The 114,476-nt window shown below is 71.7% G+C and carries 96 protein-coding genes and 5 pseudogenes (2 of these 101 running past the window's edge); 50 read left to right on the forward strand and 51 right to left on the reverse strand.

Translation table 11 applies throughout. From position 1 onward, the window contains the following. From metG to RWE79_RS20465, 3 genes are all read left to right on the forward strand, one after another. Positions 1–1,381, forward strand: partial view of a methionine--tRNA ligase gene (metG, locus tag RWE79_RS20455; protein ID WP_475941512.1) — the 3' portion only. It extends 344 nt beyond the left edge of the window; only the last 1,381 of its 1,725 coding nucleotides appear in the window; the start codon falls outside the window, past its left edge; the stop codon is at positions 1,379–1,381. A 38-nt stretch (positions 1,382–1,419) separates the two neighbouring features. After that, complete coding sequence (locus RWE79_RS20460; RefSeq protein WP_475941513.1) at positions 1,420–3,438, forward strand: autotransporter; 2,019 nt, start codon at positions 1,420–1,422, stop codon at positions 3,436–3,438. Positions 3,439–3,637: 199 nt separating this feature from the next. Continuing rightward, the gene (locus RWE79_RS20465; protein WP_475941514.1) at positions 3,638–3,763 is read left to right on the forward strand and encodes a hypothetical protein; all 126 of its coding nucleotides are present in this window, start codon (positions 3,638–3,640) and stop codon (positions 3,761–3,763) included. 67 nt (positions 3,764–3,830) lie between these two features. Here RWE79_RS20465 and RWE79_RS20470 read toward each other — a convergent pair whose 3' ends face one another. Beyond that, positions 3,831–4,994: a magnesium and cobalt transport protein CorA gene (locus RWE79_RS20470; protein ID WP_475941515.1), complete on the reverse strand. Its 1,164-nt coding sequence runs from the start codon at positions 4,992–4,994 to the stop codon at positions 3,831–3,833. Between the two features lie 159 nt (positions 4,995–5,153). On the opposite strand from RWE79_RS20470, the gene RWE79_RS20475 reads away from it, so the two are divergent. Beyond that, a complete protein-coding gene (locus RWE79_RS20475; protein WP_475941516.1) occupies positions 5,154–7,175 on the forward strand; it encodes a transglycosylase domain-containing protein in 2,022 nt (673 codons plus the stop codon). Between the two features lie 47 nt (positions 7,176–7,222). Here the strand turns inward: RWE79_RS20475 and RWE79_RS20480 are convergent, their stop codons facing one another. After that, positions 7,223–8,476, reverse strand: coding sequence for a polysaccharide deacetylase family protein (locus tag RWE79_RS20480; RefSeq protein WP_475941517.1), 1,254 nt, complete (start codon positions 8,474–8,476; stop codon positions 7,223–7,225). Between the two features lie 178 nt (positions 8,477–8,654). Beyond that, positions 8,655–9,899 carry a Tm-1-like ATP-binding domain-containing protein gene (locus RWE79_RS20485; protein ID WP_475941518.1) on the reverse strand — a complete coding sequence of 415 codons (1,245 nt, stop codon included), beginning with the start codon at positions 9,897–9,899 and terminating at the stop codon, positions 8,655–8,657. Between the two features lie 84 nt (positions 9,900–9,983). Between RWE79_RS20485 and RWE79_RS20490 the strand changes: the two genes are divergently transcribed. Beyond that, a complete protein-coding gene (locus tag RWE79_RS20490) occupies positions 9,984–11,162 on the forward strand; it encodes a trans-sulfuration enzyme family protein (RefSeq protein ID WP_475941519.1) in 1,179 nt (392 codons plus the stop codon). 12 nt (positions 11,163–11,174) lie between these two features. Here RWE79_RS20490 and RWE79_RS20495 read toward each other — a convergent pair whose 3' ends face one another. After that, positions 11,175–11,888, reverse strand: a complete 714-nt coding sequence (locus RWE79_RS20495) for a YoaK family protein (RefSeq protein WP_475941520.1) — start codon at positions 11,886–11,888, stop codon at positions 11,175–11,177. Between the two features lie 102 nt (positions 11,889–11,990). Here RWE79_RS20495 and RWE79_RS20500 point away from each other — a divergent pair, with 102 nt between their 5' ends. Beyond that, positions 11,991–12,605 (forward strand): TetR/AcrR family transcriptional regulator, encoded by a 615-nt coding sequence (locus RWE79_RS20500; RefSeq protein WP_475941521.1) that lies wholly within the window; start codon positions 11,991–11,993, stop codon positions 12,603–12,605. A 95-nt stretch (positions 12,606–12,700) separates the two neighbouring features. Continuing rightward, a pseudogene (locus RWE79_RS20505) lies at positions 12,701–13,873 on the forward strand (MDR family MFS transporter); the annotation flags it as partial. Positions 13,874–14,188: 315 nt separating this feature from the next. Here RWE79_RS20505 and kstD read toward each other — a convergent pair. After that, entirely contained in the window at positions 14,189–15,949 is a 1,761-nt protein-coding gene (gene kstD, locus RWE79_RS20510; protein WP_475941522.1) for a 3-oxosteroid 1-dehydrogenase, read from the reverse strand. A gap of 145 nt (positions 15,950–16,094) precedes the next feature. Here kstD and RWE79_RS20515 point away from each other — a divergent pair, with 145 nt between their 5' ends. From RWE79_RS20515 to RWE79_RS20525, 3 genes are all read left to right on the forward strand, one after another. Then, positions 16,095–16,541: an organic hydroperoxide resistance protein gene (locus tag RWE79_RS20515; RefSeq protein ID WP_475941523.1), complete on the forward strand. Its 447-nt coding sequence runs from the start codon at positions 16,095–16,097 to the stop codon at positions 16,539–16,541. Between the two features lie 157 nt (positions 16,542–16,698). After that, positions 16,699–17,535 carry a VOC family protein gene (locus RWE79_RS20520; RefSeq protein WP_475941524.1) on the forward strand — a complete coding sequence of 279 codons (837 nt, stop codon included), beginning with the start codon at positions 16,699–16,701 and terminating at the stop codon, positions 17,533–17,535. 97 nt (positions 17,536–17,632) lie between these two features. Beyond that, a complete protein-coding gene (locus RWE79_RS20525) occupies positions 17,633–19,009 on the forward strand; it encodes an FAD-binding oxidoreductase (protein WP_475941525.1) in 1,377 nt (458 codons plus the stop codon). 116 nt (positions 19,010–19,125) lie between these two features. On the opposite strand, the gene RWE79_RS20530 is transcribed toward RWE79_RS20525, so the two are convergent. Further along, entirely contained in the window at positions 19,126–21,366 is a 2,241-nt protein-coding gene (locus RWE79_RS20530; protein WP_475941526.1) for an Ig-like domain repeat protein, read from the reverse strand. A 199-nt stretch (positions 21,367–21,565) separates the two neighbouring features. Then, positions 21,566–22,108, reverse strand: coding sequence for an RNA polymerase sigma factor (locus tag RWE79_RS20535; protein WP_475941527.1), 543 nt, complete (start codon positions 22,106–22,108; stop codon positions 21,566–21,568). A 45-nt stretch (positions 22,109–22,153) separates the two neighbouring features. On the opposite strand from RWE79_RS20535, the gene RWE79_RS20540 reads away from it, so the two are divergent. From RWE79_RS20540 to RWE79_RS20550, 3 genes are all read left to right on the forward strand, one after another. Further along, positions 22,154–23,569 carry a serine/threonine-protein kinase gene (locus tag RWE79_RS20540; protein ID WP_475941528.1) on the forward strand — a complete coding sequence of 472 codons (1,416 nt, stop codon included), beginning with the start codon at positions 22,154–22,156 and terminating at the stop codon, positions 23,567–23,569. 80 nt (positions 23,570–23,649) lie between these two features. After that, positions 23,650–24,360 (forward strand): DUF4232 domain-containing protein, encoded by a 711-nt coding sequence (locus RWE79_RS20545; RefSeq protein ID WP_475941529.1) that lies wholly within the window; start codon positions 23,650–23,652, stop codon positions 24,358–24,360. A gap of 141 nt (positions 24,361–24,501) precedes the next feature. Then, on the forward strand, positions 24,502–25,797 hold the full coding sequence (locus tag RWE79_RS20550; RefSeq protein WP_475941530.1) for a polysaccharide deacetylase family protein: 1,296 nt from the start codon (positions 24,502–24,504) through the stop codon (positions 25,795–25,797). Between the two features lie 9 nt (positions 25,798–25,806). Here the strand turns inward: RWE79_RS20550 and RWE79_RS20555 are convergent, their stop codons facing one another. Then, complete coding sequence (locus RWE79_RS20555) at positions 25,807–26,202, reverse strand: TOBE domain-containing protein (RefSeq protein ID WP_475941531.1); 396 nt, start codon at positions 26,200–26,202, stop codon at positions 25,807–25,809. A 161-nt stretch (positions 26,203–26,363) separates the two neighbouring features. Here RWE79_RS20555 and RWE79_RS20560 point away from each other — a divergent pair, with 161 nt between their 5' ends. After that, positions 26,364–27,194 carry an alpha/beta fold hydrolase gene (locus tag RWE79_RS20560; RefSeq protein WP_475941532.1) on the forward strand — a complete coding sequence of 277 codons (831 nt, stop codon included), beginning with the start codon at positions 26,364–26,366 and terminating at the stop codon, positions 27,192–27,194. 108 nt (positions 27,195–27,302) lie between these two features. Beyond that, on the forward strand, positions 27,303–28,151 hold the full coding sequence (locus RWE79_RS20565; protein ID WP_475941533.1) for a glycoside hydrolase domain-containing protein: 849 nt from the start codon (positions 27,303–27,305) through the stop codon (positions 28,149–28,151). A gap of 3 nt (positions 28,152–28,154) precedes the next feature. Here RWE79_RS20565 and RWE79_RS20570 read toward each other — a convergent pair whose 3' ends face one another. The 10 genes from RWE79_RS20570 to RWE79_RS20615 form a co-directional block, all read right to left on the reverse strand. Beyond that, the gene (locus RWE79_RS20570; RefSeq protein WP_475941534.1) at positions 28,155–30,017 is read right to left on the reverse strand and encodes a hypothetical protein; all 1,863 of its coding nucleotides are present in this window, start codon (positions 30,015–30,017) and stop codon (positions 28,155–28,157) included. An 11-nt stretch (positions 30,018–30,028) separates the two neighbouring features. Further along, positions 30,029–33,751 carry a DUF5682 family protein gene (locus RWE79_RS20575; protein WP_475941535.1) on the reverse strand — a complete coding sequence of 1,241 codons (3,723 nt, stop codon included), beginning with the start codon at positions 33,749–33,751 and terminating at the stop codon, positions 30,029–30,031. Further along, positions 33,748–34,908, reverse strand: a complete 1,161-nt coding sequence (locus RWE79_RS20580; RefSeq protein ID WP_475941536.1) for an ATP-binding protein — start codon at positions 34,906–34,908, stop codon at positions 33,748–33,750. The genes RWE79_RS20575 and RWE79_RS20580 overlap by 4 nt, the downstream gene beginning before the upstream one ends. Positions 34,909–34,997: 89 nt before the next feature. Next, positions 34,998–39,971: a DNA-binding protein gene (locus tag RWE79_RS20585; protein WP_475941537.1), complete on the reverse strand. Its 4,974-nt coding sequence runs from the start codon at positions 39,969–39,971 to the stop codon at positions 34,998–35,000. Beyond that, on the reverse strand, positions 39,968–40,834 hold the full coding sequence (locus RWE79_RS20590; RefSeq protein WP_475941538.1) for a DUF4132 domain-containing protein: 867 nt from the start codon (positions 40,832–40,834) through the stop codon (positions 39,968–39,970). The genes RWE79_RS20585 and RWE79_RS20590 overlap by 4 nt, the downstream gene beginning before the upstream one ends. A gap of 138 nt (positions 40,835–40,972) precedes the next feature. After that, positions 40,973–41,905: an alpha/beta hydrolase fold domain-containing protein gene (locus tag RWE79_RS20595; protein ID WP_475941539.1), complete on the reverse strand. Its 933-nt coding sequence runs from the start codon at positions 41,903–41,905 to the stop codon at positions 40,973–40,975. Continuing rightward, on the reverse strand, positions 41,902–42,903 hold the full coding sequence (locus RWE79_RS20600) for an amidohydrolase family protein (RefSeq protein ID WP_475941540.1): 1,002 nt from the start codon (positions 42,901–42,903) through the stop codon (positions 41,902–41,904). The genes RWE79_RS20595 and RWE79_RS20600 overlap by 4 nt, the downstream gene beginning before the upstream one ends. Then, entirely contained in the window at positions 42,900–43,154 is a 255-nt protein-coding gene (locus tag RWE79_RS20605) for a DUF1427 family protein (protein ID WP_475941541.1), read from the reverse strand. The genes RWE79_RS20600 and RWE79_RS20605 overlap by 4 nt, the downstream gene beginning before the upstream one ends. Before the next feature lie 11 nt (positions 43,155–43,165). After that, a complete protein-coding gene (locus RWE79_RS20610) occupies positions 43,166–43,312 on the reverse strand; it encodes a DUF1427 family protein (protein WP_475941542.1) in 147 nt (48 codons plus the stop codon). A gap of 5 nt (positions 43,313–43,317) precedes the next feature. Continuing rightward, positions 43,318–43,878, reverse strand: coding sequence for a quercetin 2,3-dioxygenase (locus RWE79_RS20615; RefSeq protein WP_475941543.1), 561 nt, complete (start codon positions 43,876–43,878; stop codon positions 43,318–43,320). Positions 43,879–44,013: 135 nt separating this feature from the next. Between RWE79_RS20615 and RWE79_RS20620 the strand changes: the two genes are divergently transcribed. Beyond that, positions 44,014–44,454 (forward strand): MarR family winged helix-turn-helix transcriptional regulator, encoded by a 441-nt coding sequence (locus RWE79_RS20620; RefSeq protein WP_475941544.1) that lies wholly within the window; start codon positions 44,014–44,016, stop codon positions 44,452–44,454. 117 nt (positions 44,455–44,571) lie between these two features. Next, complete coding sequence (locus RWE79_RS20625) at positions 44,572–45,189, forward strand: TIGR03086 family metal-binding protein (protein WP_475941545.1); 618 nt, start codon at positions 44,572–44,574, stop codon at positions 45,187–45,189. On the opposite strand, the gene RWE79_RS20630 is transcribed toward RWE79_RS20625, so the two are convergent. From RWE79_RS20630 to RWE79_RS20640, 3 genes are read right to left on the reverse strand one after another with little or no spacing between them, the layout of a single operon-like run. After that, on the reverse strand, positions 45,179–45,667 hold the full coding sequence (locus RWE79_RS20630) for a hypothetical protein (RefSeq protein WP_475941546.1): 489 nt from the start codon (positions 45,665–45,667) through the stop codon (positions 45,179–45,181). The two genes, RWE79_RS20625 and RWE79_RS20630, sit on opposite strands and share 11 nt — an antisense overlap. A 49-nt stretch (positions 45,668–45,716) precedes the next feature. Continuing rightward, entirely contained in the window at positions 45,717–46,274 is a 558-nt protein-coding gene (locus RWE79_RS20635; RefSeq protein ID WP_475941547.1) for a hypothetical protein, read from the reverse strand. Positions 46,275–46,326: 52 nt separating this feature from the next. Then, positions 46,327–46,728, reverse strand: coding sequence for a VOC family protein (locus RWE79_RS20640; RefSeq protein WP_475945964.1), 402 nt, complete (start codon positions 46,726–46,728; stop codon positions 46,327–46,329). Positions 46,729–46,876: 148 nt separating this feature from the next. Here RWE79_RS20640 and RWE79_RS20645 point away from each other — a divergent pair, with 148 nt between their 5' ends. From RWE79_RS20645 to RWE79_RS20655, 3 genes are all read left to right on the forward strand, one after another. Next, entirely contained in the window at positions 46,877–47,140 is a 264-nt protein-coding gene (locus RWE79_RS20645) for a GlsB/YeaQ/YmgE family stress response membrane protein (protein WP_475941548.1), read from the forward strand. A gap of 199 nt (positions 47,141–47,339) precedes the next feature. Further along, on the forward strand, positions 47,340–48,695 hold the full coding sequence (locus RWE79_RS20650) for a hemolysin family protein (RefSeq protein WP_475941549.1): 1,356 nt from the start codon (positions 47,340–47,342) through the stop codon (positions 48,693–48,695). Then, entirely contained in the window at positions 48,692–49,720 is a 1,029-nt protein-coding gene (locus tag RWE79_RS20655) for a hemolysin family protein (RefSeq protein WP_475941550.1), read from the forward strand. The genes RWE79_RS20650 and RWE79_RS20655 overlap by 4 nt, the downstream gene beginning before the upstream one ends. A gap of 19 nt (positions 49,721–49,739) precedes the next feature. On the opposite strand, the gene RWE79_RS20660 is transcribed toward RWE79_RS20655, so the two are convergent. Then, a complete protein-coding gene (locus tag RWE79_RS20660; RefSeq protein ID WP_475941551.1) occupies positions 49,740–50,831 on the reverse strand; it encodes a cation diffusion facilitator family transporter in 1,092 nt (363 codons plus the stop codon). Positions 50,832–50,913: 82 nt separating this feature from the next. Here RWE79_RS20660 and RWE79_RS20665 point away from each other — a divergent pair, with 82 nt between their 5' ends. Further along, on the forward strand, positions 50,914–51,273 hold the full coding sequence (locus RWE79_RS20665) for an ArsR/SmtB family transcription factor (RefSeq protein WP_475941552.1): 360 nt from the start codon (positions 50,914–50,916) through the stop codon (positions 51,271–51,273). Between the two features lie 53 nt (positions 51,274–51,326). On the opposite strand, the gene RWE79_RS20670 is transcribed toward RWE79_RS20665, so the two are convergent. After that, complete coding sequence (locus RWE79_RS20670) at positions 51,327–51,572, reverse strand: hypothetical protein (protein WP_475941553.1); 246 nt, start codon at positions 51,570–51,572, stop codon at positions 51,327–51,329. A gap of 183 nt (positions 51,573–51,755) precedes the next feature. Here RWE79_RS20670 and RWE79_RS20675 point away from each other — a divergent pair, with 183 nt between their 5' ends. Both RWE79_RS20675 and RWE79_RS20680 read left to right on the forward strand, forming a co-directional pair. Next, positions 51,756–52,046 (forward strand): FG-GAP repeat protein, encoded by a 291-nt coding sequence (locus RWE79_RS20675; protein ID WP_475941554.1) that lies wholly within the window; start codon positions 51,756–51,758, stop codon positions 52,044–52,046. Next, entirely contained in the window at positions 52,043–52,189 is a 147-nt protein-coding gene (locus tag RWE79_RS20680) for an FG-GAP repeat protein (protein ID WP_475941555.1), read from the forward strand. Before RWE79_RS20675 ends, RWE79_RS20680 begins: the two co-directional genes overlap by 4 nt. A 19-nt stretch (positions 52,190–52,208) precedes the next feature. Here RWE79_RS20680 and RWE79_RS20685 read toward each other — a convergent pair whose 3' ends face one another. The 4 genes from RWE79_RS20685 to RWE79_RS20700 form a co-directional block, all read right to left on the reverse strand. Next, positions 52,209–52,340, reverse strand: a complete 132-nt coding sequence (locus RWE79_RS20685; protein WP_475941556.1) for a hypothetical protein — start codon at positions 52,338–52,340, stop codon at positions 52,209–52,211. Between the two features lie 207 nt (positions 52,341–52,547). Then, entirely contained in the window at positions 52,548–54,014 is a 1,467-nt protein-coding gene (locus tag RWE79_RS20690) for a DEAD/DEAH box helicase (RefSeq protein WP_475941557.1), read from the reverse strand. A gap of 270 nt (positions 54,015–54,284) precedes the next feature. Next, on the reverse strand, positions 54,285–54,488 hold the full coding sequence (locus RWE79_RS20695; protein WP_028810498.1) for a cold-shock protein: 204 nt from the start codon (positions 54,486–54,488) through the stop codon (positions 54,285–54,287). A gap of 308 nt (positions 54,489–54,796) precedes the next feature. After that, positions 54,797–57,028, reverse strand: a complete 2,232-nt coding sequence (locus RWE79_RS20700) for an MMPL family transporter (protein WP_475941558.1) — start codon at positions 57,026–57,028, stop codon at positions 54,797–54,799. Positions 57,029–57,376: 348 nt separating this feature from the next. On the opposite strand from RWE79_RS20700, the gene RWE79_RS20705 reads away from it, so the two are divergent. Further along, positions 57,377–58,138, forward strand: a complete 762-nt coding sequence (locus RWE79_RS20705) for a DUF5707 domain-containing protein (protein WP_475941559.1) — start codon at positions 57,377–57,379, stop codon at positions 58,136–58,138. Between the two features lie 102 nt (positions 58,139–58,240). On the opposite strand, the gene RWE79_RS20710 is transcribed toward RWE79_RS20705, so the two are convergent. The 3 genes from RWE79_RS20710 to RWE79_RS20720 form a co-directional block, all read right to left on the reverse strand. Beyond that, positions 58,241–59,119, reverse strand: coding sequence for a DUF3152 domain-containing protein (locus RWE79_RS20710; protein WP_475941560.1), 879 nt, complete (start codon positions 59,117–59,119; stop codon positions 58,241–58,243). Positions 59,120–59,446: 327 nt separating this feature from the next. Beyond that, complete coding sequence (locus RWE79_RS20715) at positions 59,447–60,484, reverse strand: LacI family DNA-binding transcriptional regulator (RefSeq protein ID WP_475941561.1); 1,038 nt, start codon at positions 60,482–60,484, stop codon at positions 59,447–59,449. A gap of 9 nt (positions 60,485–60,493) precedes the next feature. Then, positions 60,494–61,234, reverse strand: coding sequence for a nucleoside/nucleotide kinase family protein (locus RWE79_RS20720; RefSeq protein WP_475941562.1), 741 nt, complete (start codon positions 61,232–61,234; stop codon positions 60,494–60,496). Positions 61,235–61,645: 411 nt separating this feature from the next. Between RWE79_RS20720 and RWE79_RS20725 the strand changes: the two genes are divergently transcribed. Continuing rightward, positions 61,646–63,109, forward strand: coding sequence for a subtype B tannase (locus tag RWE79_RS20725; protein ID WP_475945966.1), 1,464 nt, complete (start codon positions 61,646–61,648; stop codon positions 63,107–63,109). A gap of 107 nt (positions 63,110–63,216) precedes the next feature. Here the strand turns inward: RWE79_RS20725 and RWE79_RS20730 are convergent, their stop codons facing one another. From RWE79_RS20730 to RWE79_RS20740, 3 genes are all read right to left on the reverse strand, one after another. Continuing rightward, positions 63,217–64,809, reverse strand: a complete 1,593-nt coding sequence (locus RWE79_RS20730) for a subtype B tannase (RefSeq protein WP_475945968.1) — start codon at positions 64,807–64,809, stop codon at positions 63,217–63,219. Between the two features lie 167 nt (positions 64,810–64,976). Beyond that, on the reverse strand, positions 64,977–65,462 hold the full coding sequence (locus tag RWE79_RS20735) for a hypothetical protein (RefSeq protein ID WP_475941563.1): 486 nt from the start codon (positions 65,460–65,462) through the stop codon (positions 64,977–64,979). Then, on the reverse strand, positions 65,459–65,938 hold the full coding sequence (locus RWE79_RS20740; RefSeq protein ID WP_475941564.1) for a hypothetical protein: 480 nt from the start codon (positions 65,936–65,938) through the stop codon (positions 65,459–65,461). Before RWE79_RS20740 ends, RWE79_RS20735 begins: the two co-directional genes overlap by 4 nt. 39 nt (positions 65,939–65,977) lie before the next feature. Between RWE79_RS20740 and RWE79_RS20745 the strand changes: the two genes are divergently transcribed. After that, entirely contained in the window at positions 65,978–66,988 is a 1,011-nt protein-coding gene (locus RWE79_RS20745) for a helix-turn-helix transcriptional regulator (RefSeq protein ID WP_475941565.1), read from the forward strand. 23 nt (positions 66,989–67,011) lie between these two features. Here RWE79_RS20745 and RWE79_RS20750 read toward each other — a convergent pair whose 3' ends face one another. After that, complete coding sequence (locus tag RWE79_RS20750; protein ID WP_475941566.1) at positions 67,012–68,418, reverse strand: glycoside hydrolase family 43 protein; 1,407 nt, start codon at positions 68,416–68,418, stop codon at positions 67,012–67,014. Positions 68,419–68,972: 554 nt separating this feature from the next. Between RWE79_RS20750 and RWE79_RS20755 the strand changes: the two genes are divergently transcribed. The 4 genes from RWE79_RS20755 to RWE79_RS20770 all read left to right on the forward strand — a co-directional run bounded on the left by RWE79_RS20755 (position 68,973) and on the right by RWE79_RS20770 (position 73,376). After that, the gene (locus tag RWE79_RS20755) at positions 68,973–69,341 is read left to right on the forward strand and encodes a hypothetical protein (protein ID WP_475941567.1); all 369 of its coding nucleotides are present in this window, start codon (positions 68,973–68,975) and stop codon (positions 69,339–69,341) included. Between the two features lie 543 nt (positions 69,342–69,884). Further along, positions 69,885–71,453: a CBM35 domain-containing protein gene (locus tag RWE79_RS20760; protein ID WP_475941568.1), complete on the forward strand. Its 1,569-nt coding sequence runs from the start codon at positions 69,885–69,887 to the stop codon at positions 71,451–71,453. Between the two features lie 216 nt (positions 71,454–71,669). Then, on the forward strand, positions 71,670–72,254 hold the full coding sequence (locus RWE79_RS20765) for a hypothetical protein (RefSeq protein ID WP_475941569.1): 585 nt from the start codon (positions 71,670–71,672) through the stop codon (positions 72,252–72,254). A 72-nt stretch (positions 72,255–72,326) separates the two neighbouring features. After that, the gene (locus tag RWE79_RS20770) at positions 72,327–73,376 is read left to right on the forward strand and encodes an NAD-dependent epimerase/dehydratase family protein (protein ID WP_475941570.1); all 1,050 of its coding nucleotides are present in this window, start codon (positions 72,327–72,329) and stop codon (positions 73,374–73,376) included. Between the two features lie 22 nt (positions 73,377–73,398). On the opposite strand, the pseudogene RWE79_RS20775 reads toward RWE79_RS20770, so the two are convergent. Beyond that, positions 73,399–73,668 (reverse strand): annotated as a pseudogene (locus RWE79_RS20775) (sensor histidine kinase); the annotation flags it as partial. A gap of 231 nt (positions 73,669–73,899) precedes the next feature. Between RWE79_RS20775 and RWE79_RS20780 the strand changes: the two are divergent. Genes RWE79_RS20780 through RWE79_RS20790 form a run of 3 tightly spaced genes read left to right on the forward strand, consistent with a single transcriptional unit; the run spans position 73,900 to position 76,033 of the window. Further along, positions 73,900–74,652, forward strand: coding sequence for a glycosyltransferase family 2 protein (locus RWE79_RS20780; protein WP_475941571.1), 753 nt, complete (start codon positions 73,900–73,902; stop codon positions 74,650–74,652). Further along, a complete protein-coding gene (locus tag RWE79_RS20785) occupies positions 74,649–75,356 on the forward strand; it encodes a TIGR04282 family arsenosugar biosynthesis glycosyltransferase (RefSeq protein ID WP_475941572.1) in 708 nt (235 codons plus the stop codon). Before RWE79_RS20780 ends, RWE79_RS20785 begins: the two co-directional genes overlap by 4 nt. Beyond that, positions 75,353–76,033, forward strand: a complete 681-nt coding sequence (locus RWE79_RS20790; protein WP_475941573.1) for a class I SAM-dependent methyltransferase — start codon at positions 75,353–75,355, stop codon at positions 76,031–76,033. The genes RWE79_RS20785 and RWE79_RS20790 overlap by 4 nt, the downstream gene beginning before the upstream one ends. A 54-nt stretch (positions 76,034–76,087) precedes the next feature. Here the strand turns inward: RWE79_RS20790 and RWE79_RS20795 are convergent, their stop codons facing one another. Further along, the gene (locus tag RWE79_RS20795) at positions 76,088–76,723 is read right to left on the reverse strand and encodes a hypothetical protein (protein ID WP_475941574.1); all 636 of its coding nucleotides are present in this window, start codon (positions 76,721–76,723) and stop codon (positions 76,088–76,090) included. Further along, positions 76,723–77,886, reverse strand: a complete 1,164-nt coding sequence (locus tag RWE79_RS20800) for a molybdopterin-dependent oxidoreductase (RefSeq protein ID WP_475941575.1) — start codon at positions 77,884–77,886, stop codon at positions 76,723–76,725. Before RWE79_RS20800 ends, RWE79_RS20795 begins: the two co-directional genes overlap by 1 nt. Before the next feature lie 114 nt (positions 77,887–78,000). Between RWE79_RS20800 and RWE79_RS20805 the strand changes: the two genes are divergently transcribed. The 4 genes from RWE79_RS20805 to RWE79_RS20820 all read left to right on the forward strand — a co-directional run bounded on the left by RWE79_RS20805 (position 78,001) and on the right by RWE79_RS20820 (position 82,455). Next, positions 78,001–79,479: a glycosyltransferase 87 family protein gene (locus RWE79_RS20805; RefSeq protein WP_475941576.1), complete on the forward strand. Its 1,479-nt coding sequence runs from the start codon at positions 78,001–78,003 to the stop codon at positions 79,477–79,479. 203 nt (positions 79,480–79,682) lie between these two features. Next, positions 79,683–81,077, forward strand: a complete 1,395-nt coding sequence (locus RWE79_RS20810; RefSeq protein ID WP_475941577.1) for a ferredoxin reductase family protein — start codon at positions 79,683–79,685, stop codon at positions 81,075–81,077. After that, the gene (locus RWE79_RS20815; RefSeq protein ID WP_475945970.1) at positions 81,065–81,595 is read left to right on the forward strand and encodes an FMN-binding protein; all 531 of its coding nucleotides are present in this window, start codon (positions 81,065–81,067) and stop codon (positions 81,593–81,595) included. The genes RWE79_RS20810 and RWE79_RS20815 overlap by 13 nt, the downstream gene beginning before the upstream one ends. A gap of 32 nt (positions 81,596–81,627) precedes the next feature. Next, complete coding sequence (locus RWE79_RS20820; protein ID WP_475945972.1) at positions 81,628–82,455, forward strand: FAD:protein FMN transferase; 828 nt, start codon at positions 81,628–81,630, stop codon at positions 82,453–82,455. A gap of 205 nt (positions 82,456–82,660) precedes the next feature. Here the strand turns inward: RWE79_RS20820 and RWE79_RS20825 are convergent, their stop codons facing one another. Then, entirely contained in the window at positions 82,661–85,075 is a 2,415-nt protein-coding gene (locus RWE79_RS20825) for a hypothetical protein (protein WP_475941578.1), read from the reverse strand. A 695-nt stretch (positions 85,076–85,770) separates the two neighbouring features. On the opposite strand from RWE79_RS20825, the gene RWE79_RS20830 reads away from it, so the two are divergent. Further along, positions 85,771–88,203 carry an N-6 DNA methylase gene (locus tag RWE79_RS20830; protein WP_475941579.1) on the forward strand — a complete coding sequence of 811 codons (2,433 nt, stop codon included), beginning with the start codon at positions 85,771–85,773 and terminating at the stop codon, positions 88,201–88,203. Further along, positions 88,200–88,424: a hypothetical protein gene (locus tag RWE79_RS20835; protein WP_475941580.1), complete on the forward strand. Its 225-nt coding sequence runs from the start codon at positions 88,200–88,202 to the stop codon at positions 88,422–88,424. The genes RWE79_RS20830 and RWE79_RS20835 overlap by 4 nt, the downstream gene beginning before the upstream one ends. 248 nt (positions 88,425–88,672) lie before the next feature. Here the strand turns inward: RWE79_RS20835 and RWE79_RS20840 are convergent, their stop codons facing one another. After that, positions 88,673–90,427 (reverse strand): esterase, encoded by a 1,755-nt coding sequence (locus RWE79_RS20840; RefSeq protein WP_475941581.1) that lies wholly within the window; start codon positions 90,425–90,427, stop codon positions 88,673–88,675. 803 nt (positions 90,428–91,230) lie between these two features. Here RWE79_RS20840 and RWE79_RS20845 point away from each other — a divergent pair. Then, complete coding sequence (locus RWE79_RS20845; RefSeq protein ID WP_475941582.1) at positions 91,231–91,863, forward strand: response regulator; 633 nt, start codon at positions 91,231–91,233, stop codon at positions 91,861–91,863. Positions 91,864–92,233: 370 nt separating this feature from the next. Here RWE79_RS20845 and RWE79_RS20850 read toward each other — a convergent pair whose 3' ends face one another. The 5 genes and pseudogenes from RWE79_RS20850 to RWE79_RS20870 form a co-directional block, all read right to left on the reverse strand. Beyond that, positions 92,234–92,497 (reverse strand): hypothetical protein, encoded by a 264-nt coding sequence (locus tag RWE79_RS20850; RefSeq protein WP_475941583.1) that lies wholly within the window; start codon positions 92,495–92,497, stop codon positions 92,234–92,236. Then, positions 92,494–92,850, reverse strand: coding sequence for a DUF6247 family protein (locus RWE79_RS20855; RefSeq protein ID WP_475941584.1), 357 nt, complete (start codon positions 92,848–92,850; stop codon positions 92,494–92,496). Before RWE79_RS20855 ends, RWE79_RS20850 begins: the two co-directional genes overlap by 4 nt. 89 nt (positions 92,851–92,939) lie before the next feature. Further along, positions 92,940–93,122, reverse strand: a pseudogene (locus RWE79_RS20860) (nucleotidyl transferase AbiEii/AbiGii toxin family protein); the annotation flags it as partial. Beyond that, complete coding sequence (locus RWE79_RS20865) at positions 93,119–93,472, reverse strand: transcriptional regulator (protein WP_475941585.1); 354 nt, start codon at positions 93,470–93,472, stop codon at positions 93,119–93,121. The pseudogene RWE79_RS20860 and the gene RWE79_RS20865, both read right to left, overlap by 4 nt. Before the next feature lie 116 nt (positions 93,473–93,588). Next, entirely contained in the window at positions 93,589–94,800 is a 1,212-nt protein-coding gene (locus RWE79_RS20870; protein WP_475941586.1) for a DUF4365 domain-containing protein, read from the reverse strand. Between the two features lie 776 nt (positions 94,801–95,576). On the opposite strand from RWE79_RS20870, the gene RWE79_RS20875 reads away from it, so the two are divergent. Further along, complete coding sequence (locus RWE79_RS20875; protein ID WP_475941587.1) at positions 95,577–96,230, forward strand: DUF1707 SHOCT-like domain-containing protein; 654 nt, start codon at positions 95,577–95,579, stop codon at positions 96,228–96,230. A 28-nt stretch (positions 96,231–96,258) separates the two neighbouring features. On the opposite strand, the gene RWE79_RS20880 is transcribed toward RWE79_RS20875, so the two are convergent. The 4 genes from RWE79_RS20880 to RWE79_RS20895 all read right to left on the reverse strand — a co-directional run bounded on the left by RWE79_RS20880 (position 96,259) and on the right by RWE79_RS20895 (position 98,634). Further along, entirely contained in the window at positions 96,259–96,441 is a 183-nt protein-coding gene (locus tag RWE79_RS20880; RefSeq protein ID WP_475941588.1) for a hypothetical protein, read from the reverse strand. After that, positions 96,441–96,788 (reverse strand): hypothetical protein, encoded by a 348-nt coding sequence (locus tag RWE79_RS20885; protein WP_475941589.1) that lies wholly within the window; start codon positions 96,786–96,788, stop codon positions 96,441–96,443. The genes RWE79_RS20880 and RWE79_RS20885 overlap by 1 nt, the downstream gene beginning before the upstream one ends. Before the next feature lie 103 nt (positions 96,789–96,891). Next, the gene (gene lysA / locus RWE79_RS20890) at positions 96,892–98,253 is read right to left on the reverse strand and encodes a diaminopimelate decarboxylase (protein ID WP_475941590.1); all 1,362 of its coding nucleotides are present in this window, start codon (positions 98,251–98,253) and stop codon (positions 96,892–96,894) included. A 12-nt stretch (positions 98,254–98,265) separates the two neighbouring features. Further along, positions 98,266–98,634, reverse strand: coding sequence for an SAV_915 family protein (locus RWE79_RS20895; protein WP_475941591.1), 369 nt, complete (start codon positions 98,632–98,634; stop codon positions 98,266–98,268). A gap of 290 nt (positions 98,635–98,924) precedes the next feature. Here RWE79_RS20895 and RWE79_RS20900 point away from each other — a divergent pair, with 290 nt between their 5' ends. After that, on the forward strand, positions 98,925–100,868 hold the full coding sequence (locus RWE79_RS20900) for an APC family permease (protein ID WP_475941592.1): 1,944 nt from the start codon (positions 98,925–98,927) through the stop codon (positions 100,866–100,868). A gap of 104 nt (positions 100,869–100,972) precedes the next feature. Beyond that, positions 100,973–101,512, forward strand: a complete 540-nt coding sequence (locus RWE79_RS20905; RefSeq protein WP_475941593.1) for a hypothetical protein — start codon at positions 100,973–100,975, stop codon at positions 101,510–101,512. A 10-nt stretch (positions 101,513–101,522) separates the two neighbouring features. Here the strand turns inward: RWE79_RS20905 and RWE79_RS20910 are convergent, their stop codons facing one another. Then, positions 101,523–104,024 (reverse strand): sensor histidine kinase, encoded by a 2,502-nt coding sequence (locus RWE79_RS20910; RefSeq protein ID WP_475941594.1) that lies wholly within the window; start codon positions 104,022–104,024, stop codon positions 101,523–101,525. A gap of 618 nt (positions 104,025–104,642) precedes the next feature. Between RWE79_RS20910 and RWE79_RS20915 the strand changes: the two genes are divergently transcribed. Further along, positions 104,643–105,986, forward strand: a complete 1,344-nt coding sequence (locus RWE79_RS20915; protein WP_475941595.1) for an MCP four helix bundle domain-containing protein — start codon at positions 104,643–104,645, stop codon at positions 105,984–105,986. 57 nt (positions 105,987–106,043) lie between these two features. Here the strand turns inward: RWE79_RS20915 and RWE79_RS20920 are convergent. Together RWE79_RS20920 and RWE79_RS20925 are read right to left on the reverse strand one after the other, a co-directional pair. Further along, positions 106,044–106,469 (reverse strand): annotated as a pseudogene (locus tag RWE79_RS20920) (hypothetical protein); the annotation flags it as partial. A 117-nt stretch (positions 106,470–106,586) separates the two neighbouring features. After that, entirely contained in the window at positions 106,587–107,417 is an 831-nt protein-coding gene (locus tag RWE79_RS20925) for an SDR family NAD(P)-dependent oxidoreductase (protein WP_475941596.1), read from the reverse strand. Between the two features lie 839 nt (positions 107,418–108,256). Between RWE79_RS20925 and RWE79_RS20930 the strand changes: the two are divergent. The 6 genes and pseudogenes from RWE79_RS20930 to kdpB all read left to right on the forward strand — a co-directional run. Further along, positions 108,257–109,821: pseudogene (locus tag RWE79_RS20930) on the forward strand (Na+/H+ antiporter). Positions 109,822–109,967: 146 nt separating this feature from the next. Continuing rightward, complete coding sequence (locus RWE79_RS20935; RefSeq protein ID WP_475941597.1) at positions 109,968–110,519, forward strand: universal stress protein; 552 nt, start codon at positions 109,968–109,970, stop codon at positions 110,517–110,519. Between the two features lie 138 nt (positions 110,520–110,657). After that, the gene (locus RWE79_RS20940; RefSeq protein ID WP_475941598.1) at positions 110,658–111,164 is read left to right on the forward strand and encodes an aminotransferase class I/II-fold pyridoxal phosphate-dependent enzyme; all 507 of its coding nucleotides are present in this window, start codon (positions 110,658–110,660) and stop codon (positions 111,162–111,164) included. A 241-nt stretch (positions 111,165–111,405) separates the two neighbouring features. Further along, positions 111,406–111,495 (forward strand): K(+)-transporting ATPase subunit F, encoded by a 90-nt coding sequence (gene kdpF, locus RWE79_RS20945; RefSeq protein WP_329311587.1) that lies wholly within the window; start codon positions 111,406–111,408, stop codon positions 111,493–111,495. Next, a complete protein-coding gene (gene kdpA, locus RWE79_RS20950; RefSeq protein WP_475941599.1) occupies positions 111,495–113,159 on the forward strand; it encodes a potassium-transporting ATPase subunit KdpA in 1,665 nt (554 codons plus the stop codon). The genes kdpF and kdpA overlap by 1 nt, the downstream gene beginning before the upstream one ends. Then, on the forward strand, positions 113,159–114,476 hold the 5' portion of the coding sequence (gene kdpB, locus RWE79_RS20955; RefSeq protein WP_475941600.1) for a potassium-transporting ATPase subunit KdpB. 824 nt of this gene lie beyond the right edge of the window; the window shows 1,318 of its 2,142 coding nt (coding positions 1–1,318); the start codon lies at positions 113,159–113,161; the stop codon falls past the right edge of the window. The genes kdpA and kdpB overlap by 1 nt, the downstream gene beginning before the upstream one ends.

Here is a 114,476-nt window from a genome sequence, read left to right on the forward strand (position 1 = left end):
CTTCATCGAGGAGCGCGCCATCCGCCAGGTCTACTCCCTGGACGACGAGCGCTTCCTGCCCGACCGCTACATCGTCGGCACCTGCCCGCACTGCGGCTACGACAAGGCCCGCGGCGACCAGTGCGAGAACTGCACCCGTGTCCTGGACCCGACCGACCTGATCGACCCCCGCTCGGCCATCAGCGGCAGCAGCCGGCTGGAGGTCCGCGAGACCAAGCACCTGTTCCTCCTCCAGTCCAAGCTGGCCGGCGAGGTCGAGGCCTGGGTCGACGAGCACGGCAAGGACTGGCCGGTGCTGGCGTCCTCCATCGCCCGCAAGTGGCTGAGCGAGGGGCTCCACGACCGGGCCATCACCCGTGACCTCGACTGGGGCGTCCCCGTCCCCGCCGACGCGTGGCCCGAGCTGGCGGCCGAGGGCAAGGTCTTCTACGTCTGGTTCGACGCCCCGATCGAGTACATCGGCTCCACGAAGGAGTGGGCGGACCTCGACCCGGCGAACCGGGACTGGAAGTCCTGGTGGTACGACGTCGACACCGACGTCCGCTACACCGAGTTCATGGCCAAGGACAACGTCCCCTTCCACACCGTGATGTTCCCGGCGACGCTGCTGGGCACCCGCGACAAGTGGAAGAAGGTCGACTACGTCAAGGCCTTCAACTGGCTCAACTACTACGGCGGCAAGTTCTCCACCTCGCAGCGGCGCGGCATCTTCACCGACGCCGCCCTGGAGCTGCTGCCCGCCGACTACTGGCGCTACTTCCTGATGGCCAACGCGCCGGAGTCCGACGACACCTCCTTCACCTGGGAGCACTTCGCCGCCACGGTCAACAAGGATCTCGCCGACACCCTCGGCAACTTCGTCAACCGCGTGCTGTCCTTCTCCCGCAAGCGGTTCGGCGACGAGGTCCCGGCCGGCCGGGAGGCCGGTGAGGCCGAGGCGAAGCTCGGCGAGCAGATCGCGGACCTGCTGGCGGAGTACGAGGGCCACATGGAGACCCTGCAGTTCCGCAAGGCCTCCGCGGCGCTGCGCGCGCTGTGGAGCGCGGGCAACTCCTACCTGGAGGAGAAGGCCCCCTGGCTGGAGATCAAGACCGACCAGGACGGCGCCGCCCTCACCCTGCGCACGGCGATGAACCTGATCCACCTCTACTCGGTCGTCTCCGAGCCCTTCATCCCGGCCAGCAGCGCCGCCATGCGCTCGGCGTTCGCCCTCGACGGCGACACCCGCGCGTGGTTCACCGCCGACCAGGCCCGCGCCCTGGACTCGGTGCCCGCGGGTACCGCCTTCACCGTCCCGCCGGTGCTCTTCGCGAAGATCACCGAGGAGGACCTGGAGTCGTACCAGGAGCGGTTCGGCGGGGATCCGGAAGCCGCCGCGTAGTTTCTGTTATCCGCCGTCCCCGCCCGCGTCTCCTGGGTATGACGGCACTACGACGATCGCTCGCGGCAGCCCTTTGCGTGCTGGCCGTACCGCTGTTCGCGCCCGCCACCGCGGCGCGGGCGGCGGGGGCGGACATCACGGCGGACATCCTGGCCGGCCGCAACGTCGTGCTCTCCGGGGACGCGGTGGTGAAGGTCCCGGCCGGCACGACCACGTACAACGGGGTGATCAGCGGCACGGGCACCCTGACCGTGCGCGGCACCGGGACGCTGATCCTGGCCAAGGACAGTGACTTCACGCTGCCCCGGGCCAGGCAGCACCAGTCGGTGAAGGTGCCGGGCGGCAACCACCCGTATGTGACGGTCGGCGACGCGGACCCGCCGGCGATCACGGTGGAGCGCGGGGCGACGCTCCAGTACGGGACGGGCGGCGGGACCGGACTGGTCGGGCACTTCCCGTACAACACGCCGGGGTATCAGCAGAACCAGGACAACATCCGGGTGGACGGGACGCTGCGGCTGTCGCTGACCCGGGCGTTCAACCTGGGGATCATCAGCGGGTCCGGGCTGGTGACGCAGCCGCGGAACATGTGGGGGACGCTGCAGCTCGCGGCGGACAATCCCTTCACGGGGGTGTTCGACAACGGGACGGGCACGGCCTTCGGCAGCGTCAACGCGGCGGCGGCGCTGCCCGGGGCGCGGAAGATCCTCAACCAGGGCTCGTGGATCATCGACACACCGCTCCAGCAGACGGTCGTGCAGCGGCAGGTGTTCTACAACCGTCAGTACGGCAGTGACATCAACGTGCACTCGCGGCCCGGCAGCAAGGTGATCCTGACCGGCTACTACAGCTGGAGCGACGGCGGCGCCGACACCGACCCCACGCTCAGCGACCCGTCCCTGAACTGGAAGCCGGTCGCCCACGACCTGAACAAGCGCGGTACGAACATCGAGGGCGCCGACGTCCAGTGGGGCGACGGCACGACCCGTCAGATCTTCATGCCGGGCACGGCGAAGACGGTCTACATCAACCTCCATGCGGCCAGTGGGGTCCGCAGCCGGCTCACCTTCGCCTACAACGGCCCCGTGACCCTGGGCGCCCCCATCGGTGGCGGCAAGTACCACGACACGCTCGCCGCGCCGGGCGCCGGGGACATCGTGATCAAGTCCGTGCCCGGCAACGACGTCACGTTCGCGGCGGCGCAGTACTACGACGGCTCGACGACCATCGAGAAGGGCGCGACGCTCCACCTCGGCACCGGGAGGACCGGCGGCGACGGCAGCCTGCTCCGGAGCGGCCTCTACCGCATCGTCGACAACGGCTCACTGGTCGTACGGAACCGCACCAAGGCCCTGTCGCTCTCCCGGATCAGCGGGTCCGGCTCCTTCACGCAGGCGGGCACGGCGCGGGTGACGCTGACCGGCTCGGTCGGCCATACCGGGGCGACGACGGTGTCCCGGGGGACGCTGGCGCTGGACGGGGCGAGCCTGAACAGCAGCAGCGGCGTACGGGTCACCGGGTCGGGGGTGCTGGACCTGCGGCGGGCGGGGAAGCAGACCGTACGGAACCTGAGCGTCGCCAAGGGCGGCACACTGCGGCTCGGGGCGAAGCCGCTGACGGTGAGCGGCAAGGTGGCGCTCGGCGGGTCGGTGGAATTCGACCTCGAACCGGCGAAAGTGCTGACTCTCGTCAGGAATTCCGGAAAGGACAAGGTCAGCGGGGCTTTCAAGGGCCTTCCACAGAACAGGACGATCACCGTCGCCGGGGAGAAGTTCCACATCAGCTACACCGCCGGGGACGGTAATGACATCGCTCTGATCAGGGGCGTCGCCAAGAAGGCGACCGTGGGCACGGCCACCGCCTCGCCGGCCGCCCCCGGCGCGGTCGGCGCGACCGGCGCCACGACGGCCGACACCGCCGTCACCGCGACGGCGGCCGACGGCGGATCGCCCTGGCGGGCCGGGGTGTTGGGGCTGTTGGGCCTGGTGGGAGCGGGTCTGTACGTCCTGCGGCGGCCGCGGGGCGGAGGCGGAAGACGTCGGCTGAACGGGAGTTGAGAGGGCGTCAGGACGCGGGCAGGGCCGACTCCGGTTCCGTGGAAGGGGTGAGAAGAAGTCTCATTTCCATCTCAGGGTCAGCTCAAAAACGATGCGTAGTGTTCCTCGTGTCGAAGCCGAAGGGGAGGCGAAGGGGAGCCGAAAAGGCACCCGGAGGCCACCCGGAAGGCGCCCGCGAAACCCTCGAAGGGGAAAAATCATGAGCCTGCGTATTCTCACCCCGGTCGCGAAGAAGAAGCCCGTCGCCAAGAAGGTCGAGCCCGCGAAGCCGGTCGCGAAGAAGAAGCACAAGAAGGTCGTACGCCACCGCCCCATCGGTGGCTGACCGGCTGCCCGAGCGCGGTACCCGCACCGCGGGCGGGTACCGCGCTCAGGCGGCCGGGCCGGCGGCCCTACAGCCAGCCGCGCCGTTTGAAGATCACGTACAGGCTGCCGCAGACCACGGCCATCAGGAAGATCGCGAACGGGTAGCCGAAGACCCAGCCCAGCTCGGGCATGTGCGTGAAGTTCATCCCGTAGATCGTGCCGACGAGGGTCGGCGCGAAGAGGATGGCGGCCCAGGAGGAGATCCGTTTGATCTCCTCGTTCTGCTCGAAGCTCGCCTCGGTCAGCGCCTTCATCTCGGCGTTCTGCTGCTGGGCCACGAGGGTGGCGTTGACGGTGAGCATGTCGGACAGGGACTGCCGGAAGACGTCGACTCGCTCGACGGTGTGCAGCACATGGTCCTGGACGTCCCGCAGCGAGCGCTGCAGCTCCTCGTCGGTGCCGTACTTGGCGAAGCCGGCGGTCAGGGCCTCCAGCATCACGGTCAGCGGCCGGGTCGCCCGCTGGAACTCCAGGACCTCCTGGGACAGCTCGTAGATACGCCGGGAGACCCCCGGGTCACCGCTGAAGACCTGGATCTCGCTCTCGTCGATGTCGTTCTCGACGCCCGCGACGACCGGGGCGTAGCCGTCCACGACCGTGTCGAGGATCGCGTACAGCACCGCTTCCGGGCCGAGTCTGAGCAGGTCGGGGGTGGATTCCATCCGGCGGCGCACGGCGGACAGATCGGGTGCCGCGCCGTGCCGGACGGTGAGGACGAAGCCCGGTCCGACGAAGATGTGCAGCTCGGCGAAGTCCACCTCCTCCGGTGCGTCGAGATAGCGGGCGGCGCGCAGCACCACGAACAGGGTCTCGCCGTACCGTTCCAGCTTGGGCCGCTGGTGCGCCTGGATCGCGTCCTCCAGGGCGAGCGGGTGCAGGTCGAACTCCTTGGCCAGCGAGACCAGCTCTGGCTCGCTGGGCCGGAACAGCCCGATCCACGCCATCGCGCCGGGTTCCTGGCGCAGCTGGGCGTAGGCCTCCGCGAGGGTGCCGGGGGTGCTCACCCGGTGTCCGTCGCGGTAGAGCGCGGCGTCCATCACACTGCCGGCCGCCGGTGTGGCGTCGTCGGCGGGCGGTTCCGGCGCGGCGGCAGCCGCCGCCGCGGTGACCTCGGTCCCGTTGCGGCGGGTACGGCGCTTCGCTGAGCCCGCCAGCGCGCGCAGGGCACGGATAGGACGCTCGGACGACACCTGCGCAGCGTAACCCGCCGCAACCTGGGCCGTGCGGATCCGCGTCGGGATATATGTTCTAGCGGGGGCTTTGGCGACGCAGGGGCTGGGAGTGGCATGAGCAGGCACCGGCAGGCACGGAAGCAGCCGGGTGCGGTACAGACGGTCCGGGAGGCCGTCGTGACCGCACTGCGGGCGGTCACGGCCTTACTGGCGCCGTACGCCGCGCGGCTGACACCGTACGCCGCACGGCTCGCGCCGTACGCGCGCCGCCTGCGCTGGGAGTACCCGCGCCCGGCCCGGCCGGGCTGGCGGCGCTGGGTGCCGTCGTGGCGGCAGTGGCTCTCGCTCGTGCTGTTCTCCCTCGGCACCCTGACGGCGGTGGTGGGCGTGGCCTACGCCCGCACCGACATACCCAAGGACCTGAACTCCTTCGCGACCCAGCAGGACAACGTCTACTACTGGGCCGACGGCACCGAGATGGCCAGGACCGGCCAGGTGAACCGGCAGGAGATGCCGCTCGGCAAGGTGCCGCTGGGGGTGCGCCGGGCGGTGCTGGCGGCGGAGAACCAGAGCTTCTACAGCGACTCCGGGGTCTCGATGAAGGGCATCGCCCGCGCCGTGGTCAAGATGGGCTCGGGCGGCGACACCCAGGGCGGCTCCACGATCACCCAGCAGTATGTGAAGAACGCCTACCTCAACCAGCAGCAGACCGTCTCGCGCAAGGTCACCGAGATCTTCATCGCGGTCAAGCTCGACAAGAAGATGTCCAAGGACCAGATCCTCCAGGGCTATCTGAACACCTCCTGGTTCGGCCGCGGCACCTACGGCATCCAGCGCGCCGCCCAGGCGTACTACGGCAAGGACGTGGGGCAACTCAACGTCAGCCAGGGCGCCTTCCTGGCGTCGCTGCTCAAGGGGGCGGCACTGTACGACCCGGCGATCAGCAAGGCCAACCACGCGCGGGCCGTGGAGCGCTGGAGCTGGATCCTGGACCGGATGGTCGACGCGGGCACCCTGTCGAAGAAGCAGCGGGCGAAGTACACCACCTTCCCCGAGCCGAAGGACCCGCCGAAGCTGGAGGGGATGAACGGCCAGACCGGCTACCTGGTGGAGACCGCCGAGGCGTACGTCAGCGCGCACACCGGCATCACCGACGCCGAGTTCGCGCTCGGCGGCTACCAGGTGCACACCACCTTCGAGAAGCCGAAGGTCGAAGCGCTGGCCAAGGCCGCGAACAAGGCGCTGGGCAAGCTCGACGACAGCGCCAAGGGGAAGAAGGACTCCGCCGACAGCCATGTGCGGGCCGGGGCGGCCTCGGTGGCCACGGACGGGCGGATCGTCGCGCTCTTCGGCGGCCGGGACTATCTCAAACAGGGCTTCAACGACGCCAACTCCTCGATCGTGCCGGCCGGTACGGCCTTCACGCCCTTCGTCTACGCCTCCGCGCTGGAGAACGGCGTCCAGAAGGAGCGTGGTGGCACCCGCACCCCGGTGAGCTCGGCCACCACCTACGACGGCAACGACAAGGTGAAGGTGATGACGCCCGAGGGGCCGTACTGGGGCCGTGACGGGAAGATCGCCACCGGGCGCAACGACCAGCACCGCTCCTGGGGCACGATCAGCCTGGACACCGCGCTGACGCAGTCGGTGAACACCCCCTTCGTGCAGCTCGGCATGGATGTCGGGCTGGCCCGGGTGGCCGCGACCGCGACCGCCACCGGGCTGCTGCACAGCAGCATGGGCGCCCGGGTGCCCGCCTTCTCGACGGGCAACTCGACACCGAGCGCGATCCGGATGGCCGACGCCTACGCCACCTTCGCGGCCGGCGGAAAGCAGGCCGATCCGTACTCCGTGGCGCGCGTCACCCGGCACGGCGGGACGGTCTACACCCGGCATGTCACGACCGAGCGGGCGGTGACCGCGCGGACCGCGCAGACCATCACCGCCGGCCTGCGCTCCTCGGCGGCGTACGGGGCGGGCAAGGCCGCCGCGTCGGCGGGCCGGGGGCTGGCAGCCAAGCCGGGCACCACGGAGGACCGGATGGCGGGGTGGTTCGTGGGGTACGGCACCAAGGTGTCGACGGCGGTGGCGGTGTTCCGGGTCGACCCGAAGAAGCAGGAGCTGCTGCCGCTGCGGACGTCGGTGATGAACGACGCCCCGGCCTCGATCTGGACCTCGTACGTGAAGGCCGGCTCCTGAGGGCCGGATCCTGAGGCCCGGATCCTGAGGCCCGGCCGCAGTTCCGGCTACTTCAGATAGGTCTTCCAGTCCGGGGACTGGGCGGGGTCGAGCAGCCGCAGTTTCTGGAGCACCTCGGGGTCCTGGACGTCCATCCAGTCGGCCAGCTCCTTGAAGGACACACACTGCACACCCTTGCGGTTGCAGACGTCCTTCATGACGTCCTCGACGGCCTGCATGTAGATGCCGCCGTTCCACTCCTCGAAGTGGTTGCCGATGAAGTACGGGGCGCGGCTGCCGTTGTAGACCCGCTCGAAGCCGTTGAGGTAGGCCTCCCGGGCCTCGGTCTCCCACTTGGTGTACTGCGAGGGGTCGCCGTCGGTGCTGTCGCCGGACTGGTTGGCCAGCAGGTTGAAGTCCATGGAGACGACCTGGAAGTCGTCCTCCGGGTACGGGATGAGCTGGAGCGGGAAGTTCCAGATGCCCTCGGAGGTCTTGGACGGCCAGATCTGGAACTCGCCGGGGGAACTGGCGTCGTAGCGCCAGCCGAACGACTTGGCGGCCTTGAGCAGGTTCTTCTGGCCTTCGAGACAGGGCGCGCGGCCGCCGGCCAGCTCGGTGGAGTAGTCGAAGGGCAGGGCGTCCAGGTTGGTCCAGCCGGTGTTGGTCTTCCAGTGCTCGACGAAGGAGTACGCCTGCTTGATCTCGCTCTTCCACTGGGCGACCGTCCAGTCACGGCCCCCGCCGTCGCCGGGATCGCCGCAGAAGTGGCCGTTGAAGTGGGTGCCGATCTCGTCGCCGTCCTCCCAGGCGTCGGCGAGCTGGGTCAGGGTCCCCTTGATGTGCTGGTCGGTGGCGAAGGAGATGGCGGCGGTGCCCACCTTGTGCAGCGGCGGGTGGTAGAGCATCCGCTTCGACTTCGGCAGCAGGTACATGCCGGTGAGGAAGAAGGTCATGTGCGCGTTGTTCTCCTTGGCCACCTCGCGGAAGTGGGAGAACAGATGGTCGTCGCCCTCCAGGGCGCCGTCCCAGGAGAAGACCACGAACTGCGGTGGTTTCTCACCCGGTTTGAGCTTCTTGGCCTTCAGCTGGCCGGGCTGGGCGCCGGTGTCGGAGGTCGAACCGTCGCCTATGACACGGGTCTTGCCGGTCTGCTTGCGGACCTGGCTCTTCGGCGACGCCGCTCCGGCCGAGGCAGTGGCAGCCGCGGAGGACTTGTCACTGTTCCCGTCGGAGCCGGTCGTCGCCACGATCAGAGCCAGTGCCACGGTCGCCCCGGCCGTGGCCACGGCCGCGGTGCGTGGAACTGCGAGCGTCCTCACCCCGGTCACCCCCTTCGGTCACGCACGGACATGCGAGCCCAGTATCACAGTCGTATTTCTGTACGAACACGGTGGGCGACAGGTTCCGTGGGACTTGTGTGGTTCCTGTGAACGCGCTGTTGATACGACGGACCGCAGCGCCCCGCGGCAGGCTGCGGCGGGGTCGGCGCCGCGGCCGTCAGGCCCGGTCGATCATCGTGTGCAGCAGTTCGGCGGCCGCCCTGCCGAACTCCGGGTCGTTTATGTGTGTGTCGAACTCTCGCACCTCTACGGCGCTGCCGCGCAGCCCCTCCCGTAATGCGCCGAAGAGCGTGCTGTCCACGGCGGGGTCGTGATAAGGCCCGCCCGGCGCGCCCAGCGTCGACAGCCCGCGCAACGGCAGGCACAGGGCGGTCGGGCCCCGGGCGGCCCGGAGCTTGGCGGCGATGCCGCGGCCGAGGTGGGCGCACTCCGTCGCCGTGGTGCGGATGACGGTGACCGAGGGGTTGTGCACCAGGACCTGGCGGTCCCGGAAGCGCTCGGGGAGTCGGTCCAGCGGCCCGAACTTCACCATGTCCAGGGCGCCAGGACTCACCACCTGCGGCACTCCTCGGAGGCCGGCGGTGCGCAGCCGGTCCGGGCCGGAGCCGAAGTCGCCGCCCACCAGGTCGTCGGCCAGCTCACTGAGGGTCAGGTCCAGCACCCCGGCGAGCATGCCCTGTCCGGCCAGTGCCTCCATGGAGCGCCCGCCGGGGCCCACGGTGTGGAAGACCAGCACCTCGTAGCCGAGTTCGGTGAGCCGCTCGCGGGCCGCGTCCACGCAGGGGGTGGTCACCCCCGCCATGGTCGCGGCGACCAGCGGCCTGCCGGGGTCCGGGCCGGTCGCCCCACCGGGCCGGGCCTGCCGTTCCTGGTATCCCCGGGCCATCCCGGCGATCGCGTCGGCGGCGTTGGCCAGCACCGGTGCCGACACCCGGTTGATGCCGGCGATGTCGACCACGCTGTACATCATCGCGATGTCCGCCGTCCCGACGTAGGCCGCCACATCGCCGGCCGCCATCGAGGACACCATCAGTTTGGGCACCCCCAGCGGCAGCCCGCGCATCGCCCGCGTCGCGATCGACGTCCCGCCGCTGCCGCCCAGGGCCAGCACCCCGTGCAGCCGGTGCCGCGCGTGCAGCCGCCGTACGACCTCCTCGGCGCCCCGGGCCATCTCGGTGACCGCCGCGCCCCGGTCGCCGCCGGCGCGCAGGCGGCCCAGATCGGCGCCGGCCGCCCTGGCCACCTCCTCGCGCGGGATGTCGGCCTCGACGCCGGGTTCCCCGGCGACCCCGGCGTCGACCAGCAGCACCTCGACCCCGCTGTCGCGCAGAAGGCGGTCGCGCAGCCAGGCGTACTCCGCGCCCTTGGTGTCCAGTGTTCCCACGAGCACGATCACAGGCATGACTCGTAGTGTTCGTCGGATTATCGGACGCGACAAGGGTGCCTGGGTGCGTATGGGACATAAACGCCCGCTTACGATGCGACGGTGACCAGTGACCTGCCCGATCTGCCCGACCTGCCCGACCTGCCCGACCTGCCCGACCGGCCCGGCGTTCCCGACGTGCCCGGTGTCCCCGGCTTCGTGTCGGCCTCCCGGCCCCTCACCCCGCCGATCTACCAGGCCGCGACCTTCCGCCTCGACGAACAGGTCTACGCCGACCTGCCGCACGGCGGCCTCGACGCCCACTGGTACAGCCGCTACCGCAACCCCACCGTGGATGCCGCCGCCGAGGCCGTCGCCCGGCTGGAGGGCGGTGCCGCCGCCTTCATGACCGCCTCCGGGATGGCCGCCATCGCCGCCGTCCTGGTGCCGCTCCTCGCGGCGGGCAGGCGCGTCGTCGCCCCCCGGCAGATCTACGGCGACACCCGCGACCTGCTGCTCGACCTCGCCCGCTACGGCGTCGACGTGGTCTTCGTCGACGGCCGCGACCCCGCCGCCTGGCGCGAGGCGGTGACCGGCGGCCCCACCGCCGTCCTCTACACCGAGTCCCTGTCCAACCCCGTACTGGACGTGGCCGACCTCCCCGCGCTGGCCGCCCTCGCGGAGACGGCCGGCGCGAAACTCGTCGTCGACTCCACCTTCGCCACGCCCTACGCGACCCGGCCGCTGGCCCTCGGCGCGCACGCCGTCGTCCACTCCGCGACCAAGTTCCTCGCCGGGCACGGTGATGTCACCGCCGGTGTCGTGGTCACCGACGACCCCGCCCTGCTGCGCGACGCTCAGCGCCATGTCATCCGCTACGGGGCCTGCCTCGACCCGCACGCCGCCTACCTCGTCTGGCGCGGCCTGCGCACCTTCGACGTCCGGATGGAGCGGGCCTGCGCCAACGCCCGTGTCCTGTCCGGCGCGCTGGCCCCGCACCCGGGCGTACGCGAGATCGTCCACCCCGAGGGCGACTACGCGCTCCTCGCCCTCGTCGTCCACGGCGGCAACGAACGGGCGCTGGCCGTCATGCGCCGGCTGCGGGTCGCCGTGGAGGCCACCAGCCTGGGCGGCACCGAGACCCTGGTCAGCGCCCCCTTCAACAGCTCCCACCTCACCCTGTCCCCGGACGAGCTCCGGGCCGCCGGGATCAGCGAAGGCACCGTCCGGATCTCCTGCGGACTGGAACGTGCCGCCGACCTCGTCGCCGACTTCCAGCAGGCCCTGGACCTCACGGGCTGAGTTCCCGCCCCGTCACGGCGGTTCCGTCCAGCGGGCGTGCGAGCGGGCCAGCACCCAGGACGTGCCGGCGGCGGCGAGGAGAACCGGGACGGCGAGCAGCAGGGGCAGCCAGTGACGCCCGTGCAGGGTGGCGAGCGCCCCGAGCAGCGCGCCGGCGAAGAGGGCGGCGACGGAGAGCAGCCGGCGCGCCGTGCGGGTGCGGGGGCTCTCGGGGGCGTCGGCGGCCAGCCCGGTGAGGGTCCTGGTGAGGACGGTAGTGGTCAGGTCGGGCACCGCCAGCGCGCGGGCCAGGGCGTTCTGGACGCCCATGGCCAGGCCGAGGGTCGCGATCCGGGGGTAGCGGCCGGGGCCGGTGAGCCCCGCGGTGGCGAGGGCGGCCAGTACGAGCAGGGTCTCCAGGGTCAGGGCGGCGCGGAGCATCCGGCCGCGGTGCGCGCGGTGGCGGTGCGTGACCCGGCCGCCGGCCAGGGCGCCGACGGTGAACGAGGCCAGGGCCAGGAGTGAGGCCGGTACCGAGAAGCCGCCGGCGCCGGCGGTGGCGAAGGCGATGAAGACGACGTTGCCGGTCATGTTGGCCACGAAGACATGGCCGAGGGCGAGGTAGCTGAAGGCGTCGACGAGTCCGGTGACCACGGTGAGGGCCAGCAGGAGCGGCGGCAGGGGGCCGTGGCGGGTCCCGGGCGCCGGGGCCGGCGGTGTCGGCGGAGGCGGGGGCGAGGACGGCATGGGACGAGTGTTCCCGCCGGGTGCCGGCCGGCCGCGCGGACACGCACGGCCGCTCTTCTTTCGCGTTTTGCAGACATTGCAGTCTGTGCAAAAATCATCGCCATGCCCTCCGAAGGACTCCGCACCCGCCGCCGGCGGGAGACGGCGCACGAGATTCACGCGGCGGCCGTCCGGCTGATCTCCGAGCACGGCTTCGACAAGGTGACGATCGAGATGATCAGCGCCGGGGCCGGCATCTCGCAGCGCACCTTCTTCAACTACTTCCCCAGCAAGGAGTCCGCCGTCGCCCACCGGCTCGCGGACTTCACGCCCGAGCAGATCGCCCGCTTCATGGCGGGCACCGGCGACCGCCCCCGCGAGGTCCTGGCCGACACGACGCGCCTGGTGCTGGAGCACGTACGGGACAACCTGCCGGACCGGCAGGACTCCTTCGCGGTGTTCCGGATCGCCGACGAGTGCCCGCCGGTACTGGCCGCGGTGCTGGCGCAGCTCGACGGCTTCCGGGCCCGGCTGACCGAGGTGGTGGCGGGCCGCTCGGAGCCGGAGCAGGCCGAGCTGCTGGCGGGGATCGCGCTCACCGCGCTGCGCACCGGCTTCGACCACTGGTCGCACCAGCCCCCCGAGGCCGCCGCCGAGGACGGCTCCGACGATTCCCCCCTGCCCCATGTCGAGCGGGCGTTCGCTCTGCTTCACACGCTGCTTGGAGAACCTGAATGACCGACACCACCCGCGACGAAGCGGCCCTGCCGCCCCGCTTCGGGCTGATATTCGCAGGCCTGATGATCACGATGCTGCTGGCCGCGCTCGACCAGATGATCGTCAGTACCGCGCTGCCGACCATCGTCGGGGAACTGGACGGCGTCCAGCACATGGCGTGGGTGACCACCGCCTACATCCTGGCCGCCACCATCGGCATGCCGGTCTACGGGCGGCTCGGTGACCTGGTCGGCCGCAAGGCCCTGTTCCTCACCGGTATCGCGATCTTCCTGGCGGGCTCCGCGCTGGCCGGGGCCTCGCAGAGCATGGGGATGCTGATCTTCTCGCGCGGGCTCCAGGGCCTGGGCGGCGGCGGCCTGATGATCACCTCGCAGGCGATCATCGCGGATCTCGTACCGCCGCGTCAGCGCGCCAAGTTCATGGCGCCGATCGGCGGTGTCTTCGGCCTCGCCTCGGTCGCCGGGCCGCTGCTCGGCGGCTGGTTCACCGACCACGCCGACTGGCGCTGGTGCTTCTGGATCAACCTTCCCACCGGTGTCCTCGCCTTCGCCGTCTGCGCCGTCACGCTGCGGCTGCCCCGGCACCGCGTCAAGGTCGCCGTCGACTACCTGGGCATCGCGCTGATGGCCACCGCCGTCTCGTGCACCGTCCTGGTGGCCAGCTGGGGCGGCACCGAGTACGACTGGTCGGACCCGGTCATCGTCGGACTCGCCGTCGGCGCCGTGCTCGCCTGGGCGCTGTTCGTCCTCGCCGAGAAGCGGGCGGCCGAACCGGTCATCCCGCTGCGGCTGTTCCAGAGCCGGATCTTCAACCTGTCGACGCTCATCGGCATGATCGTGGTCGGTCTCGGGATGTTCGCCGTCGTCGGCTACATGCCCACGTATCTGCAGATGGTCTACGGCAAGTCCGCGACCGCCTCCGGGCTGCTGCTGATCCCGATGGTCGTCGGCATCATGTCCACCGCCATCCCCTCCGGGCAGCTGATCAGCAGGACCGGCCGCTACCGGGTCTACCCGATCGTCGGCACGATCCTGGTCGGCCTCACCGCCGGGCTGATGTCCACCATGGACACCGGCACCTCGCTGGTGACGGTCGGCTGCTACTTCTTCATGCTCGGCGCCGGCATCGGCCTGCTGATGCAGACCCTGGTCCTCGCCGTCCAGAACGACTTCCCGCAGAGCGACGTCGGCACCGCCACCTCCTCCAACAACTTCTTCCGCGAGATCGGCGCCACCCTCGGCACCGCAGTGGTCGGCGCCATCTTCACCAACCGGCTGACCGACCAGCTCGCCGCCAACGTTCCGGCGAGCGCGACGTCCTCGATGGGCAAGGGCGAGTCCCTCACCCCGGCCCTGGTCAAGGCGCTGCCCGACCAGGTCCGCGAGGCCGTCGTCCTGTCGTACCAGCAGGCGCTGACCCCCGTCTTCCGCTACCTGCTGCCGGTCTTCGCGAGCTGGCGTTCCTGTTGCCGGAGAAGCGGCTGTCCGACACGCACGAGGGCGCCGGAGCCGTCCCCGAGCCGGCCGGGGAGACGGGGGAACTCGCCCACCGGTGACCCGTACCGCCCCGGCGGGCGCCGCCGGCTATGCCCGGTCCGCGATGTCGTTGGCGGCGATGTAGCCGAAGGTCATCGCGGGGCCGATGGTGGAGCCGGCCCCGGCGTAGCTGTGGCCCATGACGGCGGCGCTGGCGTTGCCGGCCGCGTACAGGCCGGTGATGACGGTGCCGTCGTCGCGCAGCACCCGGGCGTGCGGGTCGGTGACCAGGCCGCCCTTGGTGCCGAGGTCGCCGGGGACGATGCGGAACGCGTAGAACGGGGCCAGCCACAGCGGCGCGAGGCAGGAGTTCGGCAGCACCGCGGGGTCGGTGTAGTAGTGGTCGTAGACGCTGTCGCCGCGGTGGAAGTCGGTGTCGGTGCCGCTCGCCGCCAGGGAGTTGAAGCGGGTCACGGTGGCGCGCAGGGTCGCCCGGGGCAGGCCGGCGGCGTCGGCGAGGGCGTCCACGGTCCAGGCCTTCTTCACGGCGCCCGAGGTGTACCAGGAGTCGGGGAAGGCCACGGCCGGCGAGACGTCCTTGAAGAGGTACCGGTTGCGGTAGTTCTGGTCGACGATCAGCCAGGCCGGGATGTCGGGGTCGGACGGGTTCTTGTCGTACATGGTGTGGACGACGTCGCTGTACGGGGCCGCCTCGTTGACGAAGCGGCGGCCGGCGGCGTTGACCATGAGGCCGCCGGGCAGCGTGCGCTCGGACAGACAGAAGTAGGTCTGCTCGGGGAGCGGGATCGACGGGCCCCACCAGGCGTCGTCCATCAGGGCGAGGGCGCCGCCGGCCCGCCGGCCGGCCTGGATGCCGTCGCCGGTGTTCTCCTTCGCGCCGACCGTCCAGTCGGTGCCGATCGGCTGGCGCTGGTACTGGGCGCGCATCGCCGCGTTGTGCTCGAAGCCGCCGGAGCCGACGACGACGCCGTGCCGGGCGGTGATCCGTCCCGCCGCGCCGTCGCGCGTCACGAGGACGCCGGTCACGCTCCCGTCGTCCGCCGTGCTCAGCTCGGTCAGCGGGGTGTTCAGCCACACCGGCACCCCGGCCGTCTGCAGCCCCGCCCGCAGCCCGCCGGCCAGCGCCTGGCCCATGGTGAGCGGCTTCTGCCCCAGCAGCGCCGCCTTGGTGCCCCGGGCCAGGCACTCGGTGGCCACGGCCAGGCCCTTGGCGCTGACCAGCGAGAGGGCCAGCCACTTGTAGTCGGCGCTGAAGACCACCATGCCGTCGGGGACGGCCATGTACGGGGGGTTGAGGTTGGCCAGTTCGGACCCGAGCACATGTCCGTCCAGCTGGTCGGGCTCGATGGAGCGGCCGCCCGGCATGCCGCCGGTGAGCTCGGGATAGTAGTCGCTGTACCCGTCCATCCAGCGGAACCGCAGCGGGCTGTTGGCCATGACGAAGGAGATCATCGCGGGCCCGTGGTCCAGGAAGGCCTGCTGCCTGGCCTGCGGTACGTCGCCCCCGACCACCGCCGCCAGGTAGGCGGACGCCTTCGCCGGGGTGTCGGGCACCCCGGCGGCCAGGATCACCGGGTTGTTGGGTATCCAGATGCCCGCCCCCGACCGGGCCGCCGAGCCGCCGAAGGTGGGCGCCTTCTCGACCACCACGCAGCTCAGCCCGCGCTTGACCGCGGTCAGCGCCGCCGTCATGCCCGCGGCGCCGGAGCCGACCACGACCACGTCGTACGTGCCGAGCGAGGGCACCTCGGCGGCCCGGGCCGCCGGTACGTTCGCGAGCATCAGTCCGGCACCGGCACCGGCGCCGCCCAGCACGACGTGGCGGCGGGACAGGGGTCTCTTCGTCATGAGGACACTCCGGCGGCAGGACGGAAACTGACGTTGCGTCAGGAATGTGGCCGCCGGATCACGCGATGTCAAGGGGTTCCACCGCCGGTCCCGGCGGGGGTGGCTCCCCGGGAGGTTCCGCATACCGCCGGGTAACATCGCGGACATGACCGACATCGCCGCCGACGACGGCCGCCCGACGAAGATCGTCTACGTTGCCGAGGCCACCGCCCACGGCGGCCGCGACGGCTATGTGACCAGCCAGGACGGCCTGCTCGAACTGCGCGTCGCCGTCCCCCGGGACATGGGTGGCAGCGGCGACGGCACCAACCCCGAGCAGCTGTTCGCGGCGGGGTACAGCGCGTGCTTCCACAACGCCCTGGTCCTGGTCGGCCGCCGGGCCGGCTACGACCTCACCGGCTCCACGGTCGCCGCCAAGGTCGGCATCGGCCCCAACGCGACGGAGGGCTACGGCCTGGCCGTGGCGCTCAACGTGTCGCTGCCGCTGCTCGACCAGGAACTGGCCGCCCGCTTCGTGGACGCGGCCCACCGGGTGTGTCCGTACTCCAACGCCACCCGTGGCAACATCGACGTCTCGATCATGCTCAGCTGACCCGCCGGAACGGCCGCCGATACGCACGCCGATACGCACGCCGGTACGCACGCCGGTACGCCCGCGAACCACCGGCGGGCGACGGCGCTGCGGCGGGCGATTGTCAGTGGCCGGTGCGACCCTGGCCGGGACAGGGATCCGAAGACAGGAGATCGTCATGATCACCACTGAATTCGTCACCGGCTCACCGTGCTGGCTCGACCTCGGCGCGCCCGATGTCCGCGCCGCCGCCGACTTCTACGGGGCCGTGTTCGGCTGGGAGTTCCAGCCCTACGGCGGGGACGAGCCGGGTACCGGGGCCGACGGGTACGGCGTGCTCCGGCAGGGCGGCCGGATCGTCGGCGCCATCGGGAAACTCACCGAGGCGGGCGCCCGCCCGGCCTGGACGCTCTACTTCAACACCCCCGACGCCGACGCCACCGCCGAGGCGGTGGAGAAGGGCGGCGGCACCGTACGGGTCGCCCCGGCCGCCGCCGGGGACATGGGGCGGATGGCCCAGTTCACCGACCCGCAGGGCGGGCAGTTCGCCGTGTGGCAGCCGGGCAGCGACGAGGGGCTGGAAGCGGTGGACGAGCCGGGCACCCTGAGCTGGACGGAGCTGTACACCACGGACTCGGCCGCCGCGCAGGAGTTCTACGGCAGCCTCTTCGGCTGGCGGACCCAGGACATGGAACTGCCGGGCGGCAGCGGCACGTACACGATCATCGGCCCGGCCGGCCTCGGCGAGGACCGGATGCACGGCGGCATCATGCAGCTCCCGGCGGAGTATCTCCAGCTGACCGGCGGCAAGCCGTACTGGCACCCGGTGTTCGCGACGGCCGACTGCGACGACTCGGTCGCCAGGGTGACCGCGAACGGCGGCACCGTGCAGATGGGCCCGGAGGACGCGGTGGGCGTCGGCCGGCTGGCGGTCGTCGTCGACCCCTTCGGCGCGGACTTCGTGCTGCTCAACCCGCAGCCCCTCCCGCCGGGCGGCGGCCCCGACTCCGCCTGAGCCCCGGGCCCAGGTCCCGGCCCGGGTCTCCGCCCGGGTCCTCCTCCGGTTGAGGCTCCGCCTGATCGGCGTAGCGTTGAAGCGGAGGCGATTCGCCATGGGCAAGCCCTCGACCGATGAACTGCGGGACGCCGTACGCGGGGCGGTCATCACGCCCGGCAGAGACGGGTACGACGAGGCCCGCCGGGTGTACAACGCCATGATCGACCGGCGGCCCTCCGCCGTCGTACGCGTCGCCAACGCCGGTGACGTGATGACCGCGGTGGGCTTCGCCCGGGACAGCGGCCTCGACCTCGCGGTGCGCGGCGGCGGCCACAGCGTGCCCGGCTTCGGTACCTGCGACGACGGGGTGGTCGTCGACTTCTCCGGGCTGCGCGGCGTCCGGGTGGACCCGCGTACCCGCACCGCCCGGGTCGACGCCGGTGCGACCTGGGGCGACCTCAACGCGGCGACGTACCCTTTCGGGCTGGCGGTCACCGGCGGCATCATCTCGACCACCGGCGTCTCCGGGCTCACCCTCGGCGGCGGCTTCGGGCACCTGGCCCGGGGGCTGGGGCTGACCTGCGACAACCTGCTGTCGGCCGATGTCGTGACGGCGGACGGCCAATTCCTGGTGGCGAGCGAGGAGGAGAACGCCGACCTGTTCTGGGCCCTGCGCGGCGGTGGCGGGAACTTCGGGGCCGTGACGTCCTTCGAGTTCCGGCTCCACCCGGTCAGGGACATTTACGGCGGGCTGTTCTTCTACGAACTCCGGGACGCCGGCACCGTCCTGCGCTTCTACCGGGAGTTCATCTCCGACGCCCCGTGGCAGCTCGGCGTCTTCCCCGGCTTCCATATCGCGCCGCCGCTGCCCTTCATCCCCGAGGACCGGCACGGCGACCCCCTGATCGCCCTCATCTGCTGCTGGGCGGGGCCGCCGGAGGAGGGCGAGCAGGCGGTCCGTCCGTTCCGCGATGTCGCCCCGCCGGTCGCCGAGTTCGTCGGGCCCATGCCGTATCCCGCGCTCAACACCGCCTTCGACGCTCTGCTGCCGCCCGGCCTGCAGCACTACTGGAAGGGCGTGTTCGCCACCGAGCTCACCGACGGGGCGATCGAGGCCCACCTCCGGCACGGACCCCTGGTGCCCACCGTCAACTCCGCGGTCCACCTGTATCCGGTCAACGGCGCCTGCCACCGGCCGGATCCGGACGCGACGGCCTGGTCCTACCGCGACGCGACCTTCGCCACCGTCATCGCGGGCGCCTGGCCGGACCCGGAGGACGACAAGACCAACACCGAGTGGGTGCGGCTCTACCACGAGGCCCTGGCGCCCCACTCGCAGGCGGGCGCCTACATCAACTTCCTGTCCGAGGACGACCAGGACCAGAACCAGGTCAGGGCCGACTACAAGGGCCACTACGAGCGCCTCGCCGAGGTCAAGCGGGCCTACGACCCGCACAACCTCTTCCATCTGAACCACAACATCGTGCCGTAGCCGCCGTAGCCGTAGCCGTAGCCGTAGCCGTAGCCGTAGCCGGCCGCAGGCGCCGCAGACGCGGCGAGGCCGCCCCGGTCCGGCCGGGGCGGCCTCGTGCGGTTCGTACCGGGGACTCAGGCGGTGAACATGAAGTAGTGCCAGGAGCCACGGGTCGTGGTGTTCAGGCTGTCGCCCGAGTTGTACGTGCCCTTGACGTAGGAGGAGCGCCACCGCATCTTGTAGCCGACCTCGTACTTGTGGTCGGAGTTGTAGCGGACGGTGACCTTGCCGGACGAGGTGAGCGTGAAGCACGCGTAGCTGTCGTACCAGGTGCCCTGGTAGTAGAGCTGGACCTGGTACCAGGCGCAGCGCCCGGAGGCCGCCGTCATGGTGGTGGCCATGCGCGGGTCCTTGTTCTTGTGGAAGACGTAGTACGTGTGACCGCTGATCTTCTTGGTCTTGTAGTACTTGGTCGTCTTGTTGCTGATCTTCACCTTCGTGCCGGCCTTGTCGGTCGCCGACTTGGCCGTCGCGATGTCGTCGCCGGTGAAGGTCGCGGTGAAGGTCGTGTTGCGCTTCAGCGTGTAGCTGATCTTCAGGTTCCCGGAGGAGTTGACCTTGGCGGTCTTGACCAGCTTCTTGCTGCCGCCGGCCGGCGTGGCGTAGATCGACAGCTTCCGGTTCTTGCCGGTCGAGCCGAGGTGGCCGGTGACGGTGGCCTTCTTGCCGTACGCGTACGTCGTGTGGTTGGTCTTCACGCTGACCGACGGGGTCTTGCGGGAGACCTGGACGGTGGCCTTGGCGCTGCTCGCGCCGTGCGTGGTGTCACCGGCGTACTTGACGGTGTAGGTGACCTTGCCGCCGGCCTTCGGGGTGTCGGCGAAGCTGAAGCTGTTGTCGGCGGCGATGGTCGCGGTGCCGAGGGTCTTGCCGTCGGGGGAGTTGTAGTCCTTGCGGGTCACCGTGACCTTGGCGCCGGCCGGCAGTGACAGGCCGCTGGCGACCTGCCCGGTGAGCGTCAGCTTCTTGGCCCGGGTGGCGGAGGACGGGGCGCTGACGGTGAGCGTGGTGGCGTACGCCGAGCCGTCCTCCAGGACGTGCAGCGTGGGGACCGCGCCGTAGACGTCCACGGAGACGGCGAACAGCCGGCTGCCGTCGGGCGCCCAGGCCAGGGCCGCGTCGGCCAGATAGGAGGCATCGCCGGAGCCACCGCCCGGGCCGAACTCGTAGTCGCGCAGCGAGGTGCTGTTGCCCTGGCCGAAGACGTAGACGTCCGGGTTGTAGTAGCCCATGACGCCCGCCGCGACCGTGCCGTTCGGGGCCACGGCCACCGAGTTCGGGTACGTGTCGGTGGTGTACTTGCCGTCGTCGGCCAGGTCGGCGGTCCTGAACGCCGACTGGTAGTACGGCCAGCCGGCGGCGGTGATCAGCTGTGTGCCGTCGGCGCTGACGGCGAGGTCGTTGAGGCTGCCGAAGTCGGTGGTGCGCTCGGCCTGTTCGGCCGGGGCGCCGGAGGAGACGTCGTAGACCCGCAGGGTGGAGCCGCTGTTGCCCGGCTGTCCGCCCACGAGGACGCCGGCGTCGGCCGGGGAGGCGGCGAGCAGCGGGGCGGAGTCCCAGCTGTCGCCCAGGCCGAGAGTGACGACGGGGGTACCGGCGGCGGTGTCCTGCGCGGTGTCCGTGCCGCTGAGGGCGGCCGCTGCCCCGGTCGACTCGTCCGACGTGGGTGAGGTGGTATCGGCGGGCGACTCGGTGGCCGTCGCGGTGGGCGACTCGGTCGCGGCCTCGGTCGAGGACTCCGTCGCGGATGCGGTCGGGGTCTCGGCGTCCGTGGGGCTGGTCGAGGGGGAGGCCGGCGTCGTCGTGGGGTCCGTCGGGCTCGAGGTCGGTTCCGGAACGGTCTCCGGGTCGAGGTCCAGGGAGCCGAGGCCGCCGACGCTGTCGGCGGTGTAGCCGAAGTAGACCTTGCCCCCGGCCAGCGCCAGGGTCTGCGGGGAGGTGCCGTCTCCCGTGTCGTACCGGGCGGTCTCGGCGAGCGTCGCGGTGTCGATCGCGGCGATGGCGTGGGCCGAGGACAGCGCGACGTACAGCGTGCCGGAATCGGCGGAGAGGGCGAGGCCGTCCGCGCCGTCCTCCGAGGTGAGCGTGGTGACCACCGAGCCGCTGAAGTCCGTCACGGCGATCCGGCCGCCGGCCTTGCTGCTGACGAAGACATGCTGGTGGGCCCCGTCGACGGCGATGTCGCTGTACGAGGACAGGGGCAGGAGACGCGCTGCTGCGGCGGCGGCGGCCGGACCGGCCGTGGCGCCGAGCAGCGAGAGAGTACCGAGGGTGACGGACAGAACTGTCCCCACGGCGATGTGACGGGTACGCAAGCTGGTTCCCCCCAGGCTGGCGAATGGGTGGCCGGTTCCTCCGGCAATGGCTGTGGCCGATGGGAGGTGCGGCCGCGCGGCGCGCCTATGCGCGCTCTGCGCGGGCCCTGCGGGCCTCCACTGTCGAACGCTTGAACGTTACGGCATGCCTATGACAGCCGTCACCCTGAATACCAAGCTGTTATGTGCGCCCCACCTGTCACAACAGCCACGGCCTTACCTCTTTACGGGCCTGGTGCAGACGGGACTTGAGGGTTCCGAGCGGGATGCCGACCCGCTCCGCGATCTCGGCGTACTCCAGCTGGCAGACGTCCCGGTAGACCAGCGGCGCCACCAGGTGCGGGTGTTCGCGTTCCAGCCGCTCCAGGGCCTCCAGCAGGTCGAGCCGTGAGCCGGCGATCACGCTGGTGGTCCGCGGGTCGACGGGCTGCCATTCGTCGATCGCGGCCGGCTGCTCGGCGGACCGGCGCTTGAGCTCGCGGTACTTCTGCCGGCAGCAGTTGGCGACCACCGTGTAGAGCCAGGTGCTGAAGCGGCTGCGGCCCTCGAAGGAGGTGATGTGCCGGGCCACCTGGAGCAGCACGTCCTGCGCCGCCTCCTCGGCGTCCTCGCGGCAGGGCAGGAACCGGCCGCAGCGCCGTACGACCTCCGGGCCGATCAGCTGGAGCAGCGCGTCCAGGGCCGCCGTGTCACCCGAGGCGGCACGGCGGGCGAGGTCTTCGGTCTCGGCTGCCTGCCGCACAGGGTGCTCCCTCGGTGGTGATCGCAGGGCAGGCATGATAGTCGCATGTATCCCGTCGAACGGATCGGCCGGTACCGCCTGGAGCGGCGCCTGGGCGCCGGCGCCTTCGGTGTCGTCTGGCTCGCCCACGACGACGATCTCGACGCGCCGGTCGCGGTGAAGGTGCTGGCCGACAACTGGGCGCAGCGGCTGGACATCCGGGAGCGGTTCCTGTCCGAGGCGCGGCTGCTGCGCCGGGCCGACTCCAACCGTGTGGTGCAGGTCTTCGACATCGGCGAACTGCCGGACGACCGACCGTACTTCGTCATGGAGTACGCCGACGGGGGCACCCTCGCCGACCGGCTCGCCGGTGGCCCGCTGCCCGTCGACGAGGCGCTGCGGCTGACCGCCCTGGCGGCCCTGGCGGCGGCCGCGCTGCACGCGGCGGGCATCGTCCACCGGGACATCAAGCCGTCCAACGTGCTGTTCCGGGCCTCCCCCGGCGGCCGGGACCGGCTGCTGCTGGCCGACCTGGGGCTGGCCAAGAGCCTGGCGCAGGCCTCCGCCCTCACCCAGGCCGCCGGATCCGTCGGCTACGCGCCCCCCGAGCAGGCGGAACCGGGGATGGGCATCGACCCGCGGGCCGATGTGTACAGCCTGGGCGCCCTGGGCTATCACCTGCTCACCGGTACCGTCCCCGGGCCGCCCGGCAAGGTCGTCCGGCCCGACCGGCTCCGCCCGGACCTGCGGCCCGACGTCCAGCGGGCACTGCTCAGGGCCCTGGAACCCGACCGTGAGCGGCGCTGGCCCACGGCGGCGGAGTTCGCGGCCGAGCTCGAACGGCTGGCGGCGCCGGCCGACCTGCAGGCCGGCGGCGGCACGAAGCCCCGCCGCCGGGGCCGGTCCGTCGCCGCCGTCGCCCTCGCCGTCACCGTGGCCCTGGCCGGGGCGGCCGGCGCGACCGCCGCCGTGCTGTCCGCCCGGGGCGATTCGGGAGCCGCCCGCACGACCCTGCGGGTGGCGGACAGCACGGGCCGGCTCTCGGTCGAGGTGCCCGCCCAGTGGGGCCGCCAGCTGCGGCGGTCCGGCTGGAGCCCGCGCACCCTGGGCCTGGCGGACCGGCAGGGCCCCGGCCTCGCCGTCGCGGACGACCTGTCGAACTGGCAGAACCTCGACGCGGACGCCAACGGGGTGTTCGCCGGGCTGAGCGAGCACGGCGACCTCACGGCCGAGGTCGGCGCCCTCACCCACAGCGGCTGCCACGACCTGGGGACCCGCGACTACCGCGGCACGTCCTGGAAGGGCACCGTGCACAGCTGGAGCGGCTGTCCGGGCAGCGAGGGCGTCGTCACGGAGGCCGGTCTGCGCGCGGTGGACGGCGGCAAGCAGCCGCAGGTGTACGTGCAGATACGTCAGACGCGCCGGACCGGCGACAGCGACGAGGCCGACCGCATACTGGATTCCGTGAGGATCAAGGACTGAGGCAGAACCAATTCGCTCCGCCGGGCATCGCACTGAGGTGAAGCGACATTGATGTCCCAAGGAAGTCAGGGAGTACTGACATGGTGATCTTCCGGGCCGGCGCGACCGGCCAGACCCGCCGGAGCGGCCAGACCCGCCGGACCGACCGGTCCCGCCGGACCGTGTTGACCGCGGCGGGCGGGGCGGCACTGCTGGGCCTGCTCACCGCCTGCGGCTCCGGCGCCGGCAGTACGGCCACCGCTCCGCAGACCCTCCCGGGCACCGCCCGCCCGGCCTCCGCCGGGTCCGGTGGCAGCAGTGCCCCTGGCACGGCCGGTGCGACGTCGTCCGCGGCCCCCGGCGCCGTCGCCTCGGCCTCGAAGTCGGCGGGCACCCGCTGCCACACCTCGGAACTGGGGGCGTCGGTGGGCTCCAACGACCCGGGCGCGGGCCAGGAGAACTTCCCGCTGGTCCTCACCAACCGCTCCGGCCGCACCTGCACCCTGCACGGCTACCCGGGCGCGGCCTTCGTCGACGCCGCGGGCGTGCAGCTCGGCCCGGACCCGGACCGCAGCTCCGGGAGCACCGCCACGACCGTCACCCTGGCGCCCGGCGCCAGCGCCTGGGCGGGACTGTCCTTCTCCAACCCGCAGATCAGCGGGGCGAAGGCCAGGACCCCCGCCGCGATCCTGATCACGCCGCCCGACGAGACCACGTTCCTGAAGGTGACCTGGAGCCAGGGCGAGGTGCCGGTGTCGGGCAACTCCTCGACGGCCCATCTCACCGTCCTGCGCGCGGGCACCGGAAGCTGAGCCGGCCGGTGCCCGGCGGGCCGGGGTTTGTCATAAGGGAGTAACAGCTCCCGCCGCCCGCGACCCTTCCTGTGAATACCCCCATCCCACTCTTCGACCGCGTGAACCGCGCGAACGGCGTCGAGGGACTGGGGAAAGATCATGAGCGGCATATCTCGCAGGCGGCTGCTGACGGCAGCGGCATCGGCAACCGCCTCCGCGGGTGCTCTGGGCGCACTGTCCGGCTGCTCCGCCCCCGGACGGGCCGGCGGCGGTTCCTCCGGGGAAAGCGCCGGTACGACCGGTCGCGGTGGCGGCGTGATCGCCCGTCCCGTAAAGCTGATCGGCGACGGATCCACCGCCGACACCGGAGCGCAGCCGAAACAGCCCAAGCCGAAGCGGCTGAAGCCCGGTCAGCGTCCGCCGCAGTTCGTGGTCTTCTCCTGGGACGGCGCCGGCGAGCTGAGCAACAACCTCTTCTCCCGGTTCCGTAAGGTCGCCGCCGAGCACGGCGCGTCGATGACCTTCTTCCTCAGCGGCATCTACACCCTGCCCGAGTCCAAAAAGAGCCTCTACCGTCCCCCGCGGCACCCGGTCGGCGCCTCCGCCATCGGCTATCTCGCCGACCGCCACATCCACGCCACGCTCAAGCAGGTCGGCGCCGCCTGGCGGGAGGGCCACGAGATCGGCACGCACTTCAACGGCCACTTCTGCGGCCCGGACGGGGTCGGCAACTGGTCGTCCGCCGAGTGGCGCAGCGAGATCGACCAGGCGAAGAAGTTCGTCACCCGGTGGCGGACCAACACCGGCTTCACCGATCTCGACCCGCTGCCCTTCGACTACGGCAAGGAGCTCATCGGCGCCCGTACGCCCTGCCTCGAAGGCCAGGCCAACCTGCTGCCCGTCGCCGCCGAGCTGGGGTGGAAGTACGACGCCAGCTCCCCCGGCGGCCTGCAGATGTGGCCGGGCAAGGTCCAGGGCGGCCGGATCTGGAACTTCCCCCTCCAGTCCATCCCGTTCCCCGGCCACTCCTTCCAGGTGCTGTCGATGGACTACAACATGATGGCCAACCAGTCGAACGCCAACCCGCTGGGCGACCGCTCCCGTTACGACGCCTGGCGCGTCCAGGCCCGTGACTCCTACCTGGCCGGTTTCCGGCGCGCGTACGACACCAATCGCGCCCCACTGTTCATCGGCAACCACTTCGAGCGCTGGAACGGCGGCATCTACATGGACGCCGTCGAGGAGGCCATCGAGCGGATGGCCGGTCACGACGACGTCCGCCTGGTGTCCTTCCGGCAGCTGGTGGAGTGGCTGGAGGTCCAGGACCCCGCCGTTCTGGCCAGGCTGCGCACCCTCGGCCCCGGCCAGGCGCCCTACGGCGGCTGGGCGGAGTTCCTCGGCGCCGCGAGCGCCTCCCCCTCCGCCTCCCCCTCCGCCTCGTCCACCGCCGGGTAGAAGGTGCCGTCAGGCCCGGTCGATGTGGACGTTGGTGGACTTCACCCGGGCGGTGGCCTCCACGCCGACCTCCAGGCCCAGTTCCTCGACGGCCTCCCGGGTCAGCAGCGACACCAGCCGGTGCGGACCGGCCTGGATCTCGACCTGGGCGGCGACGTCACCGAGCTTGACGGCGGTGACGATGCCGGGGAAGGCGTTGCGGGCGGAGGTGTAGGAGACCTCGTCCTCACCCTCCGCGCCCCGGGCGATCTCGACGGAGAAGGCGGCCAGGTCGCCGCCGTCGATCAGCCGGCGGCCGCCCTCGTCCCGGTGGGTGGCGACCCGCCCCGCGTCGGCCCAGCGGCGGGCGGTGTCGGGGCTGACGCCGAGCAGCCGTGCCGCCTGGCCAATGGTGTAGGACCGCATGTCGGGCTTCCTCTCAGATCCGCCCGACCCTATCCCGGCCCCGGTCCGCACCCGGTCCGGCGACGGCTCTTGCCAGGGAAGCTACTGGGGGGTATGTGTTGCTGACGCTCTGTCTATCAATGCCGTGGATGCCGTGGCACCCGAGGACGAGGACCAGCAGAATGCCCGAGACGATCTCCTTCAGCATCGCGACCCCGCGGGGCCCACGCACCGTGACCATGGAGTACGAGCGCCGGGGCCGCGGTGAGCCGCTGCTGCTCCTGCACGGCATCGGCCACCACTGGCAGGCCTGGGAGCCGGTGATGGGCCTGCTCGCCGCCGAACGTGACGTGATCGCGGTCGACCTGCCGGGCTTCGGCCGGTCGCCCGCGCTGCCGGACGGAGCCGCGCACGACCTGGCGACGGTGCCCGCCGCGCTCGGCGGGCTGTGCCGGGCGCTGGGCATCGAGCGCCCGCACGTCGCGGGCAACTCCCTCGGCGGCCTGCTCGCCCTGGCGATGGGACGGGAGAAGCTCGTACGGTCGGTCACCGCGCTGTCCCCGGCGGGATTCTGGACGAAGGGCGAGTTCCGCTACGCGTACAGCCTGCTGCTCACCATGCGGCGCGGCTCGCGGCTGCTTCCGCTGCCGGTGGTCGGGGCACTGTCCCGTACGGCGGCCGGGCGGGCGGCGCTCACCGGCACCATCTACGCCCGGCCCGGGCGGCGTTCACCCGAGGCGGTCGTCGCCGAGACACTGGCGCTGCGCGACGCGACGGCCTTCCACGAGACGCTCGCCGCCGGGCACGGGACGCTGTTCACCGACGACGTCCCGCACCTCCCGGTGACCGTGGCATGGGGCACCCGCGACCGGGTCCTGCCGCGCCGTCAGGGGGTCCGGGCCAAGCGCGTCATCCCCGGCGCCCGCCTGGTGCGGCTGCCGGGGTGCGGTCATGTGCCGATGAACGACGACCCCGCACTGGTGGCCCGGGTCATCCTCGACGCCGGGAGCTGACCCCTGCTCCGCCGGGCCGCTGTGCGCTCGGCTATCGTGCGTGAGCCGTCCCGGAGGGGCACACCGGTTCCCTCGGGCCTTCTTCCGCAACAGGTTCGTGGGGGTCATGTGTCCAGCCATCGAATATCGAAGCGTCACCGCTATGTCGCGTGGGCGCTGGGCGGTGCCGCGCTGCTCGTCGGCGGCGCCCTGACGGCCGAGGCCGCCACCAGCACGACGAGCGCCGCCTCGGCCACCACGACCCCGGCGCCGACGCTCTACAAGGGGCGTGCCTTCGACGCCTGCACGGCTCCCTCGGTGTCGGCCATGAAGGCCTGGACGACCGGCTTCTACGGGGCCGCCGCGGTGTACGTGGGCGGCAAGAACCGGGGATGCGCGCAGCCGAACCTGACCGCGTCCTGGGTGAAGACGGTGACCGCCACCGGCTGGAAGCTGATCCCGCTGTACGTGGGCGCCCAGCCGCCGTGCCAGACCAGCTCCAACCCCGAGCGCATCTCGGCCACCAACGCGGCCTCGCTGGGCGCCACGGACGGCGCGGACGCGGTGGCCAAGGCGGCGGCGCTCGGCATGAAGGCCGGCAGCGCCGTCTACCTGGACATGGAGGCGTACGACATCACCAACGCCTCCTGCGTCAGCTCCGTCCTCACCTACGTCCGCGCCTGGGACAAGGCCGTGCACGCCAAGCACTACTGGGCCGGCTTCTACGGCTTCAAGAGCACCAGCGCCGCCGCCGTCGCCAACGCCAAGGACCGTACGGACCTGCCCGACGCCCTCTGGTACGCGCTGTACGACGACCACCGCACCACCACCACCGACTGGCCGTACGCCACGACGCTGTGGACCGGCCACCGCCGGGGCCACCAGTACCGGGTCAACAGCAAGGAGACCCGCGCCGGCTACACCATCACGGTGGACCGCAGCTACTGGGACGCGCCGGTCGCCGTCGTCGCCTCGTAGCGGCTAAGGGGCGGTGACCTCCCGGCGGGGGTGCCAGGTGGCGCGGACCAGGGCCCGTTCGGTGGCCGTGAGATGGACGGCCGCGGCGAGCCAGGCCGAGGCGTAGCGGTCGGGGCCGGCATCGTCGATCCGGCCGAAGACGTCCCGGGTGCGGCGGTCGGCCTCGGCGGTGAGAGCCGCGGTGAGGTCCGCCGCCGCGTGGAACCCGGTCCGCCGCAGCGCCGCGCCGTCACGGTTCAGGTCGCCGTCGCGCGCGGGCTCGGCGACCGCCCGGCGGCCCCCGGCGACGGCCAGTTCGACCAGTCGCCGGACCCGCCACAGCGGCGAGTCGGCCAGCGGGTCGAGGTCGAGGTCGAGCCCGGCGGCCGTCTGCGGCGGGGGGCACTCCTGGCGGGACGGCAGATGCGAGACCTGGAGCCGGTCGTAGCCCAGGTCGGCCCGGCCGAGCCACTGAGCGGGGAGCCGCAGCGTCGCCTCACCGTCCGGTACGGGGCCGACCGCCAGCGGCCGCAGGGTGGCCGCCCGGTCCGGGTCGAGCCGGCCCAGAACCCGGATCCGCAGGCCGGGGCGGGAGGCGAGCTGCCGCAGGTTGGCGGTGTGGGCGAGGTCGGGGTGTCCGTCGGCCGGGATCAGGCGGATCAGGGGGCCCCGGCCGCCGGGTGTGTTCGCCTCGCGAACCAGCAGCTGGTCGCCGGATGCGCCGATGACCAGGACGTCGCAGCCGAGGAGTTCCCGGGTCCGTCCGTTCCGCTCGGCGGCCGGGGAGAGCAGGTCGGCGACGGCCTCGGCCGCCGGCCGGGCGAAGAGCGCGGCGGCCGGCCCCGACGACCAGGACAGGCCGGTGAGGGGAGTGGCCCGTACTCCCTTGCCGGAGCCCAGCCGGCCGTCCGGGGAGACCGTCGCACCGGCCACCAGCAGTGCGCCACGGGCGAGTTGGGAGTGGTCGAGCGCCGCTGCCCCCAGGGCGACGGGCGCGGTGGCGGCCCCCCGGGCGCGGGCCGGGCCACCGGGCTTGACGTCGGCGACGGAGAACCAGCGGCCGTCCTCGTCGAGGAGATGGGTGACCACGCCCGCGTAACCGGTGGCACTGATCACCGGCTCCCGGCAGAGCCCGTGGACGCGCAGGCTGCCGCCCGGCCGGTAGCTGCGGCGGGCGGTGCCGATCAGGGCGGGGTCGGGGTCGCCGGCCGCCAGCAGGCCCGCGACGAGCAGCAGTTCGCGCAGGGCGGCGGCCAGGTCCGCCAGCCGGTGGGTGTCGTGGCGGGCGCGGGCGCCACGCAGGCCGCGTACGGCGCCCAGCGCGGCGGCCTCGGCCCGGTGCAGGCCCGCCAGCCGGGCGGTGTGGGCGGCCCGCAACAGCTCGGCCTGCGGCACCGCGCCCGCGGCGGGCACCCCGGCCGCGAGCACGGCCGCGGCCGCCGCCCACAGACCGGACGCCGCCGCCGTCTGGGCCGCGGTGGGCCCGGCGGTGGGCGCAGCGGTGGGCGCGGCCGGCGCTCCGGGCGCCGGTTCGGGTGCTGCTTCGGGCGCCGGTCCCGCGACCGGTTCCCCGGCCGGTTCCGCAGCCGGTTCCGCGACTGGGCAGGCGCCCAGGACCGCGGCGCGGTGCAGACAGCGGGGCGCGAGCAGACAGGTGCAGCGGGCCTGTCCGGCGTCGGTGACGGCGCCGGACGGGCCCGGCGCCAGGGTGACCACGGCGTCCTCGCCGCAGACCACGCGGACGGTGCCGGCGTCGGTGCCTGCGGTCACCGGCACGGTGGCGTAGAGCTCGGTGGTCGCGTCCAGCTTCCGGCGCAGCCGGGAGGTGAGTCCCTCCACGGCGGAGGCGGTCACATCGGCGGCCACCGGCGGGAGTTGTGCGGTCATGGCGGCAGATGTCATCGGGGTTCTCCGCGAAGGCGGTCGCCCACCCAGCGGGCGAGGGCGAGAGGGCTGAGGGCGGCCACCGGCATTCCGGCGGCGACGAGTTGCCGGGCGACGGGCACCGAGTAACGCGGCGCCCCGGTGTCGTCCAGGGCGGCGCAGCCCATCAGATGGACGCCGGACGCGGCCAGCGAACGGACCTCGGCCAGCAGGCCGCCGAGCGGCCGGCCCTCCTCGAAATCGCTGACCACGGCCACGAGCGTGCGGCTCGGAACGGTCACCAGCGAACGGGCATGGGCCAGCCCGGCCGCGATGTGCGTGCCACCGCCGACCCGTACCTCCAGCAGCAGGGAGAGCGGGTCGGCGACCCGGTCCGTCAGGTCGATCACCTGGGTGGAGAAGGCCAGGAAGTGCGTGGAGAGGGTGGGCACACCGCCGAGGACCGCGGCGGTCAGCGCGGACCAGATGACGGAGGCCTCCATCGAGCCCGACACGTCGACCACCAGGATCAGCCGCCAGTCCGCCTCGCGGCGCGAACGGGTGCTGAACACCGGCCGCTCCGGGACGACCACGGTCCGGCCGTCGTCGAGCCGGCGGGTGTGGGCCAGGTTGGCCCGCAGCGTGCGCGGCAGGTCGAGCCGGCCCCCGGGACGGCGGGTGGGCCGCGGGGTGGCGAGCCCGGTCAGGGCCGGGCGCATCCGGGTCGCCAGCTCCCGGGCGAGTTCGTCGACCAGCCGGCGGACCAGCGGCCGCAGCCGGGTGAGCTGCTGCTCGGGCATCCCCCCGGCGAGGGAGAGAACCGAGGTCAGCAACTCGACGGAGGGGCGTACCGCGGCCGGGTCGAGCTGGGCGAGGACATCGGTGCGGCCGGCGTCGGCGGCCCGGCCGAGCACCTCCTCCCGTACATCCGCCCCGAACAGGGCGTCGAGTTCCTCCGCCCACTCCCGGGCGGTGGGGAAGGACCCGCCCTGGCCGCCCCCGGTCCCGGCCGGGTCACCGCGACCCGGCCCGAGGCCGGCCGCGCCCTCGCCACGCCCGGCCCCGTACAGCTCGTCGAGGGCGTGCGCGTAGCGGCGGGCGCCGGCCGGGAGCCGCTCGGTCTCCCGGCCGAGCAGCAGCCGCCAACGGTCGGCGGGGGCGAGGCGCGGTGCCGCGTCCTGCGCGGCGGGTGCCGCCGGTGCCGCCGGTGCCGCCGGTGCCTCGGGCTGTACGGCCTCCGGTGTGGGACCCGTAACGCGGGCGGCCGACGGGACGACCGGCAGCCGCAGCGCGTCGAGCGCGGCCAGCCCGGCCGCGTCCGCCGCCGTCCACAGGGCGATCAGCTCGGGCGGGGCGGCCAGCGTCAGGTCCGGCCGGTCGCCCAGATGCTCGGTCACGGTGTGCAGCAGACGGTCGCGGCCCGCCGGGGACAGCGTGTCGAAGCCGCCGCGCAGCGCGGGCAGCCGCTCCAGGAAGCCCTGGTCGCTGAGGTGGTCGATACGGTCCAGCAGCGGACCGAGCGCCGCCGGGGCCGCCTGGAGCAGGGGCCCGGCGGCGGTGAGCAGACCGGTGAGCAGCCGGGCCAGCCGCTGCCGCCCGTCCGGACCGGTGGCGGTGTCGACCCAGCCGGCGGCGCGCGCGCCCAGTGTGTCGGGGCCGTCCAGGTCGAGCAGCACCCTGGCCGCCAGCGCCGCGCCCTGCACCAGCGGGAGGCCGGTGCGGGCGAGGGTGCCCAGGGCGTCGTCCATCCGCAGCCCGAGGCGGTGTTCACCGGCCCGGGCCGCCAGGGCGACCAGGGCCGCCGCGTCGTCCGGCTGGTCACTGCCGGCCAGGCCGGGCAGCGCGCGGACGGCCGCGTCCAGCAGCGTCACGGCCAGCCCGGCGGCCCGCTGCCGGCCCTCGGCGGAGGCACCGGGCAGGTGCCCCCGGCGCAACGCCTCCAACAGGTCCAGGGCGTCCAGCAGTTCGGGGAGGGTGGCGGTCGAGGGCAGTACGTCGGCGGCCTCGTCGAGACGGTCGGCGACCAGGTCCGGCAGGTCGCAGTGGGCCGCCGCGCGCAGCCCGCCGAGGAGCTGCCCGCAGGTGACCCCGCCGTCGGCCGAGGCACGGCGGTGGTTGTCGCGCAGCGTGCCGGCGGCGGCCTGGGCGGCGTCGACGCCCCGTACGCCCGCCAGGTCGAGCCGCGCGGGAACGGAGGGCGTCCAGGCCAGCCGCCACCGGGTGGTGAGGGCGGCCCCGTCCCCCGTACCGGCCACCTCGACGGGCTCGCCGTATCCCACGCCGCACACCTGGAGACGCTGGAGCAGAATCTCCCGCCGGCCGTCGAGGCCGGACCTGAGCGGGTCGAGACGCACCTCACGGGCCTCGGGACTGTCCGGGCAGGGCAGCCGCAGCGCGGCGAGCTCCGCCTCGACGGACGGGCCCAGCCCGGAACGGGGGGTACCGGGGGCGATCCGGCCCCGGGCGGTGCCGACCATGACCGTCTCCAGCGCCCGGGCCAGCGCACGGCCCCGGCCCAGCGGCTCCCCCTGGCCGAGCACCGTGGTCACCGCCTCCAGCAGCTCCCCCCGGCCCGGCGCGGGCAGACCGCGCAACCGTGCGAGGTCGCAGGCCAGCCGCAGCGTCTCGGTCGCCTCGCCGGTGCCCGCCGTGTGCCCGGCGCCGCGCAGCGCCCGGCACACATCGGTGATCGCCCGCGCGGCGGCGTCCCGCACCCGCCCCGGCTCGCCCCCCGCATCGAGCACCGCCTGCTGCCAGCGCGGATCGCGGATGCCCGCGGGATAACCCGACCGCGAGTCCAGCAGGTCGAACGCGTAGGGCACAAGCGAGGTGACAGCCCCCGCCCCTCCGGCCGCACCGGGCTGCGCCGCGCCGGGGTGTGCCGTTGTCCCGTTCGGCTGCGTCGGGTTGGCGGCTGTGGGCTCTGCCTTGGCGGCTTCGCCGGCCTGGCGGGCCGGGTCTTCGGGGTGTGCCGGGCTGCTGCCTGGCCCTGCGGCCTCGTGCGGGAGGCTTCCGGCTTGTGCCGGGTTGGCGGCCGCGCCGGGCTGCGGCCGGGCGGGCTCCGCCGGGTCATGGGCCGGGTGGCCGAGCAGGGCCGGGGCGTGGAAGGCGCCTATTACGGCGGCGACGCGGCGGCCGTCGGTGGCGGCGTCGGCGAGGACCTGGCGCATGTGGGCCTCGCGGGCCAGGTCCGTGGCGGGGACGCCGCCGCGGGCCTCGGCGTCCTGGCGGTGTGCCCAGCCGACGCCGAGGGCGGCGCGGCGGACCGCCTCCGGGACGCAGCCGGGGGCGAGCACCTCGACGGCGCGGTCCCATAGGTCGTCACCGTCGCGTCCGGTGCCGGTGGCGGCGAGGCCGTCGGCGAAGGGGCTGTCGGTGCGGTCGGGCGCGGCCTCGGGACCGGACCAGCCCGGATCGGACAACGGGAGGTCGCAGCAGAGGACCTCCACGCCCCGTTCGCGGGCCCAGCGGATCGCGGCCAGCTCCGGGGAGAAGTCGGCGAACGGGTAGAAGCCCAGCCGTCCGTCCTCCCCGGCACCGGCCAGTGCCACCGGGGCCACCGCCTCGGGGTCGCCGAGGTGCGGCAGCCACGGCTGGAAGTCGGCCGGCAGTTCGACGCACAGCACCTCGGCGCCGGCGGCGTCCAGCAGGGCGGGCACCACGACGGCCAGCGCCGGGCTGTGGTGGCGTACGCCGAGCAGGTACGGCTGCGTGGAGGCGGCGAGCGTGGCGACGGCCTCCCGGGGATCGGCGGTCAACGCAGGTTCTCCCGGAGGTCCCAGAGCCGGCGCCACATCGCGGAGCCGTCCTCGGCGCGGCGCCGGACGGGGCCGTCCCAGTAGCCGAGCAGCCTTCCGTGGTCGGCCGGGTCGTCCTTGCGCACGACGCCGAGCAGATGCCCGGGTACGAGGTCGAGGACGTCCCCGGTGGGGAGGTAGGCGGCGGCCAGGCCGAGGGAGGCGGCGACCTGCACGGCCTCGGCGGTGGACATCACGGTGCCGGGGCGTTCGACGTCCCAGCCCTCCGCCGAGCGGCCGGAGCGCAGGTCGCGGAAGACGGTGACCAGCGCGTCCAGTACGGCGTCGTCCACGCCGAACGCGGCTCCGGCCCGCTGTACGGCGGCGGTGGCCTGACCGCGTACCAGGGCGGTCTCGGCGTCGGCGTCGGCGATGGGGTGGACGGTCTCGAAGTTGAAGCGCCGCTTGAGGGCGGCCGACATCTCCGAGACGCCCCGGTCGCGCAGGTTGGCGGTGGCGATGACGCTGAAGCCGGGGACGGCGGCGAGTTGCGCGTCGGCGGTACCGGTGAGTTCGGGGACGCTCAGCCTGCGGTCGGACAGGATCGACACCAGGGCGTCCTGCACCTCGGGCAGACAGCGGGTGATCTCCTCGATCCGGGCCACCCGCCCATCGCGCATGGCGGTCAGCACCGGGGAGGCGACCAGCGCCTGAGGGGTCGGCCCCTGGGCGAGCAGCAGGGCGTAGTTCCAGCCGTAGCGGAACGCGTCCTCGGTGGTGCCGGCGGTGCCCTGCACGGTGAGGGCGCTGGTGCCGCAGACGGCGGCGGCCAGCAGCTCGGAGAGCATCGACTTGGCGGTGCCGGGCTCGCCGACGAGCAGCAGCCCGCGCTCACCGGCGAGGGTGACCACGCAGCGTTCCACCAGGGCGCGTTCGCCGACGAACTTGGGGGGTATCGCCAGCCGGGCGGGCAGTGACTCGTGCGGCTTCGCCAGTCGCAGTGTCTCGCCGCCGCTGCCGCAGATGAAGGTGACCACGGCGCGCGGGGTCAGCGCCCAGCCGGGCGGGCGCGGGCCGTCGTCGTGGGCGGCCAGGAAGGCGAGTTCGGTGGCGAAGCGTTCCTCGGCCCGCAGTGTCTGCCGGGCCGGAAGGGCGGTCGCCTGTTCCGTGAGCGTCATGGGGTTCGGTTCCTAGGTAGGGCCGGCTGTTACGGAGCGGATGCCTTACGGGGGCACGCGCCTGGTGCGGTGGCCGCGATCGCCTGAGTTCAGCGGCGCCGGGCGCGGCGGACCTTGAGTTGTTCGAAGCGCGGGCCGTCGCCCTCGCGGACCCGCTGCCAGGCCCTGCGGTAGAGGTCGGCGGCGGGCTCGGCGGGCACGAGCACCCCGAGCACCGCGCTCTCCCCGCTGACCAGGTCGTACAGCGGCAGCTTCCACTGCTCCAGCGGCAGGCGGGGGGACCGGGGGTCCACCCAGCCGCCGGGCAGGAAGAGCGAGCGGCCGGCGCGGGTGCGGGTGGCCTCGACCACCAGGTCGGTGGCGGCCAGTTCGGCGCGGGCGGCCTTGAGCCGGGCGGCCCCGCCCCGGCGCTGCGGCCGGCTGGTCCAGCGCGCGGTGTTGCGGTCGGTCGGGTCCGGCATCGCCAGCAGCATCAGGTAGAGCACGGCGGCGTCCTCCCCGATGCCGTACTCCTTGGCCGCCTCGCCGACCAGGTCGGGTACCGACCGGGCGGGGTCCTGCGGCCACCACAGGCCGTCCGGGTCCCGCTCGCCGGCCACCGGGTCCCCGGGGTCGGCGAGGAACGCCGCGAAGCGCGGGTCGCGGGCGGTGCGCAGCGCGGTCTCGGCGGGGAACGGCTGCTGGTCGCCGGCCCGCAGCACCGGCAGGTACGGGTCCTGGCCGGCGGTGTCCAGCAGCGAGGTACGGATGCCGGGTACGGGCTGGTCGTCGGCGGTGGCCATGATGACGGCGCCGTACCGCTCGTAGCCCTCGCCGGTCTCGGTGGGGGCGCCGGCCACCTCGCGGAAGTCGGGCAGGCTGACGTAGTCGCCGAGGTCGAGCATCAGCCCGGGGGCGGCCAGCCGGTCGCGTACGGCCGACAGGGCCGCCGGGAGCTCTGCCCGGACCGGGTCGCCGGCCGGCAGCCGGTGGGCCAGCCAGGCGGTCAGGGCTACGGCGGAGACCAGGGTTTCGGCGTTGAAGCCGCTGGTGTCCGAGCCGACCGGCACGACGCGGTCCCGGCGGACCTCCCATGCCAGGTCGCGGCTGAGCCGGGGCTCCGCGGCCGGGTCGAGCAGTGCGGGCAGTGCCCGGCTCACCGCCCATTGGGTCCTGACGGCGCGTACGGCCTCGGCGAGCAGCGCCTCGGGGACGGCGGCCCGCAGGCCCACCTTGGTGTTCCACAGCTCGGCGGCGGCGGCCACGTCGGGGCCCTGGGTCCACAGCCGTGCCGGTTCGGCCGGCAGCAGTGCGGCCACGACGTCCCGCCGGACGTCCGCGGGGACCGAGCTCAGCCCGTCCTTGGCCAGGGCGGCTTCCGCCTGCTTGACCCCGATGGTGGCACGGGCCGCCGGCGTGAGGAAGTTCCTTTCCCAGGTGTCGATCTGTGGCAGGCCGGCCACCACCAGCCGGGCCGTGGTGGGGGTGACGCCGGTGAGCCGGGCGAACTCCTCGGCGGCCTCGGGGAACCAGGGTGCCGGGCCGCGTCCGGCCAGCTCGGTGCGGAACGCCGCGAGCCAGCCCGCCTCCCGTGGCTCGCCGACCGGGGAGGAGGACTCCACGACGTACGGGGCGGGGACCTCGAAGCGGCCGGCCGGATCGTGGAAGAGCGCGGTGAACGTGTGGTGACTTTCCTGGGAGCTGCCGAGCAGGACGAGCAGGAAGGCGCCGCCGTCCAGCCGGAGCTGCCCGAGCCAGTTGCCCTCCCGGCGGGTGCCGTCGGCTTGCAGGAACAGGCTGTTGTCCAGGCGCAGCCGGAAGCGCCGCCAGCGGGCCGGTTCGCCGGCGGTGGCCACGCCCAGCGTGTCCAGCTCGCCGAGCAGTCCGTGCAGCGCGTCCCGGTGTTCGTCGGGGGTGGCCGCCGACGCGGCCCGTACCGCCAGCGCCGCGCAACTGTCGGCCAGCAGCTGCCAGTTGAGCCGGGCGGCGGGCATGGCGGGGCCGTCCAGGTGGTGGTCTACCGCCGGGTCGGGCCCGGGATCCTTCCGCAGTGCCTGTCCGGCCACCCGCAGCTGGCGGAGCACGCTGTGGTCGTCCGGGTGGTAGTTCGCGAGAGTCGCGTCGCGGGTGAAGCCGTTGAGCGCCGCCTGCAGCACCTTGTCGGAGTGGGCGAGCGGCCCGTCCTCGTCGGCGCCGCCCGCCAGTTGGACGGTGAGCCGCTCGGCCGCCGCGTCCAGCGCGGCCTGCTGGTCGGCCGCGTAGCGCAGCACCGCGACGATGCCGGTCACCAGCGCGTCATGGCCGACCTGCGGCAGCAGCGTACGGACCACGGCGGGCAGGGTGTCCGGCTCGCCGGTGGTGGCGCGCCGCGCGACGGCGGCCGACAGCAGCGCGGCTGCCGTGTCCCGGTCGATCGCGCGCAGCGCCAGGGAGCCCTGCGGGTCGCGGGGGCGCAGGCAGTGCCAGTAGCGCAGCGGCGGCAGCACCAGGGTGCCCGCCGCGAAGGTCCCCGGCTGGTTGTCGGTCTTGGCCACGGCCGTGACGATGCCGTCCGGGTCGGTCAGGCTGATGCTGTACGCGCTCGCGACGACGGCCAGTGGCCGGTCGGAGCCGGGCAGGACCAGCGCGCGCACCGGCCGGCCGGCGCCGGCCGGCAGGGTGACGGTGTTCCCGGCCGGGTCCTCGCCGCGCAGCGAGCCGTCGGGCAGTGCCACCAGGCGCCAGCCGAGCAGTCCGCCGGCCGCGCCGACGGCGGCGGCACCGACGGCAGCGGCACCGACGGCAGCGGCGTCGGAGACGGGCGCGGCGGGGGCCGGCAGCAGCCAGCCGGAATGGAAGGTGCTCCCCGCCGGGGCGCCCCGGGTCGCGTCGGTCAGGAACGCGGGCATGCCCTTGCGGCCGGACTCGCCGGTGGCCGGGTCGTACTCGTACCAGCCGTCGGTCGTGTGGTCCTCGCCGTCCCGGTCCCACACCCAGAAGGAGGTGCCGTCGCTGATCACCGACCGTTCGTCGGGTACGACGGTGTCCCCCCGGTGCAGCACCCCGCCGCCGGTGGTGCGGCCGCCGGCGGGCAGCGGGAGGGTGATGTCGCCGAGGTCGCCGAGCCAGTTGACCTTGGTGCCCCGGGGGCTGTCGCCCTCGACGGACTGCTGTCGGTCGGCGGTGGCGTGCCAGTAGCCGCGCAGCGCGCCGTCGGCTGCCCGGGACCGCCAGTAGACGAACAGTTCGCCGTCGACGTAGTGGCAGCCCGGATCGCCGTGGCGGTCCCCGGCCGGTATCCGCAGGTCGTGGGTGAGGACGGTGCCCTCGGCGCCGACCACCCTGACCTGCGAGGCGCCGGACGCGATCAGATGCGGCCAGGCGTCGGCCACCACCAGGTCGTCGATGTCCTTCTGCGCCACGAGGGCCTGCGCGGCCTCCTCCCAGGCGGGCCAGACCAGTTCGTCGAGGAGCCCGTTGCGCAGCGTCCGTACCAGGACCGGTGCCAGGTCGGTGCCGACGGCGGCGCGCACCTCGTCCTCGGCGAGGGCCAGGATCTCGCCCGGCAGCCACGTCAGCCGGCTGAGGGCCTCGGGCAGCTGGGGCAGGCCCACGGCGGCGAACCGGTTGGCGACCTCGCCCACCCACTCCGCCAGCATGGGCCGCCCGCCGGGGGACCGGGCCAGCAGCCGCAGGGCCCGCTCCCAGTCCTGGCCGTTGCGGAACCGCTCGGCGCCGTGCCGGAAGGCGGGCCGGAACCGGGCGTCGGCCTCCAGCGCGGTCAGATCGCGCTGCCCCTCGTCGGTGGCCCAGACCTCCAGGGCCAGCACGGTGTGCTCCGCGGGGTCGGCCACCGGCACGCCCAGCGCGAGCAGCAGGTCCAGCAGGTCCACATCGGACTCCGTGACCGGCAACGTGCCCCCGTCGGCGGCCAGTTCGGCGCGCAGCAGTGGGGCCATCCGTTCCACCAGCGGGTACAGCCCGGGCAGCCGGCCGCGCTGCCGCCACCCGGAACCGCGGAACTCCAGGAACCGCCTGAGCCAGCCGGCGGCACCGTCGGCCGGGCGCTGCGACTGCGGCAGCGCGGCGTCGCAGAGCCCGGCGGTGGCACCGGACCCCTCCAGCACCTCCAGCCACAGCCCCGTCAGCTCCTGGTCGCCGGCGGAGGGCATCAGCCCCAGCAGCTTGCCGCGGATCTCCGGCTCCCGTGCGGCCAGCGCCACCAGCGCCGGACGGTGGGCCTTCCACCAGCCCGCCCCGGCCCGCAACGTGGCGGGCAGGCCCAGCAGTTCGGCCAGGTAGGCCCCCTCCTCGGCGACCGGGTCGGCTCCCGCGGCCTTCGCCAGCCGGCGCAGGTCGCCGGCCATCTGCGCGGACGGCTGCAGCCCGCCCGCCGTACGCCGTACGCACAGCCGCCGGAACCGCTGGAACGCCTCCGCCGCGGGCAGCCGGGCGGCCAGTTCCTTCGCGTACCCCGACAGCACCTTCACCGGCAGCGCGCCGGCGAGCGCGAACTCCAGGAACACCGCGTCCAGCCGGTCCTCGTCGACCGTCAGCCCGTGCTCGGCCTCGGACCTGCGGGCCCGGGTGAACATCTGCGCCGCGTACTGGGCGTTCTCCACACCCAGGAAGACCCGGCCGGCCTGCTCGTAGAAGGTCGGCAGGAAGTGCGGTACGGCTGCGGCCAGTTGACCGGCGAGCTGCTGGTAGGCGTCCAGCGCCGCCTTCGGCTTGGACTTCGCCTGCCGGGCCACCCGGTCGAGCTCCGGTACGACGCCCAGCGCGTGGTGGCCGTCCTGCGGATGGTGCACCAGCACCCACTCCGGGAAGCCCAGCGACTGCCGCAGACCGAGGCCGACCCCGGCCGGTTCGCCGTCCGGCACCAGGCCGAGGAAGCCCACGGCCAGGTCCTCCGCCGCCCCCAGCTCCTCCGCCACCAGCCGCACCACCACCCGGCCGTCCAGCCCCGGATGCCGGTACGCCCGCGCGGTCAGCGGCACCGCCCGCTCACCGGCCCCCTCGGTACCCGGCGGCAGTACCGCCCCGGCCAGCAGCAGTCCGGCGGTGCTGCCGCCGGGCTGTCCCTGCGTCTGGGTGTCGCTCATGCGCCCTTGCCCTCCTCGACCTTGCGGCCGGCGTACAGCGCCGCCGCCATGCGCATCCCCTCGGACCAGGCCACCGGCCCGACCTCGGCCGCCCGCAGGGTGCGGCCGTCCTCGTCGCTCCAGGTCAGCCCGCCGGTCTCGGTGTCCCCGTCCCAGTAGGGCTCGCCGATCCACACCGCCGGCTCCACGGTCCGCCCGCCGTCGCGGACCTTGCCGGTGGCGTAGCCCCCCGACACCCGGTAGCCCAGCGTGGTGGCCCGCGCGGCCAGCCCGAACCGTGAGTCGTACCTGCCGCCGGCGAACTCGCGTATCTCGGTGACCGTCGGCGCCAGGCCGGCCGGCTTGTGCCAGGTCGCCCGGTGGATCTGCTCCACCCGCTGCGTCACTCCCAGCTCCGCCGCGAACTCCCGCAGGTCCTCCAGGTCGGGGAGGAGCACCGGGTGCGGCAGCGTCACCGTGCGGGGCGAGAGCCGGACGGTCTCGCCGTCGAGATTCACCACCCGCAGCTCACCGGCTTCCGTCGCGTCCCGCAGGAAGCCCACCTCGTCCGGGTCGTCCCCGACGACGGCGAGGTCCCGCAGCGCGTTCTGCCACGCCTCGTCGGGCCACACCCGGGCCAGCAGTCCGGTGGGCACCGGCAGCGACGACACCATCCAGGCGTCCACCTGCGTCACGCAGGCGGCGGCGTGCCGGTCCAGCCACTCGGCGAACTTGCGCAGCCGGTCCGTCTCCGGGTGCTCCCGTACCGCCTTCGGCAGCGACTTCAACTGCCGCCCGGCCGCTCGCCCCGAGGTGGCCCTCGCGGCCACCCGCCCCTCCACCAGAGCGACTTCGTACCCGTCGCCCGCCGACAGCCAACCCACCGGTCCCCACCTTCCGCCGTCCTGGAATCAGCACAGTTCGAACCGGTGGGTCCCGGTCTCGCTGCGACGATGCGGGGAACGCTAGCGGCAGTCACCGACAACGGGTGACCGGAACGGGTGAGCCGCCGGGCCGGGCGGCTACGGGGCGGTGGTGACGGCGCGGGCGAAGGCGGCCGAAGTGTCGAACAGTTGCTCGACCTCGGCGTCCGGCAGTCCCACCCACAGGTGGTCGGCGCCGGGCACCGGACGCAGGTCGGCGGTGGCCCCCGCCGCGTGGAGAGCCGCGGCCAGCTGCTCGGACTGGGCGAAGGGGACGATGGAGTCGCGCGTGCCGTGCAGGATCAGGAACGGCGGGGCGTCCGCGGTCACCTGGGCGGCGGGGGAGGCGGCGCGGACGAGATCCGGTGCGCCGGCGGGCGCGGCGCCCAGCAGCAGGGCCTCGAAGGTGCGCGGGTCGGCGGGGTCCCAGGCACCCGGCGGGACCTGGCCGCCGAGCGTGCCGAAGTCCGCGGGGGCGTACCAGACGACGCTGCCGGCGATGACGCAGCCGTCGGGGCCGTCGGGGCTGCCGGGGTCGCCGCCGCCGGTGAGGGCCAGCAGGGCGGACAGATGACCACCGGCCGACTCGCCCCAGGTGACGGTGCGGGCGGTGTCCACTCCGAGTTCGTCCCGGCGGGCGTGCAGCCAGCGCAACGCGGCCCGCAGGTCGTCCAGTTGCGCGGGGAAGACGTTCTCACCGCTGAGCCGGTAGTCGGGGCAGGCCACGGCGAACCCCGCGGCGGCCAGCCGGGCGAAGGGGCCGGGCCGCCAGCGGCGCAGCCGGGGTCCCATGTCGTCGCGCAGGCCGAGCCGCCAGGCGCCCCCGTGGACGAAGACCACCAACGGCACCGGGGCCGTGGTGTCCTCGGGGAGCCACAGGTCGAGTTCGAGGGGCCGCCGGCCCTCGGGTACGTCGTACACGGCCGCCCGCAGCAGCCGGACCCCCGGCGCCGGGTGCGCGGCGGGCGGCAGCGGGAGGGCCAACGGGTCCGGCGGGGCGAGGAGTTCGAAGGGGAAGGGGGCGTCGGTCATGGGTGCCTCGGATCAGCGGGCCGGGCCGGTTCGGTCAGCCGGGGCAGCAGCCGGCGGGCGTTGCCGGTGGTCAGCGACTGCCAGCTGGCGCCCTCGACGGGGACCGGGGCGGCGCTGATGGAGCCGATGTGGGCGTCCACGGCGGCGGCGGGCGTCCAGCAGTAGTCGCTTCCGTACAGCAGCCGGTCCGGTTCGACGAGGCCGAGCAGGGCGGGGAGCTGACGGGGGAGGGCGGGGCCCGCGAGGTCGTAGTACAGCCGCCGCAGCTGGGCGACGGCGTCGGGCGCGGAGCCGTCCTGGCCGGCCATGAACAGCCCCATGAAGCCGTTGATCCGGTCGGCCAGCACCGGCAGGGCCCCGCCGCAGTGCGGCACGATCACCTCGATCGCGGGGTGGCGCAGCAGGGTGCCGGCGAAGAGCAGGTCGGTGACGGTGCGGGCGGTGTCGACGACGAACTCGACCATGGGGCGCGGCCGGCCCAGCGCGGACTGCTGCCAGCAGACGGGTGAGGTCGGGTGGAGGAAGACCGTGGCCCGGCGGCGGCCCAGCTCGGCGAAGACCGGCTCCAGGCGCGGGTCGCCGAGGTAGACGCCGTGGGTGTTGGTCTCCAGGACGACGCCGTCGGCGCCGAGTTGGTCGAAGACGTGGTCGATCTCGGCGAGGGCGCCGTCGATGTCGGGCAGCGGCAGGGAGGCGAAGAGGCCGAAGCGGCCCGGGTGGTCGCGTACGGCGGTGGCGCCGTCGTCGTTGACCTCCCGGGCGAGCCGGCGGGCGGCGGTGTCGTCGCCGAAGTGCACGCCGGGGGAGGAGATGGACAGCACGGCGGTGTCGATGCCGTTGCGGTCCATCAGCTCCAGGTGCGCGGCCGCCGACCAGGACGGCCAGCCCGGCATGCCGTCGGGCAGTTCGTGTCCGGCCGCGCGGGCCCGGTCGACATAGGAGTCGGTGACGAAGTGAGCGTGGACATCGACGAATCCGGGGGTGGCGGGGTCGGTCATGGGGCGCTGCCTTCCGGGGCGGGTGGTGCGGGCGGGGCGGGCGGGGTGCGCGGGGCGGGCGGGGTGCGCGGGCCGCGGGGCAGCCGGGCGCGTACGGCCCGGATGGCCGCCTCCCCGATGACGATGCCGAGCAGCCCGGTCAGGCCGACCAGCGGTGGGGCCGGCGACTGGACGCCCAGGCACCAGTAGACGGCTCCCATCAGCAGCCCGGTCAGGAAGGCCACGGCGGCGGGGCGGGCGAGGGTCTTCACGAGGTGTCGTCCTACAAGGAGTTCAGGGCGGCCTGCCCGAGGAGCATGCCGAGCAGGGCCAGCAGGGCGATCACCGGAGGGGCCGGCGACTTCACGCGGACGAGCGCGTACAGGACACCGACCACCACCCCGGCCGCCAGGGCCTTGAGATACGGCATGGCTGTCAGCTGCCGGTACGCCACTGGTGGCCGGGCAGGAACCGCACGTCGTACCGCTGCGGCACGGTCCCGAACCTGTGCCCGTCGGGGATGACGGGCGTGTGCGGCAGGCCCACGGCGTCGGTCGGCGCGCCGAGGTTCTCGAAGAACCGTTCGAAGGTGCCGCCCGGCCCGGCCGCGACGCCGACGATCTGGCTGTGGTGCCGCTCGATGCGGTAGGCGTGCGGGCAGTTCTTCGGTACGAAGCCGAAGTCGCCGGTGCCGAGGAGCTTCTCGTACTGCTCGCCCCGCGGGTCCTCGACGAACACCCGGACGGCTCCGGCGGTGACGTAGAAGACCTCGTAGGTGTCGGGGTGCAGATGGGCGGGGATGAGGTCGCCCTTGGGACCCTCGCAGGTGAAGAAGTTGAAGGTGTTCTCCGTCTGCTCGCCCCCGGCGTAGACGGTGAACAGGTCGCCGAAGAGGTGAGCGCGGTCACCCATGCCCTTCTCGATGAAGTACGGCTTGCCGGGTTCCGGCGGGATCTGCGAGGACCGGCGGTACCGGGTGGTGAACTCGAACGTCATGATTCGTCCTGTGCGACACGCGGAGAGCGGCTCGTACGACGACCTATGTCAGGCTACCTGACATAGGTTGGAGGGCAAGCCCCTGCGGCCGTGACGGACCCGAAGAACCACGAACCCACAAACCCACGAGGAGACATGAGCGAAGCCGGACGGAATCTGCCGCAACTGCTCGGCGACGCCAGGCGCTGGTTCGACGACGCGCTCTCGACGAGCATGCAGGCGGCCGGGGAGGAGCCGGTCACCATCGGCCAGCAGGCGGTTTTCGCGTCGCTGGACCCGGAGGGCACCACGGTGTCCGAGCTGGCCCGCCGGATCGGGGTCACCCGCCAGACCGCCCACCAGGCAGTTCACGGCCTGGTGGGCATGGGCATGCTCGAACAGATCCCGGATCCCGCCTCGGCGCGCCGCCGGCTGATCCGTATGACCGCCGAGGGCACGCGGGTCCATCTGCGGGCCCGGGCGATGATCACCGTCGTCGAGGACGAGCTCGCGGACCGGCTCGGCCGCGCCCCTGTGGAGGCGCTGCGGGCGGCGCTGGCACTCCCGTGGGGCGAGCCGCCGGTGCTGCGTCCCTGACCGGCGGGCCCGCCCCGCACGGCAGTGGCCCACCGGGCGCGGACCGGCCGCTCCCGGAGCGATGAGTTCCCGCCGCCGGACCGGTCTGCAGAGGTGAGACGAAAGGATGTGCACCCCATGATCGACCTCGAACCGGCCGCCCGCCGCGTCGCCCTCCTCGCCGAACGCGTCACCGACGACCAGCTCACCGCGCCGACTCCGTGCCCCGGATACGCCGTGCGGAACATGCTCGGGCACCTGATCGGCCTGAGCGCCGCCTTCCGTGACGCGGGACGCAAACACCTCGGCGAGACCACCGGGACACCGCCCGGCTCGACCCTCCCCGATGTCGACGACGCCGACGGCTGGCGCAGCGTTCTGCCCGAGCGCCTGGACGACCTCACCGCCGTCTGGCGTGACCCGGGGGCCTGGGAGGGCATGACCCAGGCCGGCGGCTTCACCTTTCCCGCCGCCGAGGCCGGCCGGGTCGCCCTCAACGAACTCGTCGTCCACGGCTGGGACCTGGCCCGCGCCACGGGCCTGCCGTACGACCCCGACCCCGCCTCCCTCCAGGCGTCCTACGCGATGCTCGCTCCCTCGGCTCACGACCGGCCCCCGGGCGGCCCCTTCGGCACGGCGGTCGAGGTGCCGGCCGCCGCCCCGCTCCTCGACCGGGTGATCGGGCTCAGCGGCCGCGACCCGTCCTGGACGGTTCCGCCCTCGCCGGCGCCTCCGGCCCCTCCCGTCAGGCGCTGAGCAGCCGGTCGAAGAAGGACCGGTACTGCTGGAGGGCGAGGCGCAGATCCTCGGTGGCGACGTCCTCACCGGCGTGCCACTGGCTTTCGAGCCCGTGCTTGTGGTCGGCGAACGTCTTGGCGAGCAGCTGCATCACCTCGGCGACGAGGCCGTCCGCCGCGCGCACGGAACTCTGCGGGTCGTCCACGAAGCCCTGCTGGATCTCCTTCCACTGGAAGCGGAGGTCCTCGGCCTGCTTGGCTTCGAGAAGCGGCACGGAGTCCTGCCGTTGCGAGGAACCGCCCCGCTCACCGTCCGTGGCGTCCGTGGTCCTGGTGGCGTTCGCGGAGTCCGTGCCGTCCGTGGTCCCCGTGCCGTCCGTGCCCTCCGCGGGCCGTCGCGCTGTCTCCTGCGGGGGCCGGGCGATGTCCTCGGTGGACAGACCCTTCTGGGCGGGCCGGTCTTCCTCGGTGTGTCCGAATGCGCGTTCTCCCTGCATGTTTCTCAACCTTCCCTGTCTCGCACCTTGTCTCGCACCGGTGGCGCTCTCAGCGGCTTCCGCTCGACGAGGCGGTGCCGTCCTGGAGCAGCTCCTCGAACAACGCGCGGTAGTGGACCATCGCGTTGCGCAGCTCTTCCGTCGAGGTGTCCCGGCCCCCGGCGCGCCCGTTGATCTCGTGCGCGACGCGGTAGTGCTCCAGCGTCTCGGCGTGTTCGACGGACAGGTCACGCTTCTGCTGCTCGTAGCCCTCGGTCGGATAGCCGCGCTCGCCCATCAGGGTGGTCACCAGCTGGTCCGCCTCGCCCACGGCCCGGTCCGGGCTGTCCACGAAGTGTTCCTGCACGGTGTTCCAGTCCTGGGTGTACCGGTTCCGCGCGGCCGGGGGCAGCGGCCTGATCTCCAGCTCCTCGTGGCGCTTCTCCCGCGCGCTCAGATCCTTTTCCGCCGACCGGCGGCTGTCCTTCGTCCCGACCGCGCGGTCGTACTCGGGCCCGAAGCGTTCCCGCAGGTGCCGGCGCCGGGCCAGGTTCCTCAGGGCCACCGCGGCGAGGGCCACGACGACCACGACAGCCACGATGATGACGACGATGATCGCTGTCGACATCGCATCCTCCACTCATTGACGGCGGGCTCGCGCGGCGTGGATCCGGGGCCCTCTAAAGGGCGCATACCCCAAGAAAACAGAACAGAACGTACGGTGTGTCAGCCGTGACCGGTGTCCGGCGCGGAAGCGGTTGCCGCCGGGGCCGGCGAGCACCACGAGGTCGGGCGGCCGTTGCCGACGGGGCGACTGGTCCCGGTCGACGGACCGGGCGCCCGGCGACAGCAGCCCGTCCGGCCTCGGCGGTCTGGTCGGCCGCGTCGCCGGCGTACAGGTCCGGATGGACCCGCGGCTGCTCCTGGACCGGCGTCCGGCCCGGGCCGAGCGAGAGCTGCGCCCCGGGACCGCTGTTCGCCGGCGCCGGCACCACCCGGTCGTCCTCCGGCTCCTCGCGCGGTACGTATTCCGGCGCCGCCGGCCAGAAGGCGGTCGCGCGCGGCACGTCCGACACGCCCATCACCACGGATCCGACTCTCGGCACGCGGGCAGTCTGCCGGGCGGGCCGGACTCCCCTTCGCCGACCGCGGCCCGCGCCGGGGAGCGGAGTGTTCCGCCGCCCCGGCGCGGGCACATGGTCAGCAGGAACCCTTCACCGGGAGGCAGTTGTGGAGATTTCGAGCATCGTGAGCGCCATCGTGATCGGCCTGGTCATCGGTGTGCTGGGACGGCTGGTGGTACCGGGCCGTCAGCACATCGGGGTGATCTGGACGATCCTCATCGGCATCGTGGCCGCGTTCATCGGGTCGGCCATCGCCCACGGGCTCGGTGTGGCGGACACCAAGGGCGTGGACTGGGTCGAATGGCTCATCCAGATAGGCCTGGCCGCCGTCGGTGTCGGCGCGCTCGACCGGACCGGTGGCCGCCGCTGAGGGATCCGGCCGATCGGGTCCCGGAGGAGTCGGTTTTGCCGTTCCTTTACACTGAGGTTTCCTGGCCGGTGCCAGGAGCAGTCAGCCTTGGTGCCATGAGCCGAGAAGGAGCCGCGGTCCCCGCGATGGACGACCCTCCCAGTACGAACTGTCTCCCCCGCACAACAGCCCCTGAGCGCACAGGGACGGGGGTGACACGGTGACCGAGGTGCTGTTCCTTCTCCTGGCCCTGCTCCTGACGCTGGCCTGCGCGGTGTTCGTCGCGGCCGAGTTCTCGCTGACCACGGTCGAGCGCGGCGAACTGGAGCGCGCGGCCGCCGCCGGCGAGCGCGGCGCCGAGAGCGCCCTGCGGGCCGTGCGACGGCTCACCCTCCAGCTGTCCGGCGCCCAACTGGGCATCACTGTTTCGTCGTTGGTGATCGGCATGCTGGCCGAGCCGTCACTCGCCGCCCTGCTGGCCGGGCCGATCGAGGCAGCGGGCCTGCCGGCCGGTGCCGCGTCGACGGTGGCGTCCGTACTGGGGGTGGCGGTCTCCACCGTCGTCCTGATGGTGGTCGGTGAGCTGGTGCCGAAGAACTGGGCGATCTCCCGTCCGCTGGCGGTGGCCAAGGCGGTGGCCGCCCCGCAGCGCGGCTTCACCGCGGCCTTCGCCCCCTTCATCCACCACCTCAACAACACCGCGAACCGCCTGGTCCGCCGCTTCGGCCTGGAGCCCGCCGAGGAGCTGGCCTCGGCCCGTACCCCGGCCGAACTGGTCGCCCTGGCCCGCCACTCGGCCGCCCAGGGCGCACTGGAGCCGGACTCCGCCGAACTGTTCGTCCGTACGCTCCACCTCGGCCGGCTGACCGCCGAGAACGTCATGACCCCGCGCGTGGACGTCCAGGCCCTCCCGGCCCGCGCCACCGCCGCCGACGCGGCCCGGCTCACCCTGGCCACCGGCCTGTCCCGCTTCCCGGTCTACCGTGACGGCCTCGACGACGTGACCGGCACCGTCCACATCCGTGACGTCCTCGCCCTGGACGCCGCCCTGCGCGCCACCACGCCGGTCACCGAACTGGCCACCGCCCCGCTCCTGGTGCCCGACAGCCTCCCGGTGGACCGGCTGCTGGACCGGCTGCGCGGCAGCCGCACCATGGGCGTGGTCATCGACGAGTACGGCGGCACCGCCGGCGTCGTCACCCTGGAGGACATCGTCGAGGAGGTCGTCGGCGAGGTCCGCGACGAACACGACCCCGAGGCGGCCCCCGACCTCGCCCCCGCCGGGGACGGCGTGTGGCTGGCGGACGGCAGCACCCGCCTGGACCAGCTCGCCGAGATCGGTCTGACGGTGCCCGACGGCCCGTACGAGACCGTCGCCGGGCTCCTGGCCACCGAGCTGGAACGCATCCCGGTGACCGGCGACAGCGTCCGGGTCGACGGCTGGCGGCTGACCGTGCTGGAGGTCGAGCACCATCGCGCCGACCGGGTGCGGGTCACCACCCCCGAACCCCCCCGGACCTCAGCCGAACACGACGATCACGACGATCACCGGGCCGTGAAGGACGATGTGCGATGACCACCCTGCAACTGGCCGTCGGCGCCCTGACCCTGCTCACCAACGCCTTCTTCGTCGGCGGCGAGTTCGCCCTGATCTCGGTCCGCCGCAGTCAGGTCGAACCGGCCGCCCAGGCCGGTGAGATGCGCGCCCGCACCGTGATCTGGGGGCTGGAGCACCTGTCCGCCATGCTGGCCACCGCGCAGCTGGGCATCACCGTCTCCTCGCTGGTGCTCGGCGCGGTCGCCGAACCGTCCATCGCGCACCTGCTGGAAGGCCCCTTCACCGCGCTGCACGTCCCGGACGCGGTGGTGCACCCGGTCGCCTTCGTGCTGGCCCTCACCGCCGCGACGTATCTCCACATGCTCATCGGCGAGATGATCCCCAAGAACATCGCCCTGGCCGCCCCCGAACGGACCGCCCTGCTGCTCGGCCCGCCGCTGGTCGCCCTCACCCGGGCGCTGCGCCCGGTGATCCTCGCCGTCAACGCCCTCGCCAACGGGCTGCTGCGGCTGCTCGGGGTCGAGCCGAAGGACGAGGTCACCTCGGCCTTCACCGACGACGAACTCGCCCGCCTGGTGCAGGACTCCCTCGCGGCCGGTCTGCTGCCCGCCTCCGGCGGTGAGCGCCTGCGCGACGCGCTGGAGCTGGGCACCCGGCCCGTCGGGGAGATCCTCGTCCCGCTGGACGCCATGGTCACCGTCGACCACCGGGTCACCCCCGACCAGCTCGAACGCACCGCCGCCGCCTCCGGCTTCTCCCGCCTGCCGGTCACCACCGGCGGCGCCATACTGGGCTACCTCCACATCAAGGACACCCTCGGCGTCGCCGCCCGCGACCAGCCCTTCCCGAGCAGCGCCCTGCACCCCCTGCCCCGGGTCCGGGTCACCACCCCGCTCGACGACACCCTCACCGCCATGCGCGGCGCGGGCAGCCACCTGGCCGCCGTCACCGGCGACAAGGGCGCCGTCCTCGGCTTCGTCACGATGGAGGACGTACTGGAGGAACTGGTCGGCCCCGCCGCCCCGGCCCCCGAGGCGGTGTGAGCGAGCGCGGCGGTGGCCGTCAGCCGCCGTGGTGCAGCAGGGCCAGGTGCGGGTCGGCCACTCCCGGCGCCGGGGCGGGATCGGCGTGCACGAGGGCGGCGGTCAGCCGGGGTACCGCGTGCAGCAGCGCGTGCTCGGCGTCCACCGCCACCTGGTGGGCCTGGCGTACGGTCCACGCCCCGTCCACCACGACCGCGACCTCGGCCCGCAGCCGGTGCCCGATCCAGCGCAGCCGCAGCTCACCCACCCCGCGGACGCCCGGCACGCCCCGCAGCGCCTGCTCGGCGGTGTCGACCAGGGCTGGATCGACGGCGTCCATCACCCGGCGGAAGACCTCGCGCGCCGCGTCGCGCAGCACCAGCAGGATCGCGGCGGTGATGGCCAGCCCCACGATCGGGTCCGCGAGCCGCCAGCCCAGTGCCGCCCCGGCCGCGCCCAGCAGCACGGCGAGCGAGGTGAAGCCGTCGGTACGGGCGTGCAGCCCGTCCGCGACCAGCGCCGCCGAGCCGATCCGCCTCCCGGTACGGATCCGCAGGCGGGCCACCCACTCGTTGCCGGCGAACCCGATCAGCGCGGCGGCCGCGACCGCCGGCAGATACCCGATCCCGCGCGGGTGCAGCAGCCGCTCGACCGCCGTCCAGGCGGCGAACGCGGCCGAGGCCGAGATCGTCAGCACGATGGCGATGCCGGCCAGGTCCTCGGCCCGCCCGTAGCCGTAGGTGAACCGCCGGTTCGCGGCCCGGCGCCCGAGTACGAAGGCGATGCCCAGCGGTACGGCGGTCAGCGCGTCGGCGATGTTGTGGACGGTGTCGCCCAGCAGCGCCACCGAACCGGACAGCACGACCACCACCGCCTGGAGCACGGCGGTCGCGCCCAGGACCGCCAGCGAGACCCACAGCGTGCGCATGCCCTCGGCGGAGCCCTCCAGCGCGGCGTCCACCTTGTCCGCCGAATCGTGCGAGTGCGGCCTGGCCAGATGCCCGGCCCGGTGCCTCAGCCGTGACCAGCGGCCCGCGCCGTGGGCGTGGTCGTGCGCGTGCTCTCGGCCGTGCTCATGCTCGTGCTCATGGCCGTGGGCGTGGGAAGGGGCGTGGTGGGAGTGGTCGCTCACGTCGGGTACTCCTCCGAGGGGCCGGCGCCGGGACGGTGCACGCTGCTGGACAGCGGCATGCGTGCCCCACCATTATGTGCGTATGAGCGCACGCATGCACCTCTCACCTGCGCATGACACGCACCCGCACACCCCCGGCGAGGAACAGTTCACCCTCGCCGCCGAAGTGCTGGCCCTGCTCGCGGACCGCACCCGGCTGATGCTGCTGCACGCCCTGGCCGACGCCGAGGCCGACGTCACCACCCTCACCGGGACCTGCGGCGCCGCCCGCCCGGCCGTCAGCCAGCACCTGGCGAAACTCCGCCTCGCAGGCCTGGTCACCTCCCGCAAGGACGGCCGCCGGGTCATCTACGCCCTGCGCGACGGCCACCTGCGGCGCGTCGTCGACGAAGCCCTCAACCTCGCCGACCACCACCTCAGCGGCCGCCCGCCCCACGCCTGACGGGCGGCCCGCTGACGGCACCACGCGAACAGTGGCGAGGGGCGGCGCGCCGGTCAGGCACTCTCGACGAAGCGGACGGACCAGGCGTAGCCGCTCAGGCCGTTGTGGGCGACCCGCCGGACCTCCCTGACCTGGCAGCCGTCGTGGGCGTACTTGAGGGCGAACCGGTCGAGGAGCTGCGCCTCGGTGAGATCTTCCATGGACAGCGGCGCGCCGACAACGAGGTCCTCGTGAAGGACCCCGTCCGCCGCGGAACCGTCCGAGCAGGCCGAGCAATGATGCGTTCTGGGTAGGGCCATGGGACCAGTGTCCTCCTCCCGGCACGGTTTCCCCGCCGTCCGCCGCGCTGGACGCCGGCGGAACCATCCGCGGCGGGCGCCCGCGGCACCACGAGAAGTCACGGAGCACACCACAACCGTTGGCCCCACCCGGTGGTCAAGATGAACGCCCTCTGTCCACGGACACGAGTTCTGGAGACATTTGTGCCCCATCTCTCCCCCCGCCGCACCGCCGCTGGCCGCGCGGCCGTGGTCGCGCTGCTTACCGCGGGTGGCCTGGCCGTACCGGCCGCCGCTGTCACCTCGACGGTCTCCGTCGTCGACTTCAACGGCGACGGCTACGCCGACCTGGCCGTCTCCGCCCCCGGCGGGACCGTGTCCGGCGTCGCCGGGGCGGGCCAGGTATCGGTCGTGTACGGCTCCGCCGCCGGTGCCGACACCGCGCACCCGCAGCTCATCAACCGCGCCAGCGCGGGCGTGCGCCCGGGGACGTGACACAGAACGACGGCTTCGGCGGCGCCACGGCCGCCCGGGACCTCGACGGGGACGGCCGCACCGACCTGGTGGTGGGCGACCAGGAGAACCCGGTGGTGATCCGGGGTTCCCCGGCGCGAGCGAGGCGGGCGACAACGACCTGAACCACGGCGACCAGTTCGGCTACTCCCTCGCCGCCGGTGACGTCACCGGCGACGCTACCCCGACGTCGCGGTGGGCGTTCCCGGCGAGGACCTCGGCTCCGCCCAGGACACCGGCGCCGTCGTCCTCGTCCGGCCTGACGACGACCAGCATCACGGCCTTCGGGCCGCGTGTGCTCGGCGCGCCGGAGCAGGGCGCGCGCCTCGGGCGGACGCTCGCACGCTGACGGAAGAAGGGGCGGGGCGGCAGCCCGGCGTGAGCCGGGCCCGCCGCGGGAAGGGTTCGACCCGCGACGCGACGAGGGCCCGACCGGCGCAAGCCGGTCGGGCCCTCATCGTGCCCCGGTGGGACGGACAGCCGTCAGGCGGCCGCGTCGAAGGAGGACTGCCGTCGTGCGGTACGGCCCGTCGTCTGCGAGGGGCGGGGACGCCGGGTGCGGGAAGAGGTGCTGCGCTTGGGACGCTCGGTCACCGGGGCGGTGATGGTGACGGGTACGCCGGTGGGGGTTTGGGCGCCGGTGATGCGGTTGAGTTCGGCTTCGCCGGAGCGGACCTGGGTGATGTGGGGGGTGATGCCGGCGTCGGCCATCAGGCGGGTCATTTCGCGGCGTTGGTTGGGCAGGACGAGGGTGACGACGCTGCCGGATTCGCCTGCGCGGGCGGTGCGGCCGCCGCGGTGGAGGTAGTCCTTGTGGTCGGTGGGGGGGTCGACGTTGACGACGAGGTCGAGGTTGTCGACGTGGATGCCGCGGGCGGCGACGTTGGTGGCGACCAGGACGGTGACGTGTCCGGTTTTGAACTGGGCGAGGGTGCGGGTGCGCTGGGGCTGGGATTTGCCGCCGTGCAGGGCCGCGGCGCGTACTCCGCTGTTGAGGAGGTCCTTGGTGAGCCGGTCGACGGCGTGCTTGGTGTCCAGGAACATGATCACGCGGCCGTCGCGGGCGGCGATCTCGGTGGTCGTGGCGTGCTTGTCGGCGCCGTGGACGTGGAGCAGGTGGTGTTCCATGGTGGTGACCGCACCGGCCGAGGGGTCCACCGAGTGCACGACGGGGTCGTGGAGGTAGCGGCGGACCAGCAGGTCGACGTTGCGGTCCAGGGTCGCGGAGAACAGCATGCGCTGGCCGTCGGGGCGGACCTGGTCGAGCAGCGCGGTGACCTGGGGCATGAAGCCCATGTCGGCCATCTGGTCGGCCTCGTCCAGGACGGTGATGGCGACCTGGTCCAGTCGGCAGTCACCGCGCTCGATGAGGTCCTTGAGCCGGCCCGGGGTGGCCACGACGACCTCGGCACCGCCACGCAGCGCGCTGGCCTGCCGGCCGATCGACATGCCGCCCACCACGGTGGCCAGCCGCAGCCTCAGCGACCGGGCATACGGGGTGAGCGCATCGGTGACCTGCTGCGCCAGCTCACGGGTGGGGACCAGGACCAGGGCGCGCGGCTGGCGGGGCTCGGCGCGCTGCCCGGCGGTACGGGCCAGCATCGCCAGACCGAAGGCCAGCGTCTTGCCCGAACCGGTACGCCCACGGCCCAGCACATCACGACCCGCCAGAGTGTTCGGCAGAGTCGCACCCTGAATCGGGAACGGTACGGTCACGCCCTCGGCGCTGAGCGCGGCGAGCAGCTGCTCGGGCATGTCGAGATCGGCGAACGCCTCGACGGCGGGCAGCGCGGGGGTGACCGTCTTGGGGAGAGCGAACTCACCCTGGACCGCGCCGGGTCGGCGGCCGTTGCCACCCGAGCGGCTCGGCCCGCCGGAGCGGCTGCTCCGGCCGGCGCCGCCGCTCGTACGGGTGCGGGAGTAGCGGTCGTTCGTACGTGTGCGGTCCATGCGGAACCTTCCTCGATGCGGCACGTATCAAGGAAGACCCCCTGCGGATGGGCAGCACGGAGAATCGCGAGAACGAGCCGGAAATAAAACGAAGCAAATGTGTGCCCGGCCGGCATAAAAGCGGCGGTTCATTCGCTGGAATGTGCGCGGATTCCGGAGTGCTTTCCGCGCGGGAATTATCACGGATGCGGGGGAGAGATGTCCCTCACATGCGACGAGCCGGGTCCCGCACCCCAAGGTGCGGGACCCGGCTCGTACTACGCGTCAGCGTCAGGCCGGAACGATGTTCTCGGCGGTCGGGCCCTTCTGGCCCTGCGCGATGTCGAAGTTCACCTTCTGGCCTTCGAGCAGCTCGCGGAAGCCCTGGGCGGCGATGTTCGAGTAGTGGGCGAACACGTCAGCGCCGCCACCGTCCTGCTCGATGAAGCCGAAACCCTTTTCCGCGTTGAACCACTTCACGGTGCCAGATGCCATGTCAAATCTCCTTCGGGGCAGTGCCCGGAGTCCGCACCTTGCGAGCTCCGTGTCGCCGCGATGATTGCCCCGTCCGGACAAAGACCGGAAATACAAAAGTGCTCCCAACGGTGGTGGTACCAACCGGTGGAGGCACTTGGAGTTTCTGGGAACCACAACTGCAACTGGGATAGACAATAGCACGGTGAGATGGGCCCCGCGTGGCGAAGGAATCTGCTCGGCCTGTTGTGTCAGATTCCTTCACCGCGCGTCGATCACATTTCTCACATCGTCGTCACAGATATTGGTTTGCCCGGAACGAAGTGTTTCTACGACGCCTGGGCTCCGACGGCCGTGGATTCCGGTGCCGCCCTGTCCTCGGCGGCCGGCGGGACGGCGAGCCGGCGGGTGAGGGCCTCGCCCTCCACATCGACGCGCGGCAGCGCCTTGTCCAGCAGGCGCGGCATCCACCAGGCGGCCTTGCCGAGCAGGGCGAGGACGGCCGGGACGAGTGCCATACGGACGACGAAGGCATCGAAGAGGACGGCGATGGCCAGTCCGAAGCCGATCATCTTGATCATGGATTCACCGGCGCCGATGAACCCGGAGAACACGGCCATCATGATCAGGGCGGCCGCCACCACGACGCGGGCGCTGTAACGGAAACCGGAGACGATCGCCTGGCCGGGCCGGTCGCCGTGGACGTACGCCTCCCGCATGCGGGCGACGAGGAACACCTCGTAGTCCATGGCCAGGCCGAAGACGATACCCACCAGGAAGATCGGCATCAGGCTCATGATCGGACCGGTCGACTCGACACCGAGCAGCCCGGCGCCCCAGCCCCACTGGAAGACCGCGATGACGGAACCGAGCGCCGCGAGCACCGACAGCAGGAAGCCGAGGGCCGCCTTGACCGGTACGAGGAGGGAGCGGAAGACCACCATCAGCAGCAGGACGGCCAGGCCCACCACGACGACGAGGTAGGGGATCAGCGCGTCCTGGACCTTCTGGGCGACGTCGATGTTCAGCGCTGTGGTGCCGGTGACCTCGAACTCGGCGCCGGTCGGGACCTCGGTCGCGGGACGTTCGGCCCGGATGGTCCTGACCAGGTCCTTGGTCTGCTCGCTGGTGGGCGCGGTGGCCGGGACGGCGGAGAACACGGCGGTGTCGCCCGCGCTGTTGAACCGGGCCGCGGAGACCGACACGACACCCTCGGTGGCGCGGATCTTCCGCTCGATCGTCCTCACCGCGGCCCTCGGGCTCCCGGCGCCTGCGCCCCTGGCGTCCACCACGATGGTCAGGGGCCCGTTGAAGCCGGGGCCGAAGCCGTGGGCGAGATCGTCGTAGGCACGGCGTTCCGTGGTGGAGGTGGGCTTGGACTCGGCTCCGGGCATACCCAGTCGCAGGTCCATCACCGGTACGGCGAGCGCTCCCAGGCCCGCGACCGAGGCCAGGAGCACGGGGACCGGGCGGCGCAGGACGAACCGCGCCCAGCGGCTGCCGCCGTTGTTCTCGCCGCCCTCCGCGGCCCTGCCGTGCTTGCGGGCGGAGCGGGACAGCACGGCCTCCGGCCAGAAACCGAGCAGGGCCGGGACCAGGGTGAGGGCGATGAGGACACCGACGACGACCGCGCCGGCGGCGGCCAGGCCCATCTTGGTGAGCATCGGGATACCGACGACCGAGAGCCCGGCCAGGGCTATGACCACGGTGAGCCCGGCGAAGACGACCGCTGATCCGGCGGTGCCGGCGGCCAGGCCCGCCGCCTCCCGGGGCGCGTGTCCCCTGGCCCGCTCCTCGCGGTAACGGGAGACGATGAACACGGCGTAGTCGATGCCGCACGCGAGGCCGAGCATCGTGGCGAGGGTGCCGGTGGTCGAGGACAGACCGAACGCGCTTGCCAGGGCCATGATCGAGGCCATGCTGACGCCGACGCCGATGAGCGCGGTCAGCAGCGGGAGCCCGGCGGCGGCCGGCGATCCGAAGGTCATCACCAGCACGGCGGCGGCGATGGAGATGCCGATCGCCTCGGCCGATCCGCCCGCCGAGGGCTGGGTCGCCAGCGCGTCGCCCCCGACCTCGACGGTCAGACCCGCGTCCTCGGCCCGGGCCACGGCGTCCTGGAGGTGGTTCCTGGTGGCGTCGGTGAGGTCGCCGGCACTCACCTTGTAGGTGACGGTCGCGTACGCGGTCGTGGCGTCCTCGCTCACCGCGCCGGCCCGGAAGGGGCTCACCGCGCCGGCGACCTGGGAACCGTCGGACGCCTCGGACACGAGCTCGTCCACCGCGGCGCGGTTGGCAGCCGCGGTCATCTTCTCCCCGTCCGGGGCGACGAACACGATCCGGGCGTTCGCCCCGTCGGCCCGGGCCCCGGGGAAGCGCTGCTCCAGCAGGTCGAACGCCTTCTGCGACTCGATCCCCGGCATGGAGTTCGTCGCGTCGGGGGCGGCGGGAGCCTTGGCGGCACCGAATCCGACGGCGGCCAGGACGGCCACCCACAGCAGGGCGACGTACCAGCGCCGCCGGAAGGCCAGACGGCCCAGTCGACAGAGAAAAGCAGCCACAGGAGGGTCTCCAAGGTCTGGTGTCAGGCACGTCGAGCGGGGTGAGCCGGGCTGCCCGGGGGTTCCGCCGGGCGCGGGGCACCGTGAACTTCCGGAATCAACGATCCCGTCACCCGCCCTCCGCCACGAGAGAGCGCACTCCCGGACCGGGGGTGTAACGCGCTACACCCCCGGACGGGGCCGCCTCCCCGGAGGACCCGATGCCGATACGTATGTCACGGGCGTGACCTGCTCTGTCACAGCCGTGAAACGGCGAGAAGCGGGACCGTGCGGCGTATGTACGCTGCGGACGTCAACACGACCCAGCCGGGGGTTTCTGGCGGGCCGTCACTTTCATCGTGGGGAATCATGCGCATACGTTTCGCGGGTCCGGCGCTTGCCTGTGCCATCGTCCTCGGTGGCATGGCCGCCACCCCGGCCTTCGCCGACACCGCCGTCAAGCCGACGATCGACAAGGCCACGGTCAACTCGCTGGTCTTCGGGACCACCGGCACCAAGACGGTCTCGGTCTCGGTGACCGCGTCCGACGACTCGGGTGTCAAGGGCGTCAAGATCGCCCCGTGGCCGAAGCTCATCGATCCCCCCACCGAGGAGGACGCCGCCGACTTCATCGACGCCACCTGCACGGCCTCCTCCGCGACGACCTCGGTGTGCACCTACTCCGAGAAGATCAATGTGAAGACCGATTTCGCCAACGAGCTGGCCGGCACCTGGTACCTCGCGGTCCAGGTCACCGGCAAGGACGGCGGCACGACCTTCGCGCCCAAGGCGACCAGCTCCTCCTTCAAGCGCCAGGACAAGCTGGCGGCCGCCAACGCCACCCCGGAGCCGGTGAAGAAGAACGCCACGCTCACGGTCACCAGCAAGCTCACCCGGGCCAACTGGAACACCAGCACGTGGCAGGCCCACACCAAGCAGAGCGTCAAGCTCCAGTTCCTCAAGTCCGGCACGACGACCTGGAAGACCGTCAAGACGGTCACCAGCTCCACCACCGGTGCCGTCAAGGCCAAGGCCAAGGCCACGGCGTCCGGCAAGTGGCGTTTCGTGTACGCGGGCAACAGCGTCTCCAGCGCGGTCACCTCGGCGGCGGACACCGTCAAGCTCAAGTAACACCAGCTGTAGTACGGGGCCCCCTGGCCCAGGACCCCCGGTCCTGGGCCAGGGGGCCCCGGCATACCCGCGCGTCACCGCCGTCCAACTCGCCGGGGTCGCTCATGCGGCGGCCGGTCCGGTGACGCGCTGTCCGTCGTCGTCGTAGGGCCAGCCGTTGATCACGCAGCCGTGCAGGCCCTTGATCTGCTGCATCATCACCGGCGCGGGCTGTCCGGGGCCCGGGCAGGTGACATGGTTCCTGCCCAGGCGGTGGCCGACCTCGTGGTTGACGGCCAGCGCGTGGTACAGGTCGGGCTTTCCCTCGTAGTACGGGGTGAGCAGCAGCCAGCGCTTGACGTTGATCACCACGTCGTAGCCGCCGCTGCAGTTGACCCAGCCCCCGGTGTCCAGACCGTATTTGGCGCAGATGTCGTCGGTGGTGCCGGGCGAGGTCAGATGAACGGTGAAGTCCACCGGCCCGGTGGCCACACGCTGGAAGGACCACTGACCGCCGGCGGTCCAGCCGCGCTCGGTGTTGTCGAGCACTGCGTCGACCTGACGCGCGAACTCCGACGCGTCCTGGCCCATGCCGCCCTCGACATCGACCGCGTAGCGCAGCGGCGTGCCGTGCCCGAAGGCCTTGGTGCCGCCGGTGGCACGGGTGAAGGTGCCTGTGCCGCGTTGGGGGAACGACGTGGATGTCGACGGTGACGCGGACGCGGACGGTGACGCGGACGGTGACGCGGACCGGGACGGGTGCGGGGTCAGGGAGGTGCGCGCCGACGCGGAGGGGGAAGCGGACGGGGCGGCCGCCGGGCGGCCGGAGGCGGCGAAACCGGATGTCACGCCGCCCCGCGCCATCAGCCCGGCACCGAACAGCAGCACCGTGACTGCCACCAGCCCCGCCAGGACGGTTGGCCGGGGCCGCCGGGTCCGGGACCGGGAGTGGCGGGCGCCGGGGCGGTCGGCAGGACGGAGGACGGTGTGTTTTCCGGGCACGGATGGCCGCCTTCGGTCGGACGGTCGGACGGGTCGGACGGTCACCGGCCAAGACTGGGCCTGCGATGTGATCGGACCTGGGCCGGTGCATGACCAAACCGCAACAGTCCGCGCCCATGGCGAGTCAGGCCGGGGTCCGGTGTCGGTGGCCGGTGCGACGATCTGTCGTGGGGGCGTTCTCCGCGGTCACCGCTCGGCGGCTGATGGCCGGGACGCGGTCCGTGGTGTCGTCCCTGTGGTCCCTGTCGTCCCTGTCGTCCGGGACGACGAACCCCGGCGGGACGGGTCACGACCAGGTGCCGCCCGCCGGACAGCGGTCGGCGGCGGTCAGGCCCCGGAAGGGGGGCAGCCGCAGGATTCCCGGTGCATGAGCGTGGGGCTGATGGTGACCTTGCGCGGTGGCAGGGACGGGGAGGCGATCCGGGACAGGGCCATGGAGACGGCCTGTTCGCCGATGGACAGCGCGGGCTGGGCCATGGCGGTCAGCCGGGGGTGGAAGAGGTCCGCCCATGCGAAGTCGTCGAACGCGACCAGGGCCATGTCGCGCGGAACCGCCAGACCGGCGTCGCGCAGAGCGCGCATCGCGCCGATCGTCATGCGGTTGTTTCCCACGATCAGGGCCGTGGGCGGTTCGGGAAGCGACAGGAGACGGCCGACGGCCGCTTCCGCTCCCTCCTCGCTGGAGTCGCCGTCGGCTTCGTGGCGTGCGTCGGCGTGGACCTCGATGCCGTTGCGGCGCAGACCGAGCCGGTAGCCGTCGCGACGCTCCTCGGTGGTGGTGAGCCCGGCACGTCCGGTGATCATGGCGATGCGGGTGTGTCCGACGGATGCCAGATGATCCACGAGGGTCGCGGTGGGTTCGGCGTTGTCGACGGCGACCTGGTCGACGGGGGCGGGGACGAAGCGGTCGATGGCGATGACGGGGACGTCGACCTTGCCGGCGTACCGGATGGCCTGCGTCCCGTCGCCGGAGGCGGCCAGGATGATCGCGCTGACCCGGCGGCGCAGTAGTTCGCTGACCGCCTTGATCTCGGTGTCGGCCTCGTCGTGGGTGTCCGCCAGCAGCACCGAGTAGCCGGCGGCGGAGGCGTGCCGGTCGATGCCGTGCACGACATTGCTGAAGTAGGGGTTGGACAGGGCGGACATGGCCAGGCCGATGGTTCCGTAGCCCGTGCTGTCCAGGGCGCGGGCGACCGGATCGGGGACGTAACCGGTTTCGGCGACGGCGTCCAGAACGCCGCGTACCGTCGCCTCGGCGACCGGCCGGGTCTTGTTGAGCACATGCGACACCGTCGACACCGACACACCCGCCCGGCGGGCCACATCGGACATGGTGGGTGTCTGCCGGGGGGCTCTGCCTGCCATGCCCGGAGCCTATCCAACCTCGCTGAGCACGAGATCGGCCCGCGTGACGGTGCTGCGGATGAGGGCGCTGGTGTTCTCGTCGACTCCCAGGGTCTTCGCCCGCGCGGCCTCCGGGGTGAAGCCGTAACCGATGTAGCGGCGGGTGAGCCGCTCGCGCCTGGACTCCGGGGCGGCGTCCAGGAACCAGCTCTCGTCCAACTGGTCTTTCACCTGCCGCCAGGGCCCCTGCGTGGACAGCAGGAAGTTGCCGTCGACGACGACCAGCCGGTGCCGCGCCGCGACTTCGATCGCCCCGGCCACGGCGTCCTCCAGGTCACGGTCGAACTCCGGCCACCAGACGCTGTTCCCGGTCCCGGTCTCCGCACGCGTACGGCGCAGGAACGCGAGGAAGCCGTCCGCGTCGAAGGTGCCGATCGTCCCCTTGTCGGCCGCCTGTCCCCGGGCCTCGATGACCTTCTGGGCGAGGTGGAATCCGTCCATGGACACGGTCACGGCCAGCCCCGGCCGCTCCTCCTCCAGCCGGGCCCACAGCTGTTCGGCGAAGGTGGACTTGCCCGCGCCGGGCTCTCCCACGATGCCGAGCAGCGCCCGCCCGGCCCGGGCCAGGTGCAGGGACCGCTCGACGAGGGCGTCCATGGACGGATGCCCGTAGAGGGGGATGTGGAGCGGGGTGTGGAGCGGGGTGTGGAGCGGGGCGCGACGTGGGCCGGCTTTCCCGTCGTCGGGGTCGCTGCCGCGCGGATGTCCCATGAGATTCCTTTCGGCCGGACAGGTCTCCGTCGACCTGCGAGGGGCTGCCGCACAACCTAGTTCGCGAAGACGCGTCCGCATAGACATTGCGCAAAGCTTTGCGACGCCTGGCCTGTGTATACACAATGAATGCGACGGAATTGTTGACGATATTTCAGACGGTGGCTAGGTTCGCACATGCACGATCGACCACGGTGCCATGCGCGGGCGGCGGGACAGGCGCCCGCGCCGGCGCTCCTGAACGGAAGCGGCCCGTTGACCTGCGACGCGCCCTTGTGCCGGACCGGCCGCGCGGAGCCGTCGCGTATGCCCTCCGGCGCGTGCGCACGGTCACTCGGCGGCATTCCGGACTTGCCGCGAATGGGAGAGAGATCAGTGAAGCTCAGGTCAGTGAAGCGCAGGACCGTCGTCATGGGACTCGGCGCGGCCGCAGGCACCGCAGCGGCCGGCTTCGGGGTGACGCCGGCGAACGCCGCGACCACCCGCTCGAAGTCCTCGGACTCCCTGGTGTTCGACAAGGACAACTACACGGAGCTGACCGTCACCGTCACGGGCGCCGACGGCGAGGATCACGAGGTGGTCTACCACTTCTACAAGGCGATCACCTACGTCGCCGAACCGGTGAACGAGACCTACCAGTCGCTCAACGTCAGCGTCCCCGTCAAGATCGACGGTACGGCCGTCGACGCCACCGACGCGCCCATCCTCCTCGCCAACGCGGTGGGCGGTTACCTGCCGTCGTCCACGTCGGCCGCCACCGGGATCGGTGCCGGAATGGGCCCCGGCCCCAGCCGCCAGCGGCTGGCCCTCGCGGCCGGTTACGTCGTCGTGGAACCGGGTGCCCGCGGCCGTACCCTGGTCGACTCGGACGGCGTCTACTACGGCATGGCCCCGGCCGTGATCGTGGACCTCAAGGCCGCGGTGCGGTACGTGAAGTTCAACAAGGGCCGCATCCCCGGCAACGTGCACCGGATCGTCTCCGCCGGCACCAGCGCCGGCGGCGCCGTGTCCTCCCTGCTCGGCGCGTCCGGCGACAGCCCCGCCTACGACTCCTACCTCAGGGAACTCGGCGCCGCCGACGCGAGCGACGCGATCTTCGCCACCGGCGCCTGGTGCCCGATCACCGACCTTGAGCACGCCGACATGGCGTACGAGTGGAACTGGGGAACCAACCCGCTGAACAGCGGCTCGCTGGTCGACCAGACCGTCTCCAATGACCTGAGCACCGCGTACGGCGGCTACCTGGCCTCCCTGAAACTGCGGGCGAGGGGCTTCGGCGCCCTCACGGCACGCAACCTCGACGAGTACCTGGTGAAGACCCACCTGGAGCCGTCGGCCACCAGGTACCTCGCCGCGCTGTCGGACACGGACCGCGCGACCTACCTCGCCGCGAACACCTTCATCACGTGGTCCGGCGGCAAAGCGACCTTCTCCTGGGCCGACTTCCTCACCCACGTGGGCCCGCGGAAGAAGAACACCCCGGCCTTCGACGCCTTCGACCTGTCCTCGGGCGAGAACAACGAGTTCGGCACGGGGACCACGAAGGTCCGGCACTTCACGCTGTACAGCCTGCGGCACGAGAGCGGCGCCAGCGCACGGCTCGACAGCGACATCCCCGAGAAGCTCGACCTGATGAACCCGATGCGCCACCTGGTCGGGGACGCCAACCCCAACCGGTCGAAGCACTGGTGGATCCGCCTGGGCACCAAGGACAGCGACACCGCGCTCACCGTCGCCGGCAACCTCGGCGCCCGTCTGGAGGACCTGGGCGACGAGGTCAACACCGCGTACTACTGGGACGCCGGCCACGGCGCGGACCAGGATCCCGGCGACTTCATCACCTGGATCGCCACGGTCTCGGGCTACGCCAGGTAATCCCACCCCGCCGCCGACCCCGCCGCCGACCACGACGCCGGGCCCGGGCACAACGCGGGCCCGGCGTCACGGCGTTCACGCGCGCCGCGCCCGGCGGCGCCGGAAGGCTACTTCTTGTACCCGGTCACCTTGGCGATCCAGGTGATGAAGTCGCCCGGGTCGGTGTTGGAGCCGTGGCCCTCGTCCCAGTAGTAGGCGGTGTTCACGTCGTCACCCAGGTTCTCCAGGCTCGTCGCGAGGTTGGCGACGACCGTGAGCGAGGTGTCGCTGTCCTTGGTGCCGACGCGGATCCACCAGTGCTTCGAGCGGCCGGGGTTGTGCTTCTCGATGAAGTGCATCGGGTTCATCAGGTCGAGCTTCTCGGGGATGTCGCTGTCGAGCCGCTTGCCGGTGACGCCGGTGGTGTCGTTCTTGAGGCCGTACGCCGTGAAGTGGCGGGCCTGCGTGGTGCCCTTGCCGAACTCGTTGTTCTCGCCGGCGGACAGGTCGAAGGCGTCGAAGGCCGGGACGGACTTCTTCCGGGCGCCCACATGGGTGAGGAAGTCGGCCCACGAGAAGGTCGCCCTGCCGCGCGACCACGTGATGAAGGTGTTCGCGGCGAGGTAGGTCGCGCGGTCCGTGTCCGACAGCGCCGCGAGGTACCTGGTGGCCGACGGCTGGAGGAAGGTCTCCACCAGGTAGTCGACGAGGTTGCGCGCCGTGATGGTGCCGAAGCCCTTGGCGTGCAGCTTGAGGGAGGCCTGGTACTCGTCGAACTGGGAGATCAGGTCCTTGGAGACGGTCTGGTCGACGACCTTGCCGGTGCTCTGGGTGACATTGGAGCCCCAGTTCCACTCGTAGGCGCCGTCGGCGTGCTCCAGGTCGGTGATCGGGCACCAGTCGCCGCTGGCGAAGATCGCGTCGCTCGCGTCGGCGGCACCCAGCGCCTTGAGGTACTTGTCGTAGGCGGGGCTGTCGCCGGACGCGCCGAGCAGCGCGGACAGGGCACCGCCGGCGCTGGTGCCGGAGGAGACGATCCGGTCGGTGTTGCCCGGGATGACGCCCTTGTTGGCACGCACGTACCGCACCGCGGCCTTGAGGTCCACGATGGCGGCCGGGGCCGTGCCGTAGTAGTCGCCGTCCGAGTCGGTCAGGGTCCGGCCGCGCGCGCCGGGCTCCACGACGACGTAACCCGCCGCGAGGGCCAGCTTCGGGAGGCTGACCTGCTCGCCGCCCGCGCCCAGCATCGCGTTGCCGCCGGACTGCACCTCGCCCGTGCCGCCGCTGCTGGACGCCGAGGCGCTGGGGGCGGCGCCGCCGGTGGCACCGGTGGGCGCGCCGGTCATGCCGCCGCCGCCCACGCCGGTGGCGTCCGCGACGGACGACGGCAGGTAGCCGCCGACAGAGTTGGCGAAGAGGACGGGGGCGTGGGTGGCGTCGACAGCGGTGCCGTCGATCTTGACGGGGACGCTGACGTTCAGGCTCTGGTACTTCGCGTCGACCGGGTCGGTGACGTAGGTGATGGCCTTGTAGAAGTGGTACGTCACCGACTTGTCGCCGTCGTCGGTGGTGATGGTCGTCGTCAGTTCCGTGTAGTCGTCCTTGTCGAAGGCCAGGGCGCCCGCGCCCTTCCCGGACCCCGAGCCGGTCGCACTCGTCGCCTGCGCGTTCCAGGCGACACCGCCGACCGCGGCCCCGCCGGCGGTCGCGCCGAGGCCCATGACCACGGTCCTGCGCTTCACTGCCCTGTGCTTCACTGGTCGCTCTCCTATGCCTGCGCGCGGCGCCGTCCGCGGTCCTGTGCTTGCGGACTCAAAGGTAGGGAGGGCGTCCCAGAATTGTTTACAATTTCCCTGATGATTTGATGAACATCATCTGGGTGGCCGGGTCAGGCCGGGTCAGGCCGGGTCAGGTCAGGTCGGCGGCGGGTGAACTCCATGATCCAGTTGGTCACCCAGGTCTTCTCTCCGTCCAGGGAGAACGCCTGCTCCCAACGGGCGGAGTCCTCGGTGATGTCCGACCAGACGAAGCGGGCCCGGATCTTCGTGCCCGCGTGGACGTCGTCCCCGTAGAACTCGCCCCGGCCGTCGGCGAACCGCCCGACCACCGGTGGGAACAGCGTGCCGGTGCGCGTGCTGGACCAGTACAGGGACCACTGGTCGCGCCCGGGGTCGTACAGCCGCAGGGTGAGCCCCGCGAAGCCCTTCGTCGGGAACCCGATCTCGTCGAAGCTCGCCCCGCCGTCGAAGTGCCGGGAGGCGCGGCTGACCGCCGGGAACTCCTCCCATTCGGCGGACCCGTCGAGGAAGTCCGTACGCCACCGGTTGGCGACATCCCAGGTGCCGGTGAGGAAGTCGAAGCAGGTGCGGGTCATGAGCGGTCCCCCGTGGTGCCCTCGGGAAGCGAGTCGGCGAGATAGGCGTCGAGGTCGGGACGATCGGGCGCGAGCATGTGCCGTACCCACGCGTCGCGTTCGTGGAGGATCGGCGGCAGCTCCCAGACGCAGCCGATCAGCGACCGGTCCAGCCGGACGAAGTGTGCCGGGTCGCTGTCCGGGCAGCCCAGCACCGGCTGCCCCGCCACCGCCCCGCCGAAGTGCAGGACGTTGTCCCAGGCCCAGCTGTACGCGTTGAGGTAGGCCCCGTCGTCCCCTCCCCGGTGGAGGACGACGAACGTCGCCGGCGGCGTGCCGTCCGGACCGGGCAGCAGCCCGGGGAGCATGGCGTAGGCCGCTTTCTCGACCTCGGGATCGATACCGGCCGGGTCCGCGGTGACGTGATAGCGCTTGATCCGGCGGCCGCCCACCTCGATCGGCGGCGGCACCCGGAGCAGTTTCTCGGTGAAAGTCATGGCTGGACCGTAGAGCGACTTCACTGACATCTTGTGTCAGTGAAGTCGAGCCGCCTTCTGTCGATCCTTCTGCTGCTGCAGACCAGGGGCCGGATGACCGCCACCCGGCTCGCCGAGGAGCTGGAGGTGTCGGTCCGGACGGTCTACCGCGACATCGAGTCGCTGCACGCGGCAGGCGTGCCGCTCTACGGGGACGCCGGGCACTCCGGTGGCTACCAGCTGCTCGCCGGCTACCGCACCCGGCTCACCGGCCTGAGCGCCGGGGAGGCGGAGGCGCTCTTCCTCTCCGGCATCCCCGGACCCGCCGCCGAACTCGGTCTCGGCCCGGCCCTCGCGGCCGCCCAGCTCAAACTCCGTGCGGCCCTCCCGCCCGAACTGCGGGCGCAGGCCGACCGCATGCGGTCCCGCTTCCACCTCGACGCGCCGGGCTGGTACGCGGAGGACGACGACGTCCCGTATCTGCCGCAGGTCGCGGACGCGGTGTGGCACAGCCGGGTGCTCGACATCCGCTACCGCCGCTGGCAGGCGCCGACCGATGTCGACCGACGGCTGGAGCCGTACGGCCTGGTACTCAAGGCGGGCCGCTGGTACGTCGTCGCGGGACCGGAGCCGGGACCGGAGCCGGGACCGGGACCGGAGCCGGGACCAGGTCCCGAGCCGGGACCGCGTACGTACCGGGTCGACCAGATCCTCGAACTCACCGTCCGGGACGAGGAGTTCCAGCCCCCGGAGGACTTCGACCTGGCCGGCCACTGGCGCCGCTACCAGACGGACTTCCACGCCCGCCTGCACCGGGGAGAGGCGGTTGTCCGGCTCTCCCCGCAGGCCGCGTCCCGCCTCACGGGAGCGGCCGCCCGGGCCCTGGCCGACACCGGAACCGCCGAACCGGACGGCTGGACCCGCGCGGTGCTCCCCATCGAGTCGCTCGACCATGCCCACAGCGAGTTCCTCGCCCTGGGCACGGACGTCGAGGTCCTCGGACCACCGCGACTGCGGGCCCGCATCGCCGGGACATCCCGCGCTCTGGCGGCTCGCTACGCCTCCGGCTGACCCCGCCGCCGTTCCCCGTGCGGTCAGTAGCCGACGTAGAAGGTGGCGTCGGCCTTCTCGGCCGTGGTGGATACCGGGTCGATGCGCAGGGAGTAGTTGTAGTGCCTGATGTAGCGGTCGGGGTAGTTGTAGGAGCGGAACGAGGTCCAGGTGGCGTCGGCCAGCCCGGCGGCCTTGGAGAAGGTGGCGTCCTGGGCGAAGGCCGTGGTGCCGTCGTTGACGTCCAGTCGCAGCTGGTAGTCGTAGTGCCGCAGGTAGCGGGTCGGGTAGTTGACCGACTGGAAGGAGACGGCGGTGGAGTCGGCCAGACCCGGGACGATCTTCCACTCGGAGTCGGTGTAGGGGTCGAACGGGTAGGTGTCGATCAGGCCGACGAAGTTGGAGTGCCGCCAGTACCGTGCCGGGTAGTTGTAGGACTTCAGCCGGTTCCAGGCGGGCTTGCCCCAGGCGGTGACCAGGTTGTCGTACTCCGTGCCGGTGATCGGCTGGATGGTGCCGTGCTTGGAGTTCACCGGCTGGGTGTAGAGGCGCTGGTCGAGGGCGGTCCAGGTGCCGGCGGAGAGGTCGGTGGTCTGCCAGGCGTAGAACACGCCGTTGGGCGTGTAGGTGTCGCCCCACAGATACCAGGTGCTGGAGCTCTGGGACTTGACCAGGATGGGGGCCTCGGTGCCGCCGTGGGCCGCGCCCGTGTTGAAGACGGTGAAGCTGCCGGGGTCGAGTGAGGTGGAACGGGCGCCCACCAGTGTCTCCGCGTTGTTCTTGAAGTACAGGTAGGTGACGCCGTTCACCCCCACCGCCATGTCGCCGTCGATGACGTCGTAGCCGGGGTCGAAGAACGACACCCCGGTCGTCGCCGTCACGAAGTCGGTGGTGTAGCTCACCATGATCACGTTGTGCCCGGTGCTGTTCACGGATGAGTAGATGACGGCGTACTGGCCGCGGGAGGCGTCCCAGAAGGCCTCGGGTGCCCAGCTGTGGGTGGCCATGTCGTGCAGCTTCAGCAGGCGGTAGTTGGTGAGCGAGCGCAGGTCGGCGGAGTCCCAGACGTGGATGTACTGGCTCTGCTGGGTCCAGTCGGTCCCCTTGAGGTTGGTCGCGAGGATCACGAAGGTGCCGTCCTGCTTGCGCAGGATGAACGGGTCGCGCAGACCGCCGTAGCCCCCGGTCGGGGTGACGACGGGGTTGTTCTGGTTCAGCGGCATCCACTGCAGCCCGTCGGTGCTGACGGCCAGGTGTAGGCCGTAGTCCGAACCCAGTCCGTTCGGGGACTCGGTGAAGTAGCCCATCACGTACGGCGTGCCGGTCGCCGCCCGGGCGGCGGGGGCACCGATCGTCAGGGCCCCGGTCATGGACAGCGGGACTGCCGCTGCCATGCCGAGGAACAGCCGACGCGACGGGCGGGGGCCGCTGGGCTGGGGCTGTGCGCTCATCTGGTCTCCAGGGGACGCGCGGGTGGGGGCGTTGTGCGCAGCAGGCAACCCATCTACGTTCGGTATCTCGAACGTAATTCGACGGGTCGGCCAGACCTTAAGCGGAGGCTGACTATGCGTCAATAACCTGGACAACTTCCGTCCCACGGCACGCCCATCGGCGCTGACACACCACCAGAATCGGCCGTGCCGGCACGCTGGACCGCAGCAGCTGCCTCGGAGGGCGGGGCTCCGCCGTCGCCGTGAACAGGCGGGCACGGGGCGCGCCTGGCTCCCTCGCCGTGGCTTCGCGCTCATGCCGTCGCAGGGGTTGGGCCCGTGCGTGGGCGGGCGCCGCGGACGTGTCGGGTGGCCGGCCGCTTCCCGGAAGGCGCGCGACCGCGGCGGTGCGCATGTCCGCCGGTGACGCACCAGGCCAAGCATCCATGTCGCGTCGCTGTCACTCCGATGGACGCGTCGAATGGCGTCCCGTCCGCACCCTTCCTAGGGTGGTCGCCGAGCGCTCCGGTGTTCGAATAATCGAACACATCGAGCCTTCAAGAGGAGGTTTCGACATGAACCGCTTCAAGCTCTTCCTCCTGGCCCTCGCATCAGTCCTGACCATCGGTCCGGGGCTCCCCGCAACCGCGGCGGCCGCGGCTCCGCCCAGGCCGCCGGACAGCGCGGCCCCGGTTCCCGGCGGTGGCGACAGCGGCGCCTTCGAAACCGGCGACTGGATCCACGTTTCTGTCGGCGGGTACGGCTCCGCCTATGTGTACTGCCCGTCAGGCCGCACTCCGACCGGTGGCGGCGGACACTCGAACGGGACTGTCAAGGCATTCCTGACCGACTCCTACGCGGTCGCTGACAACGGCTGGTTCGCCCAGTTCTACAACGCGGACACCACCAGCGTGTACGTGCAGGCGTACGCCCGCTGCGCGTGACGGCGAGGCCACCCGGAGACGCCGTTCCTTCGCCTCGATCGGGCGAGCCCGCCCCCACCCGGCCCGGAGTGGGGGCGGGCTCGCACTGTGTCCTGCTCGTCAAGAACGTGGTGCTGCTCGGAAACGTGGTGCCGCTCGGACGGCCGGAGCCGTTCGGTGTCGACGGCGGAGCCGAGGCCGGCCGCGAGCGTCGGTACCGCGGGCCGCCGGGCTGCCGCCGTACGCACGCCGGCGGTGGCGTGCCAGGTCCACGCCGGTGAGGGCAGCCGGTCGTCGTGCACCGCGCCGGGCGGGGCGAGCCCGCATGCGCGGCCGGGCTTCTCCCGGTCAGCCATGCCATTCATGTCTATGAACAAAAATTACGTACATGGCTGTTGACGTGCCCATGGCCGCTCCCTAGCGTCGGGTGAAAGCGCTTTCCGTCTGTGTGTGCCAGGTACGACCGCGGGCCCTCTTCGCGCACTCGACCAGATCAGACCTGCCAAACCAGACACCGCACCTCTGTCAGGCGAACAGACGACTCACCGACCTGGAGGCACAACGATGCAAGCGAGACCCCTCATAGCGTGCGTCAGCCTGTTAACCGGCGCGCTCGTCGCGCTGTCCGGCAACGCGGCACAGGCCGCGTCCATCCGTTACGAGGCCGAGAGTTCCCCGGCGGTCTGCACCGGCACCATCGACTCCGACTGGACCGGCTTCTCCGGCAGCGGATTCTGCAACGGCACCAACGCCGCGGGCGCCACCGCGCAGTTCACCGTGACCGCCGCCGGCGCGGGCACGGCGACACTGAACATCCGCTTCGCCAACGGGACCACCACGGCACGGGCCGCCGCCGTCACGGTGAACGGCTCGGCGGCGACCTCGGCGTCGTTCGAGGCCACCGGCGCCTGGGGGACATGGGCGACGAAGACGCTGACGGTGCCGGTCAGCGCGGGCAGCAACACCATCGTGCTCAACCCGACCACCTCCGCCGGCCTGCCCAACGTCGACTACCTCGACGCGGACGTGTCCGCGGCGACGACAGGCACCGTCCTGTACGTGTCGCCGAGCGGCACCGACAGCGCGGCCGGAACGGCGTCGGCCCCGACGACACTCACCTCGGCGATCAGCCGCATCACCTCCGGCGGCACGATCTACCTGCGCGGCGGGACGTACAACTCCTCGTCGACGGTGACCATCCCGGCCGGAACCGACGGCACCGCCGGCGCGCGCACCACGCTGTCCGCCTACCCGGGCGAGACCCCGGTGCTGGACTTCTCGGCCCAGAGCGAGAGTTCGTCGAACCGCGGGCTCCAGCTGAACGCCTCGTACTGGCACGTCTACGGCCTCACCGTCCAGCACGCGGGCGACAACGGGATCTACGTGGGCGGCAGCAACAACGTCGTCGAGCGCACGGTGACGGCGTACAACCGCGACACGGGGCTGCAGCTCGGCCGGATCTCCTCCAGCACCCCCAGCGGCCAGTGGCCGTCCAACAACCTGATCCTGAGCGCGGAGTCGCACGACAACGCCGACTCCGACGGCGAGGACGCCGACGGCTTCGCCGCGAAACTCACCACCGGCACCGGGAACGTCTTCCGCTACGACGTGTCCCACAACAACATCGACGACGGCTGGGACCTCTACACCAAGACCGACACGGGCGCGATCGGCCCGGTGACCATCGAGTACTCCCTCTCGTACAACAACGGCACCCTGACCGACGGCACCGTGAACGCCAACGGCGACCGCAACGGCTACAAGCTCGGCGGCGACGACATCGCGGTCAACCACGTCGTCCAGCACAGCGTCGCCTATCACAACGGCCATCACGGGTTCACCTACAACAGCAACCCCGGCACGATGGCCATCTCGAACAACGCCAGCATCGACAACGCCGAGCGCAACTTCTCGTTCGACGCCGGTACTTCGGTGTTCCGGAACAACACCTCGTGCCGGTTCGGCGTCAGCGGGTCGAACGACAAGACCATCGGCGACGCCGACAGCTCGAACCAGTTCTGGACCGGCTCGAACGGGTCCCGGTGCTCCGCGTACTCCGGCGCCCTGGGCTGGTCCCTCGCCTCGGACGGGCACCTCGCCGTCACCTTCGGCGGCGCCGTGGTGACGCCGTAGCGGATCAGCTCACCAGGAATGGTCCGCCGTACGGCCGGCGAGGGCGCTCCGCCACCTTCGCCGGCTGTACGGGAGACGGAGCAGGGCGCAGCGGTGGCCTGTTGCCCGCACATGGGGACAGACCGGTACGGGGACGGGCGGAGCAGCGCCTTACGATCCGCTTACGCGGGCGGTCCGGGCCCCTTTCCGGTGCGGCCCCGTTCCTACGATCGCCGGGTGCGAACCTCACGTACCGCCGCGCTTGTGATGACCCCGCCGCTGCTGCTGGCCGCGGTCGGTCTGGTCCACCCCCAGGCACTGAACCCGTCCACGGCCGCTCACTGGGCAGGTCTCCATGTCCTGCTGCTGCCGGTCTTCCCGCTGCTGACGATCGGTCTGCTGGTGCCGCTGTGGGGCCGGCCACGACACGATGTCGTCGGGGCGGTGACGGTCGTCGCCTGGCTGGGGTGTTTCGTCTTCGCGGCCTACTACACCGGTCTGGACGCGGTGGCGGGCATCTCCGCGGGTACGGTCGCCGAGCACGGGGCGGCCGGGGCGGTGCGCCCGCTGTTCGCGATGGGCGACGCGCTGGGGCACGCCGCTGTGTACGCCCTGGCCGTTGCGGCTCTTGCCACCTGCGCCGTGCTGTTCGTACGCCATGGTGTGCGGGTGGTTCCGGGGGCCGTGGTCCTGTTCGCGGCCTGCTGGTCGTTCTTCGGCAGTCATATCTTCTGGCCCCGGGGCGTGTTCACCATGCTGGGGTTCGCGGTGGCGTTCGGCCTGCTGGCCCGGACGGCGGGTACGGATCGGGCCGCCGCCTGAATTCCTTACGGACCGCTGACGGCCGGGCGCGGGAGCTCCCGTGGGCCGGGGCGCGTCCGTAACGTCGGCTTCATGCTGGTACTTGTCACTGGAGGGGCGGGCTTCATCGGCTCGCAGATCGTCGCCGTTCTCACCGGCGCGGGCCATGACGTCCGTGTCCTGGACGCCGTGCTGCCCGCCGCGCATCGAATGCCGCCGCCGGTTCCGGAGGGGGCGGAGTGGCTGGAGGCCGACGTGCGGGATCCGGCGGCGGTGGAGGAGGCGCTGCGCGGCGTGGACGCGGTCTGTCACCAGGCCGCCATGGTGGGGCTGGGTAAGGATTTCGCCGACGCTCCGGAGTACGTGGCCTGCAACGACCTGGGTACGGCGGTGCTGTTGGCCGGGATGGCCCGGGCGGGGGTGGGGCGGCTGGTGCTTGCCGGGTCGATGGTGGTCTACGGCGAGGGGCGGTACGAGTGCGTGCGGCACGGGGTCGTGCGGCCGGGGCCGCGCCGGGCGGCCGAGTTGGACGCCGGGAGGTTCGAGCCGCCGTGCCCGCGGTGCGGTGAGCCGCCGGCGCCGGGGCTGGTGGATGAGGAGGCGCCCGCGGATCCACGGAATGTGTACGCGGCGACCAAGCTGGCGCAGGAGCATCTGGCGGCGGCGTGGGCGCGAGCGGTGGGCGGGCGCGCGGTGTCGTTGCGGTACCACAACGTCTACGGTCCCGGGATGCCCAGGGACACGCCGTACGCGGGGGTGGCGTCGCTGTTCCGGTCGGCGCTGGCGCGGGGTGAGGCGCCGCGGGTGTTCGAGGACGGGGGCCAGCGGCGGGACTTCGTGCACGTACGGGATGTCGCCGCGGCGAACGCCCTGGCGCTGTCGGGGGCGGAGGATGGCCCCGAGGGCGCTCTGCGGGCGTACAACGTGGGCAGCGGCGAGCCGCACACGGTCGGTGAGCTGGCCGCCGAACTGGCCCGTGCCTGCGGTGGGCCGGCGCCGGTGACGACGGGGGAGTACCGGCTGGGGGATGTCCGGCACATCACGGCGTCCTCGCGGCGGCTGCGCGACGAGCTGGGGTGGAAACCGGAGGTCCGGTTCACCGATGGGGTGGCGGAGTTCGCGAGGGCGTCGCTGCGGGGCTGACCGCGCCGGAGGCGCGGGACCGTCACACGGCGGCGGGGAGACGGACTTCGAAGCGGCAGCCGCCCGGCACGTTGCGGACGGCGGCACGGCCGTGGTGGGCCTCGACGATGCCGCGCACGATGGCCGGCCCGAGCCCGGCGCCTGCCGGGGGTGTGCGGGCGTCGGTGCCGCGCCAACCGGTGTCGAAGACCCGGGGGAGTTCCTCGGGCGGGATGCCGCCGCAGCCGTCGGTGACGGACAGTACGACGGAGTCGGCCTCGCGGTGCGGGGTCACGGCGACGGGGCCGTCGGCGGCCCGGTCCACGGTGAAACCGGCGTGGTCCGGACAGGTGGCGACGACCTCCGGGACAGTCGGGTCGTCGTCCACCACCAGGACACGGGACCCGGGTGCTGCGATCGGTGCGCTCACGTCGTCGAGTGTCACACCGGGGACCCGCCGGGGCGGCCCGCGCCTGGGGGACGTCCGCGTTTCGTAAGGACCGGATTTCCGAGATGCCCCTTTCGTCTTCGTAAGGTGTGAGGGGTGACAGAGACCTCTCCGCCTTCTGAAGGCGTCGCTCCCGCCGGATCCCTCGTCGACGTCGTGCTGCCCTGCCTGGACGAGGCCGCGGCCCTGCCCTGGGTGCTGGAACGCATCCCGCCCGGCTGGCGGGCGATCGTGGTCGACAACGGTTCCACCGACGGCTCGGCGGAACTGGCCGCCTCGCTCGGCGCGTACGTCGTCCGCGAGCCCCGCCGGGGCTTCGGCGCGGCCTGCCACGCCGGGCTGAGCGCCGCGACGGCGGACGTGGTGTGCTTCTGCGACTGCGACGCCTCCCTGGACCCGGGCCTGCTGCCCTCCGTCGCCCGGCCGGTGACGGAGGGCACCGCCGATCTCGTGCTGGGGCGGCGGCGGCCGACCGTACGCGGTGCCTGGCCGCCGCACGCGCGGCTCGCCAACCTGGAACTGACCCGCCTCATCCGCCGCCGCACGGGCCTGCGGCTGCACGACCTCGGCCCGATGCGCGCCGCCCGCCGCGAGGCCCTGCTCGGCCTCGGCCTGACCGACCGCCGCTCCGGCTACCCGCTCCAGATGCTGGTCCGGGCCGCCGACGCGAACTGGCGGGTCCGCGAGCTGGAGGTCCCCTACACGCCGCGCGTCGGCCGTTCCAAGGTCACCGGCACCTGGCGCGGCACCTGGCACGCGGTGCGCGACATGCGGGCGGTGCTCGCCGAGCCTCCGGCGCGGCCCTGGCAGCCGCACCGGACCGTCGACGCGGCAGGGGCCGTCCGGTGAACGGCACCCTGAACGGCACCGTCAACGGCACCGTCACCCTGCTGGTCATCGCCAAGGAGCCGGTACCCGGCCGGGTCAAGACCCGGCTCACGCCCCCGTACGCCCCCTGGCAGGCCGCCGCCCTCGCCGAAGCCGCGCTGGCCGACACTCTCGACGCGGTGCTGCGCGCCCCGGCCCGGCGCCGGGTCCTGGTGCTCGACGGTTCGCCGGGCCCGTGGCTGCCGCCCGGCTTCGAGGTCGTACCGCAGGCGGTGGGCGGCCTCGACGCACGGCTCGCGGCGGCCTTCGCCCGGTATGACGACGGGCCCGCGCTGCTGGTCGGCATGGACACCCCGCAGGCCACCCCGGAACTCCTAGCCCCGGCCCTGGCACCGGGCGGGTGGGACGGCTGCGACGCGTGGTTCGGCCCGGCGGCCGACGGCGGCTTCTGGACGCTGGGCCTGAGCCGGCCGGCGCTGGCCCCCGGGCTCATCCGGGGTGTGCCGATGTCCACCGCCCGCACCGGCCGGATCCAACGGCGCCGCCTCACGGACGCGGGCCTGCGGGTACGCGACCTGCCGCCGCTGCGCGACGTCGACACCGCCGCCGACGCCGCCGAGGTCGCGGCGGCCGTACCGCGTTCGCGCTTCGCGGCGGCAGTGCGCCGGTTCGCGGCGGGCGCGGCGGGCGCGGCGAGTCCGGTACTGACGGACGCCGTTCGGTGAGCGGCACCGATCTCACCGAGCTCGTCGAGCTGCCGGCCGATCCGGCCGGGCCGTGGATCGACGATCCGTACGGGCACGCGCTGCGCACCGGGCGCGGGCCGCTGTTCCTGCGGCGCTCCGACGGCTGGCTGCTGCCGCTGGAGGTGGAGCGCTGGTGCGCCGAGCCGGACGCGGCCGATCGCACGCTGTTCAGCCGCTGCCGGGGATCGGTGCTGGACATCGGCTGCGGTCCCGGACGGCTGGTCGCCGCCCTCGCCGGGCACGGGCGGACGGCGCTCGGCGTGGACGTCAGCCCGGCCGCTGTCGCCCGTACCCGGGGCGCGGGCGGGTCGGTGCTGCGGCGTTCGGTCTTCGACCGCCTTCCGGCGGAGGGACGCTGGGGCACCGCACTGCTCGTCGACGGCAACATCGGCATCGGCGGCGACCCGCACGCCCTCCTCGTCCGGGTCCGCCGGCTCATCGCCCCCGGTGGCCGCCTGCTCGCCGAGGCGGCCCCGCACGACGTCGACGAACGGCTCACCGTCCGCGTCCAGGATGCCCGTGGCCGCCACGGCCGCGACTTCCCCTGGGCCCGCCTCGGCCCGACCGCGCTCCTGCGCACCGCCACCCTCACCGGCTGGACCGCGGTCGGCCAATGGACCGCCGACGGCCGCACCTTTGTCGAGCTGTGGGGATGACGCGGGGCCGCCCGACGCCCGTGAGGCGGGCGTGCCCCACGGCGCGTCGTCCGGCTACCGCCGGTCGGTGCGCGGAGGGTCCTCGGGGGCAGGCGGGGCAGGCGGGGCAGGCGGGGCAGGCGGGCCATGTGCGGCGTCCGGTCCAGGGCGCGGGGGCCGCGGCGCGCGCGTGTCCGCTCGCGTGGGCGGGTTCGCCGGCCCACCGGTAGCCGAGGACCCGGGGGACGCCTCGGAGGGCGGTCCCTGGGCGGGCCCGGGCCCGGCGGCGGGCCCGGGCCCGGCGGCGCCATCAGCGGTCGGCCTGTGCCGCGGGAGCCGCCGTACCGCGTGCCAGGTCACCGCGAGGGCGGCCACCGTGCCGAGGGCGATGACCAGGTTCCGTCCGTAGTCCAGCGGAAGTACCGAGGCGTTGGTCGGGCGCCCCGGCCGCAGCAGCGTGGGGAGGGCCACCGCCGTCAGGCAGGCCGCGATGATCAGGGCACCCCGGGTCGCGCGCCGCAGCCGGGGCGGCAGCAGCGCGCCTGCGGCGAGAGTGGCCGGGACGAGCACGCCGTCGTGCAGGAGCACGGCGCCGATCAGCCACACCAGCACGTCCAGGGGCTTCTTCACGTGGGGATTCGTCAGCAGGACGGCGCCCAGCGCCATCGCGGCGATGCCCGCTGTACCGATCGTGACGCGCAGTGCCCTCATCACAGCACCTCCAGACGTTCGACCCATTTGGTCTGCAGGACGCCCGGCCGGTTCGGGGCGATGACGCGGGCCGGGAAGCCGTGGTCGAGAGCGAGGGTCCGCCCGTTCAGGGACAGGGCGAGCAGCGTCAGCGGGTCGCGGGCGTAGGAAGTGCCCATCTCCATCACCGCGTACGCCCCGTGCCGCTGCATCGACGTCACCCGCAGCCGCGCGCCGGGCGGGGCGCCGGCGCGGTCCAGCAGATCGGTGATGCGTACGCCCGTCCAGTGCGCGCTCTTGCTCCAGCCCTCGACACAGGCGATGGGCAGCACCACGGAATGCCGGCGCAGCGCCCACAGCTCCTCCAGCGTCAGTACGTACGGCCTCGGTCCGTCCACCCGCAGCCGCCAGTCCGTCAGCCGCTCCGCGGTGATCCCGGCGGCGGCCGCGGTGCGGTTGACCGGCAGGCCCTGGGGGCCGTGGTCGGGGTGGCGGGGCGCGAACAGGTCGAAGTCCTTGAGCGGGGTGACGGACTGCCCGACGGTCGTCAGTGTCACCGCCCCGACGGCCGCGCCCACCGCCGCGACGAACGCCCGCCGGTCCGGCCCGTCGGCGTCCGGCTGCGGGCGCCGCCAGTGGGCGGCGATCCGCGGGGCCTTGACGGCGATGTGCAGCAGCAGCGCGCCCACCGCGACCCAGGCCAGCGCCCAGTGGGCCGGCCTGAAGTTCCACGGCCACGGATACCACTGCAGGGTGTTGAGCAGCCCGGTGAGCAGTTGCAGCAGCACGCCGCCGACCAGCACCCCGATCGACAGCCGCTCCAGCGCGTGCGCCACCGACCGCACCGGCGGCCACTCGAACAGCCGGGGGTAGACCGTCCACAGCTTGGCGAACAGCAACGGGATCGCCGCGATGCCGCAGGCCACGTGCAGGCCCTGGGTGAGCCGGTAGCCCCACGACGGACGGCTGGGCAGCACGTCCACCGCCCAGCCCGGTGGCTGTTGCAGGTAATGGCTGATCAGGCCGGTCACGAAGGCCGTCAGGATCGCCGCACCGAGCAGGCGGCCGATCACCGTGGCGGTGCGGGGGTCGTGCAGGCGCCCCCTGAACACCGGAAGCGGCGGACGCGGCGGCCGCCGGAACTGCGGCAGACGCGGAAGGCGCGGAGGGCGGCTGGTGTCCATGCCCCCATCACACCGCGCCACCCCCGCTGAGCACGGCTTTGAACACCTTACGGAATACGGACGTCCCGCCCCGCGTCACCGTTTCCGGGGGGCGGCCGCTGGCACGGTGGCGACGTGGGAATCCGTACACGAACCGCCGTCACCGCCGCCCTGCTCGCCGCGCTCACCGCTGCCGTCTTCCTCGCGGTCCACAGCGGCGGAATCCGTGCCGACCCCGGTCGCATCCTGCTCCGGTACGGCATCGCCTGGGCGCTGTTCGCAGCCGCCGCCCGGGCCGTGCGCAAGGTGCCGGTCCGGGCCGCGACCGTGCTGGTCCTCGTCGGCGGGGCGGCCGTCGCCGTCGCGGCGCTCACCGCACCGCCCAGCACCAGCAGCGACATGTACCGCTATTCCTGGGACGGCACGGTGCAGGCCGCCGGGATCTCCCCGTACACCTACCCGCCGTCGGCGCCGGAGCTCGCCCCGCTGCGCGAGAGCCGGCTCTTCCCGCCGCCGGCCGCCTGCCGGGACCACGACCTCGTACGGAAGCTGGAACTGCACGCCGCGGACGGCGTGTGCACCCACATCAACCGCCCCACCGTCCACACCATCTACCCGCCGGTCGCCGAGGGATGGTTCCTCGCGGTGCACGAGCTGTCCCCGGACGGCAGCGGCCGCAAGGCCGTGCAGACCGGCGGCGCGGTGCTGGCCCTGGGCACCACCGCCGCCCTGCTCTTCGTCCTGCGACGGCGCGGCCGCGACCCGCGAACGGCGGCGCTGTGGGCCTGGTGCCCGGCCGTCCCCGTCGAAGCGGTCAACAACGCCCACGTCGACACCCTCGGCGTGCTGCTCACCGTCCTCGCCCTCGGCACCGCCACCGCCGGCGCCAGGCGCGGAGCGCTCCTCGGCGCCGCCATCGCCGTCAAGCTGTACCCGGTCCTGGCCCTGCCCGGCGCCCTGCCCGGCGCTCTCCCCGCGCTCCGGCGGCGCCGGGCGGCCCGCGTCGTGCTGCCCGCAGTCGGCGTCATCGCCGCCGCCTACCTGCCGTACGTTCTCGTCTCCGGCGCCGGCGTGCTCGGCTACCTGCCCGGCTACCTCCAGGAGGAGGGCTACGACTCCGGCGACGTCCACCGCTTCGCCCTGCTGCGCCTCCTCCTGCCCGACCAGGCCGCCGGCCCGGCCGCCGTAATCCTGCTGCTGCTCACCGCGCTGTACGTACTCCGCCGCGGCGACCCCGCCCGGCCCTGGAGCGGTGCCCTCCTGGTCACCGGCACCACCCTGCTCCTCACCTCGCCCGCGTACTCCTGGTACGCCCTCCTCGTCGTCGCCCTCGTCGCCCTGGACGGCCGCTGGGAATGGCTCACCGTCCCAGCCGCAGGAGCCGCCCTCTACGTCGGCGGCGCGCTGTGGGGCAGGCACGTGGACCTCCAGTCGCTGTCATACGGGGTCGCCGCACTCGCGGTGATCGCAGGTGCTGCCGTACGGGCCCGCACCGAATCGGGCCGTACGGCGTCCGGCGGGGTCGGTGCGCCGAGCGCCACTACGTCGGCAGGACAGCCGGACGCGCGGGCCGATCAAGGAGCATCAAGGCCGCCGAGGATAAAGCCAAGCTGAGGAGTTCCTGAGAACCTGCTGTCATTCCGGCAGGCCACCCAGGCCTCTATACCCCTTTTGAGCTGCGATTTTGCTGGCAGAAGTCGTCATATGACGGCCACCGCTCATACAAAACGTAGAAGTTGTGCCTCCAGCGTTGGAGTTGCGTCGCGGTACATCGGGGGCATTCGGTTCCGGCCGGGGCGCAGTGAGGAGGCCCCGTCGTGACCACCGTCGCGGACGGCCGATCGGCTTACGAGCAGTCGACCAGCCACCGCCGTCCCTCCGCACCCCCGCCCGCCATCCCGTCCGGGGCGCTGCCCGCAGCGGTACTCACGCTCATCTGGGCCGGCGCCGCCGCGGTACTGGGCCTGTGGTGGGTGAACACCTCGACGGTCTCCGGGACCGGGGCGTGGCTCACCGACGCCGGACGGATCACGGGGCTGCTGGCCGGCTACGCCGCACCCCTGTTGGTGCTGCTCATGGCCCGGCTGCCGTTCCTGGAACGCGGCGTCGGCGCGGACCGGCTGACTCGCTGGCACGCCATGGGCGGGCGGTACATGGTCAGCCTGGTACTGGCCCATGTCGTGCTCATCATCTGGGGTTACGCGCTCACCGGCGGCAAGGGCGTGATGGGCGAGACGGTGGACATCGTCTTCAACTATCCGGACATGCTCGAGGCCACCATCGGGACCCTGCTGCTGCTGGGCGTGGCCGCTGTCTCCGCCCGCGCCGCGCGCCGTCGGATGCGCTACGAGACCTGGTACTACCTGCACCTGGCCACCTATCTGTCGGTCGCCCTGGGGTTCGCCCACCAGCTGTCCAACGGCGCCGACCTCGTCTCCCAGCCGCCGGCTCGCGTCGCCTGGTACGGCCTGTACCTGGGAACGGTCGCAGTGCTCGGCTGGTACCGGCTGTTCGTTCCGTTCCTCGCCGACCGGCGCCACCGGCTGACCGTGGCCGAAGTACGGCCCGAGGGACCCGGGACGGTATCGGTGATCCTCACGGGGCAGCGGCTGGACAAGCTCAGGGCCGAACCGGGCCAGTTCTTCCGGCTGCAGTTCCTGACCCCCGAGCTGCGCTGGGCCTCCAACCCGTACTCGCTGTCCGCCCCCGTGAACTCGCGCCACATGCGCTTCACCGTCAAGGACCTGGGCGGGCACAGCGCGGCGGTGGCGCGGCTGCGGCCGGGCACCCGGGTGCGCGCCGAGGGCCCGTACGGAGCCTTCACCGCCGCACGCCGCCGGTCGCGCAAGGTCCTGCTGCTGGGGGCCGGCGTCGGCATCACCCCTCTGCGCGCGCTGTTCGAGACGCTGCCGGCCGCCCCGGGGGACCTGACGCTGGTGTACCGGGCCAGCCGGCCGGAGGACCTGCTCTTCCGCTCCGAACTGGAGGCCATAGCCACCGCCCGCGGCGCCCGGATCCACTACGTGATCGGAGCGCGCCGCGACGTGGGCGAGCCGCTCACCCCGGCCAACCTGAGCCGATACGTGCCCGACCTGGCCCAGCACGACGTCTTCCTGTGCGGTCCGGATGCGATGACCGCCACCGCGGTGAGCGCCCTGCGCGAGGCCGGCGTGCCCCGCCGCCGCATTCACCACGAGTCATTCACCTTCTGATACCGAACGCTCCGGGAGCTCTTGTGCGTCGAATCATCGTCAGCAGCGCCGCCACCATCTCCGGCGTCGTCCTGCTGCTCTCCCTCAAACCACACTCCACCGCCACCACCACCTCCGGCGCGTCGATCTCCACCGGCTCCTCCAGCAGCAGCTCGACAGCCGGCGGCACGAGTGCGAGTCCCAGCCCCGGTGCGAGCTCGTCGAGTTCCTCGAAGAGCTCCGGCAGCGGCTCCTCCACCTCCACCCGGACCTTCACCGGCACGGCGGCGCAGACCCGCTGGGGCCCCGTCCAGGTGAAGATCACCGTCAAGAACAAGAAGATCACCAACATCGAGGTGCTGGAGTACCCCAGCGACAACCCGAAGGACCAGGAGATCAACAGCTACGCCCTGCCGGTCCTCAACCAGGAGGCGATCAGCGCCCAAAGCGCCCAGATCGACTCCGTATCCGGTGCCACCTACACCAGCGGCGGCTACGTGAGCTCGCTGCAGAGCGCGATCGACCAGGCGGGGCTGTGACCGGCACACCGCTGCGGCACGTGGAACACGTGATGGGCACCGTGTTCTCCTTCGACATCCGTGACGCCGGATCCGGAGCGCGAGGAGACGCCGTCCAGGGCGCGCTGCGACGCGCCGTGGACCGCCTCCACCGCATCGACGAACTGTTCTCCCCGTACCGCGAAGACAGCCAGATCAGCCGGCTCGACCGCGGCGAACTCGCGCTCGACGCCTGCGACCCGGAGGTCGACCGCGTACTGCGGGCCTGCGCGGAGGCCGCACGGGAGACCGGGGGCTGGTTCAGCGACCGCCCCGCGGGGCGCCTCGACCCCTGCGGATACGTCAAGGGCTGGTCCGTCGAGGAGGCCTCCCGCCTGCTGCGGGAAGGCGGCTCGGTGCGCCACAGCATCTCCGGCGGCGGCGACGTCCAGACGGTGGGCGGGCCCGCTCCGGGGCAGCCCTGGCGGATCGGCATCGCCCACCCCCTGCAACCGGGCATGCTCACGGCGGTCGTCGCCGGCCAGAACATCGCGGTGGCCACCTCCGGGACCGCGGAGCGCGGCGCCCACATCCTCGACCCGCACACCGGCCGGCCGGCGACCGCCCTGGCGTCGCTGACCGTGGCCGGCGCCGGCATCACCCGGGCCGACGTCTGGGCCACCGCCGGCTTCGCCATGGGTCCGGACTGCCTGACCCGTATCGAGGCGGTCGACGGACTGGAGGCGCTGGCCGTCCTGCCCGACGGCAGCCGCCGCTGGACCTCCGGCTTCCCCGCCTACGTGGCCCCGCCCCGCCCCACCCCCGACCCCACCGACTGGCGCAGCGCCCTCCCGGCCCCCAGCCCACCCGACAGGCCGACGCCCCGATCGCACGCCATATGAGCAGGGTCGGGGCACCGGCGCGGTGGCTGATGCTCCGTTTCCAGTCCCGAGATGACGTCGCTGAGGCTCTCAGTCCTCGTGAAGGATCTCCGACTCGTGGAGTCGTGTGGCGATGTCCGTCTGGTGAGGATGTGGTCCTATGGTGCCGTCGGCAGACGGCAGGCCCGACCGGTGGTGGTCGGGCCCTGCCTTGTGGGCCCTAGGGCTACGTCACGTTGACGTAGTCACCGGCGGCTGAGGTTGCCGGGGTGGACGTCGTGCCGGGGAAGCTGAAGCGCCAGTAGCCGTCGGTGGACGCGGTGACGGTGGTCTTGAGGGCGCCGGTGGACGAGGACTTGACCGTCTTGACCGTCTTGTAGGTGCTGGTGCCCTTCTTGCGGAACTGGAGCTTCACCGACTGCCTGCCGTATCCGGAGTAGGCGCCCGTGTCGGACTGCCAGTTCGCTCTGGTCAGCTTGCCGGTGACAGTCAGGGTCTTGCCCTTCTTGACCGGCTCGGGGGACGCGTTGGCCGTGACTGCGGAGTCGCGCTGGACCAGGAGACTCTTCGCGGTGTGCAGATCGCTGTGGCTCGCGCCATCGTTCGACCAGGCCCAGGCGGCGACCTTCCACGTGCCGGCAAGGCTGTTGAGGCCCAGGCTGGAGCGCGGCGTGATGTACGCGAGCGTCGTCTCGCAGACCGATGTGGTGGCGGACCGCGCGGTGCACGTCGCCGGCCAGGTGTCGAAGAGAACGCCGCTGGGCGTGCCGTACGAGCCGCGGTACAGGTAGAGACCGCCTTCAGCGATGCCGGAAGGGTCGGTGGCCGTGAACTTCGCGCTGAAGTACTGGAGCGCGGCGTTGGTCAGGACAACCGGCTTGCCACTGCCGACCACCACGTTCGAGATCTTCGTCGTGCCGGTCTGTTCGTCGCCCTGGGCAGCCGGGCCGCCGAAAGCGCGGATTACGGTGCGTCGGACACTGCTGCCCTCGTCGTTCACGGCCGTGACGCGCAACGACACGTACGACGCGGTCGCGGGGGCGGTGAGCGTCGCCGAGACGCCGGTGTCCGTGGTGGTGAGCGGCAGGTCCGTCCAGTCGGCGCCGTCGTCTGTCGAGTACGCCAGACCGGTGACCGTCTCCGTGGCTTCGTCGGAGCCGCGGGTGGTGGCCGTCACGCCGAGGGTCAAGGGATTCGTGCTCGCAGCGTTGCGGGCGTCCAGGCCGGAGGCGGTGAGTGCGGTGTCGATCAGGGGCAGTTCCTTGCCGCTGCTCGCGCCGGTGGAGGTGAACGCCCACTCGCTGCGGACCAGTGTGGACAGGCGGGAGTAGCCGACCCTGCGGGTGACTGTGTGTTCCAGTTCGTAGGCGCCCGTGCCGCTCGGGACCGTGGCGGACAGTGTGTCGTACGGGGACAGGCCGGCGGCCGACGCGAGGGTCTCGCCGCCGGAGGTGAGCAGGAAGGACGACTTCGAGCGGTCGTCGGTGCCCGTGTTGCCCGCCGCGTCGCTCGCGGTCTCCGGCTCGTACAGCCTGATCTTCGTGGAGGTGCGGACGGAGCCGGAGGGGAACGGACTCGGGCCGAAGGGGGCCATGCCCATCGTGACACCGGCCGTGATGCCGGCGGACAGCGTACGGTCGGGCAGGTAGAGGCGCTGGTCGCCGGAGCCGTAGGAGAGCAGGCGGGAGTAGGAGACGCCCGGGGTGACGTACTCGGTGGTGGTCGCCGCGGTCTTCACCCGGCTGCCGATGTAGACACCGGTCCATTCGCCCGTGTTGGGCACGGTTTCCAGGTCCGCCCGGATGACGGCGCCCTGCGCCCGGATCGGGGTGCTGGTCCTGGCGAGGCTCGTCCTGCTCACGGTCACGATGGGAGAGGAGGGCACGGTCTTCTTGAAGGAGTACGTGAGGTCGTAACGGTAGGGGCTCGGCGCGGAGGCCGAAGAGCCCTTCTTCGTCAGCACGTCATGGATGCGCAGCGCCGTCCCGGTGACCGAGAACGGCGTCGTGTAGACCTTGCTGCTGCCGGCGCCGGCGAAGCCCGCCAGATCACCGCCCGGCACCGAGATCCACACCGCGGAGGCCTCACGCGCGGCGGTGGCGTCATCGGTCCTGACCGCTGTCTCCTTGGCCTTGCTCTGGTCGAAGCGCACCGTGAGAGCTGAGTCCGTGACCGTGAAGGCCCGGGCCAGGAGGTAGCTGGGCTGCTGCCAGTCGCTGTGCAGGGCGACGGCGAAGTAGTCCCCGGGCGGGAGCTCGGCGGTGGCGTCCGGACCGTTGTCGTCGTTGTCCACGGCCACGGAGGACCAGTTGGCGCGGTTCCACAATGCGACCGTCTTGCTGACGACGTCCGCGTTGGTGACCGTGAACTTCACCTTGTACGTCGTCGTCGCGGCGACCGTCATCGTCGAGAGCGCCGGCCCTTTGGCCGTCGCCATCTCCGTCGCGGCCACGGGCTGCCGCCGGCTCACCGGACGCACGCTGACGTCTCCGTCGGTCGACGTGATGGCGTACCGTCCCGTGCTCCGGCCGTTCTGCGCCGTCACGCCCACGTTCTTGCCGTCGACCAGTCCTACCCGTTCACCCGTGGCGAGCCGCGCGGTGCTGCCGGCGCCCTTCGCATGTCCGACGGTGCCGACCACCCCCTGATCGTCCCCGGGCGCCACGCGATCCGCGGCCGAGCTGCTTCCGGTGCCGGTCACGACCAGCGCCGAGGCCGCCATCACGGCCCCCGCCAGTGCGAGAAGCCCCGATGCGCGGCGCCCTGTGCGCCTTGTGCGTCTCATGTCGTCGGCAGGCGACATCGCGCCGTTCCCCCTCTGCCCCGTCGGGTTCGTCTTGACGCGATCCCGTCAGTGGACACCTTAGAGCCCCAGGCGCAGGCGTCGAACGGCTCTACGAGTGCGGCATCCGGCAGGCCGGTTGCAGGGCCCGTCCGTGCGGCGGTCCGCCCGCACCGGCAACCCCCGGGGGCTGTCGGACCGGGAGGCGTCTGCGGGACCTGGGCCAAGCGGGAGCAGCGGAAGCCCCGAACGGAAGTCGCGAAGGCGAGGAGAGTGTGGGCCGGCATGCCGTGGCGGTGGCCGGCCTGCCGCAGCTACCAGGCGTGAGATGTTAAGCCCAATGCATCGCTAATCTGAGGATGGGAGTCGTCTGCCGGGATGAAGCTGCTCAAATCTGTGCACGAGGGGCCGACTCTCGTCTGTGGGCTCCATGAGCCAGGCAAACGAAGTATCTGAGTACTGGAAGTACTCATAGCTACGTCATGTGGTGAACGCTCTAGAGTCATTCCCAACGAAAGCCCACTCAGCGGCACTTCGAAGGGTTCCGACGCGGCATGAAGAAGAGCACAGGCGTGTCCGATGGCGATCGCGATCGCCTCATCACACGTTCCCAGATCGCGGCCATGGCAGGTGTGACGCGGGTGGCAGTCACCACCTGGGAGCGGCGAGCGGCTGACTTCCCCACCCCCCGGCGTACCGTCGGCCAGGACTACTTCCACGAGTCCGAGGTCCTTCGCTGGCTCGACGGAAGACGGGTGCCACCGCGCCGCCGGGCGCCAGGGGAGGGCGATCACCTCACCTACGGGGATCGGGTACGGAGGCAGAGGTCGTCCACATTCGCGGCCCAGGAGGGCACAACGCGACAGGACGATCGGCCCGCGCTTCACCCCCGGGAAGAGCCGGATCCGCAAGATGTCGAAACCGTCCGCAGGCTCATGGGGCCACTGGCCGAGAGGGTGGGAGGCGCGGACAAGGCGGTCGGCTACCTGAGCCTGCTGGCCGCGCTGCACTTTCTGCGGGTGACGAAGCCTGCCTGCTGGGAGGAGCTGGAGGCCTACGCCATGTCCGGCTCCGGGTCCGGGGCGCGCTCCAGCAGTACCCTGCTGCGGCTTGTCGGTTCGCGGACGGACGCGGTACTGCGCGGCAAGGGAGTCCTGTCCGAGATGCAGGATGCCCTGGCTCGCCTGGAACCCAGGCAGTTCCAGGACCTCGTGCAGGTGGTCCGACTGGTCGGTGGGCTCAGCCCTCATGCTTTCCAGCTGATCATCGAGGGCTACGAGGAGGCGGCGCGTCTGAGCAGCCGGGAGTTCTTCACACCGCTCCCAGCGGCCCATCTGATGGCGGCACTTGGACGGGCTGCCAGGGAAACCTCCCTGAGCCGCGTGTACGACCCGTATTTCCGCGGTGGTGAACTCCTCGGCGCGGCGGCCGACATCGCGTTGTGGGCGGGACGAGGGCCTGGCGCAGCCGATGAACCGTTGCCCGAACTCCTCGGGCAGACGCCGAAGCGAGTGACCTTGTCGCTGGCGAGTATGAACCTCGCCCTGCGAGGAGTCCGCTTCGTCCTGCAGCTGAAGACCGCCGGGCGGCCGTGGGAGGAGACATGGCCTCGGGAGCCGGTCGACCTGGTTCTCACCAACCCGCCCTTCAACATGAAGGACGCCTTGCGTGAGACCACACGCACCGGGCACTGGCCCTACGGCGCTCCTCCGGTCGGCAATGACAACCTGGCCTACCCCCAGTACGTCCTGTCCGTTCTGGCCGAGGGCGGACGCGCTGTGGTGGTCATGCCGAACAAGGCGGGCAACTCGGGGAACACCGCGGAGCGGGCCATCCGTCATGCGCTGGTGGAGCGCGGCGTCGTGGAATGCGTCGTCGCGATGCCGGACAAGCTCTTCTCGGGCACCTCGGTGCCCGTGTGCCTGTGGCTGATGCGGCATCCGTCCGATGCCGGGGACCATGTCCTGTTCCTCGACGCGCGGAATCTGGGCGATGTGCGGCGCGGCGGCCGGCGCGTTCTCGCGTACGACGACGTCCACGCCGTCATCGACTCATATCTGGCCCTTCGCCAGGGGGCCGAACCTGACCAGCCGGGCGGTCTCCCTCCAATGACCGTACCCAGCGCGCGCGTCGGCAGGGAGGCGCTGCGCCGAACCGACTACTCGCTCAATCCGATCGACCACATCGGCGGCTCGTCGGTCCTGGACAGCGGCACGTCTGGCAGCGCCGAGGCGCAAGCCTGGGCCGAGGTGTCGTCGCTGACTGAGAGGTGCAAGGACCTGGACGAGCGCACCGCAGGACTGCGTGCCGTCCTTGCGACCGACCGGGTGCGTCAGGCGCCCCAGCGCAAAGTCACACTCGCGGAGCTGTGCGACATCCAGGCCGGCCCGTCGCACGCGCTGCTGGCACCGAAGGACCGGACTCCGCACGGCGCGGTGCCGGTCGTCTTCCCCAAGCACCTGCGGGACGGATGCGTGAGCGGCGACGGCGACGAGCGTGTCTCGCCAGAACTCGCCGAACGGCTGAGGCGCTACCGACTGGCGGCAGACGACATCGTCTGTGTCCGTTCGGGCGCCATGGGGTCACCCGCCCTGGTGCAGTGGGACCAGGCGGGGTGGCTCATGAGTTCCAATGTCATCAGGCTTCGCTGCCGCGGGGATGCCGAGGTCATGCCCCGCTACCTCCTCACAGCGCTGAGCCGACCGCACGCCGTCAACTGGGTAAGGGACCGAGCGGCCGCTACTGCGGCCCCGTTCATCACCAAGGCCGCACTGGGACGCCAGGAAGTCCTGTTGCCTCCCCTCGACGTGCAACAGGAGATCGCCGAACTGCTGGTACTGCTCGGGGAGCGGTCCACCGCCCACCGAGAGCTGGCGGCGGCAATCATGCGGGCCCGAGGGCTCCTCCTTGAGCCGCTCATGAGCGGCACTGCATGGCCCTCACCAACGCAGCTCGCAAAGGCAGCGAAAGGAAGCCCCCGACCATGACCAGCTCCGACACCACGGGCCCCGCCTCGTCCATCACCTGGGCTCTGTGGCTGCTGATCATCGTTCTCTTCTCCGCGCTGGTCGCCGTGTGCGTGGCCGCGCTGAAGTACACGACCGGGACGGGAATCGCCGACGTAATCCTGTACGCGGGGACCGCGTTCGGCGCGACGGCCGGGTTGTGCTTCGCCGCGGTAGGAGCGGTCAAGACGCTACGGGAGTAGACAGCCGTGAACGGTGGCCGGTCCACGCCGAGTGCACCGGCCCCGTTCGGGAGCTCTGTGCGCCGCCCGCACCAGGCAGGAGAGAACAGCGGCTCGTGTCACCGACGGGAAAGTGCCCGAGCGGCTTGCGGAACGGTGAAGGCGCTGGGCAGCGCGGGAGGTTGTGCTGCCGGGGAGCGCCTCCGGTTCGGTGCCGGGCGCCTGATCGAGGCTCGTCGGTCAGGCGCCCGGGCTGTCCGAACTGATGATCACTTCTTGATGACGGACTCCACCCAGCTGATGAAGTTCGCCGTCGAGCCACCGGTGCGCTCGGCCTCTGTGTGTCCTTGGGCCCACACAGTGGCGAAGTCGACGTTGCGGATGCCGTAGTTCTGCAGGGCCAGCGCGATGTTGATCTCGGTCGTGTTGGCCGTGTCACCCTGCATGATGCCGGTGCGGATGCGCCAGTGCCGCGCCACCTGCGACCGTCGGTAGCCGCCGAAGGCGGGCGAGAGGAAGTACAGCGGGTTGTACGCGTCGGCCCGCCAGGTCATGTCCTTGCCGACGCTGTCCTTCTGGGCGAAGTCGCTGTCGTACGCCGAGGCGCCATAGGCGGACTCCCAGTCGGAGTACGTGGCGTACGTCGTCTGGTTCGCCTTGATGACGTCACGAGTGAGCGGCGCGAAGTGCGACGGAGCGGCGAGCCCCATTGCGAAGACGTTGTTCTCGGTCTGCCCGCGGGAGTACCCGTCGAACGCGCCGACCGGCTTGCTCGCGGTCTTCTGGCTGTTGACGAAGCCCTCGAGGCCGGACACCGTGACGGTGTTGGTCGTGGAGTCGTAGGTGACCCAGGTGCTGTCGGTGTTGAGGTAGGCGATGTAGTCGGCGACCGTCTCGTACGTGGTCGAGGAGCCCGTCGAGCCCGATCCGGGCGGCCCGCCCCTCGTCGTGACGGTGTACGGGAAGGTGTTGTCGGACAGGAAGTGGTTCAGCGAGGTGGTGATCACCTCGATCAGGTGGTCGTAGTAACTGCCGGCCAGGTAAATGCCGCTGCTGGACTCGGTCAGCTCCAGGCGCCTGCCGTGCTCGTCGCGCAGACCCAGGCGGTTGAGGTACTTGGGCCAGGCTTTCGCAAGGTCCGTCGAGTAGGCGCTGGTCCACGTGCCGGACGCGCGCGTGCTGGTCGAGGCGAACTGGCCCATGTTCCACTCGTAGGACAGGTTGGCCTCGTGCAGGCTGGTGATCGGGCACCAGGCCATGACGCCGGCGACCGCGTCGCTGAGGGGCCGGCCCTTGGCGTCCTCCATCGCCGCGCCGATCGTGCGCAGGTACGGGTGGAACAGGGGGCTGTCACCGGACGTGCCCGCCACGGTGTCCTGGGCGCCGCCGCCGCTCATGCCGAACAGGACGATGTTGTCCGTGCTGCCGGGCAGGACGCTCCGGTTGTACCTGAGGAACCGGACCGCGGCCTTGAGGTCGGTCACGCCCCAGGGGGCCGCGTCGGAGCGGGTGCTGGTCGAGCTGTCCCGGCCGCGCAGGCCCGGCCACACGTATATGTGCCCGGCCTCGAGGTACTGCGACACGCTGCTGTAGCTGTAGGACGTGGCCGGCTTCTGCGCGGCGTAGCCGGGGGTGTTGAGCGGGATCACGATCGGCGCGGTGCGTCCCGAGTACTCGCCGACGGTGCCCTTCCGGTTGACCGTCGCGGTGTACGTGGCCCCATCGCTGTTCGCGGTGGCCGTCAAATAGGCACCCGGCACGTAGATCGACAGGTTCTCGTAGTCCGTCGCGGCCGGGTTCGCGACGTACACCTTCCCTATCTGGTAGTACACGTCGTTGGTCGAGTCGTACGACCAGGCGGTGGAATCGAACTCCAGCGAGTACGCCGAGGACGTGCTCGACGAGCTGCTCGACGATGAGGTGCCGGCGAAAGCCGAGCCTGCCGCGCCCTCGGCGATTCCGAACGCGGCCAGGGCCGCGGCGCCCGTGGCGCTCCGGATAACGGTTCTGCGGTTGATGTCCACCCGTAGACCTCCTCGTGCAGTGGGTTATGTGGTCACAGCCGTACCTGCCCCACCGCCCTGGCGACACCGTCGGCAGGTCGGGTTGTGCAGCATTCAAGTCCCAGACTGCAGGCCGGAGCCCAAGATTGTTCACAATTTCGATGATAATTTTGTGAGAAGGTTCATCGCGCGGGCTGCCCGTCGGCCCACTTGCCCGGCAGTCGTCATCGGGTCGTGCGTCTCGCCGATGTTGTGGTGTTCCAGGAGCGCCGTGCGCGCCGACGGGAGGGGCGTCGGCAGATCGCCGAGGCGATGGACGAAGCAGAGCTGCCCTACTGAGTCCGGCTGTGGCGTGTTGAACGATCGAGGGGGAAGGCGCACCGGCGCGGGTCTTTGTGGACACCAACGTCCTGTTCCCGTTCTCTGTCATGGATCTGATGCCGGTCCTCACGGAGGATTCGGTCCACGAGGTCGTGTGGTCCCAGCGGCTCCTGTCGGAGTGGGAGCGAGTCATCGTCCGGGAACAACGACGCTCGGCCGAGTCGGCCGCAGCCGTCACCCGGGCCATACGCCGGTCCTTCGCGGACTGTGAGATCCCGGAACCTGCCTATGCCCACCTCGTCGACGGGATGCCCGGCGGCGACCCGGATGACCGACACCACTCCGCGGCCCCGTGGCCGCTGGGGCAACCGCGCTGATCACCTGGAACCTTGATGACTTCCCCGTCAGCGAACTCGCGGCGCGCGGCGTACGGGTTCTCGACCCGGACTCCCATCACGCTCCGCTGGTAGCGCACGTTGCCTGGCAGCCTCCACGATGTACGGATGCCTCAGGCCATATGGATCAAGCTTATTGAAACTATCCCTGCCGTTCTCTGGGTGGCTTTCGCTGCCACCACCTACTTCACCCTTCGGGGGACGATCGTCCAACGCGTGGTCCCTCGATTAACCGCTGTTCGGGCTCTGGGCGTTGAAGTTGACCTTGCTGGGGAGTTGCTCGATCGAGCCCAGGAGGGCAGTCGAAGCATCGTTACCGCAGCGGGCAGGAGAACGGCGTTGGGCAGGCTGGAGCACGCAGCCGACGTGCTCCAGGGCGGCAAGGTGCTCTGGGTCGATGACCGCCCCGAAGGTAACGCACCGCTCGTGGAGCTGTTCCGTGCCGCTGGCATGCACATCGATCTTGCCCCGTCTACCGAGGAGGCGGTGCCGCTCTTTCGCCGGAGACCGTACGACGTGATTATCAGCGATCTCGATCGAGAAGGCGATCCACAGGCGGGCGTCAAGATGCTGCGGATCCTGGAGCAGTACAACGTCAGCGTACCCGTGCTGATCTACGCGGGAAGATTTGACCCTGAGAGGGGGGTTGACCGAAGGATCTTCGCAGCAACCACAGCACCCCTCGAACTCGTTCACTACGTCATTGATCTGATGGAAAGGTCTCGTCTCAGCTCCCTTTAGCCCAGGCCTGAGAGAGAGCCACAGAGGGCACCGACGTCGTGGCGCTCGCCCAGGAATCGGCGCCATGATGGACGGCCTTCAGATCCAGTAGGTGCTCAATGCGGAGGGCTCGACGGTTATGGTGCGGACCACGTACCTGTTACCACAGAGACATCGCGGCCGGGCAATGTGACATTCGCACTGAGTAAGCTTGGGATTCTGATTGAGCAGCTACGTGGGCGCTGAACTGCGAGAACGCCGCCTTGTATTCGTCCGACTTGGGGGCCGTATCGCCGTGCTGTCCGTGGCTGACCGCTGGTTCTGGTAAGCATCTGGTGCAACGCTGCGACTCAGATGACCTTCGTCGCCAGCCCGATGGCGCTGGACGCCGTCAGCCCGTCCAGGTCACTTGGGTGACGACGATCAGGCGTAGGCGCTCCAGTGCGAGGAACATGAAGAAGCCGCGCCCTCCAAAGATGTCCTGGCTGCGCAGCCCTCCGCCATGCAGCTTCCCGCGCCCGACCTGAGCGGCGTCAGCGCCGAGTTCAACCAGTTGTCCGGCCAGCCGTTCAACTTCGGCCACGACTGCTTGCGGCATTCCGCCGACGACGTGTTCGGCGTCCGGGTCGTAGTCCCACGTCCAGCGATCGGTCACGCGGAAGCCTCAAGGCGCGCTGCATCCATGATGCGCCGGATTTCGGCGAGCAGGGGCCGGGCAGTATCGCGATCGGTCGCGGTTGCCGCTGCCGTCTCCAGTTCGTGCAGGCGTGCGGCTCTGGCCGGGTACCGTTGAAGGGCCACGAAGTCGCCCCACCAGGTGAGGAAGGACTGCAGTGGCGTGATGGTGCTCTGGGTTGCGGCCTGCTCGGCCGCCTGGTCCAAGTGCTCAACGAAGGCCGGCAGATACCCGGGAGCGATCTGTGCGACGGCTGCTCGCAGCGCGGCAGGCGTGAGCGGGGGCATGGGGATCAGCGGCCCGTCGGGCACGCAGGTGTGCTGCTCGGACATCGGTCGTCTCCAGATGGGCGATGCGCTGTGCATCCGGGAGGCTTCTCGGGGATACCGGGTGGCACAAAGCCTACCTATGCTTCGGGCCCGACGTTGGCAGCGATGTCTGCCAGGGGGTCGGGGTTTTCGGTGGCGACGTCGAGATCACGGCTGAGCCGGCTGACCAGACCGTGGGCTTGTACGGCGTAGCCCCCGGTGAGTGCGAGCGGATAGTCCCCACCGACGGCGAGGATATCGGCCAGTAGGCGGCGGTGCAGGTCGGTGAGGTTCACGCGGCGGTTCGGGCGGCGGAGGCCAGCTCGGGGAAGGTGTTCTCCCAGGCGTCGCGGAGGTCGCGGCTGATCAGCGTACGGAGTACGGGCCACAGGCTGATGAGCAGGCTGTGGTTGAGGTAGTGCACCAGGTCGTCGTGCATGCCTTCGGCCAGGATGATGCGGTAGTAGCTCATCCGCAGCCGCGGTTGGTCGAGGTCGAACCGGGCCAGGCCCGCCCACGCCAGGTGGACGGGGAGCGTGACCGTGCCATAGGTGGGGCCCGTGAGCTCGGCGAGCTCTACGGGCTGCCGTCGGGCGTACTTCTCGCGGCGCAGCCCCGAGTCCGGGATGCCGGACGTTGATGCCATGCCGCGATTATCCCAGACCTGCCGTGTCGTGGCCGGTCACCTCGGTCAAGTCGCAGCGAGGACACTGCTTCCGTGGATCGTGGGCCCGGAGCGTATCCGCGAGGTGCACCCCCGAGTTACCTGTTCCGGATCCCCTTGGACGCCGTGGACTCGGGTTCGGAAATGCGCCAGACGATTCGGACCTGCTCGTCAAGGGGGAGCGAGGGGCCACCAATGTAGATGCGGTGGATGAGGTAGAGGATGGCCAGCCGGAATGCGTCCGGCTCAATGTCGTCCACCGTCGCCCGGCTCAGCTTGTTCACCTGGCGGACGATGCGTGGCTGGGTTTCGAGAGGGCCGAGCTCGGCGACGAGTTCCGGTTCGAGTTCGCCGTCCTCGCGCACGGCCAGGATCGAGCGCTGCATTAGGTCGGGCTCGGCCTCGATCCGGTCGAGCATGCGGCCGAGGACGTAATCGTGGATCACGTCTGCCTCGATTCCGCCGTGCTCCTCGGGCTCCTCGCCCGTGCAGCTCGGACACCCCTCGCACTCGACGGGTCCGACGAGGTCACTCTCCGGTCCTTCGTCGGCTTGCCGAGTGGAGATGAAGCAGGAGGCCGCCCACATGATCTCGGATCGGCTCAGCTCCAGGTCTTCGGCGGTCCACAGGTCGAGGTCGGCGGGTCCGCCGCCTCTTCCGTCCTCCGGCATCGGAAGCTCGGAGCGCATCAGGGACTCCAGGCTGACCAGAACCGGTTCCCAGCCTTGGGTGCTGAGCAGCAGCGTCGCCACCGCGTCCCCCGGGCGTTTCCAGAAGATGAGGTCCTCGTCGTCACCGTTGACGAAGTGTAGAACGTGGTCCCCCGGGTCGAATTCGACTCCGGACATCTCGCCCAGGTGAGTGAGGACGGCCTGTCGGCCTCGGTAGCGTCCGACGTAGCGGCGGGCCTGGGCTACGAAGGACTCCATGGTGGTGTCGTCCAGTACCGCGTTGGGGCTGACGCCGATGAAGCGTGGCGGATTGAGGGGACCGAACCGGCGGAGCTGTTGGGTGGCGTTCGCCCAGTGCAGTCTCTTGGCGTCCGGGTCGTACACCACGCAGTAGACGGGGATGTTCCCGTTCGCCCAGGTGTCGCCGTGCCGGTCGACACGCACCGCGTAGCCGTTGCCTCGGCGCCAGCTGCCCCCACCCTTGACCTGGACCTTGATCGTGTCGCTCGTGACATCCCCGTTGACGGTGAAGGTGACGTAGAGGTCCTCGCCGAAGTCGTTCTGCCCGGATATCTCTTGAACGATGTGATCGTGTTCTTCGAGTAGGGCGCGCAGCGCGTTCACTGCAGCCTGTGCCACGCGCCGCCCTTTTGCGATCTTCGGCATACCAGCCTCTCCGGAGGTCCCTCGCCCGCCCCGGGCGGATCCGGGGCAGCGCTGTCCTCAATCACCCTGCCTGACGCCTCTGACATTCGGGCCTCGGAGGAGAGGGGACGCCCGGAGCCCGCTGCGGCCGAGCTTGGCGCAGCCGACAATGACGAAGCCCCAGGCCGCTGACCTGGGGCTTAAGTATGGAGCGGGTGACGGGAATCGAACCCGCGCTCTGAGCTTGGGAATCACAGGGGCCTTCTGGCTTGTGTGTGCAGGTCAGGCCGCTTGTTGCTGGCGCGGCGGGTGGTGTGAGCCTTGACCGCTGGTGCCCTTTGCTCCCCGTGGGATACCGCTCCGCCTGGTGAGGAAGTGGTGCGGCAGGTCTACGGCCACCTACTTCAGGGCCCGTCAGGTTGCAGCCGGGCCAGCGGTATCACCAGGTCGCCCTCACCTCCGCCCTGCGCGCTGCGGCCTCCCCGACCACGGCCTCTACTGTGTTATCACCTGCACCGCAGACCCGGGCGGCCCGGAACCCGCCGCCGGAACCCTGGCCGAGGCAACGGTTGTCGGGTTCGTCGTCCAGGTCGACGAAGCCCAGATCGGCGATGGTGCCCAGGCCGGCCGAAATGCGGATCGACGCTGACTATCGCGTCTCCTTCTTGCATCGGGCTTGGCCGGGATTCATATCGCGATATAGCGTTAGTCCTCTAGTCGCGCCGCTGTCCGCGTCGCGCGAAGACGTTCGACGGAACCAGGACGGAAGCATGTCGGGAGAGATCTCGCCCACCGGGAAGCGCTCCGGCCCCGGCTCGTCGCCCGAACTGCGCGCCTCTCATGCGGACCGGGACCGGGTGGTGGACGTGCTGCGTATCGCGGCGGGGGACGGCCTGCTGACCTCGGCCGAGTTGGACGAGCGCCTGGAGGCCGCCCTGTCCGCGCGGACCGTCAGCGAACTCACGCCGCTCACCGCTGACCTGCCGCCCGTGTCGGTCGTGGCCGGCGTGGCCGTAGCAGAGGTCAAGGATGTACTCCGGATCGACCAGAGGTTCAGTGCGGTCGAACGTGTGGGGCGCTGGGTGGTGCCACGGAGGCTGGAGCTTGCGGCGGAGTGGTGCGAGGTGACGCTCGACTTCACTCAGGCAGTGATTACGCAGGACACCTTGCGGATCGACGTGGACATGCGCGGCAAGACCCTGACGCTGGTCACCAAGCCGGGCATCGTGGTCGATGCCGATGCCCTGACAGTGGAACACAGCAAGGTCAAGATCCGTCAGGCTCCGGCCCCTGGTACGCCGATCACGCTGCGAGTGGAGCTGGTGGGCAAGAAGAGCTTTGGCCGCGTCGTGGTGCGGCCCCCACGTCGGACGTTCGGACAGTGGCTGCTGCGCAAGCCCAAGTCCCTACCTACTGGCGCTTGACTCCGTCGATGCGAACTGCCGGGGCGGGCTACTCCAGGCCGGAGGCCCGGAACACTGCCCGGGCCTCCGGGCCGTCGATCCGCTCGCTCAGCCGCTGCAGTACGTCCGTCCCGGAGCGCAGGGTGCCGCGTTCGCGGGACCGGCGGACGCCTGCGTCCACCTCGTGCCAGAGCAGGGCGTTGGCGACCAGGACCCGAGGATCGAGCTCCATCAGCGGCCGTCGACGTCCCGCAGCAGCAGATGCGCCGGGATGCCCTCGTACTGCCGCACCTCGGTCAGGGCGTCGATCCGCACCCGGCGCTCGTGCAGCACTCCCCGCACCGCGAGCCAGCCCTCGCCCGCTCTCACGCGCGGTGGGAGCACGACGGCGAGGACGAGAGCCGCCAGCACGGTCCACAGCCCGGCCCGGTACAGGGTGAGGGTGCCGGCGCCCGCGTCGAGGACGATGGCCAAGCCGTAGAAGAGGAGCGCGCAGCGCACCGCGTACCGGGCGTCGCCGCGCCAGTGGCGGTCGCCGGCCGTGGCGCCAGGTGTCCCGGTGTGCGTCCTTCGTCGCATGGAGCTGACGCTAGGAGCGCCGGATCTCCACGAAGCCGGCCCTGATGCTTCCCTGACGCCGCGCTCCGCGGTCTTGGCGCGTCCTTGACGCCGGATGCGTCCGCTACAGGCCGATGTCGCGGCTGCTCATGTCGGCGAGGGATTCGCGCCGTACGAGGACGCGGGCGGTGCCGTCGGCGACGGCGATCACGGGCGGGCGGCCGATGAGGTTGTAGGCGGAGGCCATGGACAGGTGGTAGGCGCCGGCGACGGGGACGGCGAGCAGGTCGCCGGGGCGGATGTCGTCGGGCAGGGGTACGTCGTCGGCCAGGATGTCGCCGGCCTCGCAGTGCCGGCCGACCACGGTGACCGGGCGCGGTGCGGCGCAGCTGCGGCGGCCGATGAGGGTGGGGGCGTATCGGACGCCGTACAGGGCGGGTCGGGGGTTGTCGCTCATGCCGCCGTCGACGGCGACGAAGGTACGGTCGCCGGTGCGCTTGACGGCGAGCACGTGGTAGACGGCCACACCGGCGGGGCCGATGACCGCGCGGCCCGGCTCGATGGTGAGGCGGGGCACGGGCAGTCCGGCCCGGGCGCAGCCGTTCGCGAGTTCGGTACGTACCCGGGCGGCCAGGGCGGTGACGTCGAGGGCTTCCTCGCCGGGCCGGTAGGCGACGGCGTGGCCGCCGCCGAGGTCCAGCTGCGGGAGGGCGACGCCGTGTTGGTCCCGCAGCCGGGCCATCAGGCCGATCAGGCGGCGGAGGGCGACGAGGTACGGCTTGACGGTGGTGACCTGGGAGCCGATGTGGCAGTGCAGGCCGACCAGGTCCAGCCCCGGCTGGTCGAGGATGCGGGCGATGGCGTGCTGGGCCGAGCCGTCCGTGATGGACAGGCCGAATTTCTGGCCCTCGGTGCCGGTGCGGATGGCGGTGTGCCCGCCGGCGGCGATGCCGGGTACGACCCGCACCATGATCTTCTGGCGGGTGCCGACGGGCACGAGCGTGGCCAGCCGGGCGATCTCGCAGGTGCTGTCGATCACGATGCGCCCGACGCCCAGCCGGATGGCGGTGGCCAGGTCCTGCGGGCTCTTGGCGTTGCCGTGCATCACGATCTTCTCCGGCGGGAAGCCGGTGGTGACCGCGAGCTCCAGTTCCCCGGCGGAGCAGACGTCCAGGCCGAGGCCCTCCTCCTGCACCCAGTGGGCGACGGCCCGGCACAGGAAGGCCTTGGCGGCGTAGACGACGTCGGCGTCGCCGAACGCGGTGCGGTACGTACGGCAGCGGTCGCGCACCTCGTGCTCGTCCAGGACGTACAGCGGGGTGCCGAAGCGGTCGGAGACCTCGGCCAGGGACACCCCGCCGACGCAGACGTCGCCGCTGGGGGCGGGCCGGGCGGAGGCCGGCCAGACGGCGAACGGCCCGGGCTCACCCGGAACGAGCGGGGGCGGGGTCGGGGTGCCTTCCGGAGCCACAGAGACGGTGGTCATGGCGGTCCCCCTTCAGCCGATCAGCAGGTTCAGGCGGGCGGCGTCGGCCTGCGGATCCCAGTCGCGCCACGGCCTCGTCTGGGGAGTGGCAGCCGGGGCCGGGGCCGCGAGCTGCGGATCCACGGTGAGCGCGGTGACGCCCAGCGGTGTGGCGAGGGCGCGCAGCGCGGGCTCGGAGAGCCTGATCCAGTCCTGGCCGGTGCCCAGGGTGGCGATGAGCTGCCGCTCGGTGGTGAAGCCGACGGCTGTACGGCCGCCCAGCGGAGTGCGGAAGAAACGGGCCGTACAGCCCACGGGTCCCGGCCGGACAGGCACGAAGAGTGGTCCGGCCGGGATGGGTTCTGAGGGCTCGGGGTCCTCCGCGAGCTGGCACTGCGACATGGTGTTCCTCCCTGAAGGAAAGACCGACTGCGCCGGTCCGGCACGGTGTGCACCGGTGGCCGTGGACGCTTCACCGACGCTATGCCCGCCGGCCGGGGCTCCGACCGGGTCCCTGATGTGCGCTTGACGCGAGTCGCGAAACCCCATACGCCTTCCTGACGTGGAGCCCGCGTGGATCTCCCTGTCCTCAGCGCGTGCCCTTCGTGCGAGTGTGCGGGAGGCAGTGCTTACGCTGACCCCGCCGTCCCGTCGACGGTCGGATCATTCGCTGTACGACAGGAGCACACCCGATGGCCACCCCCGTCCGTACGAGCCGCCTGCGCGCGTGGTTGCTGGAGGGCTTGTCCGACATGGCCAAGCACCAGCAGGGTCCGCATGCCGAACCCACGGACGCCCACAAGGGGCAGCGGTGGTGGCGGGTGATGTGCCTGACCGGTGTGGACTACTTCTCGACGCTGGGCTATCAGCCGGGCATCGCCGCGCTGGCGGCCGGGCTGCTGTCGCCGGTGGCGACGATCGTGCTGGTGATCGTCACGCTGGCCGGGGCGCTGCCGGTGTATCGGCGGGTGGCGGAGGAGAGCCCGCACGGTGAGGGTTCGATCGCGATGCTGGAGCGGCTGCTGGCGTTCTGGCAGGGCAAGCTGTTCGTCCTGACGCTGCTGGGCTTCGCCGCCACCGACTTCCTGATCACCATCACCCTGTCGGCAGCCGACGCCTCGACCCACCTCATCGAGAACCCGCACTTGACGAACGCGCTGCACGGCCAGCAGATGATCATCACGCTGGCGCTGGTCGCGCTGCTCGGCGCGGTGTTCCTCAAGGGATTCCTGGAGGCGATCGGGGTCGCCGTCGTCCTGGTGGGGCTCTATCTCGGGCTGAACGTCGTGGTGATCGGGGTCGGGCTGTGGCACGTCCTGACCGAGGCGGATGTGGTCACCGACTGGTCCACCGCACTGACCGCCGAGCACGGCAACGTCTTCGCGATGGTCGGCGTGGCGCTGCTGGTCTTCCCCAAACTGGCGCTGGGCCTGTCCGGCTTCGAGACCGGTGTGGCGGTCATGCCGCACGTCGAGGGGGAGCCCGGCGACACCGAGGAGAGGCCCGCCGGGCGTATCCGGGGCACGAAGAAGTTGCTGACCTACGCCGCCGCGATCATGAGCGTCTTCCTGATCACCAGCAGCTTCGTCACCACGCTGCTCATCCCGGAGAAGGACTTCCAGGCTGGCGGTGAGGCCAACGGCCGAGCCCTCGCCTTCCTCGCCCACGAGTACCTCGGCTCCGGCTTCGGCACCGTCTACGACGTCTCCACCATCGCCATCCTGTGGTTCGCCGGCGCCTCGGCGATGGCCGGGCTGCTCAACCTGATGCCCCGCTACCTGCCCCGCTACGGCATGGCGCCGCACTGGGCCCGGGCCGTGCGCCCGATGGTGCTGGTCTTCACCCTGATCGCCTTCCTGGTCACCTGGATTTTCAACGCCGACGTCGACGCCCAGGGCGGCGCCTACGCCACCGGCGTCCTGGTGCTGATGAGCTCCGCCGCCATCGCGGTGACCATCGCTGCCCGCCGCGCCGGGCAGCGCAACCGGACGATCGGCTTCGCCGTCATCTCGGCGGTCTTCCTTTACACGACCGTCGACAACGTCATCGAGCGCCCGGACGGCGTAAAGATCGGTGCCTGCTTCATCGCGGGCATCATCCTCGTCTCCCTGCTGTCCCGACTGGCCCGCGCCTTCGAGCTACGGATCACCGGCGTGACCCTGGACGACATGGCCGAGCGCTTTGTCCGCGACATCGCGCACCGCAAGATCCGCTTCATCGCGAACGAGCCGGACCGCCGTGACGCGGCCGAGTACCGTGCCAAGGTCCAGCAGATCCGCGAGGACAACGATCTGCCGCCGGAGGAGGACTTCGTCTTCGTCGAGGTCACCATCCTCGACCCGTCGGAGTTCGAGTCCGGGCTGACAGTACGCGGCGAGGTGCTGTGCGACCGTTACCGCGTGCTGACCCTGGAGAGCTCCTCCATCCCCAATGCGCTGGCCGCGTTGCTCCTTCACGTACGGGATACCACCGGCCAGCGCCCGCACATGTACTTCGAGTGGACCGAGGGCAATCCGTTCACCAACTTCCTGCGCTTCTTCCTCTTCGGCCAGGGCGAGGTCGCCCCCGTCACCCGCGAGGTGCTGCGCGAGGCCGAGCCCGACCGTGCTCGCAGGCCCCGCGTCCATGTCGGGTGAGTATCCGGCTCCCGCGTCAGAGACGCGTTAAGACCGAGGAGCGTCGCGTCAGGGAAGCGTCAGTGCCGGGCTCGCGGGCGCGCGCCGCTTCTAGCGTCGGCCGTATGGGACGGCGAACCACGCGACCGCCGATGGCGGGGCCCGGCGAAAGGGTCGGCGACCGGCACTGGAGAGGCGGCGCCCGGTTCGCGCTGTGGTGCACGCTTGCCTTCTACGGGCCGGCCATGCTGCTCGACCGGGCCGCGGGCACCCTCACCCTGCAGCGCGCGGGGCTGTGGACGCTGTTGGCGGCTCTGATCCTCGTTGTCCTGCTGCCGCCCCGGGTGACGGCGGGCGAGGGCTGGCTGGCGGTACATGGCCTCGTGCGCAAGCGCCGGGTGCGGACCGATGCCCTGGTCGAGGTGCGGCAGCACGAGGGCATCTCGGCGCACCTGCTTCTGCGGGACGCCGACGGCCGCTGGGCGGAGCTCGATCCGCGGGTCCTGGCCGCCAGCCCTCTGCTGTGGCACGCGGTTGACGCGGGCGCCCGCCGGTCCCGCGAACGCGGCACGCTGCGCTCCGGGACGGACGTACTGCAGCGGCTGAGCGAGCGGATCGACGGCGCGCAGGCCCAGGCGGTGTTCCGGGCCTCCGGCCTGGAGTAGCACCCACGCCTCATACAGGGACCCCCTCACCGGGGGCAGGGGCCGGGGCGGCGGGGAGGGAGACGACCATGGTCAGGCCGCCGCCGGGGGTGTCCTCGGGGGTGAGGGTGCCGCTCATGGCTTCGGTGAGGCCGCGGGAGAGGGCCAGGCCGAGGCCGAGGCCTGTGGTGTTGTCGGTGTCGCCCGTGCGCTGGAAGGGCTCGAAGATCCCGTCGCGGTCTTCGGGCGGCAGCCCCGGGCCCTGGTCGATGACGCGCAGTTCGACGCGGCCGGCCAAGGCGCTGGCGGTGACCCGGACCGATGCTCCGGGCGGAGTGTGGCGTACGGCGTTGGCCACCAGGTTGGCGATGACCCGTTCCAGCAGCGGAGGGTCGGCGACGACATCGGCCGTGTCCTCCAGGCCCGGGGCAAGGACGGGGACCGGGCTTTCGGGGAGGGTGTCCAGGGCGATCGGTACGATTTCGGCGAGGGCTGTGGGTTCCAGGCGGAGGGTCAGGGCGCCGGCCTGGAGGCGGCTCATGTCGAGGAGGTTGTCGACGAGCCGGTTGAGGCGGTCGAGTGATTCCTCGGCGGTGGCGAGCAGTTCGTCACGGTCCTCGTCCGAGAACTCGACGTCACGGCTGCGCAGGCTACTGACGGCGGCCCAGGCACCGGCCAGCGGCGTGCGCAGGTCGTGGCCGACGGCGGCGAGCAGGGCGGTGCGCATCCGGTCGGCGGCCTTGACCGGCTCGACCTCGGCGGCGGCCTCGGCGAGGCGGGCGCGCTCCAGGGCGGCGGAGACATGGGCCGCCAGCGCGGTGAGGACCCGGCTCTCGGAGGCGGCCAGGCGGCGGCCGCGCAGTACCAGCACGTCGTCCGGGCCGACCGGGACCAGCGCGGCCGCGGCGCCGTCGGCCGGCGGGTCCTCGGCGTCCTGGTCGTCGCGGCGGACGAGGACGGCGGAGTCCATGCCGAATATCCGCCTCGTACGCTCCAGAAGCTCGGGCACCGCCTGTTCGCCGCGCAGGATGCCGCCGGCCATGGAGGAAAGCGTCTCGGCCTCGGCGCCGGCGTTCGCGGCCCGGCGGGACTGGCGCAGCGAGCGGTCGACGATGGTGGCGACGGTGACGGCGACCACGGTGAAGACGGCCAGCGCCAGAACGTTGTTGGCCTCGCCGATGGTGAACCTTCCCGTGGGCGGGATGAAGTAGTAGTTCAGCAGCAGGGAAGCGGTGACGGAAGCCAGGACGGCGGAGGCGACACCGCCGATGCAGGCGACACCGACCACGGTGAGCAGGTAGAGCAGCGCCTCGCTGGTGAGGTTGAGGCCGGGCATGTTGTTCAGGACGAGGGTGAGCAGGGCCGGAAGGAACAGCCCGGCCACCGGGCCGAGCACCCTGCGGGCCAGCGGGAGGTTCCTGCTGCCCCGGGAGGGCAGCAGACGGCCCCGGCGAGCCCGCTCGTGGGTGACCATGTGCACGTCGATGTCGCCGGACAGCTCGTTGGTGGTCTCGCCGATGCCGCGTCCGCCGAGGAAACTGGCCAGCCGGCCGCGCCGGGAGGTGCCCATGACGAGCTGGGTGGCGTTCTCGGCGCGGGCGAAGTCCAGCAGGGCGGTGGGGATGTGGTCGCCCACGACCGTGTGGTAGCTGCCGCCCAGGCTCTCGATCAGCTCCCGCTGCTTGGCCAGGGCGGCGGGCGAGGCGTCGGCGAGTCCGTCGCTGCGGGCGATGTGGACGGCGAGCAGGTCGCTGTGCCCGGCCCGGTCGGCGATCCGTGCGGCGCGCCGGATGATGGTCTCGCCCTCCGGGCCGCCGGTGAGCGCCACCACGACCCGCTCCCGGGTCTCCCACACACCCCGTATCTCGTGTTCGGACCGGTATTCCTGCAGGAACTCGTCCACCCGCCCGGCGACCCACAGCAGGGCCAGCTCGCGCAGCGCCGTCAGATTGCCGACCCGGAAGTAGTTGGCGAGCGCGGCGTCGACCTTCTCCGGGGTGTAGACGTTGCCGTGCGCCATGCGGCGCCGCAGCGCCTGGGCGGGCATGTCGACCAGTTCGATCTGGTCGGCGGCACGGACGATCTCGTCCGGTACGGTCTCGCGCTGCGGGACGCCGGTGATCTTCTCGACGACGTCGTTGACCGACTCCAGGTGCTGGATGTTGACGGTGCTCAGGACGTCGATTCCGGCGTCGAGCAGTGCCTGGATGTCCTGCCAGCGCTTGGCGTTACGGCCGCCCGGAATGTTGGTGTGGGCCATCTCGTCCACGAGGGCCACCTTGGGCCTGCGGGCGAGAACCGCGTCGAGGTCCATCTCGGGGAAGACCGTGCCCCGGTACTCCCGCTCGGCCTGCGGCAGGATCTCCAGCCCGCCGAGCATCGCCACGGTGTGCGGGCGCCGGTGGCACTCGACGAAACCCACCACGACGTCCGTGCCCCGCTCGGCCCGCCGCCGCGCCTCGTCCAGCATCCGGTACGTCTTGCCGACCCCGGGGGCCGCCCCGAGGAAGACCTTGAGCCTGCCGCGCTTCACTGGTTGGGCCTCCTTGCCGAGCGCCACGCCGCTCGGTCGCGGCGACGGGCTTTGGGTCGGGCAGCACGAAGGCCACCGGCAGTGCCGTTGTACGGACCGGCCAACGACAGGTAAGCGCGGGCGGGGGCTCCGGCGACCCGCGTTAGCGAACTCCATACGCCCACACCCGGGGTCTTTACGAAGCCTTAACGCCCACGGGTGGCCCGCACAGTCGTATCGCGGCGCGCATCGCGGGACACCGATCCCGGCACCCCGTCAGAGACGCGTCAATGTTTGATGCTCCGGCGTCAGGGCCGCACTAACGCGCCCAGCACAGGTGTTCCCGGGCTGCGACGGTGATGGGGGCCGAGGAGAGCGGGCAGACTCCGCTCCGGAGCGCCCAATGGGGGGCATCACGCGATGACGAGCACCGTCGCCGCCGAAGGACGTTCAGGCGCGCCTGTGTCAGGGCACGGCACCGGCTCCGAGGCGACCCCTCCGCCCGGCGCGGCGCGGCTTGACCCCTTCTCTCCGCCGCCCTCTCCGGTAACCGCCGTACCTCGGCGGAGATGGCTTCCGGCCCTGCGCGGTGGCCGTCCCGGGACCGTTCCGGCACGGCTGAGACTGCTGCGCGCCGCGGTGCTGGTCACAGCCGCCGGGCTGGTCGGCGTGCTGGTGACCGGTGGCATCTCGGCGCGCGGATCCTGGGCGGACATACGGGAACGGTCGGCGCCGCAGGTGATGAGCGCGACCGGCCTGTACTTCGCGCTGAACGACATGGACGCCCAGCTAGCCAACCAGCTGATGATGGGCGACACCGCCTCGCTGTCCTCCCTGCGCGTCCAGGCCGCGGGCATCTACGGCCAAAGGCGCACCCAGGCCGGCGGATACCTGAGCGACCTGGCGGAGGCGGCCAAGGGCGACGCCGCCGCCGAGCGGATCGTCGCCTCGGCCATCAGCGACCTCGGCGCGTACGAGGACCACGCCGCCCGCGCCCTGATCCTGAGCGAGCAGACCCACCGCCCGGCCGGCCAGGCCGACCCGAAAGCGGTGGCCGAGTACACCCTCGCCACCCAGCTGATGCGAACCCGGCTGCTGCCCGAGGCCGACGGGCTGGTCACCACCAACAACGCCGCCTTCGAGCACACCTACACCGACGCCACCGGCACCCAGTCCGCGATCCGCGTCGCACTCCTCGTCACCGGCCTGCCGCTGCTCGCCCTCCTGGCCGCCCTGCAGCTGTATCTCGCGGCCCGCTTCCAGCGCATCGTCAACCCCGGCGCGGCCGCCGCCATCGTCCTCGTCCTGACGGTGCTGATCGGCGGGCTCGTGCACATCTCCGGCCAGCAGGAGCATCTGCGAGGCGCCCACCGCGACGCCTTCGACTCCGTCGTCGCCCTCACCCGAGCCCGCGCGGTCTCCTACGACGCCAACGCCGACGAATCCCGCTACCTTCTGGACCGCGCGGGAGCCGCCGCACACGAACAGGACTTCCTCACCAAGAGCCAGCGACTCCTGCACCTGGACGGCGCCACCATCGGCAGCTACGACGCGGACCTGGCCTCCGCGCTGCACGCCTACAAGGCCGATCACGCACGCCTGGACTTCACGGGCCTGTACGGCGACGAGTTCCGCAACATCACCTTCCCCGGCGAGCGCGCGGCGGCCGAGCGTGTCCTCACCGCCTACCAGGTCTACCAGCGCGACGACCGCCGTATCCGCGCGCTGGCCTCCGCCGGAAAGGTGGCCGAGGCCATCAGGTACTGCACCAGCCACGCCACTGGCGACTCCAACTACGCCTTCGACGTGTACGACAAGGCACTGCTGAAGCTGATCACCATCAACACGACCGCCTTCGACCGGGCCTCCTCCGACGGCGCGGGCGATGCCCTGACGATGCCTCTGGGCCTGGCCGGGGGTGTGATGGCAGCCGCCGGCCTGGTGCTGCTCGGCCTGCGGCCACGCCTCGCCGAGTTCCGTTAGCGCCGGGTACGCCAGTCGGCGACCCGGCTGACGACTGCCGGGTGGCAGCGCGGCGGTCCGGGGCCGCCCGTAGGTCTCCACAAAGCCGACCACCACATCGGTGCCGCGCTCGGCCCGGCGACGGCCCTCCGCGAGCATGGTGAAGGTCTGGCCGACCCCGGGGGCCGCGCCCAGATAGATGCGCAGCTGCCCGCGCTCCATCACGGTCCTCCCTTCGGACCTCCCCCTCACCTCCCTCTTGTCCCAGTGTCCGCCCAGGCGGCTGGTTCTTGACGGAACGCTGACGTGGACAAGCGGTGCCCGCCGACGGCTCGCGCGGCAGACTTGATAAGGCCCGGCTACGGGCACGGCTGTTGCCGCGCCTTGAACAGGACGGCACCGTGGTCTCCGGGGCACCCGCTGGGACGTCGACCGGCTCGGGCTGCCGGATGCGGAGGTCGAGCTGCGCTCGTTCGCAGGCGGCCGCTTCCTCGGACGCTTCATGATGCGACCCGCACCCGGTGCCGCCCCGTCCCTGCAGGCACGGCTCGTCGCGGTGACCCTCGCAAATCAGGTGGGCGCCGTGCTCAGCACCAGCAGCCGGTAGGCAGTGCTCCTGCGTCAGGCGGCGACGAGCCGGTCGGCGAGCTTGCACAGGCGGCGTACGGTGCGGTCCTCGGTCGCGACGGGCGCGGCCGGGGAGAGCGCGGTGCGGTCGTAGTAGCCGCCGGGGACCAGCTCGATCGCAGGGTCGCAGAGCCGCACCACGCGGGCGGCTCCTTCGGCGGCGGGCTCGCCCTCGTGTGCGTACAGCGGCAGGAGCGCGGTCTCGCAGATGCCGGGGTGGACGCTGACGGTGGTGCAGCCGGTGGGTGCGGTGGCGCGGGCGAACACGGTGAGGGCGAGCTGCGACTGGGCGTAGGCGGCGTGGCGGGAGTAGCGGCGCTCGCGGTCGAGGTCGTTCCAGGAGATGGAGGCGGTGCGGTGCATCGAGGAGGAGACGTTGACCACCCGGCTGCCGGGCCGTGCTGTCAGCGGCCCGGTCAGGGCGTGGGTGAGCAGGTAGGCGGCCAGGAAGTTGACCTGGAAGGAGAGCTCGTGGCCGTCGGCGCTGAGGGTGTGCCGCTCGGGGGCGGCGACGGCGGCGTTGTTGACCAGGACGTCCAGCACGGGGTGGGCCGCGCCCACCATGCCCGCCAGTGCCCGGACGTCGTCGAGCCGTGCGAAGTCGGCCACCGCGAGCCGCAGTCCGGCCCTGTCGGCCCCGGCGGCCACCAGTCGCTCCACGGCATGGTGGCCGGACTCGGTGTCGGGGGCGTGGACGATGACGGTGCAGCCCTGTTCGGCGAGCAGGCGGGCGGTCTCCCAGCCGATGCCGGACGTCGCCCCGGTCACCAGGGCGGTCCGCGAGGGCGCGGGAAGCAGAGCGGAAGAAGACGCGGAAGAAGACATGGTTCACTCCGGAATCCGGGGCAGGGGCAGGCGCGCGGGGCGCGTACCCATGCGGGGGAAGAAGGCGGCCGACGTCGGTCAGCAGCAGGGAGACGGCGCGTTACAGCGCCGGGAGAAGAACAGCGTGCGGAACCGGCGGCACCGTATGAGGTGGCCGGTCGTCATGGGGCAGACCGCTGTTCACAGCACCCATTGAAGAGCACGGTGTTCCCCTGTTTCAAGGCTTCGCACCCGTTCCTGACGCAGCTCTGACACCGCCCCTGATGTCGTGTCAAAGAGGCGTCAGCCCTGACGAGACGAGCGCGAGACGGAGAGCCGAGCGGCGTGACCAGCCGAGCAGCAGGCCCGCGCCCAGACAAATGAAGGCGGCGCCCGCGCCGACCCCGCTCGCGTCCCTGGAGCAGTAGTTCGCGAGGGTCGTCCGGGTCGTACCTGACGAGCACCAGGCTGCCGTCGGCCAGGGGATGCCGTTTGGACGCGGGCGCGGGCGAACCGACCTCCATGACCCGCCCGTCCCGCGTCTCGTACTGCAGCGCCCATACCTCGACGCCCACGCGGCGCAGGCGGTGAATTCCCCGTAGCCCGGCGATGCCGGTCAGTAACGCCACCGAGCCGCTCACCACCGTGAATCCGGCGACCGTGACGACGGCTGCGTCCGGCATGTGCGGTCTCCTTCCCCCGGCTGGATCTGCTTCCAGTGTGTGGCAGGGCGAGGGGGGCGCATGGTCGGCCGACGGAATCCCGACGTCAGGGATTCATTAGACTGGCCGGGGAGTGCCGGGAAGTCTGGTCGGCGGCGGGACAAGCATGACCAGTTCTGACGACCCGGGGGACGCGCTGTGAGCGATCTGACCGCAGTACTGCTCCTGGTGGTGTTGGCCACGGCTGTGGCGACAGGGGCCCGTCATTGGCGTATCCCGGCGCCGTCCTTGCTGGTCATAGCCGGTATCGGGGTGGGTCTGCTGCCCTGGGTGATGGATTTTCGGGTGTCGCCGCAGGTGATCAACCTGGTGGTGCTGCCGCCACTGCTCTATGCCTCGGCGGAGGAGATCTCCTGGCGTGTGAGCTGCGGCGGGTGTGGCGGCCGGTCACCGTACTCGCCTTCGGACTGGTGCTGGCCTCGGCCGCTGCCGTCGGTGCGGTGGCGGCGGCGATCACTCCGCTGTCCGGGGCGATGGCCTTCGTCCTGGGAGCGGTGCTGGCCAGCACGGACCCGGTGGCGGTGACCGCGCTGGGGCGGCGGCTCGCGCTGCCGCCGCGGATCCAGATGATGGTGCAGGCCGAGAGCCTGTTCAACGACGCCACGAGCCTGGTGCTGTTCAAGGTGGCGGTGGGTACGGCCGTGGCCGGCGGGGCGTTGTCGGGGGGCACGGCCGCAGCGGAGTTCGTGGTTCTGGGCGGCGGCGGGGCGCTGGTGGGTGCGGCGGTGGCCGGGGCGGTGGCGGTGATCCGGCGGCGTACCGAGGATCCGGTGCTGGAGACGGTGATCGCGCTGGTCACCCCATACGCGGCGTACGTTCTGGCCGAGGACGTGCACGCTTCCGGGGTGACGGCGGTGGTGGTGGCCGGGGTGGTGCTGGGCGGGCAGAGTCACCGGCTGACCAATGCGCCGATTCGCCTGCAGGTGCACGCGGTCTACGACACCGTGGTCTTTCTGCTGGAGAGTGTGGTCTTCGCCCTAATCGGCCTGGAGCTGCCTTCGCTGATCCATGATCTGGGGTCCGAGGGGCGGATGTGGCCGCTGCAGGCGCTGGCGGTGGCCGGGGTGCTGCTGACGGTTCGGATGTTGTGGGTTTTCCCGCTGTCCGCCGCCATGCAGCGTCGGCGCGGCGTGGGCCCGATCTCCTGGCGGGTGCCGGCGGTGTTGTCCTGGGCCGGTACGCGTGGCGTTCTGCCGTTGGCGGCGGCCCTGTCCATCCCGCTCACCGCGCATGACGGCACGCCGCTGCCGCAGCGGGAACTGGTGCTGGTGCTGACCACCGCGGTCGTGGTGTTCACCCTGGTCCTGCAGGGTTTCACGTTGGCGCCCGTGGTCCGTCGCTCCGGCATCGCCCTGGAGCCGGCCAGTACCGTCCGTGAAGAGGCCAATGCCCAGGACCGCATCGCTCGTGCCGGGCTCACGCACCTGGAGCAGCTCGCCGACCTGGAGGCCGCGCCCGAGGTCGTCGTGGACCAGCTGCGCCGCGGCTTGCAGTCCCGCATCGACCATGCCCGGTCCGAGGTGGACGAGGCGGCAGACCCGGCGGACTCCACAGCCACCGCCTATCGCGCGATGCGACGGGCCCTGATCGAGGCGGAGTCCGCCGAGTTGCAACGGCTCTACGACGAGCACTGGATCAGCGACACCACGCGCAGGCGCATCCAGCGCGCCCTGGACCAGGAGGACGTCGGCCTCGGGGACTAGCCCGACCGGTGGCCGGGTCAAGGGGCTGTCAATCCGGCGCTGTCCTCCGTCAGGGGTGCGTCAGGACGGTTTCCCTCGGCTGGCGGCTTCGCTTTGATGGGCGTACGGACATCGAGGCGTACAGCGGAGAGGCAGCGGTAGCAGCCATGGACGAGAGCGGCGCCCGGCGCATCGTGGTGGGGGTGAGCGGTTCGCTGGGCAGCCTTGCCGCGCTGCACCGCGCGGTGGACCAGGCCCGGCAGAGCGGCGCTGAGGTGCTGGCCGTACTGGCCTGGGAGCCTGTGGGCGGCGAGTACGCCTACCGCCGTGCCGCGTTTCCGCCGCTGTTGGCGGAAGGCCGCCGTCTGGCCGCGGAGCGGCTCGTCACCGCACTGGACACGGCTCTCGGCTGGGGCTGGAGCGAGTGCCGGCTGGACGCCCGGATCATCCGCGGAGCGCCGGGCCGGGTGCTGGTGGAGACGGCCGACCGGGACGACGACCTGCTCGTGGTCGGCGCCGGCCGACGAGGCCTGCTGCGCCGAGCGCTGCGCCGTTCCACCAGCCGCTACTGCCTGGCATACGCGACATGCCCGGTGCTGGCAGTGCCGCCGTCCTCGTTGCAACGTGACCTGGCTGCACTGCACCGCCGCAACACCTGGCGGCTGCCGTTCCAGCTCCGGGGGCTTCGTGAGGACGCCCCCGGCCCGCAGCGCGGGTGAGGGTCCGCCCGACCGTTGAAGTTGTGGATGACGTCCCGGACCCGGTATCGCTGGTGAACGTCACCTCGGCGATCTTCGCCACAGGCATCTTCTGCGCCGACAGCAGTAAGATCGACGACGAACTCACCGCCCGCATCCGTGGCCTGCGGGCGACGCAACGGTGCCTGCGCCGGCTTCCTGGACGAGGTGGATTTCGTCGTCGGGGCCTTCTCGAAGTCCTTCGCCACCACCGGCGGCTTCCTGGCCACCCGCTCGGCGTCGGTGCACGAGTTCGTGCGGATGTTCGGCGGTCCGCAGACCTTCTCCAGCGCCCTGACCCCCGTCCAGACCGCCGTCGCGCACACCGCGCTGGGCATCATTCGCTCCCCGGAGGGGGCCGTACGCCGCAAGGCCGTGGCAGCGGTCGCCCAGCGGCTGCGCGACGGGCTGGAAGCGCGCGGCCACCCCACCATGGGCGACGTGCTCTGCCCGGTGGTGCCGGTGTTCATCGGCACCACCGCCACCGGCCTTGCATCCGCAAGGCAACGGAGGACCAGACAGCCGCCGACGGCCGCTGAACCGATCCCGTGGTGCCGGTCCGCAGCGGCGGGCCGGCACCGCCGGATGGTGCCTCGCGCATCAAGGAAGCATCAATGTCCGTCTTGATGGCGTCAGGGGCGCGCTAACGAGGGTCGTCACGGGAACCCAGGGGCGCTTTCCTTCAGAGGTCGGTCCTCGCCGACACCGCTCAGATCCGCTCGGGATGTCCCCACGTCCGAGACGATTGGGTGGTTATGTCCCTTTAATTACTCCGGGGTGTCTCGTACATGCCAGATCTAGCCTTCATCGTCCTGACCGTTGCGGTCTTCGCCGTCATCGGCCTGGTGGCCAAGGGAGTCGAGCGGCTGTGAGCGTCGAAAACGTCGTCGGACTCGTCGTCGCCGTAGCCCTGGTCGGCTACCTGGTGCTGGCGCTGATCTTCCCGGAGAAGTTCTAGTGAACGACACTCTTGCGGGCTGGCTGCAGGTCCTCGCGTTGATCGCCGCGCTGGCCCTGTCCTTCCGGCCGCTGGGCGACTACATCGCCCACATCCTCACCGCCCCCAAGCACCTCCGCGCCGAGACCATCGTCTACAAGCTCGGCGGCGTCGACGGCGACGCGGACCAGAAGTGGTCGGCGTATCTGCGCAGCGTCCTCGCCTTCTCCGCCGTGTCCGTGCTGTTCCTGTACGGGTTCCTGCGGCTGCAGAACCACCTGCTGCTGTCGATCGGCATGTCGGCGATCACGCCCGGCCAGTCGTTCAACACGGCAGCGTCGTTCGTGACCAACACCAACTGGCAGTCGTACTCGGGTGAGTCGGCGATGGGCCACCTGGTGCAGATGGCCGGACTGGCGGTGCAGAACTTCGTCTCCGCCGCCGTCGGCATCGCGGTCGTGGCCGCCCTGATCCGGGGCTTCACGCGTAAGCAGACCGACCGGGTCGGCAACTTCTGGGTGGACCTGACCCGGGTCGTGCTGCGGCTGCTGCTGCCGCTGTCGTTCCTGGTCGCGATCGTCTTCGTGGCGAGCGGGATGATCCAGAACTTCCACGGCATCGAGTCGATCTCGACGATCGCCGGGGACCACCAGAGCCTCACCGGCGGCCCGGTCGCCTCGCAGGAGGCGATCAAGGAGCTGGGCACCAACGGCGGCGGCTTCTACAACGCCAACTCCGCCCACCCCTTCGAGAACCCCAACGCATTCACCAACTGGCTGGAGATCTACCTCCTCCTGGTGATCGGATTCTCGCTCCCGCGCACCTTCGGCAAGATGGTCGGCGACAACCGCCAGGGCTACGCGATCGTCGCCGTCATGGCGATCATCTGGGCCTCGTCGGTGGCCATCGTCACCGCGAACGAACTGCACAGCGTCAGCAGCCAAGCCGGTCATCTGGCCGGCGGCATGATGGAGGGCAAGGAACAGCGCTTCGGGATCTGGGCCTCGGCCCTGTTCGCCGTATCGACGACGCTGACCTCGACCGGCGCGGTGAACTCCTTCCACGACTCGTTCTCGCCCGGCGGCGGCGGAATGACGATCTTCAACATGATGCTGGGAGAGATCGCACCCGGCGGCACCGGCTCGGGCTTGTACGGGATTCTGATCCTGGCGATCATCGCGGTCTTCGTGGCCGGTCTGATGGTCGGCCGGACGCCGGAGTACCTGGGCAAGAAGCTCGGCGCGCGGGAGATGAAGTTCGCCTCCCTGTACATCCTGACCACCCCGACCGTGGTGCTGGTCGGTGCCGGTCTGGCGATGGCGCTGCCGGGTGAGCGGGCGTCGATGCTCAACAGCGGGGCGCACGGTTTCTCCGAGGTGCTGTACGCCTTCACCTCGGCCGGCAACAACAACGGCTCGGCCTTCGCGGGCATCGGCGTCAACACCGACTGGTACAACACCGCGCTGGGCCTGGCCATGCTCTTCGGCCGCTTCCTGCCGATGGTGTTCGTGCTGGCTCTGGCCGGGTCGCTGGCCTCCCAGCAGCCGGTGCCGGTGACATCGGGCACGCTGCCCACCCACCGTCCCTTGTTCGTCGGCTTGCTGACCGGCGTGATCCTCATCGTCGTCGGCCTCACCTACTTCCCCGCCCTCGCGCTGGGGCCGCTCGCGGAAGGCCTGTCCTGATGTCCCTGACCACCGTCGAACCCCCCGCCACGTCGGGGAGCGATCCCTCCGCACCGGAATCGCACCGGGTCTCGGGCGGCATGCTCGACCCCAAACAGCTGATCACCTCTCTTCCTGACGCGGTGAAGAAGCTCGACCCCCGGGTCATGCTGAAGAACCCGGTCATGTTCGTGGTCTGGATCGGTGCGGTCCTGACCACCCTGTCGGCGATCAAGGACCCGTCGGTCTTCTCCTGGGTGATCACCGTCTGGCTCTGGCTGACCGCCGTCTTCGCCAACCTGTCCGAGGCGGTCGCCGAGGGCCGTGGCAAGGCCCAGGCCGAGACCCTGCGGCGGGCGAAGACCGAATCGGTCGCCCGGCGGCTGACCGACTGGAAGCCGGGGGCGACCGAGCTGCGCGAGGAGGACGTGCCCGGCGCCCAGCTCCTGCTCGGCGATCACGTGGTTGTCGAGGCCGGGCAGATCATCCCTGGCGACGGTGACGTCGTCGAGGGCGTGGCGTCGGTCGACGAGTCGGCGATCACGGGCGAGTCGGCCCCGGTCATCCGGGAGTCCGGTGGAGACCGGAGTGCCGTGACCGGCGGTACTAAGGTGCTGTCGGACCGGATCGTCGTGAAGATCACGTCCAAGCCGGGCGAGACCTTCATCGACCGCATGATCGCCCTGGTCGAGGGCGCCTCCCGGCAGAAGACGCCCAACGAGATCGCGCTCAACATCCTGCTCGCCTCGCTCACGATCGTCTTCCTGCTGGCCGTCGTCACCCTCCAGCCCTTCGCGATCTTCGCGGGTGCCGAGCAGACCATCGTCATCCTGGTCTCGCTCGTCGTCGCGCTGATCCCGACGACCATCGGTGCGCTGCTGTCGGCGATCGGCATCGCCGGCATGGACCGCCTGGTCCAGCGCAACGTCCTGGCCATGTCCGGCCGGGCGGTGGAAGCGGCCGGTGACGTCAACACCCTGCTGCTCGACAAGACCGGCACCATCACCCTCGGAAACCGTCAGGCGGCGGAGTTCCTGCCGGTCGGCGGGGTCGACGTCAATGACCTCGCGGATGCCGCCCAGCTGTCCTCGCTGGCCGACGAGACCCCTGAGGGCCGCTCCATCGTGGTCCTGGCCAAGGAGACGTACGGCCTCCGGGCCCGGGAAGAGGGCGAGCTGGGCCATGCCGAGTTCGTGCCCTTCACCGCCCAGACCCGGATGAGCGGCGTGGACCTCGACGGGTCGTCCGACGACGGCCGGTCGCTGCGCAAGGGCGCGGCGACGGCGGTGATGAAGTGGGTGCGCGACAACGGTGGGCACCCCACCGACGACGTCGGCC

The sequence above is a fragment of the Streptomyces sp. RLA131 genome, from assembly GCF_056270125.1.

What these genes read in the sequence shown, in the direction of transcription:
- RWE79_RS20460 (WP_475941513.1), top strand. Translation starts at nt 1,420, where the DNA reads ATGACGGCACTACGACGATCGCTCGCGGCAGCCCTTTGCGTGCTGGCC.
- RWE79_RS20465 (WP_475941514.1), top strand. Translation starts at nt 3,638, where the DNA reads ATGAGCCTGCGTATTCTCACCCCGGTCGCGAAGAAGAAGCCCGTCGCC.
- RWE79_RS20485 (WP_475941518.1), bottom strand. Translation starts at nt 9,899, where the DNA reads ATGCCTGTGATCGTGCTCGTGGGAACACTGGACACCAAGGGCGCGGAG.
- RWE79_RS20495 (WP_475941520.1), bottom strand. Translation starts at nt 11,888, where the DNA reads ATGCCGTCCTCGCCCCCGCCTCCGCCGACACCGCCGGCCCCGGCGCCC.
- RWE79_RS20500 (WP_475941521.1), top strand. Translation starts at nt 11,991, where the DNA reads ATGCCCTCCGAAGGACTCCGCACCCGCCGCCGGCGGGAGACGGCGCAC.
- kstD (WP_475941522.1), bottom strand. Translation starts at nt 15,949, where the DNA reads ATGACGAAGAGACCCCTGTCCCGCCGCCACGTCGTGCTGGGCGGCGCC.
- RWE79_RS20515 (WP_475941523.1), top strand. Translation starts at nt 16,095, where the DNA reads ATGACCGACATCGCCGCCGACGACGGCCGCCCGACGAAGATCGTCTAC.
- RWE79_RS20520 (WP_475941524.1), top strand. Translation starts at nt 16,699, where the DNA reads ATGATCACCACTGAATTCGTCACCGGCTCACCGTGCTGGCTCGACCTC.
- RWE79_RS20525 (WP_475941525.1), top strand. Translation starts at nt 17,633, where the DNA reads ATGGGCAAGCCCTCGACCGATGAACTGCGGGACGCCGTACGCGGGGCG.
- RWE79_RS20540 (WP_475941528.1), top strand. Translation starts at nt 22,154, where the DNA reads ATGTATCCCGTCGAACGGATCGGCCGGTACCGCCTGGAGCGGCGCCTG.
- RWE79_RS20545 (WP_475941529.1), top strand. Translation starts at nt 23,650, where the DNA reads ATGGTGATCTTCCGGGCCGGCGCGACCGGCCAGACCCGCCGGAGCGGC.
- RWE79_RS20550 (WP_475941530.1), top strand. Translation starts at nt 24,502, where the DNA reads ATGAGCGGCATATCTCGCAGGCGGCTGCTGACGGCAGCGGCATCGGCA.
- RWE79_RS20555 (WP_475941531.1), bottom strand. Translation starts at nt 26,202, where the DNA reads ATGCGGTCCTACACCATTGGCCAGGCGGCACGGCTGCTCGGCGTCAGC.
- RWE79_RS20560 (WP_475941532.1), top strand. Translation starts at nt 26,364, where the DNA reads ATGCCCGAGACGATCTCCTTCAGCATCGCGACCCCGCGGGGCCCACGC.
- RWE79_RS20570 (WP_475941534.1), bottom strand. Translation starts at nt 30,017, where the DNA reads ATGACCGCACAACTCCCGCCGGTGGCCGCCGATGTGACCGCCTCCGCC.
- RWE79_RS20580 (WP_475941536.1), bottom strand. Translation starts at nt 34,908, where the DNA reads ATGACGCTCACGGAACAGGCGACCGCCCTTCCGGCCCGGCAGACACTG.
- RWE79_RS20585 (WP_475941537.1), bottom strand. Translation starts at nt 39,971, where the DNA reads ATGAGCGACACCCAGACGCAGGGACAGCCCGGCGGCAGCACCGCCGGA.
- RWE79_RS20595 (WP_475941539.1), bottom strand. Translation starts at nt 41,905, where the DNA reads ATGACCGACGCCCCCTTCCCCTTCGAACTCCTCGCCCCGCCGGACCCG.
- RWE79_RS20600 (WP_475941540.1), bottom strand. Translation starts at nt 42,903, where the DNA reads ATGACCGACCCCGCCACCCCCGGATTCGTCGATGTCCACGCTCACTTC.
- RWE79_RS20610 (WP_475941542.1), bottom strand. Translation starts at nt 43,312, where the DNA reads ATGCCGTATCTCAAGGCCCTGGCGGCCGGGGTGGTGGTCGGTGTCCTG.
- RWE79_RS20615 (WP_475941543.1), bottom strand. Translation starts at nt 43,878, where the DNA reads ATGACGTTCGAGTTCACCACCCGGTACCGCCGGTCCTCGCAGATCCCG.
- RWE79_RS20620 (WP_475941544.1), top strand. Translation starts at nt 44,014, where the DNA reads ATGAGCGAAGCCGGACGGAATCTGCCGCAACTGCTCGGCGACGCCAGG.
- RWE79_RS20625 (WP_475941545.1), top strand. Translation starts at nt 44,572, where the DNA reads ATGATCGACCTCGAACCGGCCGCCCGCCGCGTCGCCCTCCTCGCCGAA.
- RWE79_RS20630 (WP_475941546.1), bottom strand. Translation starts at nt 45,667, where the DNA reads ATGCAGGGAGAACGCGCATTCGGACACACCGAGGAAGACCGGCCCGCC.
- RWE79_RS20635 (WP_475941547.1), bottom strand. Translation starts at nt 46,274, where the DNA reads ATGTCGACAGCGATCATCGTCGTCATCATCGTGGCTGTCGTGGTCGTC.
- RWE79_RS20640 (WP_475945964.1), bottom strand. Translation starts at nt 46,728, where the DNA reads ATGGGCGTGTCGGACGTGCCGCGCGCGACCGCCTTCTGGCCGGCGGCG.
- RWE79_RS20655 (WP_475941550.1), top strand. Translation starts at nt 48,692, where the DNA reads ATGACCACCCTGCAACTGGCCGTCGGCGCCCTGACCCTGCTCACCAAC.
- RWE79_RS20665 (WP_475941552.1), top strand. Translation starts at nt 50,914, where the DNA reads ATGAGCGCACGCATGCACCTCTCACCTGCGCATGACACGCACCCGCAC.
- RWE79_RS20670 (WP_475941553.1), bottom strand. Translation starts at nt 51,572, where the DNA reads ATGGCCCTACCCAGAACGCATCATTGCTCGGCCTGCTCGGACGGTTCC.
- RWE79_RS20685 (WP_475941556.1), bottom strand. Translation starts at nt 52,340, where the DNA reads ATGCTGGTCGTCGTCAGGCCGGACGAGGACGACGGCGCCGGTGTCCTG.
- RWE79_RS20690 (WP_475941557.1), bottom strand. Translation starts at nt 54,014, where the DNA reads ATGGACCGCACACGTACGAACGACCGCTACTCCCGCACCCGTACGAGC.
- RWE79_RS20695 (WP_028810498.1), bottom strand. Translation starts at nt 54,488, where the DNA reads ATGGCATCTGGCACCGTGAAGTGGTTCAACGCGGAAAAGGGTTTCGGC.
- RWE79_RS20705 (WP_475941559.1), top strand. Translation starts at nt 57,377, where the DNA reads ATGCGCATACGTTTCGCGGGTCCGGCGCTTGCCTGTGCCATCGTCCTC.
- RWE79_RS20715 (WP_475941561.1), bottom strand. Translation starts at nt 60,484, where the DNA reads ATGGCAGGCAGAGCCCCCCGGCAGACACCCACCATGTCCGATGTGGCC.
- RWE79_RS20720 (WP_475941562.1), bottom strand. Translation starts at nt 61,234, where the DNA reads ATGGGACATCCGCGCGGCAGCGACCCCGACGACGGGAAAGCCGGCCCA.
- RWE79_RS20725 (WP_475945966.1), top strand. Translation starts at nt 61,646, where the DNA reads ATGGGACTCGGCGCGGCCGCAGGCACCGCAGCGGCCGGCTTCGGGGTG.
- RWE79_RS20730 (WP_475945968.1), bottom strand. Translation starts at nt 64,809, where the DNA reads ATGGGCCTCGGCGCGACCGCCGGCGGGGCCGCGGTCGGCGGTGTCGCC.
- RWE79_RS20735 (WP_475941563.1), bottom strand. Translation starts at nt 65,462, where the DNA reads ATGACCCGCACCTGCTTCGACTTCCTCACCGGCACCTGGGATGTCGCC.
- RWE79_RS20740 (WP_475941564.1), bottom strand. Translation starts at nt 65,938, where the DNA reads ATGACTTTCACCGAGAAACTGCTCCGGGTGCCGCCGCCGATCGAGGTG.
- RWE79_RS20750 (WP_475941566.1), bottom strand. Translation starts at nt 68,418, where the DNA reads ATGAGCGCACAGCCCCAGCCCAGCGGCCCCCGCCCGTCGCGTCGGCTG.
- RWE79_RS20755 (WP_475941567.1), top strand. Translation starts at nt 68,973, where the DNA reads ATGAACCGCTTCAAGCTCTTCCTCCTGGCCCTCGCATCAGTCCTGACC.
- RWE79_RS20760 (WP_475941568.1), top strand. Translation starts at nt 69,885, where the DNA reads ATGCAAGCGAGACCCCTCATAGCGTGCGTCAGCCTGTTAACCGGCGCG.
- RWE79_RS20770 (WP_475941570.1), top strand. Translation starts at nt 72,327, where the DNA reads ATGCTGGTACTTGTCACTGGAGGGGCGGGCTTCATCGGCTCGCAGATC.
- RWE79_RS20795 (WP_475941574.1), bottom strand. Translation starts at nt 76,723, where the DNA reads ATGAGGGCACTGCGCGTCACGATCGGTACAGCGGGCATCGCCGCGATG.
- RWE79_RS20800 (WP_475941575.1), bottom strand. Translation starts at nt 77,886, where the DNA reads ATGGACACCAGCCGCCCTCCGCGCCTTCCGCGTCTGCCGCAGTTCCGG.
- RWE79_RS20820 (WP_475945972.1), top strand. Translation starts at nt 81,628, where the DNA reads ATGGGCACCGTGTTCTCCTTCGACATCCGTGACGCCGGATCCGGAGCG.
- RWE79_RS20830 (WP_475941579.1), top strand. Translation starts at nt 85,771, where the DNA reads ATGAAGAAGAGCACAGGCGTGTCCGATGGCGATCGCGATCGCCTCATC.
- RWE79_RS20835 (WP_475941580.1), top strand. Translation starts at nt 88,200, where the DNA reads ATGACCAGCTCCGACACCACGGGCCCCGCCTCGTCCATCACCTGGGCT.
- RWE79_RS20845 (WP_475941582.1), top strand. Translation starts at nt 91,231, where the DNA reads ATGCCTCAGGCCATATGGATCAAGCTTATTGAAACTATCCCTGCCGTT.
- RWE79_RS20855 (WP_475941584.1), bottom strand. Translation starts at nt 92,850, where the DNA reads ATGTCCGAGCAGCACACCTGCGTGCCCGACGGGCCGCTGATCCCCATG.
- RWE79_RS20865 (WP_475941585.1), bottom strand. Translation starts at nt 93,472, where the DNA reads ATGGCATCAACGTCCGGCATCCCGGACTCGGGGCTGCGCCGCGAGAAG.
- RWE79_RS20875 (WP_475941587.1), top strand. Translation starts at nt 95,577, where the DNA reads ATGTCGGGAGAGATCTCGCCCACCGGGAAGCGCTCCGGCCCCGGCTCG.
- RWE79_RS20880 (WP_475941588.1), bottom strand. Translation starts at nt 96,441, where the DNA reads ATGGAGCTCGATCCTCGGGTCCTGGTCGCCAACGCCCTGCTCTGGCAC.
- RWE79_RS20885 (WP_475941589.1), bottom strand. Translation starts at nt 96,788, where the DNA reads ATGCGACGAAGGACGCACACCGGGACACCTGGCGCCACGGCCGGCGAC.
- lysA (WP_475941590.1), bottom strand. Translation starts at nt 98,253, where the DNA reads ATGACCACCGTCTCTGTGGCTCCGGAAGGCACCCCGACCCCGCCCCCG.
- RWE79_RS20895 (WP_475941591.1), bottom strand. Translation starts at nt 98,634, where the DNA reads ATGTCGCAGTGCCAGCTCGCGGAGGACCCCGAGCCCTCAGAACCCATC.
- RWE79_RS20900 (WP_475941592.1), top strand. Translation starts at nt 98,925, where the DNA reads ATGGCCACCCCCGTCCGTACGAGCCGCCTGCGCGCGTGGTTGCTGGAG.
- RWE79_RS20905 (WP_475941593.1), top strand. Translation starts at nt 100,973, where the DNA reads ATGGGACGGCGAACCACGCGACCGCCGATGGCGGGGCCCGGCGAAAGG.
- RWE79_RS20925 (WP_475941596.1), bottom strand. Translation starts at nt 107,417, where the DNA reads ATGTCTTCTTCCGCGTCTTCTTCCGCTCTGCTTCCCGCGCCCTCGCGG.
- RWE79_RS20935 (WP_475941597.1), top strand. Translation starts at nt 109,968, where the DNA reads ATGGACGAGAGCGGCGCCCGGCGCATCGTGGTGGGGGTGAGCGGTTCG.